This window comes from Variovorax paradoxus (assembly GCF_009498455.1).
In the GTDB taxonomy this organism is placed as follows: domain Bacteria; phylum Pseudomonadota; class Gammaproteobacteria; order Burkholderiales; family Burkholderiaceae_C; genus Variovorax; species Variovorax paradoxus_H.
Genome location: NZ_CP045644.1, coordinates 1,134,718 through 1,247,190 on the forward strand (window position 1 = coordinate 1,134,718; position 112,473 = coordinate 1,247,190).

Below are 112,473 nucleotides of genomic sequence, written 5' to 3' on the forward strand. Positions count from 1 at the left end.
GATCCGCGAAGGGCGATTGGCGGGCGAACTGGCCCATGACGAGATGACGGAGGAAGCCCTGCTGCGGCTGGCCTCCGGACTTTGCGAACCCGAAGAGGCAATGGCATGAACTTTCCGACCAGAATCGATGCAGGCGCTGCGGCCACGGCCACGGCCACAGCCGGCTCCCTGCAACCCCGCCGAACAGGAGACCCCGTGAAGCAGAGCAACAAGCTCACGAGCATGCGCGAGGCCGGGCTGGTGCTGATCATCCTGGCGCTGTGCGTCGCGATGAGCTTCGCATCGCCCTACTTCCTCACCTGGGACAACGTGCGCGCGATGCTGCTGTCCTTCTCCATCGAAGGCATCGTGGTGGTGGGCATGACCATCCTGCTCATCGTCGGCGGCATCGACCTGTCGGTGGGCTCGGTGGTGTGCTTTGCGATGGTGGTGACCGGCAAGCTCTTTCTCATGGGCATGGACCCGTGGCTCGCAAGCCTGGTGGCCATTGGCGCCAGCGGCCTCATCGGCGCCATGATCGGCGGCTGCGTCACGCGCATCGGGCTGAACCACTTCATCGCCTCGCTGGCCTTCATGGTGATCGTGCGGGGCCTGTGCCTGGCGCTCACGCAGGGCACGCCGCAGTCGCTGTTCTCGCTGCCGGCCGAGTTCAAGTTCATCGGCCAGGGCACGCTGTTCGGCGTGCCGGCCGTCATCTTGATCTTCCTGGCCATCGTGATCGTGAGCGACTTCGTGCTGCGCCGCTCGACCCTGCTGCGCCGCGTGTTCTACACCGGCAGCAACGAGAAGGCCGCGCTGTACGCCGGCATCCGCGTGGGCCGCGTGAAGTTCTGGGTCACGGTGCTGTGCTCCGCCTCGGCGGGCCTGGCCGGCGTGATCTACACGGCGCGCTTCGGCGCCGCCACGCCGACCTTCGGCATGGGCATGGAACTCAACGTGATTGCCGCGGCCGTGATCGGCGGCGCCAGCCTCAAAGGCGGCTCGGGCACCGTGCTCGGCGCCGTGCTCGGCCTGGCCCTGCTGTCGGTGGTGACCAGCTCGCTGATCCTGCTCGACGTATCGCCTTACTGGCAGGACGTGATCAAGGGCTTGATCCTGCTCGCGGCCGTGACCATCGACCACATCCTGAACACCCGAAAGACCAAGCGATGAGCAGCACACCACAGATGATGCAGATGAAGAAAACCACCCTGGGCCCCTCGGGCATCGAAAGCTCGGCCATCGGCCTGGGCACCTGGGCCATGGGCGGATGGATGTGGGGCGGCGGCGACAACGCAGCCGCCGTGATCGCCATCCAGGCCTCGCTCGATGCGGGCGTGAACCTGATCGACACCGCACCGGCCTACGGCCTGGGCCGCTCCGAGAGCATCGTCGGCACCGCGCTCAAGGGCCGTCGCCACGAGGCCGTGATCGCCACCAAGTGCGGCCTGGTGTGGCACACGCAGCAGGGCACGCACTTCTTCGAGGAAGACGGCCACCCGGTGTACCGCTACCTCGGGCGCGACTCGATCTTTCATGAATGCGAAGAGAGCCTGAAGCGCCTGCAGACCGACTACATCGACCTGTACATCACGCACTGGCAGGACCACACGACGCCCGTGGCCGAGACCATGGACGCGCTGCTGGCCCTCAAGAAGCAGGGAAAGATCCGCGCCATCGGCGTGAGCAACGCGACGCCCGAGATTCTTTCGGAGTACCTGACGCACGGCCCGGTCGATGCGGCGCAGGAGCTCTACAGCCTCATCGACCGCGGGATCGAGACCACGCTGGCGCCGCTGTGCGCCGAGCACAACGTGGCGGTGCTGGGCTACTCGTCGCTGGCGCTGGGCCTGCTGGCCGGCCCCATCGACCCCGCGCGCGAGTTCAAGGGCGACGACCAGCGCGCCACCAACCCGCGCTTCAGCGAAGCCAACCGCGCCAAGCTCAAGGCCTTCTTCGACACGCTGGAGCCGCTGCGCACGCACCTGGGCTGCTCGTTCGGCCAGATGATGATCGCCTGGACCATCGCACGCGGCACCGTCTCGGTGGCGCTGTGCGGCGCGCGCGTGCGCCAGCAGGCGATTGAAAACGCCGGCGCCGGTGCGGTCGTGCTCGACGGCGAAGCGCTGCAGCTCATCGACGCTGCGGCCAAGCGCCACCTGGACGCGCTCGCCTGAGCGGCGCGCCCTTTCCCTTCCTTCCTTTTTCCTCACCACGGAGTTCTTCCTTCATGTCGAAAGACAAGACCGCGCGGCTCAACCGCCTGCTGCACAACGGCCGCTGCCTGGACATCGCCCTCGACCACGGCGTGTGCAACGAGCCCACCTTCCTCGACGGCCTGGAGGACATGCCCGGCGTGATCGACAAGCTCGTGGCCGCCCGGCCCGATGCGATCCAGCTCAACTACGGGCAGTCCGACCTGCTGCAGAACCGCCCCGGCCGCGAGCGCCCCGCGCTGGTGATGCGCCTGGACATGGGCAACCCCTACAACGCCGTGCACCACCGCGTGATGTGGGCCGTGCTGCAGAACCAGGACGACCCGGTGCTGCCGGCCGTGCAGATGGACGCGGCCTGCGTGGTCGTCAACCTGTTCATGCTGCCCGACGAGCCCGACCTGTTCCGCCAGTGCGTGCAGAACATCGCCCGCGTGCGCGCCGACTGCGACCGCTACGGCATGCCGCTGATGATCGAGCCGCTGGTGATGCAGGCGCCCACGGCCACCAGCCGCTACATGGTGGACGGCGACGCCGAAAAGATCGTCACGCTCACGCGCCTGGCGCGCGAGATGGGCGCCGACATCGTCAAGGCCGACCCCACCACCGACGCCACCGATTTCCACCGCGTGGTGCAGGCCGCGCGCTGCCCCGTGCTCGTGCGCGGCGGCGGACGCGAAGACCTGCAGCAGGTGTTCGCGCGTTCGCGCGTGCTCATGGACCAGGGCGCGGTCGGCATGGTGTACGGCCGCAACGTCTACCAGCACGCCAACCCCTCGGCGGTGGTGAGCGCACTGATGGCCATGATCCACAACGATGCCAGCGCCGAAGCGGCCTGGGCCATCTACGAATCGGGCGGCGTGAAATAAGAGCGCCCCGGCGCTGACGCCTTCCACGCGGAAGGCGCCGGCGCCAACCAGCGGGAGAGCAAGACAGAAGAAGAAGCTGGACGGCGGACAACGCATGCGTTGCCCGCCGGGGGCGCGCCTGCGCGTGCGCTTTCCCTGCAAGAGAGCCGAGTGACTCGAGAGAACCAAGGACAAGAGGGTTCCCTGCGAACTTCAAACAACCTGGAGGCGACGATGAAGATCCGGTATTTCCTGATGGCGTTCCTGGTGCCGTGCGTCACATTGCTGACGCATGCGGCAATCACCGGGGTCAGTCCGATGACGACCCTCAACAACATGGCCACGGCGGCTGCCGCTGTCGTGGCCGACCCGCTCCCGCTGCAGGGGCCGGGCCTGGGCAACCTCACCTACACCTCGGCGGAACTGTTCAAGCCGGTGTCGATGATCACCAGCCCCAACCACCCGCTCGATCCGGCGCACAGCGACGCCTACGAGTCGCGCGAGGTGCCCGCCACGTTCCCGGGCCGCAAGGACTACGGCATGAACGCCGGCATCATGGTCAACGGCTACTTCCTCACCTCCTTCGCGCCGGACAGCGGCCTCGGCCCCGGCGGCTTCCTGCTGTACGACGTGTCGAACCCGCGCCAGATCCAGCTCGTGAAGAAGATCTACGAGCCCGATGACGCGTCAGGGGGCCGCACCAAGGAGTTCCGCGAAACGCACTCCTTCGGCACCGCGAAGATCGGCGGCAAGACGTATGTGGTGCTGCCCAGCATCAACGGCGTCGAGTTCTGGGACTTTACCGACATCAACGACATCAAGCAGGTGAAGAAGCTGGCACTGCCCGGCGTCAACGCCGGCGACTACGAGAACGTGGCCTGGCAGCTGTGGTGGCAGGCGCCCTACCTGTACGTGGCCTCGGCCGGACGGGGCATGTTCATCGTCGACGCGACCGACCCCGCGAACGCGGTGGTCGCCAACCGCGGCGCGGGCAAACCCAACCCGGTGCCCACGGGCGAACTCGGCGGCTTCCGCCTCGGCCCGATCTTCACCATGGGCAACCACATGGTGCTGACCGCGATGGAAAGCAACGGCGGTTTCGCGAGTCTGGACATCTCCGATCCGCTCAACCCCAAGGTGCTCGATTCGATCGCCGGCGCCACGCCGTTCTATTACGCGACCTGCTTCGACGGCAAGACCGTGCACACCTCCGCGCGCGGCAGCGGCGCCAAGATGTACAGCTACGACCTGAGCGACCGCTCGCGCTTCGTGGCCGAAGACAACCGGCTCGTCATCGACGAACAGCTGTACTGCGCCACGCAGGACAACTACGTCATTCAAGGCGCGCAGACCCGCATCCACAAGGTCGACGTGAGCAACCCGCTCAACCACGTGGAGGTGGGCCGCGGCAGCATCCTGCGCGAGGACGACCCGAACTACTCGCACTCGGACAACGGCCAGGTCGCGATGTTCGGCAACCTCGTCTTCGTGGGCAACGACCACGGCTCGGGCAGCGGCTTCGTCGTGCATTCGGTGGACCCCGACCTCACCAAGCCGGAAGTGAAGCAGGTCTCGCCTGCCAACGGAGCGAAGCAGCAGGCCCTCACCTCGCGCATCGGCCTGGGCATGACCGACAGCATCCGGCCGGAGAGCGTGAACAGCAACACCTTCATCGTGCGCCCGGTGGGCGGCAACACGCTGGCGGGCACCTACAGCGTGCAGCTGGGCATCGTCAACTTCCATCCCGCGCAGCCGCTGCTGCCGGGCACGAGCTATGAGGTGTTCCTGCCGGCCAACGGCGTGAAGGACTATGCGGGCAACGCCATCGGCGCCGACTACCGCTCCACTTTCAACACCGGCAACGCCAGCGACATCAACCTGATGCACCACTGGCCACTGACGGGCAACCTGGGCGACCAGATCGGCGCCAACAACGGCACGCCCGCCACCGGCGACGCGTTCGAGAGCATCGGCCTGAACTTCGCGAACCGCACCGCGGGTGTGCCGCTGAAGAACGACACCGTGGCCAGCGCGCTGGGCGGCACTGCCACGCTGAGCTTCTACATGAAGACCACGCAAGCCGGCAGTGCCAACTCGTGGACCGCGCCCGGCATCTTCGGGCGCGACCAGTCGGGCGGCACCGACGACGTGTTCTGGGGCTGGCTGGACAGCGGCGGGCGCATCAAGCTCTCGGTGGGCAATGACGGCGGCACCACCTCCACGGCGGTCGTGAACGACGGCAACTGGCACCACGTCGTGCTCACGCGCGACGCGGCTTCGGGCGCGCAGGCGGTGTACGTCGACGGCGTGAAGACCACGTCGACCGGGCCGACCGGCACCAAGGGCCTGTCGACCAAGTTCCAGGTCATGGGCCAGATCCAGGGCAACACCGCGCTCTTCAAGGGCACGCTGGCCGAGGTGCGCGTGTACGGCCGCGTGCTCGGCCAGACCGAGGTGGACACCCTGCGCGGGCAGGCCATCATCGGCGACCCGGGCCTGGGCGGCGGGCCCAAGCTGGTCAACGGCCAGTTGACCTTCAACCCCGCGACGCTCGGCGCCAGCGGCGTGCAGTTCCGCTGGAACTTCGGCAACGGCACGCAGACGGCCTTCTCGTCGGTACCGAACACCAGCTACACCTACACCACACCCGGCCACTACACGGTGACCCTGACGGTGAAGGACAGCAGCGGCCGCGAGACCTACTACACCTACAACGTGACCATCATCGCGCCGGTCACCGCGACCGCGCCCACGCACACGACCAACATCGTGGGCGATGCGAGCCGCGTGTACTCGGTGAACCCCGACAGCGGCACGGTGGCCGCCATCGACGCGCAGACACTCGCCAAGCTCTGGGAAGTGCGCGTCGGCGACGAGGCCAAGACGCTGGCCGTCGGCCCCGACGGCCGCATCTGGGTCGCGGTGCAGGGCGAGGACAAGCTGGTGGCGCTCAACGCCGCCGACGGTTCGCAGTCGGTGTCGATCCCGCTGGCCTACGGCAGCGGCCCCTACGGCGTGGCCTTCACGCCCAACGGCGCCAAGGGCCTGCTCACGCTCGAAAGCAAGTCGGTGCTCATGAGCTTCGACCCGAGCAACGGCACCACCACCGGCGCGCTGGCACTCGAAGGCGGCGTGCGCGGCATCGCCGTGAGCGCCGACTCGCAGGTGGCCTACGTCACGCGCTTCAAGTCGAAGATGACGGGTGGCCAGCTGCACAAGGTGAACCTGCAGACGCTGACCGCGCTGCAGACCATCCCGCTGCCGGTGGACACCACGACCGTCGACACCGAGAGCCGTGCGCGCGGCGTGGCCAACTACCTGAGCCAGGTGGTGATCTCGCCCGACGGCTCGCGTGCCGTGCTGCCCTCGAAGAAGGACAACATCGTGCGCGGCCGCTTCCGCGATGGCACCGACCTGCCGCACGACCAGACGGTGCGTTCCATCCTGTCGCAGGTGAACCTGCAGGGCGCCGCCGAGGTGTTCGCCGAGCAGATCGACTTCGACGACCGCGCCCCCGCGCGCGCCGCGCTGTACTCGCCCGCCGGCGACTACCTGTTCGTGGCGCAGATGGAAGGCAACCGTGTCGCCATCGTCGACAGCTACACCCGCGCGGTGCGCGGCGAGATCAACGCCAGCAGCGCCCCGCACGGCCTGTACCTGGACGCGGCGCGCAAGCGGTTGTTCGTGAACAACTTCCTGGCGCGCTCGGTGTCGGTGCATGACGTGGCGCAGGTGCTGTCGGCCGAGACCAACGCGGCGATCTTCCTGCAGAACGTGCCCACCGTGGCGCAGGAGCCGATGGCGGCCGCGGCGCTGCGCGGCAAGCAGGTGTTCTACAACGCAGCCGACCGGCGCATGAGCAAGGACAACTACATGTCTTGCGCGAGCTGCCACGCGGACGGCGGCGACGACGGCATGGTGTGGGACTTCACCCAGCGCGGCGAAGGCCTGCGCCGCACCATCAGCCTGCAGGGGCGGCGCGGCACCAGCCACGGCAAGTTGCACTGGACGGCCAACTTCGACGAAGTGCAGGACTTCGAGAACGACATCCGCAACGAGTTCGGCGGCACCGGCTTCCTGAGCAACGCCGACTGGACCGCCACGCAGGCCCCGCTGGGTGCGCCGAAGGCCGGCAAGAACGCGCAGCTGGACGACCTGGCCGTGTACCTGGGTTCGCTCAACAAGTACATGCGCAGCCCGGCCCGCGCCGCGGACGGCAGCCTGAGCGTGGACGCGGTGCGCGGACAGACCGTGTTCACCACGGCCCAGTGCGCCACCTGCCACACGGGTGCCACCTCTCGCGACGGCCTGCGGCACGACGTGGGCACGATCCAGGCCTCGTCGGGCAAGGGCAGCAACCAGCCGCTGGCGGGCGTGGGCTTCGACACGCCGACCCTGTCGGGCACCTGGAACACCACCGCGTTCTTCCACAACGGCCAGGCGGCCACGCTGCAGGACCTGCTCACGGGCGGCCACGGCAATGCCTCCAGCCTGCCGGCGAACGACGTGCTGGCACTGCGCGAGTACGTGCGCTCGCAGGACACCGCCCCGGCGGTCGTCACGCGGCTGCGCTCCGACCTCAACCCGACGATGTGCGTGAACATCAAGGCCGCCTCGACCACCAGCGGCGCGACGGCCGTGCAATGGCCGTGCGGCAACGCGGGCAACGAGAAGTTCACGATGACGCCCGTCACCGGCGGCTACGTGCAGTTCATCGCCGAGCACAGCGGCCTGTGCCTGGCACAGAACGGCACGGCGACCACGAACGCGGCGGTGGTGCAGGTGGCCTGCTCGACGGGCAACACGGCGCAGTGGAGCCTCGTGGGCGGCACGCTGCGCAACCGGGCCTCGGGTTCGTGCCTGGACGTGCCGAACGGCTCGACCACGCAGGACACGGCGCTGATCACCTGGACCTGCAACGGCGGCAACAACCAGAACTGGACGCAGCTGCCGTAAGCGCGCCGCATCGCGCCTGACGCAAGGCCGGCCGTTTCGACGGCCGGCTTTTTTTCGTCTGGCGCATGACCTCCCGCGTCATGGATTCGATGCACCCGTTCTGGAACAGTGGGTCCATCGATTCATCAACCAGGAGAAAAAACCATGACCGGCTTCAACATCCTCCCGCTCGCCGTTGCCCTGCTGATCGGCATCGCCGCACTCGGTTCGTGCCTCGGCATCGCGCTGGTGGGCCAGAAGTTTCTGGAGGGCACGACGCGCCAGCCCGAGCTGGTCGACACGCTGCAGACCAAGTTCTTCCTGGTCGCCGGCGTGACCGACGGGGCCTTCATCATCGCGACGGGCATCGGCCTCTGGTTCGCGACGGCAAGTCCTTTTGGCTAACCCCCAGTCTTCGCGCACTTCGTGTCGCTACGCCAACCCCTTGCAGGGGGCAACACCAGCGGCCCGGCAAAGCCGGTTCCGCGGTGTTCCTGGAAGGGACCAGCGCAGTGAAGGCGACACGGTTCACTGGCACCATTCGTGCTAGTACCGTTGACACCGAATTGTTTACGGCTAAAGTATTTAACTATCAACAGTTCAGTTGTCTCAACCCTTCCCTTGCCGGAGAACCCGATGCGCCCCACGTTCCTGAAATCGCCCGCGCTGCCGCGCACCCTGCTCTCGCTGCTGCTGTGCGGCGCTGCCCTCGGCGCCTCGGTGTCGGCCATCGCCGCGCCGGTGAAGGTCGGTTTGGCCCTTGATATTTCGGGGCCTTTCGCGGCCCTGGGCGCCGAGGCACGCGACGGCTTTGCGCTCGGCATCAAGCAGCTGGGCGGCAAGCTCGGCGGGCAGGACGTGGAGTTCGTGCAGGCCGACATGGCCGGCAGCCCCGACCAGGCCAAGCAGCTGGTCGACCGCATGATCCAGCGCGACAAGATCGACATCTTCAGCGGCCCCATCGGCTCCAACGTGGCGCTGGCCGTGGGCCCGACGCTGTTCAACGCCAAGGTGCCGTACCTGTCGGCCAACGCCGGCCCGAGCCAGTTCGCCGGTGCGCAGTGCAGCCCCTACTTCTTCGGCACCGCCTACCAGAACGACCAGTTCCACGAGGCCGCCGGCAAGTTCGCACAAGACCGCGCATTCAAGAAGATCGTGCTCATCGCCCCCAACTACCCGGCCGGCAAGGATGCGCTCGGCGGCTTCAAGCGCCAGTTCAAGGGCCAGGTGGCCGACGAGCTGTACACCAAGCTGGGCCAGATCGACTACGCCGCCGAACTCGCGCAGCTGCGCGCGGCCAAGCCCGACTCCATTTACTTCTTCCTGCCCGGCGCGATGGGCATCAACTTCATCAAGCAGTTCGTGGGCGCGGGCCTGTCGAAGGACATCACGCTCGTCACCAGCGGCTTCTCGGCCGACGAAGACGTGATCGGCGCCGTGGGCGAGCCCATGCTCGGCCTGTTCAACACCTCGCACTGGGCGCACGACCTGGACAACGCCGCCAACAAGGCCTTCGTGGCTGCGTTCCGCAAGGAATACAACGGCCGCTACCCGTCGGTGTACGCCGCGCAGGCCTATGACGCGATCCTCGCGATGGACGCCGCCGTGAAGCAATCGGGCGGCAATGCGCAGAACCGCGACGCCGTGGTCGCTGCCCTGAAGAAGGCCAACTACGCCTCGACGCGCGGCACCTTCAAGTACGCGAACAACCACTTCCCCATCGAGAACTTCTACCTGCGCGTGATCGGCAAGGACGCGCAAGGCAAGGTGACGAACAAGCTGATCAACACGGTTCTCACGAACTACGGCGACAGCTACGCCAGCAAGTGCTCCATGAAGTGATGCGGCTCGTTTTTCCATGAGCGGCATCCTCGTCCTCGAGCAATTGCTCAACGGCATCGGCTACGGCCTGATGCTCTTTCTTCTGGCGGCGGGCCTCACGCTGGTGTTCGGCATCATGGACGTGCTGAACCTCGCGCACGGCTCGCTGTTCATGGCCGGCGCCTACGTGGCGGCCGAGGCGCACACGCGCACCGGCTCGTTCGCCGCCGCCATCGTGGTCGCGGTGCTCGTCACCGTGGTGGTGGCGCTGCTGATCGAGGTGCTGCTGATGCGCCGCCTCTACAAGCGCGACCACCTGGCGCAGGTGCTCGCCACCTTCGGCGTGATTTTGGTGGCCGACGACATCGTCAAGATGATCTGGGGCCCCTCGCCCATCATGGCGCCCACGCCGGCCGCGCTCTCGGGCCCGGTCGAGTTGATGGACGGCCTGCCCTACCCTTCGTACCGCCTCGTGATCCTCGCGGGCGGCGTGCTGATGGCGCTGGCGCTGTACGTGCTCGTGAACCACACGCGCATCGGCATGCGGGTGCGCGCGGGTGCGTCCGACCGGCCGATGGCCGAGCTGATGGGCGTGCGCGTGGGCCGCATCTTCAACGGCGTGTTCCTGCTCGGCGCGGCGCTGGCCGCACTGGCCGGCGCGCTCATGGGCCCGATCGTCGCGGTGCAGGTGGGCATGGGCGAAGCCATCCTGATCCCGGCGCTGGTGGTGCTGGTGATCGGCGGCATCGGCTCGGTGCGCGGTGCCTTCGTGGCCGCGCTGCTGGTCGGCGTGGTCGACACCATCGGCCGCGCCTTCGTGCCGATGCTGCTGCGCGCCACGCTGCCGCCCGCCACGGCGGCCGACCTGGGGCCGCTGTTCGCCGAGGTCGCGATGTACGCGCTCATGGTCGTCGTCTTGATCTTCCGGCCCTCCGGCCTCTTCTCGGCCCGATCATGAAATTCTCGTCACGCACCTTCGGCCTCGGGCTGCTCCTCGTGGCGCTCGCGGCCTTTCCGCTGGTCGCGCCGCTGTTCGGGCTCGACTTCTACATCGGCTTCGTGCGGCGCGTGCTGATCGTCGCGCTGGCCGCTGCGAGCCTGAACTTCATCCTCGGCTTCGGCGGCATGGTGGCGCTCGGGCATGCGGGCTTCATCGGCATGGGCGCCTACACGGTGGTGGCGCTCAGCGACGCCGGCGTGATGTCGGCCTGGATCCTGTGGCCGATGGCCGCGCTGGTGGCCGGCGTGGTCGCCGCGCTGATCGGCACGGTGGCGCTGCGCACGCGCGGCGTGTACTTCATCATGACCACGCTGGCTTTTGCGCAGATGCTGTACTTCGTCGTCGTGTCGCTGCGCAAGTACGGCGGCGACGACGGCTACACGCTCATGTCGCGCCCCACGCTGCTGCCGGGCCTCGACCTGGGCAACGAAGCTACCTTCTACTGGGTGGTGCTCGCGGTGGTCGCGCTCGCACTGTGGTGGCTGCACCGCGCCACGCAGGCGCGCTTCGGCCATGCGCTGATGGGCATCCGCGACAACGAGACGCGCATGCGCGCGCTGGGCTACCCGGTGTTCCGGCTGCAACTGGTCGGCTTCGCCATTGCAGGCGCGATCGCCGGTCTGGCCGGCGCGCTGCTGGCCGGCGGCAACGGCTTCGTGAGCCCCGCGACCATGCACTGGACGCAGTCGGCCACGCTGGTGGTGATGGTCGTCATCGGCGGCCTCGGCCGCAGCTGGGGCGGGCCGGTGGGCGCCGTGGTCTGGCTGGTGCTCGAGGAAGTGCTCAAGCAGCACACCGAACACTGGCACATGCCGCTGGGCCTGCTGCTGATCGCCGTCGCCCTCTGGGCCCCGCGCGGCCTCGCCGCACTGTCCACGAAACGCCGCACGGTCGCAGCAGCAGCGGCCTCCGCTGCAACTGCCGCAGGGAGCGCCAAGCCATGAGCCTTTTCAGAATCGAAGGGTTGGTCAAGCGCTTCGGCGGCTTGCTGGCGACCGACCATGTGAACCTCACGGTAGAGCGCGGCGAAGTGCATGCGCTCATCGGTCCCAACGGCGCGGGCAAGACCACGCTGGTGAACCTCATCACCGGCCTGCTGGAGGCCGACGCGGGCCGGCTGATGCTCGACGGGCAGGACATCACGGCCTACAAGGACCACCAGCGCGTGGCCGCCGGCATGTCGCGCTGCTTCCAGGTGACGCGCGTGTTCGCCAAAGAAACGGTGCACGACAACCTGATGCTCGCGGCGCAGGCCCATGCGGGCAGCAGCCTGCGTTTTCTCGCGCCGCGTGCCAACGAACGCGCGCTGGTCGACCGTGCCATTGCACTGGCCGACCGCGTGGGCCTGGGCAGCGAACGCCACCGCATCGCGGGCACGCTGCCGCACGGCGCGCAGCGGGCGCTCGACGTGGCACTGGCGCTGGCCGCCGAACCCAAGCTGCTGCTGCTCGACGAGCCGATGGCCGGCATGGGCCCCGACGAGTCGGCGCGCATGGTCGACCTCATCGAATCGCTGCGTGAATCGATGGCCATCCTGCTCATCGAGCACGACATGGACGCCGTGTTCCGTCTCGCCAACCGCCTCACGGTGCTGGTGCAGGGCAAGGTGTTGATGAGCGGCACGGCCGACGAAGTGCGGGGCCACCCCGACGTACAGGCCGTGTACCTCGGCACCGAAGCGGAAGGACACGCATGAGCACGACGACCACGAAAACCGCCCTGCTCGAGGCCACCGCCATCGAAGCCGGCTACGGCGCCAGCCAGGTGCTGTTCGGCATCGACGTGCGCGTCGGTGCCGGCGAAGTGATGGCGCTGCTGGGCCGCAACGGCATGGGCAAGAGCACGCTGCTGAAGGTGCTGACCGGCACGATCGCACCGATGCGCGGCGGCGTGCAGTTCTGTGGCGCGGCCATCGGCGGCCACCGGCCCGACGCCATCGCGCGGCGCGGCATGGCCATCGTGCCCGAGGGGCGCCATGTGTTCCCCAACCTCAGCGTGGACGAGCACCTGCGCGCCTTCGCACGGCCCCGTCCCGGCAGCGCGCCGCGCTGGACCGTCGAGGCGCTCTACAAGCTCTTTCCGCGCCTTTCGGAACGCAAGGCCAACGCGGGCAACCAGCTCTCGGGCGGCGAGCAGCAGATGCTGGCCATTGCCCGCGCGCTGTCGACGCACCCGCGCCTGCTGATCCTCGACGAAGCCACCGAAGGCCTGGCCCCGGTGATCCGCGAGGAGATCTGGCACTGCATCGCGACGCTCAAGTCGGAAGGCGAAGCGATCCTCGTGGTCGACAAGTACGTGCAGCGCCTGCTGCCGCTGGCCGACCGCCACATGATCCTCGAGCGCGGCCGCGTGGTGTGGCAGGGCGACTCGGCCGCGCTCGACGCCGACCGGTCGCTGTGGGCGCGCTACCTGGGCGTCTGAACGCGGGCCGCGCTCGTTTTATTCGGGCGCGGCGTCGAGTTTCAGGATCAGGTCGCGGCTGGCCTGATTGAGGCCGACGACCTCCACCACGCTGCCGTGCTTGCGCAGCCGCTCGACCACCTTGGTCAGCGCGGTGACGGCGGTGACGTCCCAGAAGTGCGCCTGCGTCACGTCGATGCGCACCGGTGCACTGTCGATCTCGCGCACGTCGAAGGCGTCGACCAGCATGTCGGCCGAGGCGAAGAACACTTGGCCCGTCACACGGTAGACGCGCGTGCCGCCTTCTTCCACTTCGGCCTGCACCTGCAGCAGCCGCGCGACCTTGAAGGTGAAGAACACGCCGCTGAGCATCACGCCGACGGCCACGCCCGCGGCGAGGTTGTCGGTGGCGACGGTGACGGCCACGGTCGCGAGCATCACGGCGCTCGACATGCGCGGATGCCGCACCAGCGTGCGCAGCGAGCCCCAGTCGAAGGTCGAGGCCGACACCATCACCATGATCGCGACCAGCGCCGCCACCGGCACCTGCGACACCCAGGGCTTGAGCAGCACCATGAGGATCAGCAGGAAGGCGCCGGCGAACAGCGTCGACAACCGCCCGCGTCCGCCGTAGCGCACGTTGCTCACGGTCTGGCCGATCATTCCGCAGCCCGCGATGCCGCCGAAGCAGTTGGCCGCGACGTTGGCGATGCCCAGTCCGCTGCACTCGCGGTTCTTCGAGCTCGGTGTGTCGGTGAGTTCGTCGACCACGCTCGCGGTCATCATCGATTCGAGCAGGCCGACCATGGCGATCGCGAAGGCCGGCAACGCGATGATGCGCAGCGTCTCGAGCGTGAGCGGCACCGAGGGCAATGCGAACGCAGGCAGCGCATCGGGCAGATGGCCGAGGTCGGCCACGGTCTTCAGCGGCAGGCCCAGCCACTGGCCCACCAGCGTCACGACCACGATGCACACCAGCGGCGACGGCACCGCCGTTGTCAGGCGCGGCAGCAGGTAGATGATGGCCAGCCCGAGCCCGACCATGGCCCAGGTCGCGGTGTTGGCGCCGATGAAGTGCGGCATCTGCGCCGCGAAGATCAGGATGGCCAGCGCGTTGACGAAGCCGGTGCGCACCGACGACGACACGAAGCGCATCAGCACGCCGAGCCGCAGCAGGCCGAACACGATCTGCATCGCGCCCGCGAGCACGCCCGCCGCCAGCAGGTACGGCAGGCCATGCGCATGCACCAGCGGCGCGGCCACCAGCGCCACCGAACCGGCCGCGGCCGACACCATGGCCGGCCGGCCGCCGGTGAAGGCGATCACGAGGCCGATGACGAACGAGGCAAAGAGGCCGACCGCCGGGTCCACGCCGGCAACGAAGGAAAAGGCGATGACCTCGGGAATGAGCGCGAAGGTGGCGACGGCGCCCGCCATCAGCTCGCGGGGAATGCTCGGGCACCACTCGGTGCGCAGGCGACTGTGGGTAGAAGACATGGGAAACGGCAACAGTCCGCAGGCGCCACTGAGGCGCCGCGATGCGGAACAGGAAAAGAAAAGGAGGCCGGCGTGCGGCCTCCGTGCGGATGGCAACGGCCGTGAGCCGCCGCGCTTCACGCCGCCCGCGTCAGGGAGGCGTCGGCCGCGAGCAGCCCGACTGCCGGCGGCGAATGGGGAAGCGGGGCATCCGGGAACACATGGGCGCCGATTGTAGGGAGCGCCGTTGCAGGCTCAATTCAGACCGAGCGCGTGATGCCGCCGTCCACGCGCAGGTTCTGCCCCGTGATGTAGCCCGCGCCCTCGGAGGCCAGGAAGCCGATGGTGGCGGCGATCTCGGCGCTGCGGCCGTAGCGGCCCATGGGGATGCGCTCGCGGAACACGTCCTTCTCGGGCAGGCTGTCGATGAAGCCGGGCAGCACGTTGTTCATGCGCACGTTGTGCTTCGCGTACTGGTCGGCGAAGAGCTTGGTGAAAGCCGCGAGGCCGGCGCGGAACACGCCCGAGGTCGGAAACACGGGGTCGGGCTCGAAGGCCGCGAAGGTCGAGATGTTGATGATCGCGCCGCCGCCCTGCTTCACCATGTGCGGCGCCACGAGGCGCGCGGGGCGCACGGCGCTCAGGAAGTAGACGTCCATGCCGCGGTGCCAGTCGTCGTCGCTGATCTCCAGGATCGGCGCACGCGGACCGTGGCCGGCGCTGTTCACGAGCACGTCGATGCGGCCCCATTCGGCGATGACCTGGTCGACGAGACGTTTGACGTCGTCGTTCGACTGGTTGGAGCCCGTGACGCCGATGCCGCCGAGTTCCTGCGCCAGCGCCTCGCCCTTGCCCGACGAGGACAGGATGGCCACGCGAAAGCCGTCGTCCGCGAGCTTGCGCGCCGCGGCGGCGCCCATGCCGCTGCCGCCGGCGGTGACGATGGCTACTTTTTGGGGGGTGTCTGAAGGCATGCGGGCTCCTTGGGTTCGTTCAATCGAAACCCGCATTGTGGCGAGGGGCCCATGGGTTGGGGCGCGTGCTTTGTGGGGGTTGCGTTCAGGGCGCGTGCACAGGCCACCGGGTACTTCCCTCCGCGAATGTCCCCCGGGCTTCGCCCTCCTCCTTGATTTCGCTGCGGGAAGCACCCAGTGTCCTGCGCCCGCTGAGCGCTGTCGTGGTGCTGGCCGATCAACGACCGCACTGATGACGCTCACGTCGATGCGGTGCCTTGCGCAGCGAAATCAAGGGGGAGGCCGCAGGCCGGAGGACATTCGCGGAGCAAGGTACCGCGTCGGCGGGAGCGTCGCCCTGAACAACGGCCGCAACAGCGAATCAGGCGGTCGGCAACGTGGCCTGCATCGACGGCCGGTGGTTGAACGCGGCGAACCACTTCGCGCTGTTCGGCGCCTGGGCGCGCCAGTCCACCGAGGGAAAGCGGAAGTCCATGTAGCCCAGCGCGCAGCCGAAGGCGATGGTGCCGATGTCGACGCGCTCGCCGAACGACGGCGCCGCCGCTTCGAGCCATTCGAGGCCGGTGCGCACCTTGTCGAGCTGGCCGTCGGTCCAGTCGGTCCAGCGCAGCGCCTCGGGGCGAAGCATGGTCTCGTAGCGCGCGAGCAGCGCGGCGCCGGTCATGCCGTCGGCCAATGACAGCTCGGTCAGGCGCTCCCAGCGTGCAGGCCCGGTGGCCGGGAACAGGCCGCCGCCGTGTGTCGTGTCGAGGTACTCGCAGATCACGCGGCTGTCGAACAGCACCTGGCCGTCGTCGGTGAGGAAGGTCGGCACCTGGCCCAGCGGGTTGTTGGGGAGGATGCTGGCGTCGCGCTTCACCGGGCCGGCGGCGCTGGGCAGCTTCTCGATGCGGTCGGCCACGCCGAGTTCGTGGGCCACGACCATGCACTTGCGCACGAAGGGGGACGCGGGGGAGAAGAAGATCTTCATGGTCGGAGTGAGCGAGTGAGTGTTGAAAAAAGAGGCAGGACGCTCAGCCCGTGATCGGCGTGCGCGCCGTACCGGGCTTGCGGATGCGCAGCATCCCCTCTTGCGCCGCCGACGCCACGAGCCGGCCGTCCCGCGTGTAGATGCTGCCGCGGCACAGGCCGCGCGCGCCGCCCGCGCTGGGCGAATCGACCACGTAGAGCAGCCAGTCGTCCAGGCGGAAATCGCGGTGGAACCACATCGCGTGGTCCAGGCTGGCGGGGCGCACCTGGCCGCTCATGAAACTCAGGCCGTGCGGCAGCATCGCGGCGCGCAGCAGGCCGTGGTCGGAGGCGTAGGCCAGCAATGCGCGGTGCACGGTCAGGTCGTCGGGCAGCGGCGCGATGGCGCGCATCCAGATGGCGCTCTGGTTCTCGGTGGGGCGCACCTCGGGCCGCAGCAGGTCTTCGGGGTCGACGCGCCGGTACTCGATGCCGTGCGGCTGGATGGCCTTGGAGCGCCAGGGTTCGGGCAGGCGGTCGCCGAGCGCGATGCGCTGGTCGAGCTCGCTGGTCAGGCCGTCGGGGCCTTCGACCGCGGGCATGGCGAACTGGTGCTCGACGCCCTCGTCCACGGTCTGGAACGAGGCCGACATCTCGAAAATGATGCGGTCCTGCTGGCGCGCCACGACGTGGCGCGTGGTGAAGCTGCGGCCGTCGCGCACGCGGTCGACGCTGTACTCGATGGGCGCGTGCTCGCCGGGCAGCAGGAAGTAGGCGTGCATCGAATGCACCGGGCGCTCTGCGCCCACCGTGAGGCTGGCGGCCATGAGCGACTGGCCGAGCACCTGGCCGCCGAAGACGGCGGGCGTGCCGATGTCCTCGCTCTGGGCCAGGAAGCGGTCGCCGCCCAGCGGTTCGAGCTGCATGAGGGCGACGAGTTCGGCAACGAGGCGGGCGGCAAGGACGGGTTCGGGGGTCATCGGAGGGAGATTTCTGGGCGAAAAAAGCAGCCCTCGACGATAGCAAAGGCCGGGCCCGCGCGCTGTCGCGGCCCGGTCAGCAGCGCCCGGCAGGCCTACTTGAAGAAGCAGATGTCCAGCATCAGGCGCAGGCTGCAGCCGTAATCCGTACCGCCATCGACCATGCGCACCGGCACGCCGCCCAGCAGCATCGCGCCGTCGGCGCCGTACACCAGCGGCGAGCGCTCGGCCTGGCTGAACGCGCCGCTGAGCGTTTCCTGCTCGACGTACTTCAGGTACTGGCGCCGCGAAAAATCGACCTCGTCGGCCGACTTCAGCGCCACCGCCGCATAACGCTTGCCGTAGACGGTGCCGAAGTAGCGCAGCACCGGGCCGGTGCGGTCGCCGTACTTCACCTCGGCCTTCGCGAAGCCGGTCTGCACGAGGAAGTTGCGGTCTTCGGGCGTCAGGTCGGCGTCGAAGGCCATCAGCACGTACTGGCCTTCGAAGCTCTGGTTGCGCGCGACCTTCAGTTCGCCGATGAGCGCGGGCGTGACCTTGGTGCGGCCGTCCCAGCGCAGCAGCGCGGCCACGGAGGGATCGCCGTCGAACACGTAGTGGTACTTGTCGCCGGCAATGGCGACCTTGCGGCCGTCCTTGGCCGCGACGAAGCTCAGCACGCGGTCCTTGCCGTGGACGGGGTCGCCCTCGGGGGTGCTGGCGCAGCCCACCTGCAGCAGGCCGAAGGCGGCGCAGGCCAGCGCCAGGAAGAGCCGACGCGCGGGGGTCGACAGCGAAGAAGAAAGAGGCACGGTGTGTCCGGGGTTCGAGTTCATCCAGCCCCGGACTCTAGCGCCGCGCCGCGCTCAGCGGTCGAGGTCGACGCCGTCGGCCGCCAGCTTTTTCTGCAGCGCCGCCACGTCGATCGCCGCGAAGCGCCCGCTGCCCAGCGAGGCCGCCGCGGTGCCGGCCGCCTGCCCCATCACGAAGCAGCCGCCGCTGGCGCGCGCGGCCGACTGGCCCTCGTGCGTCATCGAGGCGCAGCGTCCGGCCACCAGCAGGTTGTCGACCGTCTGCGGCACCAGCATGCGCCACGGCAGGTGGTTGTAGGCGTTGGCTTCGTCGCGCGGGAAGGCCCACTCGATGCGGCCGTCGGCGTGCATTTCCATCGGCCAGGCGTTCAGGCCGATGGTGTCGTCGAAGGTGGCCGAGCCGAGGATGTCTTCGCGGCCGAGCGCGTACAGGCCCTGAATGCGCCGCGTCTCGCGGATGCCAACCTGCGGCGCGATCTCCACGATGGCCGACGGCGCAAAGCCCGGCACTTCGGCCTGCAAAAACTTGAAGTACGCGGCGATCTGACGCCGGCCTTCGAGTTCGCCGTCGCTGAGCTCGCGCGCATCGATGCCGTTCATCGCGCCGCCCGCGGCATTGCGGATCTGCGTGACGTTGGCGCGCCACTCGCGCGGGTCCTTGTTGGGCCGCAGGATCGCGCCTTCGCGCGGAAAGCTGTACTTGCCCGGGTGCTGCTGCTCGGCGCGCGCCATGAAGTCGTTGATGGCCGAGAACTCGCCCACCGCTTCCAGCGCGGCCGGCGCGTCGACCTGGCCGATGCGGAACATGGTGGTCGGGAACAGCCCGCTGCCGTGGCCGTCGCCCACTTCGAAGGGCACGCCTGCGAAGGCGGCCACGTCGGCGTCGCCGCTGGCATCGATGAAGGCATTGGCGCGGATCGCCTGGCGGCCCGACTTGGTCTCGACCACCAGCGCGCCAATGCGCGCGCCGTCGTGCAGCACGGCCGCGGCGTACGCGTGGAACAGCATCTGCACGCCGGCCGCTTCGAGCAGCTGGTCGGCGGCCAGCTTGTAGGCCGAGGTGTCGTACGAGCGCACGCAGATGCGCCCGCCCATGCCGTTCTGCGGCGCGTTCATGCCGTTGAAGCCGGCGATGCGGTCGATGAGGTCGTCGACCACGCCGCGCACCAGCTGCGTCATCTCGCCGCGGCGCTTGCCGTACAGGCCGGCGAAGTTGGTCACGCCGCCCGCGGTGCCCATGCCGCCGAGAAAGCCGTAGCGCTCCACCAGCAGCGTGCGTGCGCCGTGGCGCGCGGCGCTCACGGCGGCCGCAATGCCGGCGGGGCCACCGCCGACCACGACCACGTCGAAGTCGCCGAACACCGGCAGCGCGCGCGCCGGTTCGTTCAGGGTGTGTGGTTGCTGCGCGGTGGTCGTCGTCATCACTGGATCTTGATGCCGCGGGTGGAAATGATCTTGCTCATGATGGCTGCCTCTTCCTTCACGCGCGTGCGCATGCCGTCGGGCGAGGTGCCCACGGCCTGCCAGCCCTGTTCGAAGAGCTTGCGGCGCACGTCGGGGTCTTTCATGACGATCTCGATCTCGCGGCTGATGCGTGCCTGCGCGGTCTTCGACAGGTTGGCCGGGCCGAGCAGCGCCACCCACACCTCGAGGCTGAAGTCTTTCACGCCGGCCTCGGCCAGCGGGGCGATCTCGGGCACCAGCGCGCTGCGCCCGCCCGTGAGGCCCACGGCCTTGAGCTTGCCGGCGCGGATCTGCGGCATGGCCACGCCCGGCGGAATCAGGCCCATCTGCACCTGGTCGCCCAGCATGGCGGTGACGACCTGCGGGTTGCCCTGGTAGGGCACGTGCTCCGGCTTGAAGCCGTTCACGCGGCTCTTGAGCAGTTCCATGCCCAGGTGGCCGACCGAGCCCACGCCCACCGAGCCGTAGTTCCACTTGTCGCCGGCCTGGCGCGCAGCGTCGAAGAAGGCGGTGCCCGAGGGCAGGCTGTTCTGTGCCACGAGCACCAGCGGCGCGGTGGCGATCAGCGACAGGTACGTGAAGTCTTTCGCCGGGTCGTACGGCAGCTTGGGGTACAGCATCTTCGACGACGTGAGGTTGCCGTTGATGACGATGCCCAGCGTGTGGTCGTCGGTGGCCTTGGCCACCTGGTCGGCCGCGATGTTGCCCGAGGCACCGGCCTTGTTGTCCACCACGACCGGCTGGCCCAGCGCGCGGGACAGCGGCTCGGCGATGGTGCGCGCCGCGATGTCGGGCGTCGATCCGCCGGGGAAACCCACCAGCAGGCGGATCGGCTTGGTCGGCCACGCGGGGGTGTCGGCGCTGGCGGACAGCGGCAACGCCGCGGTGGCGGCCAGGCCGCAGGCGATCAGGAGGGCTCTCTTGGTGGCGTGCATGGGAAAAAAACAGTCAAAAAGGTGAACAAATATGCAAAGAGAGGCAGCTTAACTGGCGCGCCGAGCCCAGGGCAAGGCGCGCGCTCGTCAGTCGAGGCTGATGTTGCCCCGGCGCACCAGCTCGCCGTACACCTTCGACTTGGCCTCGGCGTTGCGCTCGATCTCCTCGGGCGACCAGGCCAGCGGCTCGAAGGCGAAGGTGTCGAAGCGGGCGCGGATGTCGGGGTCGGCGATGACCTTGGCCACGTCGGCGTTGATCTTGGCCTTCACGGCCGCCGACACGCCCTTGGGCGCCAGCAGCGACACGAAGGAATTGACCTCCAGCGAGGCCGGGCCGCCGGCCTCGGCCATGGTGGGCACGTCGGGCATCTGCGGGATGCGTTTGGGCGCGGCCACGGCGATGTAGCGCAGCTTGCCGGCCTTGTAGATGCCCTGGCTCGACGGAATGCTCGCGAAAGCCCACGGCACCTCGCCGGTGCCGACGTTGGAATACAGCTGCGACACCTCGCGGTACGGCGCATGCCGCATGCGGATGCCCGTGAGCGCCTCGAGCTGCTGCGCGCCCAGGTGGCCCGGGCTGCCGACGCCCCACGAGCCGTAGACGATGGCTTCGGGGTTGGCCTTGGCGGCGGCGATCAGGTCGCCCATGGTCTTCCACTTCGACTCGGTGCCCACGGCCACGAAGAAGGGCGTGCGGAACAGCGAGGCGACCGGGTCGAAGTGCTGCAAGGTCACGAAGTTGCGCGACTTGTACAGGTGCGGCAGCGCGGCGATGTGCTCGCTGTCCAGCTGCAGCAGCGTGTAGCCGTCGGGCGCGGCGCGGCGCGCCTGGTCGATGGCGATGAAGCCGCCGCCACCGGGCCGGTTGTCGACCACCACGCGCTGGTTCCACAGGCGCGAGAGCTTGTCGGACACCAGCCGCAGCACCGCGTCGGGGCCGCTGCCGGCTGCGAACGGGGTGATCAGCGTCACCGGCTTGCTCGGGTAGTCGCTGCCCTGCGCCCATGCGCCGGAGGCGGCGGTCAGGGCGAGGACGGCGGTCGTCAGCAATGCGCGCGGAAAGTTCATGGGTTGTCTCCTGGGCCTTCGGCCTCGTGGGTGGGGTATCGCAGAAAAACGCGGGTCAGCGCGGCATGGGCGCATCGCCCAAACAGTGCTCGGGCCGCCAGGCATAAAGCCATTCGACCGCATCGTAGAAGCGTTCGGGCGTGCGCCCGGTCCACAGGCTGTTGCGCACGAGGCGCTCCACGCCCTGGGCGTGGTACAGGCGCCCCATCTCGCGCACCGACAGCACGACGCGTGCGCAGCGTGCGATGCGGGCCTGCTCGTAGCGCTGGAAGGCGGCGGTCATGTCGAAGTCGCAGGCCTTCACGGCCTCGCCGAGCGTTACCGCGTCTTCGAGCGCCATGCAGGCGCCCTGCGCGAGGTACTGCATCATGGGATGCGCCGCGTCGCCGAGCAGCGTGGCCGGGCCGTCGCTCCAGCGCTCGACGGGGTCGCGGTCGGCGGTGCTCCAGCGGCGCCACGAGGTCGGGCGGTCGAGCAATTGGCGCGGGCGCGCATGCACGCCTTCGAAGTACGACAGCACCTCTTCTTTGCTGCCGTCGGTGACGCCCCACTCCTCTTCTTCGCGGCTGTGGAAGGTGACGACCAGGTTGTACTGCTCGCCGTGGCGCAGCGGGTAGTGCACGAGGTGGCAGTTGGGCCCGGCCCAGACCACGGGCGCGTTCCATTGCAGGTCGGCGGGCATGTCGGCCGCGGGCACCACGGCGCGGTAGACCACATGGCCCGACACGCGCGGCGCGTCGCCGATGAGTTGGGCGCGCACCACCGACTTCACGCCGTCGCAGCCGACGATGGCATCGGCCTGGAAGCGGCGGCCATCGCGCGTGACGGCCACAACGCCGTTCTCGCCGTGCGCGCCGGTGTCGATCGCCTCGACCTGCGCCGAGGTGTGGAAGCGGATCAGCGGATGCTGCTTCACGGCCTCGTGGATCGCACCGTGCAGGTCGGCGCGGTGGCTCACGGCATACGGGTTGCCGAAGCGCGCTCGGAAGGCCTCGCCGACGGGCACCGAGGCCACCTCGGTGCAGTCGACGGCGTCCATCATCACGAGCCGGTCGGTGAACACCGAGCTGCGGCGCACGGCCTCGCCCACGCCCAGCGCGTCGAGTGCCGCGAAGGCGTTGGGGCCAAGCTGCAGGCCGGCGCCGATCTCGCCGATGACGGCGCTCTGTTCGAGCAGGTCGATGGCCACGCCCAGGCGTGCGAGCGCGAGCGCGGCGGCCATGCCGCCGATGCCGCCGCCGACGAGCAGCACGGAAGGAGGTTGCTTCGAGGGAGTCATGCGCAGGCCAGGGCGTTCAGTCGATGCGGACCGTGAGCGACGGCAGGCGCTCGATGCTGACCTTGATCGTCTGGCCCGGCTTCACCGCGCCCACGCCTTCGGGCGTGCCCGTGAAGATCAGGTCGCCGGGCTGCAGCGCAAACAGCGTCGAGAGGTTGGCGATGACTTCGTTCACCGACCAGATCAGGTGCGTGATGTCGCTGTTCTGGCGCACCTGGCCGTCGACCTCGAGCGTGATGGCACCGGCGTTGATCTCGCCCACGTCGGCCAGCGTGCGCAGCGGCGCGATGGGGGCCGAGAAGTCGAAGGCCTTGCCGATCTCCCACGGGCGGCCGGCTTCGCGCATCTTCATCTGCAGGTCGCGGCGCGTCATGTCCAGGCCCACGGCGTAGCTGTGGATGTGGCTGGCGGCCTGGTCGACCGGAATGTCCTTGCCGCCCTTGCCGATGGCAACCACCAGCTCGGCTTCGTAGTGGTAGTTGCTCGTGAGCGAGGGGTACGGCACGGCGCCGGTGGCGCCTTCGGCCACGGGCACGACCGAGGCGTCGTCGTTGGGCTTGCAGAAGAAGAACGGCGGTTCGCGGTCGGGGTCGAAGCCCATCTCACGCGCATGCGCCGCGTAGTTGCGGCCGACGCAGTAGACGCGGCGCACGGGGAACTGCTTGTCGGAGCCCACGATGGGCAGGCCGACGATGGAAGGGGGCGTGAAGACGAAGGACATGGAGGCTCCTGCCGCGTGGGACGGCACATCAGACAAACAAGAAAAGAAGGAAGGAAAGAAGGTCGCCGCGCTTTCAGGCGTCTTCGAGGAAGGCTTCGCGCAGGATGCCCATGGCCTGCTGCACGGGACGATCGGAAAAACTGAAGAGCACGGTGTCTTCGCTCGGCGACGCGAGGCGCAGCGGCGCCCACGAGGGCACGACGAAGGTATCGCGCGGGCCGAAGTCGAAACGCTGGCCCGCGATCTCGGCCGTGCCGTGGCCTTCGACCACGCTGTAGACGGTGCCGTCCGTGGCGCGGTGCGTCCGGCCGGCGAAGCCCTTCGGAAGCAGTTGCAACTGGGTCGAGATGGTCGGCATCGGCGAGCCGCCCGTCAGCGGGTTGATGTAGCGCAGCTTGTGGCCGAGCCAGGCATCGGGCGCTTCCTGCTTCTGCAATTGCGCCAGCGCCTCGCGGCTGCGCAGGTAGGGGTAGTTGAAGATCGGCGAGGTGGCCGAGGTGTGGTCGTGCCGCACCGGCACCATGTTGTGGCCGAAGCGCGCGAGGCTGTGGCCTTCGGGGCGCGCCACGTGCTGCACCTTGGCGTCGTCGTTCTCGGCAAAGCCGGCGTCGAAGAAGCGCAGCATCGGAATGTCGAGCCCGTCGAGCCACACCACCGGTTCGGTCACGCCTTCGATGCCTTCGTTGCCATGGTCGTGCCAGGCCCACGAGGGCGTGATGATGAAGTCGCCCGGGTGCATGGTCGTGCGCTCGCCGCCCACGGTGGTGTAGGCGCCCTTGCCGTCCACGATGAAGCGCAACGCCGACTGCACATGGCGGTGCGACGGTGCGACCTCGCCCGGCATGATGAGCTGCAGGCCGGCGTAGATCGACTGCGTGATCGACGCGTTGCCGGGCAGCGCGGGGTTCTCGAGCACCAGCACGCGGCGCACGGCCTCTTCGGCGGTGATGAGGTCGGCCGATTCCATGAGCAGCGGACGGATCTCGTCGTAACGCCACAGCGCGGGCACGCAGGGGCTCTTGGGCTCGCGCGGCACGAGCACGTGCAGCGACTCCCACAGCGGCGAGAGATTCAGCGGACGGATGCGGGCGTAGTAATCGCGGCGCTCGGCCAGGTTGGCCGGTGCGCCGGCCGCGCTGGAAGGGGCACTGGAAGAAGCGGGGTTCATGGGGTCGGTGTCTCCGTTGGCGGCATTGTTGACCCGCCCCACTATTTGCTCAAGACCGCGTGCCAATACACGGAATTCGAAATTTCGATAATGGTGTCTTTCGCCTTCAGGGCTCTGCCCCGCCCCACCCCATGTCCAAACTCGATCTCGAATGGCTCGCCGTGTTCGACGAGGTCTACAAGACCGGCAACGTCACCAAGGCGGCCGAGCGGCTGGGCATGGCGCAGGCGGCGGCCAGCACGGCGCTGAACAAGCTGCGCGCGCACTTCGACGACCGCCTGTTCACCCGCACCGCGCAGGGCATGCAGCCCACGCCGCACGCCGAGCGCATCTACCCGAACCTGCGCGAGGCGCTGGCGCAGCTCGCACAGGCCCAGGGCAACCGCAGCAGCTTCGAGCCGGCGCATGCGCAGCGGCGCTTTCGCATCTGCATGACCGACATCAGCGAGGTGGTGCTGCTGCCCGGCCTGCTCGACCACCTGCGCCATGCCGCGCCGGGCGTGCACATCGAGACCGAGATCATCTCCACCCACAGCGGCCGCCGGCTGCAGGACGGCGACGTCGACCTGGCCGTGGGCTTCATGCCGCAGCTGGACGCGGGCTTCTACCAGCAGGTGCTGTTCATGCAGAACTTCGTCTGCCTGGCGGCGCAGAACCATCCGCGCATCGGCGCCAAGCTCACGCGCAAGCGCTTCGAGGAAGAGGCGCACGCGGTGGTGTCCAGCTCGGGCACGGGGCATGCCATCGTCGACACCACCATCGCGCGCCTGGGCCTGAAGCGCAACGTGGTGGTGCGGCTGTCGAGCTTTTTGAGCGTGGCGCGCATCGTGGCCCACACCGAGCTGATCGTGGTGGTGCCGCGCATCCTGGGCAACGTGCTGGCCACGCAGGAGCCGGTGAAGGTGCTGGCGCCGCCGTTCACGCTGCCGGCCTATGCGGTCAAGCAGCACTGGCACGAGCGCTTTCATGCCGATCCGGGCAACGCCTGGCTGCGCCGCACGCTGGCGCAGCTGTTCAGCGGCAGCTGAGCGCCTGCGGCAAGGCGACGGGCGGGTGCCAAAGCGCGTCCGGGCGCTCGCATAATCGCGGCTCCCCACCCACTGCCCACAGAGAAAAGGCGCGCCCCATGTCTTCCATCACCCTCCGGTTTCTGGCCGAACCCAGCACCGTCAACTTCGGCGGCAAGGTCCACGGCGGCACGGTCATGAAGTGGATCGACGAGGCCGGCTACGCCTGCGCCACCAGCTGGGCCAAGCGCTACTGCGTCACCGCCTTCATCGGCAGCATCCGCTTTCACCGGCCGATCATGATCGGCGACCTGGTCGAGGTCGAGGCTCGCCTGGCCTACACCGGCACCACCAGCATGAACATCTCGGTCGAGGTGCGCAGCGGCGACATGAAGGGCGGCGTGATGGAAAAGACGACCGAATGCCTCATCGTCTTCGTCTCGGTCGATTCGCACGGCCGGCCGCTGCCGGTGCAGCCCTTCATTCCCGGCACGCCCGGCGAGATGGCGCTGGCCGAGCGCGCCAAGTCACACCTCGATGCCAGCCGCGCCGCCGGCGGCACGCCCTGATCCTCGGCGCGGGATAGGCGGCGCGCCCTAACCACGGGGCGCGCGGGCGGCTAGAGTCATGCGATTCGATTGCATCCCAAGGAACACACCGCATGGCCACCTCCAGAGACGACAGCAGCAGCACCAGCGACGACAAGACCGACCGCATCAAGGACTCGGCCCAGCAGATCTGGCTCGCTGGCCTCGGCGCCTTCGCCAAGATGCAGCAGGAAGGCAGCAAGGCCTTCGAGGCGCTGGTCAAGGACGGCGCCGGCATGCAGAAGAAGACCCAGCAGGCCGCCGAGGAAACCCTGGCCCAGGCCCAGCAGCGCATGGCCGGCTTCGCCAGCGAGTTCGGCACCAAGGCCGCCGGCCAGTGGGGCAAGCTCGAGAACATCTTCGAAGAACGCGTGGCGCGCGCGCTCGAAAAACTCGGCGTGCCCTCGGCCGCCGACGTGGCCGCACTGCAGGCCCGCATCGAGGCGCTCGAAGCCCAGCTCAAGCAGCGCGATGCCAAGGCCGCCGCCACGGCACCTCGCAAGTCCGCCTCGCGCAAGGCCGCGCCGCCCCCCGCCGCCAAGAAGACCCTGCGCCGCACCAAGGCCGGCTGACATCGTTCTGTAATTGCGGCACTGCACAAAAATTAAGCGCCGCAAAACATGCCCCGCACCGTTCATGGTGCAGCGCACATGCGCTAGAGTGCCCCCAAGACCAAGAGAAACCACGGGGGCACCGACATGGCAAAGAAGGCGCCACGCCGCACTGCGCAACGCATCCTCGAAGCCGCATTGGATTTGTTCAACCGCTTCGGGGAACCGAACGTGTCGACCACGCTGGTGGCCGGCGAGCTGAACATCAGCCCCGGCAATCTCTACTACCACTACCCCGCCAAGGAAGAGCTGATCAACAAGCTCTACGAAGGCTACGAAGCCGAGCTCAACGAGCTGCTGCACGCCAGCGAGGGCGTGCACGACGTGGAGGACGCCTGGTTCTTCATGCACAGCCTGTTCGAGCTGATCTGGCGTTACCGTTTTCTGTACCGCGACCTCAACGACCTGCTGAGCAAGAACCGGCACCTGGAAACCCAATTCCAGCTCGTGCTCAAGAACAAGGCGCGCGCCATCCGCCAGCTGATCGCCGGCCTGAGCCGCGCCGGTCACCTGGACATCGACGCGCACGAGGTCGACACGCTGGCCCAGAGCATGGTCGTCGTGCTCACCTACTGGCTCAGCTACGAGTACGTGCGCAACCCGCGCCAGGCGCTGGAGCCTGCGCACGCGCAGGGCGCGCTGATGCGCGGCGGCCACCACACGCTGCACCTGCTCGCGCCCTACCTCGCACGCGACCAGCGCCGCCACCTGCTGGCGCTGAGCAACGCCTACAACGGCGAAAACGCCGCAGCCAGCAGCACCCCCAGCCCCGTGCCACCGACGGTCGATATGGCGGCCTAGAACATCCATGCCCCACTCCGATTTCAAACCGCTCTCGCTGCTGTCCGCCGGCCCTGCCGCGGCCACGGCCGCCGCCGGCACCGAACCCTGGACGCCCCTTCCCTATCCCGATGTGCCCCGCTACGACGCGCGCAGCCTGCTTGCGCACTGGCCGCGCCTGCACGCCGGCCACGCGCTGCCGCCGCCCGCGGCCGACGCGCCCCTAGCCGAAGGCTGGGCGCTGTACCACAGCGGCGAGTTCGAACGCGCCGCCGCTCTCGGCCTGCGGCACGGCCCCGACGGCCTGGCGCTCGCCAACCAGGCGACCGCGATCTATGCCAACTACCTGGAGCCGCGCGAGGCCGTGCGACTCGCGCTGTTCCGCCAGGTGATCGAACGCGCCGGCGCGCAGGTCGCGGCCGAGCCCGACAACTGCCAGGCGCTCTACTGGCAGGCCTACGCGCTGGGCCGCTACAGCCAGGGCATCAGCGTGGCGCGCGCGCTGGCGCAGGGCTTGGGCACCAAGCTCAAGGGCGCGCTGGAACACGTGATCGAACTGCAGCCCGAGCACGGCGACGCACACCTCGCGCTGGCCGCCTTCCACGCCGAGGTGATCGACAAGGTCGGCGCGCTGGTCGGGCGCATGACGTACGGCGTGCGCGCCGAAACCTCGATCGAGCTGTTCGAGCGCGGGCTGGCGCTGCACCCGCAGTCGGCGGCCGGGATGATGGAGTACGCGCGTGCGCTGCTGATGCTGCACGGCGAGTCGCGCACGGGCGAGGCGAACGGGTTGTATGAAAAGGCGGCGGCGCTGACGCCGGCGGATGCGCGGGAGCGGCTGGATGTGGAGCTGGCGCGGGCGGGGCTGACGGACTGAAAGGCCCAAACGCCTGCAATTGGTACCACTTGGTACCAATCCATTTAAGATGCGCGTTTTCTGACCTTCTTCCCGACCGCCATGTCCGACCTCAACGCCCAATTCGAAGCCGCCCAGGCCAACTCCAAGCTGCTGGCCGAGCGCCCTGACAACCCGACGCTGCTGAAGATCTACGGTCTGTTCAAGCAGGCGACCGAAGGCGACAACACCGCCAAGAAGCCCAGCTTCAGCGACATCGTCGCGCGCGCCAAGTGGGACGCGTGGACTGCCCAGAAGGGCGCCACGGCCGACGAGGCCAAGCAGAAGTACATCGACCTGATCGAATCCCTGCGCGCCTGAACGGCCGCGCCGGCTAGCCGACGATCCCGCGTTCCTGCAGCGCGGCGATCTGCCCGGCGCTCAGGCCGATCTCTTTCAGCACCGCCTCCGTGTCCGCCCCCAGCGCCGGCGCGTTGCGCCGGTGGCCGGCCGGCGTGAGCGACAGCTTGGGCACGAAACCCGGCACCGCGAGCGCGCTGCCGTCAGGCATCGTCACCTCCTGCAGCATGCCGCGCGCGGCGTAGTGCGGGTCGGCCGCGATGTCGGCGATGGTGTAGATGCGCCCGGCCGGCACGTGCGCCGCATCGAGCGCGGCCAGCACCTCGGTCACCGTGCGCTGCGCGGCCCAGTCGCCGATGGCGGCATCGAGCAGGTCGACCTGCGCCACGCGCCCCGTGTTGCCCGCCAGCGCCGGGTCGGCCGCGAGGTCGGGCCGGCCGATGCAGGCCATGAGCCGCTTGAAGATGCTGTCGCCGTTGCCCGCGACGATGGCGTAGCCGCCGTCCGCGCAGCGGTACGCATTGGTGGGCGCAATGCCCGGCAGCGCGCTGCCGGCCGCCTCGCGCACCGCACCGAAGGCGCCGTACTCGGGCAGCAGGCTTTCCATGCAGTTGAAGACCGCCTCGTACAGCGCGACGTCGACCACCTGGCCCCGGCCCTTCGGGAATTCGGCGCTCACGGTCGCGTGGCGGTGCTGCATGGCCATCAGCACGCCGATCACGCCGTGCAACGAGGCCAGCGTGTCGCCGATCGACACACCCACGCGCACCGGCACGCGGCCCGGCTCGCCCGTGAGGTGGCGCAACCCGCCCATGGCCTCGGCCACCACGCCGAAGCCGGGACGGTCGCGGTACGGGCCGGTCTGGCCGTAGCCGCTGATGCGCAGCATCACGAGCGCGGGGTTGGCGGCCAGCAGTTCGTCGGGGCCCAGGCCCCAGCCTTCCATCGCACCAGGGCGGAAGTTCTCGACCAGCACGTCGGCCTCGGCCGCGAGCTGGCGCACGATGGCCTGCGCCTCGGGCTCGCGCAGATCGAGCGCCAGCGAGCGCTTGTTGCGCGACTGCACCTGCCACCAGACGGAGGTGCCGTCCTTCAGCAGCCGCCAGGTGCGCAGCGGGTCGCCCGCGCCGGGCGGTTCGATCTTGACCACGTCGGCGCCGAAGTCGGCCAGCGTGCGCGCCGCGAACGGGCCGGCGATCAGTTGCCCGAGTTCGACGACCTTGAGGCCGGCCAGCGGACCCGCGGCCAGAGGGGAAAGAGAGCTTTGCGTCATGGCTTCCGAGTGTGCCGTGCCGCCCCGGAGGTCGGGTCGGGCCGGGAAAACACCTATGAAATCTTGACATGGCCCGACCTGACCTTTTTGCACTGCAGCAATTGCGCTCAGCCACGCGCCTTCCCCCGAGGAGAAAGGGGTTTGCTGCAGCGCAATGAAGCCCACCACTCCGTGCCATCGGGCAGAACCGAAGCTCAAGAAAGTATCAATTCCGCACACCAACGCTGGTTGTTGGTGTCCTGAGCGATTCGTACAGTCCGCCTCACTCCCACCGAGCCACACCTACACAGAGACAACCCAGCCATGCAACCCGATCTGGAAATCGTCGAAGTCCACGGGGACGAATCGTTCACCGCCTGGGCGCACGGCTATCCGTATCGCACGGTGCGCTGGCACTTCCACCCCGAGTACGAGATCCAGCTGATCGTCGAGACCCAGGGCGTGTATTTCGTGGGCGACCATGTCGGCCACTTCGAGCCGGGCAACCTCGTGTTGATGGGCCCCGACCTGCCGCACAACTGGATCAGCGACGTGCCCGCCGGCCAGAGCGTCGAGCGCCGCGGCATCGTGATCCAGTTCCCGGCCGCGCTGGTGCGCAACGTGGCAGGCACCTTTCCCGAGTTCCGGCACATCGAGCCGCTACTGGCCGAATCGGCCTCCGGTCTGCTCTTTTCTGCCAAGACCGCCGCCGCCGCCAAGCCGCTCATGGAGTCGCTGCTCGAAGCCAGCGGCATGCGCCGCGTGGTGCTGCTGCTGTCGCTGTTCGAGCTGCTGGTGGCCAGCGACGACCGCCAGCGGCTGGCCAGCCCCGCGTTCACGCCCGACCCCAAGGCCTTCATGTCGCACGCGATCAACAACGTGCTGGCGCACATTGCCGCCAACCTCGGCGACGAGCTGCGCGAGCCGATGCTGGCCGAGCTGGTGGGCCAGAGCCCGAGCGCGTTCTCGCGCTCGTTCCGCAAGCACACCGGGCAGTCGTTCGTGCGCTACGTGAACCGGCTGCGCATCGGCCGCGCCTGCGAACTGCTGGCCAACAGCGACAAGCCCGTGCTCGACGTCTGCATGGACGTGGGCTTCAACAACGTGTCGAACTTCAACCGGCAGTTCCTGCTGCACAAGCGCATGCCGCCGACCAAGTTCCGCCACTTCCATCGCATGCAGCTCGCTGCATCGCGCGCCGCCAACAGCCCGCCGTAGCGCGCACCCGCCCCGTGTTCCCCGCGTCGTTCCTGGCGCGGCGCATTCCGCGCCGCGCGGGGCGGCCCTTTGCCCGCGTTTTTTTGCCGACTGTCACACCACCAACTCAAGGAGACAACCCCATGAAGAGCCTTCTCAAAGCCACCGCCCTCGTCGCCGCCCTCGCCTGCGGCACCACCGCCGCACTGGCACAGGCGCCCAAGCAGCCGCTGCGCATCGGCATGACCTTCCAGGAACTGAACAACCCCTACTTCGTGACGATGAAGCAGGCACTGGAAGAAGCCGCCGCCAGCATCGGCGCCACCGTGGTCACCACCGATGCGCGCCACGACGTGGCCAAGCAGATCGGCGACGTGGAAGACATGATCCAGAAGAAGATCGACATCCTGCTGCTGAACCCGACCGACTCGGCCGGCGTGCAGTCGGCGGTGCGCTCGGCCAAGAAGGCCGGCGTGATCGTGGTGGCGGTCGATGCGAACGCGCAGGGCCCGGTCGATTCGTTCGTGGGTTCCAAGAACCTCGACGCGGGCCGCCTGGCCTGCGAGTACCTCGCGAAGAGCATCGGCGAAAAAGGCGACGTGGCCATCCTCGACGGCATTCCGGTCGTGCCGATCCTGGAGCGCGTGAAGGGCTGCCGCGAAGCGCTGGCCAAGTACCCCGGCATCAAGGTCGTGAGCACGCAGAACGGCAAGCAGGAGCGCGCCACCGCGCTCACCGTCACCGAGAACATCCTGCAGGCGAACAAGAACCTCAAGGGCGTGTTCAGCGTGAACGACGGCGGCTCGATGGGCGCACTCGCCGCCATCGAAGCCAGCGGCAAGGACGTGAAGCTCACCAGCGTGGACGGCGCGCCCGAGGCCATCAAGGCGATGCAGAAGGCAGGCTCGAAGTTCATCGCGACCACCGCACAGTACCCGCGCGACCAGATCCGCCTGGCCATCGGCATCGCACTCGCGAAGAAGTGGGGCGCCAACGTGCCCGCGGCCGTGCCGGTCGACGTGAAGCTCATCGACGCCGAAGGCGCCAAGACCTTCAGCTGGTAAGCCGCCGGACGCGCCGCCCGTGACCACCACGTACGAATCACCCCGGGAGATGCTGCGGCTCGAGGGCGTGTCCAAGCGCTTCCCGGGCGTGAAGGCCCTGTCGAACATCGACCTCTCGGTGCGCCAGGGCGAGGTGCACGCGCTGCTCGGCGAGAACGGCGCGGGCAAGTCGACGCTGATGAAGATCCTCGGCGGCATCCATCAGGCCGACGAGGGCCGCATCGTCATCGACGGCACCGAGTGCCGCTTCGCGGGCTATGGCGACGCCATCGCGGCCGGCATCGGCATCATCTTCCAGGAGTTCAGCCTGGTGCCGTACCTGAACGCGGTGGAGAACATCTTTCTCGGCCGCTACCGCACGAACCGCCTCGGCCTGATGGACAAGGCCGCCATGGCGCGCGAGGCCCGCGCGCTGTTCGACGAGCTGGGCGTGCAGGTCGACCTCGATGTGCCCATCTGCCAGCTCTCGGTGGCGCAGCAGCAGTTCGTCGAGATCGGCAAGGCGCTGTCGCTCCACGCGCGGCTGCTGGTGCTCGACGAGCCCACCGCCACCCTCACACCGAACGAGGCGGAGCACCTGTTCAAGGTGATGCGTGCGCTGCGCGCCAAGGGCGTGGCGATGATCTTCATCTCGCACCACCTCGACGAGATCTTCGAAGTGTGCGACCGCATCAGCGTGCTGCGCGATGGCGCCAACGCCGGGCATGCCGACGTGGCTGCCACGACCGTCGACGCGCTGGTCGAGATGATGGTGGGCCGGCGCATCGAGCAGAGCTTTCCACCCAAGCCGCAACCGACACCGCACGCACGCAAGGTGCTCGAAGTGCCCGACATCCAGCTCGTGAAGGACGGCCCCGTGAACCGCTTCGACCTGCACGCAGGCGAGATCCTCGGCTTCGCAGGGCTGGTCGGGTCGGGGCGCACCGAACTCGCGCTGGGCATGATGGGCGCCGACCGCACGCACCGCAAGACAGTGCTGCGCAACGGCCAGCCCGTGCGCCTGAACGACCCGACCCAGGCGCTCGCGCACGGCATCGGCCTGCTGCCCGAAAGCCGCAAGGTCGAAGGGCTGATCACCGACTTCACGATCCGCTTCAACATATCCCTGAACAACCTCGGGCGGCACCGGCGCGCGGGCGTGGTCGACACGGCGTCTGAAAAACGCTCCGCCGACGCGCTCTCGCGCCGCGTGGGCGTGAAGGCGCCGGGCATCGACACCCGCGTGGCCACGCTGTCTGGCGGCAACCAGCAGAAGGTGGTGATCGCGCGCTGGCTCGGCCACGACTGCGACGTGCTGATCTTCGACGAGCCCACGCGTGGCATCGACGTGGGCGCCAAGGCCGAGATCTACCAGCTGATGCGCGAACTCACGCGCCAGGGCAAATCCATTTTGATGATCTCGAGCGAGCTGCCCGAGATCGTCGGCCTGTGCGACCGCGTGGCGGTGTTCTCGGGCGGCGCCATCGTGGCCACGCTCACGGGCGACGCGATCAACGCGGGCGAAATCATGCGCCACGCGACGTCTTCCTCCCCGCCCTTCCCTCCCTTCCCTCCCTTCCCGCTCTTCCCTCTTCCTCCGGGAGCCCCTCATGACTGCCACCGCCACCCATCCCACGCCGCCGGCACCTGCGGGCGGGTTCTTCACGCAGCTGCGCCGCTCCACGGCCTTCCTGCCGCTGGTCGGGCTCATCGCCATCTCGGTCTTCATGATCGTGGCGACCGACAACTTTCTCTCGGTGAGCAACCTGCAGAACATCGCGCTGCAGTCGTCCATCAACGCGATCATCGCGGTCGGCATGACGGCCGCGATCCTCACGGGCGGCATCGATCTCTCGGTGGGCGCGGTGGTGGCGCTGTCGGGCACGCTGGCCTCGGGACTGATGGTGCACTTCGGACTGCCGCCGGTGCTCGCCGTGCCGCTCGGGCTCGGCGTGGGCGCGGTGATCGGCCTGTTCAACGGCTACTGCGTGGCCTACCTGCGCATGCCGCCGATCATTGTGACGCTCGCCACCATGGGCATCGCGCGCGGCATCGCGTTGATCTACACCGGCGGCTACCCGATCGACGGCCTGCCCGAGTCGTTCGCGTTCCTCGGCAGCGGCACGCTCGCGGGCCTGAAGGTGCCGATCCTCATCATGCTGGCGACCTACCTCGTGGCCTACGTGCTGCTCAACATGGCGCCCTTCGGCCGCTATGTGTATGCCATCGGCGGCAACGAGGAAGCCACGCGGCTCTCGGGCGTGCGCGTGTCGCGCTACAAGCTGCTGGTGTATGTGCTCAGCGGCCTCACGGCTGCTGTCGCGGGCATCGTGCAGGCCGCGCGCGTCACCAGCGGCCAGCCCGGCGTGGGTGTGGGCTTCGAGCTCGACGCCATCGCGGCAGTGGTGATGGGCGGCACGTCCATCGCCGGTGGCCGCGGCGCCATCGTCGGCACGCTGGTCGGTGCGCTGTTGCTGGCGGTGCTCAACAACGGTCTCAACATGATCGGCGTGTCGCCGTACCTGCAACTGATCATCAAGGGCGGCATCGTCCTGCTCGCCATCTTCATCAGCCGCGAAGCCAAGCGCTGACGCCTTCCTCTCTTGCTCCTTCCCCTCCCGGGGGAAGGCTGGGATGGGGGCAGGCAGAGCGTGCCCAGTGGTGACGCCGCTTGCCCCCACCCCGGCCCTCCCCAGAGGGAGGGAGAAAAACCGAAACCCAACCCCAACGACCTCTCTGAACACAAGGAACCCATGTCTTATCAAAAGCTCCAGCCAGGCACATCGGGCCTCGCCGCCATGCAAGCCGTCGTCTGCCACGGCCCCAAGGACTACCGGCTCGAAACCGTCGCGATGCCCGCGATCGGCCCGAACGAACTGCTCATTTCCATCGCGGCCTGCGGCATCTGCGCCTCCGACTGCAAGTGCCACTCGGGCGCGAAGATGTTCTGGGGCGGCGACGGCCAGCCGTCGTGGGTCAAGCCGCCGGTCATTCCGGGCCATGAGTTCTTCGGCTATGTCGAAGCACTCGGCGAAGGCGCGGCCGAGCACTTCGGCGTGGAGAAGGGCGACCGCGTGATCGCCGAGCAGATCGTGCCCTGCGGCAAGTGCCGCTTCTGCAGCACCGGCAAATACTGGATGTGCGAAGTGCACAACATCTTCGGCTTCCAGCGCGTCGTGGCCGATGGTGGCATGGCCGACTACATGCGTCTGCCATCCACATCGCGCGTGCACAAGATCCCCGACGGCATCTCGCTGGAAGACGCAGCCATCATCGAACCGCTGTCGTGCGCGATCCACACCGTGAACCGCGGCGATGTGCAGCTCGACGACGTGGTCGTGATCGCCGGCGCCGGCCCGCTCGGATTGATGATGACGCAGGTGGCGGCACTCAAGACACCGAAGAAGCTGATCGTGATCGACCTCGTTCCGGAACGCCTCGCGCTCGCCAAGCAATACGGCGCCGACGTGGTCATCAACCCGAAGACCGAGAACGCCGACGCCATCGTCAAGGGCCTCACCGAAGGCTACGGCTGCGACGTGTACATCGAAACCACCGGCGCGCCCATCGGCGTGACGCAGGGCCTGGAGATGATCCGCCGGCTCGGCCGCTTCGTCGAGTTCAGCGTGTTCGGTTCGGAGACCAGTGCCGACTGGTCGATCATCGGCGACCGCAAGGAACTCGACGTGCGCGGCGCGCACCTGGGCCCCTACTGCTACCCGATCGCCATCGACCTGCTGGCGCGCGGCCTCGTCACATCGAAGGGCATCGTGACGCACGACTTCCCGCTGACCGAGTGGGAGCGCGCCTTCGCACTCGCCAACTCGCTCGATTCGATCAAGGTGCTGCTCAAGCCCGAGCCCCGCGCCCTCGGCGCCGCGTCATGAAATACGTCATCGGCGTCGACATCGGCACGCAGAGCACCAAGTGCCTGCTGGTCGGCATCGACGGCAAGGTGCATGCGCAGGCCAGCGTGGCCTACCAGCCCGAAACGCCGAAGCCGCTGTGGGCGCAGCAGGACTGCGAGGTCTGGTTCCACGCCGTGTGCGAGAGCGTGCGCGCCTGCGTGGCGCAAGGCGGCGTCGCAGCCATCGACATTGCCGCGATGTGCGTGAGCAGCCTCTACGGCGGCGCGGGCATCCCGGTCGATGCCGCCATGCGCCCGCTGCACCCCTGCCTCATCTGGATGGACCGCCGCGCCACCGCCGAGGTCGATGCGGTGAACGCCACGGTCGACGTGGCGCGGCTGCAGGCCATCACGGGCAACGGCGTCGACAGCTACTACGGCTTCACCAAGATGCTGTGGCTGCGCGAGCACCGGCCCGAGGTGTGGGCGAAGACGCACCACTTCCTGCCGCCCAACAGCTACGTCAACTGGCGGCTGACGGGCCAGCTCGCCGTCGATCACAGCTCGGCCGGCAACATCGGCGGCGTGTACGACGCGGCGCGGCGGCGCTGGTCGGCGCAGGCGCTCGACATGCTCGGCATCCCCGCGCGCATGATGCCGCCGCGGCTCGTCGAATCGAGCGAGGTCGTGGGTCGCCTGACTGCAGAGTGGGCCGCGCAGTTGGGCCTGCGCGAAGGCATGCCGCTGATGGCCGGCGGCGTCGATGCGGCGGTGGCCACCTTCTGCGCGGGCGTCACCGGCAGCGGCGACCATGTCGCGATGATCGGCACCAGCATGTGCTGGGGCTTCGTGAGCCCGACGGTGGACGCGCGCCACCAGCTCATCACCATGCCGCACGTCTACCGCGGCGCCGACCGCAGCTACGTGTTCGGCGGCGCGATCACGGCCGGCGCGGCCGTCACCTGGTTTCGCGAGGCCTTCTGCCAGGCAGAGATGGCCGAGGCCGCACGCACCGGCGAAGACGCACATGCGCTGATCGAGCGCAAGGCCGTCGATGTGCCGCCCGGCGCCGACGGCCTCGTCTTCCTGCCCTACCTGATGGGCGAGCGCAGCCCCATCTGGGACGCGCAGGCCAAGGGCGCCTTCATCGGCCTCTCGCTCGCCCACAGCCGCGCGCACCTGTACCGCGCCGTGCTCGAAGGCGTGAGCTTCGCGCTGCAGCACAACATCGAAGCCGGCCGGCGCAGCGGCCAACCGCTGGACGACCGCCTCATCGTCGTCGGCGGCGCCGCGCATTCGGACCTGTGGATGCAGATCGTGGCGGACGTCACCGGCTACCGCGTGTTCACGATCGAGGAAGAGGTCGAGGCGGCCCTGGGTGCGGCGATGCTCGCGGCGCTCGGTGCCGGGCTGGTCGATGCGGCCACTGCGGAGCGCGGCTGGGTCACGCTCGTGGAACGCGCGCGACCCGAGCCTGCGGCGCAGGCGGTGTACCGCGAGCGCTTCGAGATCTACACGTCGCTGTACCCGGCGTTGCGTGATGCGATGCATCGGCTGGGATGACGCACGCGCTGTCCGGGGCGACGCTCCCGCCGACGGGGAGCCTTGCTCCGCGAATGTCCTCCGGCCTGCGGCCTCCCCCTTGATTTCGCTGCGCAAGGCACCCCATCGACGCGAGCGTCTTCAGAGCAGTCGTTGATCGAGCCAGTACAACGACCGCGCTCGGTGTGCGCAGGGCACTGGGTGCTTCCCGCAGCGAAATCAAGGAGGAGCGAAGCGGGGGACATTCGCGGAGGGAAGTACCCGGTGGCCTGTGCACACGCCCTGAATCCCCAACATCCGATAGAGCAACCAACATGACACCCACCTTCGACTTCTCAGGAAAGCGCGCCCTCGTGACTGGCGCCAGCAGCGGCATCGGCCGCGCAGTCGCAGCGCAGCTCGCGCAGTCAGGCGCCACAGTCATCGCCGTTGGTCGCAACGCCGCCGCGCTGGAAGCATTGCAAAAGGAGTCGGGTTGCCAGCCCTTGGCACTCGACGTAGCCGACGTCCCCGCACTGGAAAAAGCGCTTGCCCCGTTGCCCGCCTTCGACCTGGTGGTGAACTGCGCCGGCACCACACGCATCGAGCGCGCCACTGATCTGCAGGCCGAGAGCTTCGATGCCGTGATGGCCGTCAACGCACGCGCCGCGGCGATCGTGGCCGCGCGCTGCGGCCGGGCCATGATCGCGGCCGGCGTGCGCGGCAGCATCGTCAATGTGTCGAGCCAGGCCTCGCTGGTCGCGCTCGACGCGCACCTTTGCTACAGCGCCTCGAAGGCGGCCATGGACGCCATCACGCGTGCGCTGTGCCTCGAATTCGGACCGCACGGCATCCGCGTGAACAGCGTGAACCCGACCGTCACGCTCACGCCGATGGCCGAGCAGGCGTGGTCCGACCCGGCCAAGAGCGCGTCGGTGCTTCAGAACATTCCGTTGAGGCGCTTCGCGCAGGTCGCGGAAGTGGTCGCGCCGATCCTGTTCCTGCTGTCGGACGGCGCGTCGATGGTCAGCGGCGTGGCGCTGCCGATCGACGGCGGCTACACCATCGCCTGAAGAAAAAACCCGGGCAGGTCAGGCGAAGCGGCTGCCGCCCTGCGGCGCTTCGAGCAGCGCATCGAGATTGCGCGCGATCTTCTGCTCGATCTGGTCGCTGAAGCTGCTGAACAGGAACCCCAGCGTCGCTTCGAGCCGGAAGGTGTCGGCCGTGACCTCCACCGTGCCGTCGATGCCCGCGCGGCTGAACTGGGCCACGTCGCAGTCGGCGCCCTCGGTGTAGGTGCACTCGAGACCGTAGTCCTGCTCGACCTGATGCACCCATTGGCGCGCGACTTCGCGGGCGCCGGCAATGCCCAGCGTGTGGTTGCGTTCGATTTGGATGTCAGGCACCGTGGTCTCCGTTGTCGTCGTGTGTGCGGCCTTGGCGCGCGTGGGTGTGCAGGATACCCGTGGCGGCCTGCAACGCAGTGCGGCGCTCTTCCGTGGTGGGCAGCGCGGCAATGCGCCGCACCGCAGTGTAAAAGCGCGGCCAGTCGCGGCCCTCGCGTTCGAACAGGGCCTCGAAGCTCGGCACCAGGTCGTCGTACGCGCCCTGCGCACCGAAGGCCGCATTGTTGGCGCGTGCCACCCAGCCGTCGTAGGCGTTCTGGCGCGGGCCGGTCCAGCCCGTCTTCAGCGCGGCATAGCGCTCGCGGAAGTCGGCCATGGCGGCCTGCTTCTGCGCTTCGACCTTCGTCCAGTCTTTGGCCTTGGCTTCGGGCGATTCGTACACCTGCGTGAGCGCGCGGCGCGTGTTGAGCGCGAGCGCGCGAAAGTCCTGCCGCTGCGCATTGAACTGCGCGTACTCGGCGCGCGCCGCCTCGCCGGCTTCGCGCTGCAGCCACATCGCGCCGCCGATGCGCTCGACGGCCGTGGCGTACGACTCGTTGAACACCGTGTCGCCCGACACATAGAGCACCTGGTGCGCCAGCTCGTGGAACACGAGGCGCGCCAGCTCGCCCTCGGGGTAGCCGATGAAGGTGGACAGCAGCGGATCGCCGCCGGCCCAGTTCATCCAGCCCAACGTGGAGTAGGCCGGCACGGGGTACACGGCCACTTCGAGGCCGTTGGTCTTCTGCGCCTCGGCCTCGGTCTTGGCGGCAGCCTCGTCGTAATAGCCGCGATAACCGACGCAGCCCGCGACCGGGAAGCACCAGCTCTTCAGCGTGAGCGAGTACGGCGGCGCGGCCACCACGTTCCACACGGCAGCGGGGCGGTGCAGGTCGGCGTACGAGGTGTAGCTGGCGTTGTCGGGCAGGCCGAGTTCGCTCGACGCGAAGCGGCGGATGCGCTGCGCGAGTTCGAGTTTGGCCTTGAGCGGCGCCCCCACGGCCGGGTCGGCCAGCCATTCGGGCACGGGCTTGGCCGCGCGCAGGATGTCGAGGTGACCGTTGGCCGATTGCCAGTAGTAGCCGAGGTCGGCGCAGCCGCTCAAGAACATCGCGCCGGCCAGCGCCAGCGCAGGTGCGCGCAGCCGCCGCATCACGCCTTTTCGACCTGCACCAGGCAGTCGTAGAAGGTCGGGCCGCGGCCGATGTCGGTCAGGCGCTGGCTGGTCAGCTCGTTGACGTTGGTGCCGTCCATGCCGAGCTTGCGCCACCAGATGCCCATGCCATGCACCACGCCGCGGCGCGCGCGGCGCGACACCTCGGCGCGGCAGCGGTGCTCGCCACGCTGGTTGAACACGCGCACCGTGGCACCGTCCTCGATGCCGCGCGCGGCGGCGTCGTCGGCATGGATCTCGAGCAGCGGCTCGACCTCGATGGCGCGCAGGCTGATCACGTTGACGAAGGTCGAGTTGAGGAAATTGCGCGCCGGTGGCGAGATCATCGCCAGCGGGAATTCGGTCGAGCTGCCGGCCGGTTCCCAGTTGGGCACGTGGTCGGGCAGGCCGTCGATGCCCGTGGCCTGCAGGCGCTCGCTGAAAAACTCGCAGCGGCCCGAGGGCGTGGGGAACTTGCCTTCGGCGAACGGCGCCTCGGCCAACTTCAGGCTGGTGAAGCCCTGCGCGCGCAGCTGGTCGAAGTCGATCGTGTTCTCGGCGAAGGCGGTGCGGCACAGCGACTCGTCGCTCTCGGCAAAGCAGGGCTCGTCGAAGCCCATTCGGCGCGCCAGCTCGCGGAACACCCAGGCGTTGCTGCGGGCCTCGCCGCGCGGCGCAACGGCCGGCTGGTTCAGCAGCACGTCGGTGTGGCCGTAGCTGCAGTGGATGTCCCAGTGCTCGAGCTGTGTGGTGGCGGGCAGCAGGTAGTCGGCGTAGTCGGCGGTGTCGGTGCGGAACTGCTCCAGCACCACGGTGAACAGGTCTTCGCGCGCAAAGCCCGCCACCACCTTGGCCGACTCGGGCGCCACCGCCACGGGGTTGCTGTTGTAGACCACGACGGCCTTCACGGGCTTCGCCGTGTCGAGCAGCGCATCGCCGATGGTGCTCATGTTGATGGTGCGCGGCTTGCGCCCGGCCAGCAGGTCGGGGCGCTGCAGCGCGGCGCGGTCGACCGGGTAGTGGCCCGAGCTGCTGAGCAGCAGGCCGCCCGCGCGGTCGCGCCAGGCGCCGACCAGCGACGGCAGGCAGGCGATGGCGCGTGCCGCGTTGCCGCCGCCGCGCACGCGCTGCATGCCGTAGTTCAGGCGGATCGCGGCCGGCTTCGTCGTGCCGTAGGCCTGGGCCAGCGCGACGATCTGCGCTTCGGGAATGCCGCAGACTTCGGCCGCACGTGACGGCGGCCACTGCAGCGCGCGCTCGCGCAGCTGCTCCCAGCCGAGCGTGTGGTTCGCGATGTACTCGTGGTCGAGCCAGTCGTGCACGATGAGTTCGTGCATGAGCGCCAAGGCCAGCGCGGCGTCGGTGCCGGGCAGCAGCGCGATGTGCTCGTCGCACTTGTCGGCGGTTTCGGTCTTGCGCGGGTCGATGCACACCAGCCGCGCGCCGGCGCGCTTGGCGGCCTGGGCGTGGCGCCAGAAGTGCAGGTTGCTCGCGATGGAGTTGCTGCCCCAGATCAGGATGAGCTTGGCCTCGGCAAAGAACTCGATCCGCATGCCGACCTTGGCGCCGAGCGTGTAGACCATCGCTTCGCCGCCCGCCATCGAGCAGATGGTGCGGTCCAGCAGCGAGGCGCCGAGCTTGTGGAAGAAGCGCCGGTCCATCGACTCGCCCTGCACGAGGCCCATGGTGCCCGCATAGCTGTAAGGGAGAATTGCTTCCGGTTCGGCCTGCAAACCCCGAAGATGCGCGGCGATGTCGTCCAATGCGGCGTCCCACGAGACCGGCTCGAAATGGCCGCTGCCCTTGGGGCCGACGCGTTTGAGGGGCTGCACCAGCCGCTCGGCATGGTCATTGCGTTCGATGTAGCGGGACACCTTGGTGCACAGCACGCCCCCGGTGTGCGAGTGGGCGGGGTTGCCCTGCAGCTTCACCGCCACGCCGTCCTTGACGGTGGTGACGAGCGCGCAGGTGTCGGGACAATCGTGCGGGCAGGCGCCGAGCACCGTGGAGGGTGCGGAGGCGTCGGGCGTGTCGAGGAGGGAATCCGTTGCGTGGGCCATCGGACAAGTCTAAATTGAGTATCAACACACAGGGCAGAGGGAGGATTTCACCATGACGATGCATCTGAATCGCAGGCATTTTTCAATCGCCACGGCGGCCGCCGCCACGCTGGGCAGCTTCGGCATCGCCCGGGCGCAGAGCGAGACGCCGCTGGTGCTGGGCCAGTCGGCGCCGTTCACCGGGCCGGCCGCGCAGCTCGGCATCCAGTTTCACCAGGGCGCCAAGCTGTTCCTGGAGCAGTACAACGCGCAGCCGGGCCAGCGCGACGTGGTCATCAAGAACCTCGACGACGGCTACGAGCCCGACCGCTGCGCGGCCAACACGCAAAAACTGATCAGTGAAGACGTGTTCGCGCTGTTCGGCTACATCGGCACGCCGACCAGCCTGGCCGCGCTGCCGCTGGCGGTAAAGGACAAGGTGCCGTTCATCGCACCGTTCACCGGCGCGATGTCGCTGCGCGAGCCTTTTCACCGCAACGTGTTCCATCTGCGCGCTTCGTACAACGACGAGACGGCATTGATGGTGAAGCAACTCACCCACCTGGGCATGAAGAAGATCGCGGTCTTCTACCAGAACGACGCCTACGGCAAGGCCGGGCTCGACGGCGTGACGCTGGCCCTGGCCCAGCAACAACTGAAACCCGTGGCGCTGGCCACGGTGGAGCGCAACTCGGCCGACGTGGCCGCGGCCGTGAAGACGATCGTGGCAAGCCAGCCGGCGGCGGTGGTCCAGGTCGGCGCCTACAAGGCCTGCGCGGCGTTCATCCGCGAGGCGCGCAAGGCAGGTTACGGCGGCGTGTTCTTCAACCTCTCGTTCGTGGGCACGCAGGCGCTGGCGGACGAGCTGGGCAAGGAGGCGGCGGGCGTGATGGTCACGCAGGTGGTGCCATCGCCCTACAACCAGGCCAATGCGCTGGCCCGCGAGTTCACCGAGGCGGTGCGCAAGGCGGGCGGGGGCGCGAGCGCCAATTTCTCGAGCATGGAAGGCTACCTGGCCGCCAAGGTGCTGACCGAAGGCCTGCGCCGCGCACCGGGCGGCAAGGGCACGCGCGACGGGCTGATCGCGGGGCTGGAAAGCATCGAGCGTCAGCAGTTCGGCGGCTTCGAGGTGTCGTTCTCGCCGAAGAGCCACGTGGCGTCGCGGTTTGTCGAGCTGTCGATGCTGACTGCGGATGGGCGGGTGCGGACGTAGTTTTTGTTCACGCGCTCTTGTTCGGGGCGCGTGCCCAGGCCACCGGGTACTTCCCTCCGCGAATGTCCCCCGCTTCGCTCCTCCTTGATTTCGCTGCGGGAAGCACCCAGTGTCCTGCGCCCGCTGAGCGCGGTCGTTGGGCTATTCGATCAACGACCGCACTGCCCAACGCTCACGTCGATGGGGTGCCTTGCGCAGCGAAATTAAGGGGGAGCCCGAAGGGCGGAGGACATTCGCGGAGCAAGGTACCCCGTCGGCGTGAGCACGCCAGAGCGCACGCCCAAACGGTTCAGGCGCTGAGCCCGTCCACCGCCTGGAACATCGCCTGTCGCGCCTGACTCACGATCTGGCCGCGCCAGGCGTCGCTGTCCGTGTAGAACGCCTCCACCATGCGTGCGCGGATGCCGTCGGCCAGGTCGGCCGGCGCGTCCGGGTGCTTGTGCAGCCAGTGGTCGGCGCGCAGCGCGCCGGTCACTTCGAGGATCGGCAGCGTGCCGTATTCGAGCGCGATGCCGGTGTATTCGGCCTGCGGGCACTCTTCGTACACGGCGTCCCACATCAACCCGCGCAGCAGCGCCGAGGTCGAGGAGCCGTCGTAGATCGAGGTGACGGGCGCGGCGGGTGTGCCCCACCAAGCGTTGGCACGGGCGTAGGCGACCTTGTCGTCGCGGCAGGCAAAGATGCGCTCGCCCAGGCCGTTGGGGCCGAGGCCCGTGTGCAGGTCGATCCAGGCCAGGCGCTTGGCGTTGCCTGCATGGCGACGCAATACGCTGCGGATGGTTTTGTTGCTCCAGGTCGGTGCCTTGCCGCCGAAGAACAGGCCATCGTCGAACTGGTACTGGCCGCTGGTCACCGCCGCCTGGTAGGCCGTGGCGCCGTGCTTGTCGATCCACTTCTCGACGGCGGCCTGGTTCTCGGGCGTCGGCGGCCAGGTGTCGGGCAGCAGCAGCGGATGCAGCTTGGCGTAGGGTTCGTTCACCGGCACGGGCTGCGAAAAGTCGAGGAAGTTGCGGTTCAGGTCGACGTTCTCGTGCGTCACGCGGCGTCCGTACGAAAAGCCGTGCGGGTTCAGCGCGTGCACGTAGAGCACCGCCACGCCCTGCGCCTTGGCCTTCTCGCGCCATTCGGCATCGTGCAGCGCGAACACCTGCACGCCGCTGCCGCAGTGGCCTTCGACGCCGTGGCAGGCGCTGGTGAGGACGAGCAGCCGCTCGGCGTTGGCATCGCCGTCGAGCGCCACGTCCATCGACAGCTCTTCGCCGTCGCGGCCCTTGAGCGGATGCGCGTGCGGCTCGACCGTGAGGCCGGCGCTGACGCAGCCCTGCAGGAACTTCTGGCGCGCGGGGGCGTAGCGCGGCGAAAAGGCCTCGCCGATGCCGATCATGGGGCCGTGCCGCCGGGCTTGAGGAACTGCTCGGCGATCTGCACCCAGCAGGTGGCACCCAGCGGAATGAGGTCGTCGTTGAAGTCGTAGCTGGCGTTGTGCAGCGTGCACGGGCCTTCGCCGTGGTGCACGTCGCGGTGCGCGCCGTCGCCGTTGCCGATGAAGGCGTAGGCGCCGGGCTTGGCCTGCAGCATGAAGGCGAAGTCTTCCGAGGTCATGGCGGCCTCCTGCTTGAGCACGTTCTCGGGGCCGACGATGCCGGCCATCACATCGCGCGCAAAGTTGGCCTCGGCCTCGGTGTTGATGGTCGGCGGGTAGTAGCGCTCGAAGCGAAATTCGCAGGTGGCGTCGTGCGCGGCGCAGATGTGCTCGGCGATCTGCTGCATCTTGGCCTCGATCATGTCGAGCACCTCGAGCGAGAAGGTGCGCACGGTGCCCGACAGCTCGCAGTTGTCGGGGATCACGTTGTTGGTTTCGCCGGCGTGGATGGTGGTGACCGAGATCACCGCCGAATCGGTCGGCTTCATCTTGCGCGTGAGGATGGTCTGGAACGCCTGCACGATCTCGCAGGCGATCGGCACCGGGTCGATGCCGGTCTGCGGCAGCGCGGCGTGGCCGCCCTTGCCGACCACGTTGACGTGGAACTTGTTGCCCGACGCCATCACCGGGCCGGGGCTCACGGCGAACTGGCCGGCCTTCATGCCGGGCCAGTTGTGCATGCCGAACACGGCGTCCATGGGGAACTGCTCGAACAGGCCCTCCTTGATCATCTCGCGCGCGCCGCCGCCGCCCTCTTCCGCCGGCTGGAAGATCAGGTAGACGGTGCCGTCGAAGTTGCGGTGCTTCGCAAGGTGCTGCGCGGCTGCGAGCAGCATCGCCGTGTGGCCGTCGTGGCCGCAGGCGTGCATCTTGCCGTGGTGCTTGCTCGCGTGAGCGAAGGTGTTGAGCTCGGTGACGGGCAGCGCGTCCATGTCGGCGCGCAGGCCGACGGCGCGGGTGCTGGTGCCGTTCTTGACGATGCCGACCACGCCCGTGGTGCCCAGGCCGCGGTGGATGGGAATGCCCCATTCGGTGAGCTTGCCTGCCACCACGTCGGCGGTGCGGACTTCTTCGAAACAGAGTTCAGGGTGGGCATGAAGGTCACGCCGGACGGCCGCGATGCCGGCCGCCTGCGTGACGAGCGAGTCGATGAGTTTCATAGGACACAGTCTAGGCTTTGCGATCAGCGCCGCAAAGACCGTGCCGGGCAAACCCTCAGCGGCCGAGGCTCTTCAGATACTCGGTGCGCGCGGCCAGCGCGGTGTCGGTGAAGTCGGTAAAAACGCCATCGACGCCGAGCTTGTAATAAATCGCGTACTCGTTCTTGCCGTCCTTGTTGTAGTCGGCGGCCAGGCGACGCGACTCGTTGCGGAAGGTGAAGGGGTGCACGAACAGGCCGGCCTTGTGGGCGTCGGCGATCAGCGTGGTGGGCGAGACCGAGGTGGCGTCGGCGTCGTTGATCTTGCCGTCCTTGTTCACATCGAGCGGCTTGCCGTCGGCGCCGACGCTGCCCTTGATGCTCACGATGTAGCGCTTCCAGGGGCCGATGCCGTCGGCGTAGGTCTTGATTTCGGCCAGCCCGGCGGGCGTGACCATGACGTCGAAATTGCGCTTGTCGCCGGCCTTGGTCCACTCGTAGGGGCGGTCGACGGGCACGGCGTAGGTCATGGCGCCGGTCTTCATGTCGATGCCGTCGCCGTCGATCAGCTGGATGAGCCGGGTGTTCAGGCCCTTGGCCTTCATGTACTTGAGGCTGCCGGGCTCGAACGACTGCACGTAGATGGGCGCGGTCTTGCTGTTCCAGCCGGCGGCGTTGATGGCGGCGATGACCTTGTCTTCCATGGGCATGCCCAGGTCGCGGAAGTAGGTCGGGTTCTTGGTCTCGGGGTAGATCGCGATGGTGCGGCCGGTTTCCTTCGACTTGGCCTTGGCGAAATCGATGATCTCCTGGAAGGTCGGGATCTTGAACTTGCCGTTGAATTCCTGCGGGCGCTCGGGGTCGGTCGAGATGCCGCCCAGGGTCTTGATCTCGGCCAGCGTGAAGTCGTTGCTGAACCAGCCGGTCTGGGTTTCGCCGTCGACCTGGATGGTCTTCTTGCGCGAGGCAAAGCGCGCGTGCCTGGCCACGTCGGTGCTGATGGCCAGGTTGGGGTCGTGGCGGGCGATGAGCACGCCATCCTTGGTGGAGACGAGGTCCATCTCGATGACGTCGGCGCCCAGTTCGATGGCGCGCGCGTACGACTCCAGCGTCTGTTCCGGCAGGTAGCCCGAGGCGCCGCGGTGGGCGATGACCAGCGGCGGGTTGCCGTCCAGCGTGAGCAGCTTGTGCGCCGACGGGCCGGTGGTGCCGCAGGCGGCCAGGCTCAGGACGGCCGCGGCGGTCAGGGTGATCTGCAGGGACATGCGCATGTTGTCTTCTCCATCCAAACAAAGAAAAAAGAAGAAGCAGGCTACCCGCTGCGCGTGACAACGCCGGTACCCGTCTGCGCGCGCCTTCAACTTCCCGGACAATCTGTTGCATGCAGCACACGCTTTCTCCCCAGAGCCTCTTGATGGCGCAAACCTTGGTTCGCATGAACACGGTGAGCGCAAACAGCAACCTCGAGCTGATCGACTTCGCCCAGGCGCACCTCGCCGCCCTCGGCGTGAAGAGCCGCATCACCTACAACGCCGAGCGCACCAAGGCGAACCTGTTCGCCACGCTGGGCGAGGGCAAGCCGGCCGGCGTGATCCTCTCGGGCCACACCGACACGGTGCCCTGGGACGGCCAGGCCTGGAGCGTCGACCCGCTGTCGGCCGTGGTGCAGAACGAGCGCCTGTACGGCCGCGGCTCGGCCGACATGAAGAGCTACATCGCGATCGCGCTGGCCAATGCCCAGCGCTTCCTCGAAGGCGACGCGCCCTTCGCCGTGCACTTCGCCTTCACCTACGAAGAAGAGATCGGCTGCTTCGGCGTGCGCGAACTCATTGCCGACATGCGCGACGCCGGCATCAAGCCGCTGGCCTGCATCGTGGGCGAGCCCACCAGCATGGTGCCGGCCATCGCGCACAAGGGCGTGTACCGCTACAAGTGCTGCGTGCGCGGCAAGGAGGCGCATTCGTCGCTCACGCCGAAATCGGTCAACGCCATCGAGATGGCCGCGCGCGTGATCGGCAAGGTGCGCGACATGGCCGAAGACTTCGAGCGCAGCGAGCCGCGCTACGACGGCTTCGACGTGCCCTTCAGCACCGCCAGCGTGGGCCAGTTCCACGGCGGCATTGCCGACAACGTGGTGCCGCGCGACGCCGAGTTCCGCTACGAATTCCGCGACCTGCCCACGGCCGACGCCAAGCGCATGCAGTCCGACGTGCTGGCCTACGCCGCGAGCATCGAGCCCGCCATGAAGAAGGTGGCGCCCGACGCCGGCTTCAAGTTCGAAACGATCTGCGAAATCCCGAGCTTCCTGGGCGCCGCCGGCGACCCGGTCACGCTGCTCGCGCAGCGCCTGGCCAGCGAAGACCGCACCACGCTGGTGGCCTTCGGCACCGAAGCGGGCCTGTTCAAGAACGCCGGCATCCCCACCGTGGTGTGCGGCCCCGGCAGCATCGAGCAGGCGCACCAGCCTGACGAGTTCGTGAGCCTCGAACAGCTGGCGCGCTGCGAGCTGTTCATGGAGCGCCTCGCAACTTCGCACAGCATTGGCTGAAGACCCAGGCAGCGCCGCACTGCAGCGCATGAAGCGCATCGCGCTCGGCCTGCTGTGCGCGGCGGCGCTGCTCTATGCCGTGGCGAGCGCGCTGCATTCGCAGCATCCGGCCTGGGGCTACGTGGCCGCCTTTGCCGAGGCCGCGATGGTCGGCGCCATTGCCGACTGGTTCGCGGTGGTGGCGCTGTTTCGCCACCCGCTGGGCCTGCCGATTCCGCACACGGCGATCATCCCGAGCAACAAGGACCGCATCGGCGCGAAGCTCGCGGGCTTCATCTGCGACAACTTCCTGAGCACCGCGCAGGTGCTGGCCAAGCTGCGCCAGTTCGATGCGGCGGGGCGCATCGCCGAGTGGCTGGCCCGGCCCGCCAGCGGCGACAGGCTCGGCGAATGGGGCGTGGCCGCCACGCGCTACGGCCTCACCGCCTTTGACGACGAGCGCGTGCGCGACTTCATGGGCCGCGCCGCCGCGGCCGGCCTGGCCAGGATCGACCTCTCGCGCCTCACCGGCCAGGCACTCGACGCGCTCACGGCCGGCGGGCGCCACCAGGCGCTGCTCGACGACGTGCTGCAGCAGGTGGCCGAGCTGCTCGACGGCGAGGAGGTGCAGGCGCACATCACCGAAGGCATCGCGCGCGAGATCAAGACGCTGCGCTACGTCGGCCTGGACCAGGTGGCGGCCAAGCTGGCCACGCGCAAGATCGTGGCCGCCATCGCGCGCACGCTGGCCGAGCTGGCGGCCGAGCCCGACCACCCGATGCGCAAGCGCTTCGACCACTTCGTCGATGACTTCGTGGTGCGCCTGAAGCTCGACCCCGAGTTCCAGCAGCGCGGCGAGCAGATCCGCGCCGAGCTCATCGCGCACCCCGCGCTGGGCGACTACCTGCACGGCCTGTGGGGCGAGCTGCTGGGCTGGCTGCACGACGACCTCGGGCGGCCCGACTCGACCATCCGCCAGCGCATCGCGACGATGGCCGGCGCGCTGGGCCAGCGGTTGCAGAACGACGCGGCGATCCGCGCCTGGATCAACGAGCAACTCGAAGCCGCCGCGCCGGCGGCCATCGAGCGCTATCGCGAGGACATCCGCCGCTACATCGAGGAGCGCGTGGGCGAGTGGAACGCGCACGAGATGACCGACGAGCTCGAGCGCCACATCGGGCGCGACCTGCAGTTCATCCGCATCAACGGCACGCTGGTGGGTGGGCTCGTGGGGCTGCTGATCCACACGGCGACGCAGCTGCTGCGCGGCTGAACAAATCGTCTGGTGCTGCGGGTTATCCGCAGCGGACGAAAGTCCGCGTCTTGTCCCGCGAGCGACTGCGCGGCCTCGATCGACTCCTAGACTGCGGCCACATCGCAACCCAGAGGAGATCGCCATGCCCCGTCGCTCGATCCGCGCAGCCGCGCTGACCGCCGCCCTCGCCCTGCTCGCCGCCTGCAGTTCGCTGTCGCCGCCGCCCAAGCGCCCCGCTTCGTGGGCCGCGCCCGAAGTGCTCGTGGCCCCGTCGGCCTTCGCGGGCGTGCACGGCCTGGCCATCGATGCGAAGGGCCGGCTGCTCGCGGGTTCCGTGCTCGGCAACACGCTGTGGGAGGTCGACCGCCAGACCGGCGCCGCCAGGGTGCTGATCGACGCGCCCGAAGGCCAGGCCGACGACATCGCGGTCGGGCCGAAGGGCGAGCTGGCCTGGACCAACTACCTCATGGGCATGCTGCGCTACCGCGAGAACGACAGTGCGCCGCTGCGCGTGCTCGCCAAGGACCTGCCCGGGCTGAACTCGCTGGCCTTCAATGGCAAGAACGGCAAGCTCTACGCCTCGCAGGTGTTCCTCGGCGATGCGCTCTGGGAGATCGACCGCGAAGGCAAGCAGCCGCCGCGGCTCATCAAGAAGGACATGGGCGGCTTCAACGGCTTCGAGGTCGGGCCCGACGGCCTGCTCTACGGGCCGCTGTGGTTCAAGGGCCAGGTCGTGAAGATCAACCCCGCCGACGGCGCGATGACGGTGATTGCCGACGGATTCAAGATCCCCGCCGCCGCCAACCTCGACGGCAAGGGCAACCTCTGGGTGGTCGATGCGCGCAGCGGCGAGCTGGTGAAGGTCGATCTTGCAAGCGGCAAGAAGACCGTCGCCAAGCAGCTGCGCCCGTCGCTCGACAACCTGGCCATCGCCAAGGACACGCCGGACGGGACGATCTACATCTCGAACATGGCCAACAACGAGGTGCAGGCCTTCAACCCCGCCACCGGCGAACTGCGCACGCTCACCAGCGGCAAGCTGGCGGTGCCCGCGGGCCTGAAGGTCGACGGCAACGACCTGTGGGTGGCCGACGTGTTCGGCTTCCGGCAGGTCGACGTGCGCAACGGCGAGGTGCGCGACGTGTTCCGCATGCAGCGCGAGCCCGAGCTCGACTACCCGTTCGCGGTCGGGCTGTCGCCCAAGCTCTTTGCGCTGACCTCGTGGTTCACGGGCTCGGTGCAGCTGGTCGACCGAAAGACCCTGAAGACGATCGAAACGATCCACGGCCTGAAGGCGCCGTTCGACGCGCTGCCCATGCCCGATGGCAGCGTGATCTACGCCGAACTCGCCACCGGCAGCATCACGCGCGCCAGCGGGCCGAAGTTTGCAGAAAAGTCAGTGCTGGCTAGCGGCCTGAACGGCCCGGTGCAACTGGTGGTCGGCCAGGACGGTGCGCTCTACGTGACCGAGGCGGCCGGCAAGCTGCTGCGCATTCCGCTGGACGCCAGCGCGCCGCTGCGCACCGTGGCCGACGGGCTGGCGCTGCCCGAGGGCCTGGCCCAGACGCCGTGGGGCAGCTTCATCGTGGCCGAGAGCGCGGCGCGCCGGCTGGTCGAGATCGATCCGGCCACCGGCACCCGCCGCACGGTCGCCGACAACCTGCCCATCGGCCTGGTTGCCGGGCCCGGCCTGCCGCCGCCCTACGTGGTGACAGGCGTGGCCGTGGGGCGCGACGGCACGGTCTACGTGTCCGCCGACAAGAACAATTCGATCTATCGAATTCGGCCTGTTATGCAGGGTAACAATTAGTACAAGTTTTAGTTTACTTTTATAAACATATATTACAAACTGGCCGGGACGCCTCGCAGCGTTCCGATCGCATAGGGCAGTCGGGGGTCCGCGAAGCGCTCTTTCCGAAGGGACACCGCATGACTCCACTCGTCGTAGGCCAGGTGCTATCGCCCGAATATTCCCTGGGGCTGGTCGCACTTTCGTTCGTCATTTCCTTCTTCGGCTCGCTGGTGGCCCTGATCTGCGCCGGGCGCATGGTCGGCGCCGACGGCAAACCCAACCTGGCCATCGTGGCCTGCGCCGCGGTGGCGCTGGGGGGCATCGGCATCTGGTCGATGCACTTCATCGGCATGCTGGCCTACCGGCTGCCCTTCGGCATCTCGTACAACATGCCGCTGACCATCGTGTCGCTGGTCGCGGCCATCCTGATCTCGGGCATTGCGCTGTACCTGGCGGGCGGGCGGGCCAAGTTCAGCCGCTCCGGCTGGCTGGCCGGCAGCCTGCTGGCCGGCCTGGGCGTGTGCGTGATGCACTACATGGGCATGTTCGCGATGAACATGCGGGCCACGATGAGCTTCGACCCCGGCATGGTCGCGCTGTCGGTGGTCATTGCCATCACGGCCGCCGCCGCCGCGCTGTGGCTGGCCTTCAACCTGCGCAAGCTGAGCCACCAGGTGGCGGCCGCCGCGGTGATGGGCGTGGCGGTCTGCACCATGCACTACGTGGGCATGAGCGCGGCCAGCATGATCTGCACGGCCGCAGCCCCGGTCGACGCGCTCACGCTCGGCGGCAGCTACATGGGCCTCACGGTGTTCGGCACGGCCGGCGCGGTGCTGATCTTCATCTACTGGGTGGTCACGGGCAGCAGCCTCGACGCCCCCGCCGCCGCCGCGCGGCAGCGCGTGCGCCCCAGCTAGTTGGCGCAAGCGGGCCCGGGGCCCGCCTCCTACAGTCTGTGCGAACGACACGTTGCGCTTCGCACAGACCCCCATGCCCTTTCTCGAATCCCGGCTGCAGACGGCCGCAGACACCTACCAGGCCAACCGCGCGAGCATGCTGTCGCTGCTGGACCAGGTCCGGTCGCACGAAGCCCGCGCCGTGGCCGCCTCCAGCGCCTCGGCCGAGCGCTTCGCCAGGCGCGGCCAGTTGCTGCCGCGCGAACGCCTCGCGCTGCTGCTCGACACCGGCGCGCCCTTCCTGCCGCTGGCCACGCTCGCGGGCCTGGGCCAGGACAACCCCGACCTCGCCAAGAGCGTGCCCGGCGGCGGCCTGATCGCCGGCATCGGCCGCGTGGCCGGCGTGCGCTGCATGATCAGCGCCTCCGACTCCGGCATCGATGCCGGCGCGCTGCAGCCCATGGGGCTGGACAAGCAGCTGCGGCTGCACGAGATCGCGCTGGAGAACAAGCTGCCCTTCATCCAGCTGGTGGAAAGCGCGGGCGCCAACCTCATGCAGTACCGCGTGCAGGACTTCGTGCGCGGCGGCAACATCTTCCGCAACCTCGCGCGGCTCTCGGCCGCGGGCCTGCCGGTGGTGACGGTGACGCACGGCTCGTCGACCGCGGGCGGCGCCTACCAGACGGGCCTGTCGGACTACATCGTGATGGTGCGCGACCGCACACGGGCCTTCCTGGCCGGGCCGCCGCTCTTGAAGGCCGCCACGGGCGAGATCGCCACCGAGGAAGAACTGGGCGGCGCCGTCATGCACACCCACATCTCGGGCCTGGGTGACTACCTCGCCGAAGACGACCGCGACGCGCTGCGCATCGCGCGCGCCATCCTCGGCGGCATCGACTGGGCGCGCGACGAAGCGCCGCGCGCCTTCGCGCCGCCGCGCCACGATGCCGAGGAGCTGATGGGCCTCATGCCCGCCGACGGCCGCCGGCCGGTGGACATGCGCGAGGTCATCGCGCGCATCGCCGACGGCTCCGAGTTCCTGGCCTTCAGCGAGCACTACGGCAGCGCCACCGTCTGCGGCCACATCCGCCTCGAAGGCCACGCGGTGGGCATCATCACCAACAACGGCCCCATCGATTCGGACGGCGCCACCAAGGCCACGCACTTCATCCAGGCCTGCTGCCAGTCGCGCACGCCCATCGTCTACCTGCAGAACATCACGGGCTACATGGTGGGCCGCGCGCACGAGGAGGCCGGCATCATCAAGCACGGCGCCAAGATGATCCAGGCCGTGACCAATGCCAACGTGCCGCAGATCACGCTGCACTGCGGCGCCTCGTACGGCGCGGGCAACTACGGCATGTGCGGGCGCGGCTTTGCACCGCGCTTCTGCTTCTCGTGGCCCAACGCGCGCACCGCCGTGATGGGCGGCGAGCAGGCCGCGCAGACCATGGCCATCGTGATGGAAGCCGGCATGGCACGAAAGGGTGCCGTTGATCGCGACAAGATCGACGCGATGCAGCGCCAGATCGTCGAGCGCTTCGACCGCCAGATGAGCGTCTTCACCACCAGCGCGCTGCTGCTCGACGACGGCGTGATCGACCCGCGCGACACGCGCGCCGTGCTGGCCGAGGCGCTGTCGATCTGCCGCGACGCCGAGGCGCGCGCGCCGCAACCCATGCAGTTTTCGGTGGCACGGCCATGAGCACATTCCAGAAGATCCTGATCGCCAATCGCGGCGAAATTGCGGTGCGCGTGATGCGCAGCGCGCGCGCCATGGGCTACCGCACGGTCGCCGTGTATTCCCGTGCGGATGCAGACGCCGAGCACGTGCGCCTGGCCGACGAGTCGGTGTGCATCGGCGAGCCGCTTCCGGCGCAGAGCTACCTGAACATCGACGCGATCATTGCCGCGGCCCGCGCCAGCGGCGCCGACGCGGTGCATCCGGGCTACGGCTTCCTCGCCGAGAACGCCGCGTTCGCGCAGGCGTGTCGCGATGCAGCGCTGGTCTTCATCGGCCCGTCGCCCGAGGCCATCGTCGCGATGGGCGACAAGGCCGGCGCCAAGCGGCTGATGCAGGCGGCCGGCGTGCCGTGCATTCCCGGCTACCAGGGCGACGATCAGAGCACCGCCACGCTGGCCGCCGAGGCCGAACGCATCGGCTGGCCCGTGATGATCAAGGCCACGGCCGGTGGCGGCGGACGCGGCATGCGGCTCGTGACGTCGGCCGGCGCCTTCGCCGAACAGCTGCAGAGTGCGCAGTCCGAAGCGCTGCATGCCTTCGGCGACGCCACCGTGATCCTGGAGCGCGCCATCGTCGCGCCGCGCCACATCGAGATCCAGGTGTTCGCCGACCGGCACGGCCACGCGATCCACCTCGGCGAGCGCGACTGCTCGGTGCAGCGGCGCCACCAGAAGGTGATCGAGGAAGCGCCCTCGCCGGCCGTCGACGCCGCGCTGCGCGCGCGCATGGGCGCCACCGCCGTGGCCGCCGCCAAAGCCATCGCCTACGAAGGCGCGGGCACGCTCGAGTTCCTGCTCGACGCGCAAGGCCAGTACTGGTTCATGGAAATGAACACGCGGCTGCAGGTGGAGCACCCCGTGACCGAAGCGGTGACGGGCCTCGATCTCGTCGAGCTGCAGCTGCGCGTGGCCGCCGGCGAACCGCTGCCACTCACGCAGGACGACGTGCGCATCGCCGGTCATGCGATAGAAGTACGGCTGTGTGCCGAAGACCCGCAGCAGGGCTTCCTGCCGCAGAGCGGCACGTTGAGCGCATGGCGCACGTCACCCGCGCTGCGCACCGAACACGCGCTGCGCGACGGCGCCGAAGTGCCGCCCTTCTACGACTCGATGGTCGCCAAGCTCATCGCCTCGGGCCGCACGCGCGACGAAGCGCGGCAGCGGCTGCTCGCGGGCCTGCGCGACACGGTCGCGCTCGGCCTGCCGACCAACCAGGCGCTGCTGCAGCGCGCGCTCGCGCACCCGGTGTTCGCGAATGGCGAGGCGACCACCGCCTTCATCGGCGACCACCTCGACGCGCTGCTCGCCGCCGATGCCGCGGCCGACACGCGCGCCGCCTTGCTCGCGGCCCTGCTGCTGCAGACCGGTGCACGCGGCTGGCCCTCGCCGCTGGCGCACACGCTGCCCAATGCCTTGCGCTTCGCGCTCGACGGCACCGTGCACACGGCGCGCGTGACGCCGCGCGGCGCCGCGCGCTTCGACGTCGTGCTGGACGACGCCGCGCCCGTGTCGCTCGCCTTGCTGGCGCTCGCGGACGACGGCCTGCTGCGCTTCGCCTGCGACGGCGTCGCCGCGCAGGCGCGGGTCGTGCGGTGCGCCGAATGCGTCGACTTTCATTTCGACGGCCGCGCCTTCCGGCTCGACGACCTCACGCACGTGGCCGTGGCGCGCGCCGACGCGGGCGGCAGCGATGGCCTGCTGCGCGCATCGATGAACGGCCGCGTGGTCGCACTGCTGGCCGCCGAGGGCGACACCGTCGCCGCGGGCCAGCCGCTGGTCACGCTCGAAGCCATGAAGATGGAACACGTGCATTGCGCACCCCGTGCAGGCCGCGTCGCGGCGCTGCATGTGGCCGTGGGCGCGCAGGTCGCTGCGCGCCACATCGTGGCCGAAATCGCCGAGGCCTGATCGCCTTCTTCCCTTTGCCAGAGCCCTTCTCCATGAACGCACCCCACTACCGCTCCGTCTTCGCGCCCGCCCTGTTCGGCGGGCAATGCATCGTCGTCACCGGTGGCGGCTCGGGCATCGGCCGCTGCACCGCGCACGAACTGGCCGCGCTCGGCGCCCACGTGGTGCTGGTCGGCCGCAAGCCCGAGAAGCTCGATGCGGTGCGCGCCGAGATCGAAGCGGCCGGCGGCCACGCCAGCACGCAAGCCTTCGACATCCGCCAGGAAGACGCCGTCCGCGAAGCCGTGAAGGCCATCGTCGCGGCGCACGGCCGCATCGACGGGCTGGTCAACAACGCGGGCGGCCAGTACATCACGCCGCTGGCCGCCATCTCGGCCAAGGGCTGGGAGGCGGTGATCCACACCAACCTCACGGGCGGCTTCCTGGTGGCGCGCGAGTGCTACGTGCAGAGCATGCAAGCCAACGGCGGCGCCATCGTCAACATCGTGGCCGACATCTGGGGGTCGATGCCGAACATGGGCCACAGCGGCGCCGCGCGCGCCGGCATGGTGAGCTTCACCGAGACCGCCGCCGCCGAATGGGCCGTGAGCGGCGTGCGCGTGAACGCCGTGGCGCCGGGCTACATCGCCTCCAGCGGCATGGACCACTACCCGCCCGAGGCCGGCGACATGCTGCGCGCCATGCGCAAGACCGTGCCCGCAGGCCGCTTCGGCAACGAGGCCGAGACCTCCGCCGCCATCGCCTTCCTGCTGAGCCCGGCCGCCGCCTTCATCAGCGGCACCGTGCTGCGCGTGGATGGCGCACGCCCGCAGGCGCGCATGGGCTGGCCGATGGAGCTGCCCGACGCGCAGGCGCAGCAGCGCCCCGCGGTGCGGCCCTACGACGGCTTTCACCTCGCGCAGACACCGCGCGTGTTCCAGGACAAGTAAAGAGCGAACGAACGGACAAACGGAGACCCCTGATGCAGTACACCCACGAACACCTTGAGATGCAGAACACCCTGCGCCGATTCATCGACGAGGAGATCAACCCTCACGTCGACGAATGGGAAGCCGCCGAGATCTTTCCCGCGCACGAGGTCTTCAAGAAGCTCGGCAACCTCGGCCTGCTGGGCCTGAACAAGCCCGAGGCCTTCGGCGGCGCGGGACTCGACTATTCGTATGCGATGGCTTTTGCCGAAGCCTTGGGCCACATCAGCTGCGGCGGCGTCCCGATGGCCATCGGCGTGCAGACCGACATGTGCACGCCCGCACTCGCGCGCTTCGGCAGCGACGAACTGCGCCGCGAGTTCCTCACGCCCGCCATTGCGGGCGACATGGTCGGCTGCATCGGCGTGAGCGAGCCCGGCGCGGGCAGCGACGTGGCGGGCCTGAAGAGCCACGCGCGCAAGGACGGCGACGACTACCTCATCAGCGGCCAGAAGATGTGGATCACCAACAGCCTGCAGGCCGACTGGATGTGCATGCTGGTCAACACCAGCGACGGGCCCGTGCACCGCAACAAGTCGCTCGTGATGGTGCCGATGAACCTGCCGGGCATCGAGAAGGCCAAGAAGATCCGCAAGATCGGCATGAACTCCAGCGACACCGGCCTCATCTACTTCGACAACGTGCGCGTGCCGCAGCGCTACCGCATCGGCGAAGAAGGCCAGGGCTTCGTCTACCAGATGCAGCAGTTCCAGGAAGAGCGGCTGTGGGCCGCCGCCAGCTCGCTCGAACCGATGGAAGACTGCATCGCGCAGACCATCGAATGGGCGCAGCAGCGCCAGATGTTCGGCGCCACGCTGGCCGACCAGCAGTGGGTGCAGTTCAAGCTGGCCGAACTCAAGACCGAGGTCGAGGCGCTGCGCGCCCTCACCTACCGCGCCTGCGACCTGCATGTGCAGGGCGAAGACGTGCTCGAACTCGCGTCGATGGCCAAGCTCAAGACCGGCCGCCTCACGCGCCAGGTGGCCGACACCTGCCTGCAGTTCTGGGGCGGCATGGGCTTCACGCTGGAGAACCGCGTCTCGCGCCTGTACCGCGACGGCCGGCTGGGCTCGATCGGCGGTGGTGCCGACGAAGTGATGCTCGGCATCCTCGCCAAGACCATGGGCATCGCCAAGCGCCCGCCGCGCGGCTGACCGGGCACGCCATCCATGGACGCAGAACTGCAGGCCGACCGTGCCGCGCTCGCCGACACGGTGCGGCGCTTCGCCCAGACCGAGATCGCACCGAACGTGCAGGCCTGGGACGAGGCCGGCGAATTCCCGCGCGCGCTGTACGCCCGCGCGGCCGAACTGGGCCTGCTGGGCCTGGGCTATCCGGAAGCACTCGGCGGCACGCCCGCCTCTTATTCACTGAAGCTGCCAGCCTGGATCGCGCTCGCGCGCCACGGCCAGAGCGGCGGCGTGCTCGCGAGCCTGTTCTCGCACAACATCGGCCTGCCGCCCGTGGTGCTGCACGCAAGCGATGCCGTGCGCCGCGAGGTCGTGCCCGCGGTGCTGCGCGGCGAGAAGATCGCCGCGCTCGCGATCACCGAACCCGGCGGCGGCTCCGACGTGGCGGCGGTGCGCACCACGGCGAAACGCGACGGCGACCACTACGTGCTCAACGGCGAGAAGACCTTCATCACCTCGGGCATGCGCGCCGACTGGATCACCGTGGCCGTGCGCACCGGCGAAGGCCGCGGCGCGGGCGGGCTCTCGATGCTGCTGGTGCCCGGCGACGCGCCCGGCCTCTCGCGCACGCGGCTCGCGAAGATGGGCTGGCTGTGCTCCGACACCGCCACTCTGCACTTCGACAACGTGCGCGTGCCCGCGCGCTACCTGCTCGGCGAAGAGGGCGCGGGTTTCCGCATGGTCATGGGCAACTTCAACGGCGAGCGCGTCGGGCTCGCGGCCGGCGCGCTGGGCTTCGCACAAGCATGCCTCGACGAGGCGCTGGCCTGGTCGCGCGAACGCAAGACCTTCGGCGCCGCGCTCATCGAACACCAGGCGATGCGCCACAAGCTGGTCGACATGCAGATGCGCATCGCCTCGACCGAGGCCTGGCTCGAGGCCGTGTCCGCCGAGGGCGATGCCCACGAAGCAGCGGGCCGCATCAACGCGCCCGAGTGGGTGGCGCAGGTCTGCCTGCTCAAGAACCACGCCACGCAGACCATGCAGTTCTGCGCCGACCAGGCCGTGCAGATCCTCGGCGGCATGGGCTTCATGCGCGGCACGGTGAGCGAGCGCATCTACCGCGAGGTCAAGGTGATGATGATCGGCGGCGGGGCCGAGGAGATCATGAAGGAGCTGGCGGCGCGGCAGTTGGGGTGGGTGTAGCCGGCCTCAGTCGTTCGGCTCGGTCTCGTTGCTTTGCGAGGCAGCGGCCAGCGCCACCGCTGCGCGCAGCTTGTCCTTCTTGCTCGGCCGCGCGCCCTTGACGCCGCCGTTGCCCGAGGCATCGACCACCACCGGTGCCACCTCGACCGGCTCGAAGCCCGCGATGCGTTCGCGCGGCACGTGTTGGCCCTGGCGCTTCTCGATCAGGCGGAAGTGCGCTTCGGTCGCCGCGCTCACGAAACTGATCGCCAGCCCGCTCGCGCCCGCACGGCCCGTGCGGCCGATGCGGTGGATGTAGTCGGTCGGCGAACGCGGCAGGTCGTAGTTGATGACCACGGGCAGCTGCGCGATGTCGAGGCCGCGCGCCGCGAGGTCGGTGGCAATCACCACGTCCCAGCGGCTCTGCTTGAACTGCGCGAGGATGTCGCGGCGCGTGCCCTGGGCGATGTCGCCATGGAAGGGCACGGCGTAGATGCCGTTGCGATACAGCTTCTCGGCCACGGTCTGCGCGGCGTGCTGCGTGGCGACGAACACCAGCACGCGGTCCCACGTGCCTTCGTTTTCTTTCAGCAGCTGGCGCAGCAGTTGGGTGCGGCGGCCGGCGTCGACCTCGATGGCGCGCTGCACGATGTCGGGGCGCGTGCCGGGCTCGCCCTGCACGTCGACCAGTGCCGGGTCGTGCAGCATGTCGTCGGCCAGCGCCTGGATGGCGATCGGAAAGGTGGCCGAGAACAGCAGGTTCTGGCGCCGCGCCGGCAGCAGCGCGAGGATGCGCTGCAGTTCCTCGGCAAAGCCCAGGTCGAACAGGCGATCGGCCTCGTCGAGCACGAGCATCGACACGGCGTCGAGCGCGAGCGCGTTGTGCTCGACCAGGTCAAGCAGCCGACCGGGCGTGGCGACCACGATGTCGGCGCCGCCGCGCAGGCGCATCATTTGCGGGTTGATCGAAACGCCGCCGACCGCAACGACGATCTTCAGGCGCTCGGGCAGGTGGCGGGCGAAGTCTTCCAGCGTCTCGCCGACCTGGGCCGCGAGTTCGCGCGTGGGCACGAGCACCAGCGCGCGCAGGCGGCGCGAGGCGGACGACGCAGGCTCGGCGGCCAGGCGCTGCAGCAGCGGCAGGGAAAATGCGGCCGTCTTGCCGGAGCCGGTCTGTGCCGAGCCCCGCAGGTCGCGGCCCTGCAGAATTGCAGGGATGGCCGCCGCCTGGATGGCGGTCGGCGCGGCAAAGCCGCTCGCGGCGGCCGCTTGCGCAAGTGCGGGGGTCAGGCCCAGGGTATCGAATGGCATGGAACGGGCACCGGGAAAAAAGAGAGATCGAAAGAAAGACGAAAGACGGATCGCATGGGAACGATGAAGAACAACCGCACCGGCAGCACGCTGGTGTACTCCACCGAGGCGGGCGGGCGCATGTGCCCCGACTGCGGCGCCCCGGCGGCGCAATGCCGCTGCAAGGAACTCGCGAAGGCGCAAACGGCGGCCACGGACGGCATTGTCCGCGTATCGCACGAGACCAAGGGCCGAAAGGGCAAGGGCGTGACCGTCGTCAAGGGCCTGCCGCTCGACGCGGCGGCGCTGGCGGCCGTGGGCAAGCAGCTCAAAGCAGCCTGCGGCACGGGGGGCACGGTAAAGGACGGCACGGTCGAGATCCAGGGCGATCACCGCGAGGTGGTGATCGCCGCCCTCGTGAAGCAGGGCCACACGGTCAAGCGCGCGGGAGGCTGAGCAGCGCATGAACCCCGAAGACCTGCAGCGCCTGGTGACGCTCGAAATGCCTTTCGGCAAGCACAAGGGCACGCTGATCGCCGATTTGCCCGGAAATTACCTGACCTGGTTTGCGCGCGAGGGTTTTCCCTCGGGCGAAATTGGCCGACTGCTCGCTTTGATGCATGAAATCGACCACAACGGCCTGTCCGACCTGCTCAAACCGTTGCGAAACCGCCCGCCGGGCCGGAATGTTTCTCGATAACACAAAAATTCCTCCCTTTTTTTGGGAATCGGGCCGGATAATCCGGCTCACGTGTCTGCGAGCCTCGGCTCCCGTGCACGTAATTTGGTGATCGGTCAGTTTCGCGCCACAGCGCATTAGTTTGTTGTGATTCTGGGACTCCATCGCTTTGTGTTTTTTTGGTTTGAATTAGGAGTCCCTCCATGGGCAAGAAACTTTACGTGGGCAACCTCGCCTACTCCGTGCGTGACAACGACCTGGAACAGTCTTTCGGCGAATTCGGCACGATCGTCAGCGCCAAGGTCATGATGGAACGTGACACCGGCCGTTCGAAGGGCTTCGGCTTTGTCGAAATGGGCACCGACGCTGAAGCACTCGCTGCAGTCGAAGGCATGAACGGCGCATCGCTGCAGGGCCGCGCCCTGACGGTGAACGAAGCCCGTCCGATGGAAGCACGTCCCCCCCGCACCGGCGGTGGTGGCGGCTACGGCGGTGGTGGCGGCGGCGGCGGCTACGGTGGTGGCGGCGGCGGCGGTTACGGCGGCGGCGGCGGTGGTGGTGGCCGCAGCGGTGGCGGCGGCGGTTACGGCGGCGGCGGCGGTGGCCGCGGCGGCTACTAAGCCCTTCCCCACACACTCATGAGCGCCCCGGCGCTCTGAATGAATAAAAAGCTCCTTCGGGAGCTTTTTTCGTTTCTGGCGCCCATCGCCCCCCACAACCCGGCCCCGATCCCCGGTCCCTTCGTGGAACACCACGGAACCGGCTCTGCCGGGCCGTTGGTGTTGCCCCCGGAAGGGGGTTGGCGCAGCGACACGAAGTGCGCGAAGCCTGGGGGAGAGCTCATCTACGCATTTGTCCGTACCGCGGCGGTCAGCCGACGGTCAGCCGCTGGCGACGACCCTCGTCCCCTTCGAAACAGAGGGTCGAGACGATGAAGATCAAGAGACAGGCGGACTTCTTCTCAGGAGTCATGTTCGCCACCGTCGGTGGCGCGTTCGCCATCGGCGCCACCACCTACACCATCGGCGACGGCGCCCGCATGGGGCCGGGGTACTTCCCGCTGATGCTGGGCATCCTGCTGGCGCTGCTGGGCGCGCTGATCATGTTCCAGGCCATGGTGGTCGAGAGCGCCGACGGCGACAAGATCGGCAAATGGGCCTGGAAGCCGCTGGCCTTCGTGCTCGGCGCCAACCTGGCCTTCGGCGTGCTGCTGGGCGGCCTGCCCAGCGTCGGGCTGCCGGCGATGGGCATGATCATCGCGATCTACGCGCTGACGATCATCTCGAGCATGGCCGGCCAGCACTTCAAGCTGCGCGACGTGCTGGTGCTGGCGACCATCCTGGCCGCAGGCAGCTATGTGGCCTTCATCTGGGCGCTCAAGCTCCAGATCCAGGTCTGGCCCACCTTCATTTCGGGTTGAGGAGCACACCGCCATGGAACTGTTCCACAACCTGGCGACCGGCTTCGGCGTCGCCTTCACCTTCACCAACCTGCTGTACTGCCTGGTCGGCTGCATCCTGGGCACGCTGATCGGCGTGCTGCCGGGCATCGGCCCCGTCGCGACGATCGCGATGCTGCTGCCCGCCACCTACGCGCTGCCGCCCGTGTCGGCGCTGATCATGCTGGCCGGCATCTACTACGGCGCCCAGTACGGCGGCTCGACCACGGCGATTCTGGTGAACCTGCCCGGGGAGTCGTCCTCGGTGGTCACCTGCATCGACGGCTACCAGATGGCAAGGCAGGGCCGCGCAGGCCCCGCGCTGGCCGCGGCGGGCCTGGGTTCGTTCTTCGCGGGCTGCGTCGGCACGCTGATCCTGGCCGCCTTCGCACCGCCGCTGACCGAGCTCGCCTTCAAGTTCGGCCCGGCCGAGTACTTCTCGCTGATGACGCTGGGCCTGATCGGTGCGGTCGTGCTGGCCTCGGGCTCGCTGCTCAAGGCCGTGGCGATGATCGTGCTGGGCCTGCTGCTGGGCATCGTCGGCACCGACGTCAACTCGGGTGTCGCGCGTTTCAGCTTCGACATTCCCGAGCTCACCGACGGCATCGGCTTCGTGGTGATCGCCATGGGCGTGTTCGGCTACGGCGAAATCATCGGCAACCTCTCGCAGCCCGACGACGAGCGCGAGGTGTTCACGCACAAGGTCAAGGGCCTGTGGCCCACCAAGGACGACTTCAAGCGCATGACGCCCGCCGTGCTGCGCGGCACGGCGCTGGGTTCGGCCCTGGGCATCCTGCCGGGCGGCGGCGCGCTGCTGGCGGCTTTCGCGGCCTACGCGCTGGAGAAGAAGATCAAGATGCGTCCGGGCGAAGTGCCCTTCGGCAAGGGCAACATCCGCGGCGTGGCATCGCCCGAGTCGGCCAACAACGCCGGCGCGCAGACCTCCTTCATTCCGCTGTTGACGCTGGGCATTCCGCCCAATGCCGTGATGGCGCTGATGGTGGGCGCGATGACGATCCACAACATCCAGCCGGGCCCGCAGGTGATGACCAGCAACCCCGAGCTGTTCTGGGGCCTGATCGCCTCGATGTGGATCGGCAACGCGATGCTGATCGTGCTGAACCTGCCGCTGATCGGCATGTGGATCAAGCTGCTGACGGTGCCCTACAAGTTCCTGTTCCCGGCGATCGTGCTGTTCTGCGCGATCGGCGTGTACTCGACCAACAACAACACCTTCGACGTGTGGATGGTGGCGATCTTCGGCTTCATCGGCTACCTGTTCCTGAAGCTGCGCACCGAGCCGGCCCCGCTGCTGCTGGGCTTCATCCTGGGGCCCATGATGGAAGAGAACCTGCGGCGCGCGCTGCTGCTGTCGCGCGGGGCATGGAGCGTGTTCGTCACGCGGCCGCTGTCGGCCGGGCTGCTGGTGGCTGCGGCGCTGCTGCTGTGCATCGTGCTGCTGCCGGCGATCAAGGCCAAACGCGAAGAGGCATTCGTCGAAGACTAAGCTCGCCCCCAGGCTGCGCGCACTTCGTGTCGCTTCGCCAACCCCCTACCGGGGGCAACACCTGAGGCCCGGCAAAGCCGGTTCCTCGGTGTTTCTCGAAAAAGCCCCTGACATCACGCCCGGGGCTTTTTCACTTCAGGAACGCGTCGTAAGCCGTCTTCAGGATCAGCGCGCTCACCACCACGATGAACACGATCCGCACGAAGCCGGCGCCATGCTTCAGCGCCACGCGCGTGCCGACCAGGCTGCCGGCCACGTTGGCCACCGCCATCACCAGCCCGTAGTGCCACCAGACGTGGCCCTTGGCGGCCAGCAGGATCAGCGCGGCGGCGTTGGTCAGGGTGTTGATGACCTTGGCCGAGGCCGAGGCGTTGAGGAAGTCGTAGCCCATCCAGCGCACGAACAAAAACACCAGGAAGCTGCCCGTGCCCGGCCCGAAGAAGCCGTCGTAGAAACCGATGGTCAGGCCGATGGTGCTGGCCGCCAGCGTTTCGGCGCGTCCGCTGAAGCGCGGCGCGTGCAGCCGGCCCATGTCCTTGCGCGCCAGCGTGTAGATCAGCACGCCCAGCAGGATGACCGGCAGCGCGCGGCGCAGAAAGTCGCCCGGGAAGACCGTGACGGTCCACGCACCGACCATCGAGCCGCCGAAGCCGAGCAGCGCCGCCGGCCACATCGCCCCCCAGCGCATCTGCACCCGCTGGCTGAACTGGGCCGCCGAGGCCGCGGTGCCCCAGATCGACGCGCTCTTGTTGGTGCCCAGCAGCGTGGCCGGCGGCGCGCCCGGAAACACCGCAAAGAGGGCCGGCACCAGGATCAACCCGCCGCCGCCCACGATCGCATCGATAAAACCCGCGAGCAGTGAGGCGCCCGTGACCACCAGCATTTCCATGCGGGCGATTGTCTCACCGAATCGCTATCGAAACGATAGCTGTCATGGCCGACCCCAGCTGGTCAGAAGGCTTGTTTGGCTTGGAGGAAAGCGCCCGAGATCGCGCGGCGAACAGGCAAAAAAAAGCGCCGACCAGCGGCGCTTTTCAAATATCAGACAGGCATCTCGTACGGAGCCTTTGAAGAATGTTCTTGTTGATCGATCGGAAGCTTGTCTCCTCGGACCCTCGGCAGTACGAGCAGGGCCCGTCGCGAGTGCGCAGATTGTGCAAGCGCGCACCGCCCCAGTGCATTAGGAATTACCCGCTTCGACTTACTTCCACCCCCCGGTTGGGAAACCAAAGTGTTTCAGGCGGTTAACAAGATGGCATGACTCGTGCACACACGCCTGTGTCCACCACTCCAAGAAGAAACGGTCATGGCCCTGCTGGCACCCCAAGCCTCCCTGAACGCGGCCGACACCGCCTGGATGATGACCTCGACCGCGCTGGTGCTGCTGATGACGCTGCCCGGCATCGCGCTCTTCTACGCCGGCATGGTCCGGCGCAAGAACGTGCTGGCCACGATGGCCGGGGTGGTGGCAATCGCCGCGGTGGTCTCGCTGACCTGGTTCGCGCTCGGCTATTCGCTGGCCTTCACGCCGGGCTGGCCCTGGCTGGGCAACCTCTCGCGCATCGGCTTCTCGGGCTTCGAGTACCTGAAGGACGCCGGCCAGGTGGCCGTGAGCCATGTGGCACCGAACGTGCCCGAGTCGGTCTACGCCATGTTCCAGCTGAGCTTCGCGATCATCACCACCGCGCTCGTGCTCGGCGCTTTTGTCGAGCGCATGCGTTTCTCGGCCCTGCTCTGGTTCGCGCTGCTGTGGAGCGTGCTCGTGTACGCCCCCGTCGCGCACTGGGTGTGGGAGCCGGGCGGCTGGCTCGCGCAGATGGGCGCGCTCGACTTCGCGGGCGGCTCGGTGGTGCACGTCAACGCGGGCATCGCGGGGCTGGTGTGCGCCTATGCGCTCGGGCCGCGCCGGGGCTACGGACGCGAGGCCTTCGAGCCCTACAGCCTGGCGCTCACCATGACTGGCGCGGGCCTGCTGTGGGTGGGCTGGTTCGGCTTCAATGCCGGCTCGGCGGTGGCGGCCGACGGGCGCGCCGGCCTGGCCATGCTGGTGACGCACATCGCGGCGGCGGCCGGCGCCATGAGCTGGATGATCGGCGAATGGATCGTGCGCCGCAGCCCCTCGCTGCTGGGCCTGTGCTCCGGCCTCGTGGCCGGGCTGGTGGCCATCACGCCGGCGGCCGGCTTCGTCACGCCGCTGGCGGCACTGGCCATCGGCGCCATCGCCGGGCTGGCCTGCTACTGGGGCGCCACGGGCCTGAAGCACCTGCTCGGTGCGGACGACTCGCTCGACGTGTTCGGCGTGCACGGCATCGGCGGCATCGTGGGCGCGCTGCTCACCGGCGTGTTCGCCGACCCGCGCATCTCGGGCGCAACGGGCAATGTGCTGACGCAGGCGATCGCCGTCGGCAGCGTGGCGATCTACAGCGCGACGGGCACGGCCATCGTCCTGTTCCTCGTGCATGTGCTGGTCGGATTGCGCGTCGACCCCGAGAGCGAACTCGTGGGCCTCGATCTTGCTCAACACAAGGAACACCTGGGAGCTTGACCCAAAAGACGGAGACCCCGCCATGCCATCCATGTCCGAAAGCGAACGCATCGCCCTCGCCGCCCGCCTGCACGTGGCGCTGCGGCGCAAGCACGGACGCGTGACCGACACCGAATGGATGGCCACCAATGCCGAGTACGCCGCCGAGATCGTGCGCATGACGCGCATCCACGCCGCCGAGACCAAAGACGACGAGCTCGACCAGCTCGCCACGCGGCTCGAGCAGGCCATGGAACCGCTGGCCCGCGCCGCGCGGCTGGCGGCGCGGCAGCCCGACGGCCTGCCGCCCACGCCGCCGCCGCGCTACGTCGGCGGCCTGCGCTGACGACGCTTCAGTTCGCGGCCAACGCCGCCTTGCGGATCGACTGCAGCGTGCTCGCGGGCGTGATCGCCTCCGGGTCCAGCAGGCAATGCAGGATCGCCGGCTTGCCGCTGGCACGGGCTCGCGCCAATGCGGGGCCGAACTCTTCCGTCGTGGTCACGCGCTCGCCGTGCCCGCCGAACACTTCGGCATAGCCGCGGAAGTCGGGGTTCTTCAACTGCGTGGCGCTGATGCGGCCGGGGTAGTGCTTTTCCTGGTGCATGCGGATCGTGCCGTACATGCCGTTGTCCAGCAGCACGACGAGGATCGGCAGGCCGTACTGCACGGCGGTCGCGAACTCCTGGCCGTGCATCATGAAATCGCCGTCGCCCGCGAACACGACCACCTCGCGCTCGGGCCACAGGCGCTTGGCACCGACGCCGGCCGGCAGGCCGTAGCCCATCGAACCGCTGGTCGGTGCGAGCTGGCTGGCGAACGCGCGGAACGGCCAGAAGCGATGCACCCAGGTCGCGAAGTTGCCCGCGCCGTTGCAGAAGATGGTGTCGGCCGGCAGCACCTCGCGCAGGTGCTGCATGACCTCGCCCATCTGCAGCGGGCCGGGAATGCGGATCGCAGCCGGGTCGCTCCAGCGCAGGAAGTCTTCGCGCGCGGTCTTCGTCTCGGCCTGCCAAGTGGGCTGTGAAGCCGGGCGCAGCGCGGACACCGCTTCGGCAAAAGCCTGCGGCGTGGCGTGGATGCCCTGCGCCGGTCGATAGAGCTTGCCGAGCTCGTCGGCATCGGCGTGCACATGCACCAGCGCCTGCTTCGGCTGCGGAATCGCGAACAGCTCATAGCCCTGCGACGGCACCTCCGACAAGCGCCCGCCGACCAGCAGCACGAGGTCCGCATCGCGGATGCGCGCCAGCATGCGCGGGTTCGCGCCGAGCCCCAGGTCGCCCGCGTAGCAGGGGTGCTCGGCGGACATCAGCATCTGGCGGCGGAACGAGCAGTACACGGGCAGCGCATAGGCCTCGGCGAACTGCGCGAACTGCTGCGTCGCGGCCTCGGACCAGCGGCTGCCGCCCAGGATGACGACGGGCCGCTGCGCCTGCGACAGGCGCTGTTGCAGCTCGGCGAGTTGGGCCGCGCCGGGATGCGTTTCGGTGACCGCATACGGCAGCGCATCGGCCACCACGGCGGCTTCGGTCAGCATGTCTTCGGGCAGCGCGATCACCACCGGTCCGGGCCGGCCCGAGGTCGCGACATGGAAGGCGCGCGAGACGAGTTCGGGCACGCGCGCCGGGTCGTCGATCTGCACGACCCACTTGGCCATCGTGCCGAAGACCGCGCCGTAGTCCAGCTCCTGGAAGGCCTCGCGGCCCATCGCATCGCGCGCGACCTGGCCGACGAACAGCAGGAGCGGCGTCGAATCCTGGTGTGCAATGTGCACGCCCGCCGCCGCGTTGGTGGCGCCGGGGCCGCGCGTGACGAAGCAGATGCCGGGCTGGCCCGTGAGCTTGCCCTGCGCCTCGGCCATCATCGCCGCGCCGCCTTCTTGCCGGCACACCGTCACGTCGATCGATGCGTCGTGCAAGGCATCGAGCACGGCAAGAAAGCTTTCGCCGGGCACGCAGAAGAGCTGCTGCACGCCGTGGGTGATGAGCTGGTCGACCAGGATCTGGCCGCCGGTGCGGGAGGAAGTCATGGGGTGTCCAATGTGATGAAGGTCTTGGTATTCGCTCCTTCCCCCTCTGGGGGAAGGCTGGGATGGGGCAAGCGGCGCTGAAACAGCCGACGGCAATGGATACGCCGCGTGCCCCCACCCCTGCCCTCCCCAGCGGGGAGGGAGAAATTCAAAGTCATTCGAGCGCCTCGCAAGCAGCGGCAATCCGCCAACACGCCTCTTCCAGCTGCGCCATCGACGTCGCATACGAGATGCGGAAATACGGCGCCAGCCCGAACACGCTGCCCGGCACCACCGCCACCTCGAACGCCTGCAGCAGGTAGCGGCAGAAGTCGCTGTCGGTCTGCAGCAGCGCGCCAGCGGCGGTGCGCTTGCCGAGCACGCCGGCGCAGCTTGCAAAGGTATAGAAGGCGCCCTCGGGCACGCGGCAATGCAGGCCCGGCGTGCGATTGAGCGCAGCCACGACGAAGTCGCGGCGCTGTTGAAAGGATGCGCAGCGCTCGGCCACGATGCCCTGCGGCCCGGTGAGCGCCTCGATCGCCGCGGCCTGGCTCACCGACGACGGGCACGAGGTCGACTGGCTCTGCACCACGGCCATCGCCGCGATCAACGCGCGCGGCCCGGCGCCGTAGCCCACGCGCCAGCCCGTCATCGCATAGGCCTTCGACACGCCGTTCACCGTGAGCGTGCGATCTCTCAGCCTTGGCTCGACGGCCACCGGCGTCGCGAACGCGAGGCCGTCGTAGAGGATGTGTTCGTAGATGTCGTCCGCCAGCACCCACACGCCCGGGTGCTCAAGCAGCACGTCGGTGATCGGCTTCAGCTGCGCGGCGCTGTAGGCCGCGCCGCTCGGGTTCGACGGCGAGTTCAAAAAGAGCCAGCGCGTGCGCGGCGTGATGGCCGCCTGCAGCTGCGCCGCCGTCAGCCGAAAGCCGTTCTCCTCGCCGCACGCCACCGACACCGGCACGCCGCCGCAGATCTGCACGATGTCCGCGTACGAGGTCCAGTACGGCGCGGGCAGGATCACTTCGTCGCCCGGGTTCAGGCTCGCCATCAGCGCATTGAAGATCACCTGCTTGGCGCCCGCGCTCACGCTGATCTCGTCGAGCGCAAAGTCCAGCGCGTTGTCGCGCTTGAACTTCAGCTGCACGGCCGCCTTCATCGCCGGGCTGCCGTCGAGCACGGTGTAGCGCGTGTCGCCGCGCGCAATCGCCTGCGAGGCCGCGTGCCGGATGTTCTCGGGCGTGTCGAAGTCGGGCTCGCCGGCCCCCAGCACGATCACCGGGCGGCCGGCGCGCTTGAGCGCCTGCGCGTGGTCGGTGATGCGCAGGATCTCCGAGACGTGGATGGCGCGCACGCGTTGCGCCGGCGAGAACACGGCGGCGTCTGTCACTTGGCGTAGGCTTCCAGCGGCTTGTCGTTGGGTTCGAGCATCAGCTGCTTGAGCACGGGGCTCATCGGCAGGTTGAGGCTGGTGTTCTTCGGGGGAATCGCGGCCACGAACCACTTGGTGTAGAGCTTCTCGAGCTCGCCGCTCTTCATGAGCTTGCGCAGTGCGCCGTCCACCGCGGCCTTGAAGGCCGGGTCGTCCTTGCGGAACAGCAGCGCGATCGGCTCCGACCCCAGCGCTTCGCCGGTGATGCGATACGCCGCGGGGCTCTTCGAGTTCGCGATGATGCCGGCGAGCAGGTTGTCGTCGAGCACGAAGGCGTCGGCGCGGCCCGACTCCATCAGCAGGAAGCTCTCCAGGTGGTCCTTGCCGAGCAAGGTGTTGTACGAGACGTTCTGCGCACGCTCGCGCTTGCGCAGCAGCTGCACGGCGGTGGTGCCGCTCGACGCCGACACGTTGCGCCCCGCGAGCTGGTCGAGCGTGGTGATGCCCGAGTCGACCCGCGACGCCATGCGCACCTCGCTCACGTAGGTGGTGAGCGCGAAGGCCACCTGCTGCTGGCGCGCGGTGTTGTTGGTGGTCGGGCCGCAGCCGATGTCGAGCGTGCCGTTCTGCATCAGCGCGATGGTGTTCTGCGCGGTCACGGCCATGTACTCGAGCCTGGCGTCGGGCGCGATGTCTTTCAGCACGCGCTCGCAGAGTTCGACGTGGTAGCCCACGTACTTGTCGCCCGCGCCCAGCATGTAGGCCATGGGCGGCGACGCCTCGCGCACGCCGAGCACGACCTTGCCGCTGGTCTTGATCTTGTCGAGCGTGCCGCCGGTCGGGGCCTGCTGCGCGGTGGCTGTGGTGCCGAAGGCGAGCGCGAGCAGCGCGGCGGTGACGAGGGTCTTCAGTTGCATCTTCATCTTTTCTGTCTCCTGGTGGTTTTCTTTGGGGGGATGCGCGCGACCACTGCCCTGCCGCTGCAGCGAGGTGCTGCGCGGCGAGAACAACAGGCCGGGGTGGGTCAGTCGCCGATGTCGAAGGTCACGCCCTGGGCAAGAGGCAATGTCGTCGAGTAGTTGATGGTGTTGGTCGCGCGGCGCATGTACGCCTTCCAGCTGTCCGAGCCGGCTTCGCGCCCGCCGCCGGTTTCCTTCTCGCCGCCGAAGGCGCCGCCGATCTCGGCACCGCTCGGGCCGATGTTGACGTTGGCGATGCCGCAGTCCGAACCCGCGCTGGACATGAAGCGCTCGGCCTCGCGCACGTTGAGCGTGAAGATCGACGACGACAGGCCCGCGCCCACCGCGTTGTGCCATTCGATCGCCTCGTCGAGCGTGCGGTAGCGCACCACGTAGAGGATGGGCGCGAAGGTTTCGCGCAGCACCGGGCCGTCGTGCGACTTCAGCTCGACCAGCGCGGGGCGCACGTAGCAGGCGTCGGGCGTGCCGATGCCGTCGACGCGCTGGCCGCCGTGCACCGTCGCGCCGATCTCGCGGCTTTCGTTCAAGGCCTTCTGCATGCCGTCGAAGGCCGCGCGATCGATCAGCGGACCGACCAGCGTGCCGGCCTCGCGCGGATCGCCCACCTGCACGTTGCCGTAGACCTTCACGAGCTGGGGCACCAGCTGGTCGTACACGCTGTCGTGCACGAACAGGCGTCGCAGCGTGGTGCAGCGCTGGCCGGCCGTGCCCATGGCCGCGAACGCGATGCCGCGCAGCGTGAGATCGAGGTCGGCCGAGGGCGTGACGATGGCGGCGTTGTTGCCGCCCAGTTCAAGAATGGCGCGGGCAAAGCGCGCAGCGAGCTTCGGCCCGACCTGCCGGCCCATCGCGGTGGAACCCGTGGCAGAGAGGATCGGCACGCGGTGGTCGTCCACCAGCACCTCGCCGATGTCGCGCTGGCCCAGCAGCAGGCCGAGCAGCCCTTCAGGGGCATCGCCGAAGCGGGCGATGGCGCGCTGCGCGATGGCGTGCACGGCCAGTGCGGTGAGCGGTGTTTTTTCCGAAGGCTTCCACACCACCGAATCGCCGCACACCAGTGCGAGCGCCGCGTTCCACGACCACACGGCCACGGGGAAGTTGAAGGCCGAAATCACGCCGCACACGCCCAGCGGGTGCCAGGTTTCCATCATCCGGTGCTCGGCGCGCTCGGTGGCCAGCGTGAGGCCGTAGAGCTGGCGCGAGAGGCCGACCGCGAAGTCGCCGATGTCGATCATTTCCTGCACCTCGCCCGCGCCTTCGGACGGGATCTTGCCGGCCTCCAGCGTGACGAGGCGACCCAGGTCGACCTTGGCGGCGCGCAGTTCTTCGCCCAGCAAACGCACCAGTTCGCCGCGGCGCGGCGCCGGCACCAGGCGCCAGGCCTTGAAGGCCTCGTGCGCGCGGCCGATGGCGCCGGTGGCTTCGACGGCCGTGGTCTGCGGCACCTGCGCGATCACCTCGCCGCTGACCGGCGAGCGCACCGTCAACTCGCCGCCGGTGTGGGCCGAGCGCGGCACGCCCAGGCGCTGCAGCAGTTGCTCGACTTCGGCGGGAACGCTGTCGGGGGTCTGGGCTTCAGGCATGGGCGCTCCAGGGGAAGAGAGGCAGAACAAGTGGAAGGGCGAACCCGGCCAATATGTGCGAAACCCGCGCCGTTGGCTAATGAAAAATTGGAAGGACTTGGTGCGTTTGGCGAATGAACTCCGGGCCAGCACCTTCGTTCAACGCACCATTCAAGACCGTCCGGGAGCCCCTGCGGGCCACCCGCACAATCGGACCGTGCCCCGAACCTTGCCCGATCCCTCGCCGCCGCAACCCTACTGGCTCTACCTGCTCGAATGCGAGGGCGGCGTGTACTACGCGGGCATCGCCCTCGACGTGGAGCAACGCTTCTTCCAGCATGTCTTCGGACTCGGGGCCAAGTTCACGCGAGCGCGTCCGCCGCAGCGCGTGCTGGCGGCGCGCCAGTACCCCGACAGGGGTGCCGCGCTGCGGGCGGAGATCGCGCTCAAGGCGCTGCCTCGCGCACGCAAGCTGGCGTTCTTCGACCGGTAGGCGCTCTGCCGACGGGCCCGCCCGCGCCGCGCCGCTGAGGCCGGCTCAGCGGTGGCGGTTGTCTTCGAGGATCCAGCCCGCCGCCTTCTCCGCCATCATCAGCGTGGGGCTGTTGGTGTTGCCGCTCGTGATGGTGGGCATCGCGCCCGCATCGACCACGCGCAGGCCATGCACGCCGCGCACGCGCAGGCGCGCGTCGAGCACCGCCATCGGGTCGCCGTCGGCGCCCATCTTGGTGGTGCCGACCGGGTGGAAGATGGTGGTGGCGATGTCGCCGGCCAGCCGCGCGAGGTCTTCGTCGGTCTGGTACTGCACGCCGGGCTTCCACTCTTGCGGCTTGTACTTCGCGAGCGCGGGCTGCTGCGCGATGCGGCGCGTCACGCGCAGCGAATCGGCCGCGACCTTGCGGTCTTCCTCGGTGCTCAGGTAGTTCGGCGCGATGGCGGGCGCGTCTTCGAAGCGCGCGCTCTTGATGCGCACCGAGCCCCGGCTCGTCGGGTTCAGGTTGCACACGCTCGCGGTGAAGGCAGGGAAGCTGTGCAGCGGCTCGCCGAAGGCGTCGAGCGACAGCGGCTGCACGTGGTACTGGATATTGGGCCACTCGCGGTCGGGCGAGCTGCGCGTGAACGCGCCCAGCTGCGACGGCGCCATGCTCATCGGGCCGCTGCGTTTCATCAGATATTCGAGGCCGATCTTCGCCTTGCCGACCATCGACGAAGCCAGCACATTGAGCGTGGGCGCGCCCTCGATCTTGTAGACCGCGCGGATCTGCAGGTGGTCCTGCAGGTTGGCGCCGACGCCGGGCGCGTCGACCGCCACGTCGATGCCGTGCTGGCGCAGCAGTTCGGCCGGGCCGACGCCCGACAGCTGCAGGATCTGCGGCGAGCCAATGGCGCCCGCGCTGAGGATCACTTCGCACTCGGCGTGCGCGGTGGTCATCTCGGTGCCGTCCCACACCTGCGCGCCGGTGCAGCGTTTCGTGCCGTCGGGCAGCGTCTCGAACAGCAGGCGCGACACCTGCGCGCCGGTCCACAGCTCGAAGTTGGGGCGGCCGTAGCAGGTGGGCCGCAGGAAGGCCTTGGCGGTGTTCCAGCGCCAGCCGTTCTTCTGGTTGACCTGGAAGTAGCCCACGCCTTCGTTGCTGCCGCGGTTGAAGTCGGTGGTGTGCGGCACGCCGGCCTGCACGGCCGCGTCGGCAAACGCGTCGAGGATGTCCCAGCGCAGCCGTTGCTTCTCGACACGCCACTCGCCACCCGCGCCGTGCATCTCGTCGGCGCCGAGGTAGAAGTCTTCGTGCTTGCGAAAGGCCGGCAGCACGTTCTCCCAGCGCCAGCCCTCGTCGCCCGTGAGAGACGCCCACTGGTCGTAGTCGCGCGACTGGCCGCGCATGTAGATCATGCCGTTGATGCTGGAGCAGCCGCCCAGCGTCTTGCCGCGCGGATAGCGCAGCGTGCGGCCGTTGAGGCCCGCGTCGGGCTCGGTGTTGTAGAGCCAGTCGGTGCGCGGGTTGCCGATGCAGTACAGGTAACCCACCGGAATGTGGATCCAGTGGTAGTCGTCCTTGCGGCCGGCCTCGATGAGCAGCACGCGCCTGGTCTTGTCGGCGCTCAGGCGGTTGGCGATGAGCGAGCCCGCGGTGCCGGCGCCGATGATGATGTAGTCGAAGGTGGTGTCGCTCATGGCGGCTGGCTTTTGTCTCTCGTTGTTCTTCGGATGGGAAGCGCCGCGCGTGCGGCGCCCCCTTTTACCTTTACTTCGCGGTCGGCATCACGAACTCGGCGCCCTTGCCGATGCTTTCGGGCCAGCGCTGCATGATCGACTTCTGCTTCGTATAGAAGCGCACGCCCTCTTCGCCATAGGCGTGCATGTCGCCGAACAGGCTCTTCTTCCAGCCGCCGAAGCCATGCCACGCCATCGGCACCGGGATCGGCACGTTGATGCCGACCATGCCGACCTGGATGCGGCGGCCGAATTCGCGGGCCACGTTGCCGTCGCGCGTGAAGCAGCTCACGCCGTTGCCGAACTCGTGCGCGTTGATGAGATCCACCGCTTCCTTGAAGGTCGCGACGCGCAGGCAGCCCAGCACGGGGCCGAAGATTTCTTCCTTGTAGATGCGCATCTCGGGCGTGACGTGGTCGAACAGCGTGCCGCCCATCCAGAAGCCATCGCCGCAGCCTTCGCCGGCGACGTTGCCGTCGAACTTGCGGCCGTCGACCAGCAGCGTCGCGCCTTCCTTCTCGCCCAGGTCGATGTAGCCGGTGATGCGTTCATGCGCGGCGCGCGTGACGATCGGGCCCATCTCGGCCGCGAGGTTCGTGCCGTTGAGCACCTTCAGCGTCTTCGTGCGCTCGATGAGCTTGGGCAGCAGCCGGTCGGCCACGTCGCCCACCAGCACCGCGACGCTGATCGCCATGCAGCGCTCGCCGGCCGAGCCGTAGCCGGCGCCGATGAGGGCGTCGACCGCCTGGTCGATGTCGGCGTCGGGCATGACCACCATGTGGTTCTTCGCGCCGCCCAGCGCCTGCACGCGCTTGCCGTGGCGGGCGCCGGTTTCGTAGATGTAGTTGGCAATGGGCGTGGAGCCCACGAAGCTGATCGCCTTGACGTCGGGGTGCTCCAGCAGCGCATCGACCGCGACCTTGTCGCCCTGCACCACGTTGAACACGCCGTCGGGCAGGCCGGCCTGCTTGAGCAGCTCGGCCATGAAGAGCGACGCGCTCGGGTCGGTCGGGCTGGGCTTGAGCACGAAGGTGTTGCCCGCGGCAATGGCCACCGGGAACATCCACATCGGCACCATCACCGGGAAGTTGAAGGGCGTGATGCCCGCGACCACGCCCAGCGGCTGGCGCAAGGTCCAGTTGTCGATGCCGGTGCTCACTTGGTCGGTGAAGTCGCCCTTGAGCAGCTGCGGAATGCCGCACGCGAACTCGACGATGTCGATGCCGCGGCTCACTTCGCCCTGCGCGTCGGTGAAGACCTTGCCGTGCTCGGCGGTGATGAGGTGGGCGAGTTCGTCCTTGTGCTGATTGAGCAGCTCCAGGAACTTGAACATCACGCGGGCCCGGCGAATGGGCGGCGTGTCGGCCCAGGCCGGGAACGCGGCCTGCGCCGCGGCCACGGCGGCCGACACCTGCGCGGCGTCGGCGAGGCCGACCTTGCCGGTGACGGCGCCGGTGGCGGGGTTGGTCACGTCCTGCGTGCGGCCGGAGGTGTTGGCGGCGGGGGCGCCGGCGATGTGGTGGTCGATATTTCGGGTGCTGATGGACATGTTCGGGTCTCCTGAAGGCAATTTGGCCCGCTCCACGCAGAGAAAGCCAATGAATTCGCGTCGATGGCGCTATAAATCCGTCTTATATGACTGTGCCATCGATGGACCTCCAGATTCTGCGCGCCTTCGTCCTGGCGGCGCGCGAGGGCAACGTCTCGCGCGCCGCCGAAAAGCTGCACCTCACGCAGCCCGCGGTGAGCCTGCAGCTCAAGCGCTTCGCCGAAGAAACGGGGCTGGCGCTGTTCACGCGCACGCCGCACGGGCTGGCGCTCACGGCCGACGGCGCGGCGATGCTGCCGCAGGCCGAGCGCGTGCTGGCGGCCGTGGGCGATCTGCAGCAGGCCGCGCGCAACCTGCAGGTCACGGTGCGCGGGGCGTTGCGCATCGGCACCATCCTCGACCCCGAGTTCACGCGGCTGGGCGTGTTCCTGCGCGAACTGGTCGAGGCCGCGCCGCAGATCGAGACCGAGCTGCGCCATGGCATGAGCGGCAGCGTGCTGGCGCAGGTGCTGCGCGGCGAGCTCGACGTGGGCTTTCACCTCGACCCCGGTGACGAACCCGACGACGCCGCGCCGGCGCCGCTCGCGGTGCGCACGCTCACCCGCTTCAGCTACCGCGTGGTCGCCCCAGCCGGCTGGGGCCCGCAGGTGCTCGGGCGCGACTGGAAGGCGCTGGCCGCCCTGCCCTGGCTGGCCACGCCGCCCGAGTCGGCGCACCACCGGCTGCTGGAGCGCGTGTTCGGCCCGCTCGGCCTGGCGCCCCGGCGCGTGGCGCTGGTCGACCAGGAGGCCTCGATGCTCGACCTGCTGAAGTCGGGCGTGGGCCTGAGCCTGGTGCGCGACTCGATCGCGATCCGCGAAAGCCAGGCCCACGGCCTCGTGCTGGCCGACCGCGTGCGGCTCGATTGCGCGCTGCGTTTCGTCTCGCTGGCCGCGCGCCGCGACGAGCCCGTGATCGCCAGCGCATGGAACGCGCTGGCCCGGGCCTGGAGCTGAAGGGTTCCTGAAAAACGGCGTCTGGCCCTACGCAAACGAAGGGCCGGACGCACACAAGCTGCGGATGCACGCGGTTACGATGCGCCGTCTCACCTGCATCCTTTGTTAACAAACCGCCTCACTCGCCCGCCCATGGTCTCCACCCCGTCGTCTGCCGACCTGCCCGCCATCGACGACGCCTCTGCGCCGCCGCGCGCGCGCACGCACGATGCCGACGGCCGCAGCTGGGCCGTGGCCAGCGGCTGCTGGACCACGCTGGCGATGTCGACGCGGCCGGCCTGGGAGGCGGTGGCCAAGGACCTCGCGGCGCTGCCGCCCACCGACGACCGCGCCTGGGACCTGCGCCCCATCGGCCAGCTCGACCACATCGGCGCGCAGCTGCTGTGGGACCACTGGCGCCACGACTGGCCGGCCACGCTCGAGCTGACGCCGCAGCACCAGGCGGTACTCGACCAGGTGGCGAAGTTCACGGTGGCCACGCCCGACGAGCCGCCGAAATCGCTGAGCGACCGGTTGCGCGAACTCGCCCACCAAGGTCCGCGCGCGATGGTGGTGCTGCGCGACTTCGTGGGCCTCATCGGCCAGCTCGCGCTCGACCTGTGCACGCTGGCGCGCGCGCCGCACCGCGCGCCGTGGCGCGACTTCTCGGGCCACCTTTATCAGTTCGGCGCCACGGCGCTGCACATCACGGCGCTGGTCGGCCTGCTCATCGGCGTGGTGCTGGCCTACCTGATCTCGCAGCAGCTGCGCAACTACGGCGCCGAGACCTTCGTGGTGAACATCCTCGGGCTGTCGCTGATCCGCGAACTCGGGCCGGTGCTGGCCGCCGTGCTCATTGCAGGCCGCTCGGGTTCGGCGATCACGGCGCAGATCGGCGTGATGCGCGTCACCGAAGAACTCGACGCCATGCGCGTGATGGGCATCCCGCACGGCTTCCGCCTCGTGATGCCGCGCGTGCTGGCGCTGGCCATCGCGATGCCGCTGATCAGCCTGTGGACCTCGATGGCGGCGCTGGCCGGCGGCATGCTCGCGGCCGACGCCGCGCTCGGCATTTCGCCGGCGTATTTCCTGTCGGCGCTGCCGCGCGCGGTGCCCATTGCCAACCTCTGGCTGGCCCTGGCCAAGTCGGCGGTGTTCGGCGTGCTGATCGCGCTGATCGGCTGCTACTTCGGCATGAAGGTCAAGCCCAACACCGAGAGCCTGGGGCGCGGCACCACGTCGTCGGTCGTGACCTCGATCACTGCCGTGATCCTGGTCGATGCGCTCTTCGCCGTGCTCTTCAAGGGCATAGGATTCCGCGGATGAACGCCGCCACGACATCCCCGCCCGGCACCGTGGTCGACATCCGCAAGCTCTGGACCGTGTTCAAGAGCCCGGACGGCGAGCAGGTGGTGCACCGCGACCTCGACCTGCACCTCGACCGCGGCGAAGTGCTGTCGCTGGTCGGCGGCTCGGGCACCGGCAAGACGGTGCTGCTGCGGCAGATTCTCGGGCTGCAGAAACCCACGAAGGGCACGGTCGAGGTGCTGGGCCGGGCGCCGGGTGAACTCAGCGCGGCCGGCGCGGCCAACGTGGGCATGCTGTTCCAGCACGGCGCGCTGTTCTCGGCCTTCAGCGTGCTGGAGAACATCGCCTTTCCGCTGCGCGAACTCAAGCTGCTGCCCGACGAGCTGATTCGCCATGCCGCGCTCGTGAAGCTGCAGATGGTGGGGCTGGAGCCGCAGCATGCGAACAAGAGCCCGTCGGATCTGTCGGGCGGCATGATCAAGCGCGTGGCGCTGGCGCGCGCGCTCATCATGGACCCGCCGCTGCTGCTGCTCGACGAGCCCACGGCCGGCCTCGATCCCGAAGCGTCCGACAGTTTCTGCGACCTGCTGCGCGGCCTGCACCGCGAGCTGGGCCTGACGGTCGTGATGGTCACGCACGACCTGGACACCCTGTTCGACCTGAGCACCCGCATCGCGGTGCTGGCCGACCACCAGGTGATCGTGAGCGGCACGGCGCGCGAAGTCATCGCCTATCCGCATCCGTTCATCCACGAATACTTTCTCGGCGGGCGCGGCCAGCGCGCCCTGGAGGCGCTGCACGACAAGCCCGCCGCCGGCAAAGAAGAACCACCCGCGCCGCGGCCCGAGGCCGCGCGCGCTGAAGAAAGGTAGGTCCCCATGGAAAACAAGGCCCACGCCCTCGCCGCCGGCGCCTTCGTGCTCGGCCTGATCGCCGCGCTCGTCGCGCTGGTGGTCTGGTTCACGCGCGACAACACCGTGCGCAACGTGTACGAACTCTCCACCCGCGATGCCGTGAGCGGCCTGCAGCCGCAGGCCCAAGTGCGCTACCGCGGCATCTCGGTCGGCAAGGTGACCTCGATCGACTTCGACCCCAAAACCAAGGGCAACGTGCGTGTGCGCATCACGGTCGACGAGCGCGTGCCGCTCACCACGTCGAGCTTTGCCACGCTGAGCTACCAGGGCGTGACCGGCCTGGCCTTCATCGCGCTGGACGACGAAGGCGAATCGACCGTCGCGCTCAAGCCGAACAACGACAACCCGCCGCGCATTCCGCTCAAGCCGTCGATGCTCGCGAAGCTGCAGGACCGCGGCGAGGAAATCATCGACCAGGTCGAAGAAGTGACCAAGCGCGCCAACGCGCTGCTGGCCGACGCCAACCAGAAGCGCGTGGCCGATGCGCTGGAGAACATCGCGGCCGCCTCGGCCAGCGCCAACACGCTGCTCAAGCAGCTCGACAACACCGTGAAGACCGGCCTGAACCCGACGCTCGCCGCCATGCCCGAGACGCTGTCGACGGTGAAGAAAGCGGCCGGCGACGTCTCGCGCGTGGCCAACAACTTCAACACCACCGTGGGCAAACTCAACGCGCCCGACGGCCCGGTCGAGCGCCTGAGCGACGGCACCAAGGCGCTGGCGCAGGCGGTCGATTCGTTCAACGCCGCCACCTTGCCGCGCGTGAACCGCGTGGCCGACGACACCGCGCATGCGGTGCGCCGCCTGGGCCGCGCGGCCGACAGCATCAACGACAACCCGCAATCGCTGCTGTTCGGCAACGGCGGCGCGGTCGCGGGTCCGGGCGAGCCCGGCTTCGTTGCGCCCGCCGCACGCCGTTGACCGGGAGCCCACACCATGCGCATGAAGACCACCACCCTCCACGCCCTCGCCAGCCTCGGCTGTGCCCTGCTGCTCGCCGGCTGCGGCATGCTGCCCGACAAGCCGGCGCGCGCCACGCTGTACGACTTCGGCCCCGGCCTTTCTGCGCCTGCCGCTGCCGCTGCCGCCGCGCCGACGACCGCACTGCCTGCGCTGTCCCTTGCCGAGTTCGACAGCAACACGCGCCTGGACGGCACGCAGATCCTGTACCGCATGGGCTATGCCGACGCCAACGAACTGCGCCCCTACGGCCAGTCGCGCTGGAGCCTGCCGCCCGCGCAGCTGCTGCGCCAGCGGCTGCGCGACACGCTGGCCGAACGCCGCACCGTGCTCGGCCCCGAAGAAAGCGCGACGCTCGCGCGCACCGAGGGCATCGTGCCCGACACGCTGCGCATTTCGCTTGACGAGTTCAGCCACTACTTCGATGCGCCGGCCAGCAGCACGGGCCTGGTGCGCCTGCGCGCCACGCTGGTCCGCAGCGCCACCGGCGGCGACCGCGTGATGGGCCAGCGGACCTTCACGGTGCGCCGCCCCGCCGCCAGCGCCGACGCGCCCGGCGGCGTGAAGGCGCTTATCGCGGCGAGCGACGCGGCCATGGCCGAAGTCGTGCAATGGGTCGACCAGTTGCAGCAGCAACAACCGCCGCAGCCGCGTGCGGCGCCGGCGCGGCGCTGAGCGACCGCCGTTTTTTATTTCTGTTCTTGCCAACCACCTCGAGGAGACCCGCCCCATGAACGCAACGCGCATCGTCGGCATCCTGTTGATCGTCGCCGGCATCGCCGGGCTCGGCATCGGCGGCTTCAGCTTCACCAAGGAAACCCACCAGGCCAAGCTGGGCCCGCTGGAGTTCTCGGTGAAGGAAAAACAGAACGTCAACATCCCCTCCTGGGCCGGCGTGGCGGCGATCGTGGTGGGCGGCGCGCTGGTGCTGCTGGGTGGCAAGAAGGGCTGAGCGCTCGCCGACCACGGTCATGGCCGACGCCTTCGTGCCGCTCGAAGGCGGCTGCACCTGCCGGCAGGTGCGCTACCGCCTGAACGCCCCGCCGCTCTTCGTGCACTGCTGCCACTGCCGCTGGTGCCAGCGCGAGACGGGGTCGTCTTTTGCACTCAATGCGCTGATCGAACCGCAACACGTGCAGGTGCTGCAGGGCACGGTCGATCGCGTGCTCACGCCGTCGGCCAGCGGACGCGGACAGACGTACGCGCGCTGCCCCACCTGCCACGTCGCGCTGTGGAGCCACTACGCTGGCGCCGGCGACGCCGTGAGCTTCATCCGCGTGGGCACGCTCGACACGCCCGACATGTTGCCGCCGGACCTGCACATCTTCACGATGTCGAAGCAGCCGTGGGTGGCGCTGCCGCCGGGCGCGCCCGCCGTGCCTGAGTACTACGACCGCAAGGATCACTGGCCCGCCGAGAGCCTCGCGCGCTGGCGCGTGCTGCGCGAGAAGCTGCGGGCCGGCTGACGGCTCAGTCGCCGACCATGCCGGCCAGCAACCGCGGCAACAGGTTTTCCGACGCCCCCCGCAACACCACCGCCGCCGCATCGTCCAGATGCGGCAGCGGCTCGATGTTGAGCGTCACCAGCCGCGCACCGCGCGCCATCGCCAGCTTGGGCAACTCGGCCGCCGGGTAGACGATGGTGGTGCTGCCGACCACCAGGAACAGGTCGGACTCCTGCGCCGCCACTTGCGCGTCGAGCAGCACGCCGGCGTTCAGCATCTCGCCGAACATGACCACGTCGGGCCGCGCATGCGAGCCGCAGCGCAGGCAGCGGTGAAAGGGCCACGGGCCGCTGCGGTTGCCGCAGTGGTCGCAGCGCCAGCGGCGCAGCGAGCCGTGCAGCTCCAGCACATCCTGCCCGCCGGCCTTGCCGAGCAGGCCGTCGACGTTCTGCGTGATGAGCCGGGTCGCGGGGCGCAGCCGCTGCAGCTGCGCGAGCGCGAGGTGGCCGGGGTTGGGCGACGCGGTCTCGATCAGCGACAGGCGCTGGGCCCAGAACCTGGTGAAGCCGCCCGGGTCGCGCGCGAGGTCGTCGGCATGCGAGAACTTGAGCGCGTTCTGGCTCATCCAGAGGCCGTCGGCGTCGCGGTAGGTCGGGATGCCCGAGGCCTTGGACAGCCCCGCGCCCGAGAAGACCACGATGCGCCGCGCACCGCGCAGCAGCGCCACGGTGCGGTCGATGCGCAGCGCGAGATCGTCGGAGTCGGAAGAAGAAGGCGTGGAAGACAAGGCGGAAGAAAACAGGGTCATCGATCGGAGACAGAGGGAACCACGGCGCCGACCCCGCCCTGGTTTTTGCTCGCGCCCAGGCGCTGCGACACCGTGCCCGCGCAGGCCTTGAGCGCGCGCGCGATCTCGCCGTCCCAGGCGGTGTGGAAGATGCCGGCCGGGCCGATGGCGGTCACGGCCAGCACGATGGCGCCGGTGTGGTCGAACACGGGCGCGGCCATGGCGCTCACGCCCTCGATCACCTCGCCGTCGGAGCGGCTGATGCCGTGGTCGCGCACTTCCTGGCACTGGCGCGCGAAGTCGCTCCACGAGGGCAGCGGCTGCACCGGCGGCATGCCGGCCGGCGGCGCGGGCTCGGCGGCGCCCTTGCGCTGCTTCTGGCGCTGGCGCTCGTCCTCGAGCTGCGCGCGCACCACGGCCGGGTCAAGGTAGGCGGCAAACACGCGGCCCGAGGCCGTGTTGGTGAGCGAGAACACGGTGCCGTGGCGCATGTTCACGTGCACCGGCGAGGGCGACTCGGCCGTGCGCACGATGGTCGCGCCGCGCGCGCCCCACACGGCCAGCGCCACCGTGTGGCCGATCTGCTGCGCGAGCTGGCCGATCAGCGCCGTGGCGATGTGCACCGGGTCGGCCTGCTGCAGGCTGATCAGCCCCAGTTGCAAGGCCAGCGGGCCGAGCAGATAGTGGCCGCTGGCGCGGTCCTGCTCGATGAGGCCCAGCCGGCCGAAGCTCACCATGTACGGGTGGGCCTTGGCGGCCGTCATGTCCGCTTCGCGGGCAAGGTCTTTGAGCGCCATCGGGCGGCCGTGGTGCACCAGCGCGCGCAGCAGCTGCCCGCCGACTTCGATGCTCTGGATGCCGCGCTGGGCGCGGTCGGTGTCAACAGTCGCCATGGCCGCCTTGCCGTCTGGTTGTTCGTTCATGAAGAAGGCATTAGACATGAACTGATCTCGGGCTTACACTGCGCGCATTCGTTATCTGCAAACTCGTTCGCCTTAAACGAATAAGGTGAATCCCAAACCACCCCACCGGAGACACACGATGAGCCAAGCCAAGAAGTTCGCCAGCCAGGCCGACCTGGAAGAAAAGAAGATCACCTTCAGCCAGATTTCGGAGCACGCCTGGGCCTACACGGCCGAGGGCGACCCCAACACCGGCATCATCATTGGCGACGACTGCGTGCTGGTGGCCGACACCCAGGCCACGCCCGCCATGGCCGCCGACGTGGTGCGCCGCATCCGCGAAGTGACCGACAAGCCCATCAAGTACGTGGTGCTCACGCACTACCACGCGGTGCGCGTGCTGGGCGCCGCCGGCTATGGGGCCGAACACATCCTGGCCAGCCAGGACACGCGCGACCTGATCGTCGAGCGCGGCGAGGAAGACAAGGCCAGCGAAATCGGCCGCTTCCCGCGCCTGTTCCAGAACGTCGAGACCGTGCCCCCGGGCCTGACCTGGCCCACCATGACCTTCACCGGCAAGATGACGCTGTGGCTGGGAAAGCTCGAAGTGCAGCTGCTGCAGCTGGGCCGCGGCCACACCAAGGGCGACACGGTCGTCTGGCTGCCGCAGGAGCGCGCGCTGCTGTCGGGCGACCTGGTCGAGTTCGGCGCCACGCCGTACGCCGGCGACGCCTACTTCCAGGACTGGCCGCAGACGCTGGACAAGCTCGCCGCCCTGAAGCCCCTGGCCCTGGTGCCGGGCCGCGGCGCCGCGCTCACCACGCCCGAAGACGTGGCCAAGGGCCTGCAGGAAACACGTGCCTTCATCGCCGACGTGTACGCCAGCGTGCAGGACGGCGTGAAGGCCGGCCGCGATCTGAACGCGGTCTACAAGGAGACCTACGAGAAGCTCAAGCCCAAGTACAGCCAGTGGGTGATCTTCGACCACTGCATGCCCTTCGACGTGAGCCGCGCGTACGACGAGGCCTCGGGCCATGCGGACCCGCGCGTGTGGACGGCACAGCGCGACATCGACATGTGGAAGGCGCTGGAAGGCTGATTCCGCATGGCTCCCTCCCCCGCTGGGGGAGGGCTGGGGTGGGGGCAGGCAGAGCGCCCGAAGTGAACGCCGCGTGCCCCCATCCCAACCTTCCCCCAGCGGGGGAAGGAGCAATGCAAGACACAAGACACGGAGACAACACGTGATCGACTACCAAAGCCTGCGCTTCGACTACACCCGCCATGCCGACCAGGACGCCGCCGCGCCCGCCCGCCACCCCGTGGTGGTCGTGGGCGCCGGCCCGGTGGGCCTCACGCTCGCCATCGACCTCGCCCTGCGGCAGATTCCCGTGGTGCTGCTCGACAACGACAACAGCCTGTCCAGCGGGTCGCGCGCGATCTGCTTTGCCAAGCGCACGCTCGAGGTGTTCGACCGCCTCGGCTGCGGCGACCGCATGGTGGACAAGGGCGTGTCGTGGCACGTCGGCAAGGTGTTCTTCCATGACGAGCAGGTCTACCGCTTCGACCTGCTGCCCGAGCCCGGCCACGAGCGCCCGGCCTTCATCAACCTGCAGCAGTACTACGTCGAGGGCTACCTCGTCGAGCGCGCCGCAGCGCTGCCGCTGATCGACCTGCGCTGGAACAACAAGGTCACCGGTATCGAGCAAGGCGACGACGGCGCGGTGCTGACTGTGGAAACGCCCGAGGGTGAGTACCGCCTGCAGGCCGGCTACGTCGCCGCCTGCGACGGCTCGCGCTCCAACCTGCGCCAGATGCTGGGGCAGGAAGCCAAGGGCCGCACCTTCCGCGACCGCTTCCTGATCGCCGACATCACGATGGACGCACAGCTGCCCACCGAGCGCCGCTTCTGGTTCGATCCGTCGTTCCACCCCGGCCAGAGCGTGCTGCTGCACAAGCAGGCCGACGGCATGTGGCGCGTCGACTTCCAGCTCGGCTGGGACGCCGACCCGGTGGAAGAGCGCAAGCCCGAGCGCATCACGCCGCGCGTGCGCGCACTGCTGGACAGCATCGGCTTCGAGGGCGTGCAGTTCCAGATCGGCTGGGCCAGCGTCTACACCTTCGCCTGCCAGCGCATGGAGCGCTTCCGCCACGGGCGTGTGCTGTTCGCGGGCGACTCGGCGCACGGCGTGTCGCCCTTCGGCGCGCGCGGCGCCAACTCGGGCGTGCAGGACGCGGACAACCTCGCCTGGAAGCTCGCGGCCGTGCTGGCCGGCGACGCGCCCGACGCGCTGCTCGACAGCTACGCGAGCGAGCGCGAGTTCGCGGCCGACGAGAACATCCGCAATTCGACGCGCGCCACCGACTTCATCACGCCCAAGAGCGAGGTGAGCCGGCTGTTCCGCGACGCGGTGCTCGAGCTGACCAAGCGCCATGCCTTCGCGCGCTCGCTGGTCAACAGCGGGCGACTGTCGGTGGCCACGGTGCTGCGCGACTCGCCGCTCAACACGCCCGACGCCGACTCCTTCGCCGGCGCGATGGTGCCCGGCGCGGCGGCAGCCGATGCGCCCGTGCGGCGCGCCGACGGCAGCACCGGCTGGCTGCTGCGCGAATGCCATGTGGCGCGCTTCACCGCGCTGGTGTTCGGCACCGGCGACGCCGCCGAGCGCAGCCTGCAGGCGCTGGAAGCCAGCGACCTCGCGCTGCATGTGGTGCGCGTGGAAGGCACCGGTGCCGATGCCGAACTCGCCATGCAGCGCTACGACGCGCAGCCCGGCACCGTCTACCTGCTGCGGCCCGACCAGCACGTGTGCGCGCGCTGGCGGCAGCCCACGGCGGCGAAAATTCGCGCGGCCCTCGACCACGCGCTGGCAAAGGCATGACCCCGATGCAACCACAGCTGATCACCACGCCGAACCTCGACGCGCCCGACGATTTCTACGAGGCGCTCATCGAAGCCCACCAGGGGCTTTCCACCGAAGAAAGCCACGCCTTCAACGCACGGCTCGTGCTCGTGCTGGCCAACCACGTCGGCTCGCTGGCCGTGCTGCGCGAAGCCTTCGACGCGGCGCGCGCCGGCTGAGCTGCGCCACATCCACGCACTCCCACCTCATCGCGATTTTCGAAAGAGAAGCCCATGACCCAACCCACCCCGCCTCCGAACGGCGCTACCAGAGCGGCTTCGGCAACGAATACGCCTCCGAAGCCGTGCCCGGTGCGCTGCCGCAAGGCCGCAACAACCCGCAGCGCGGTCCCTTCGACCTGTACACCGAGCTGCTCTCGGGCACCGCCTTCACGGCGCCGCGCCACGAGAACCGCCGCACCTGGCTGTACCGCCGCCAGCCCTCGGTGGTGTCGGGCCGCTACCAGCCCTACGCGCAGACGCACTGGACCACCGGCGCCGACCGCGAAATCGCGCTGCCGCCCGAGCCGATGCGCTGGGGCCCGCTGCCGCTGGACGGCGCGGCCGACGTCGACTTCATCGACGGCATGCACACGCTGGCCGCCAACGGCGACGCCGAATCGCAGGTCGGCATCGGCTCGCTGATGTACCTGGCGGGCCGTTCGATGGAACAGCGCGCCTTCGTCAACGCCGACGGCGAGATGCTGGTGATGCCCCAACAGGGCCGCCTCGTCGTCACCACCGAACTCGGCGTGCTCGACGTGAAGCCCGGCGAAATCGTGGTGCTGCCACGCGGCATGGCCTTCAAGGTCGCACTGCCCGACGGTCTCTCGCGCGGCTACGTGTGCGAGAACTACGGCGCGCACTTCCGCCTGCCCGAGCTCGGCCCGATCGGCTCGAACGGCCTGGCCAACGCACGCGACTTCCAGGCGCCCGTGGCGGCCTTCGAGGCAGACGGCGGCGCCTACGGGTTGGTGAAAAAATTCGGCGGCCGCTTCTGGACCGCACCGACAAAACAGTCGCCCTTCAACGTGGTCGCGTGGCACGGCAACCTCGCGCCGGTGAAGTACGACACGGCGAACTTCATGGTGATCGGCTCGATCAGCTTCGACCATCCCGATCCGTCGATCTTCACCGTGCTGACCTCGCCCAGCGACACGCCCGGCACGGCCAACTGCGACTTCGTGATCTTCCCGCCGCGCTGGATGGTCATGGAAAACACCTTCCGTCCGCCGTGGTTCCACCGCAACCTCATGAGCGAGTTCATGGGCCTGGTGCTGGGCGAGTACGACGCCAAGCCGGGCGGCTTCAAGCCCGGCGGCGCGAGCCTGCACAACTGCATGGTGCCGCACGGCCCGGACGAAGAAGCCTTCGACAAGGCCACGCACGCCGACCTCAAGCCGCACAAGCTGGACAACACGCTGGCCTTCATGTTCGAGAGCCGCTACCGTTTCATTCCGACGAACTTCGCGCTGCAAAGCCCGGCGCTCGACACCGACTACACCGACTGCTGGGCCGGTCTGAAAGACCAATTCAAGCCATGACGCACACCTTCACATTCACGCGCCGCGCCGCGGCCCTCGCGTTGCTGGCCGCGCCCTTGTTCGCGCATGCGGCCGACTTTCCTTCGAAGCCCATCAAGTTCATCGTGCCCTACACGCCCGGCGGCACCACCGACCTCGTGGCGCGCACCGTGGGCCAGAAGGTGTCGGAAAAACTGGGCCAGCCGGTGCTCATCGACAACCGCGGCGGCGCGGGCGGCAACATCGGCATGGACGCCGTGGCCAAGGCTGCGCCCGACGGCTACACGATCGGCTTCGGCGCCATCTCGACCAACGCGCTGAACCCGCACATCTACAAGTCGATGGCCTTCGACCCGCGCAAGGATTTCACGGCCATCAGCCTGCTGGGCATGTCGACCATCGTGCTCGAAGTGCCGGCGGCCTCGCCCATCAAGTCGGTGCCTGACCTCATCGCCGCCGCGAAGAAGAACCCCGGCCTGCCCTACGCCACCGCGGGCGCCGGCACCTCGATGAACCTGGCCGGCGTGATGTTCGCGCAGATGACCGGCACCGAGCTCACGCACGTCGCCTACAAGGGCAGCGGCCCGGCCATCACCGACATGCTGGGCAACACCATCGGCGTGATGTTCGACAACCTGCCGGCGTCGCTGCCGCACATCCAGGCCGGCAAGCTGCGCGCGCTGGCCGTGGCGGGCTCCACGCGCTCGCCCTCGCTGCCCGACGTGCCGACGATGGCCGAGGCAGGCCTCAAGGGCTACGCGCTGGAGCCATGGTTCGGCGTGTACGGCCCGGCGAAGCTGCCCGCGCCGATCGTGAAGGCATTGAACGAAGCGTTCGTCGAAGCGTTGGCCATGCCCGACGTGAAGGCCAAGCTGCAGCAGGCCGGCTTCTCGCCGCGCGGCTCGACCGCGCAGGAGCTCACCACGCTCACCGACACCGAATACAAGCGCCTGGGCGACGTCGCCAAAAAAGCGGGCATGACCGCCGACTGATCCGATTCAAGAACCGAAAGACATCCATGACCGCACTCAACGCCACCCACGACCCGAAGCTGCGCAGCTGGGTTGCCGCCGCCAACGTGGCCGGCACCGACTTCCCGATCCAGAACCTGCCCTTCGGCCGCTTCCGCACGGCCGGCAGCAGCGAGGCGTTCCGCATCGGCGTGGCCATCGGCGACCAGATTCTTGACCTGCGCGCGGCCGGGCTCGTCGACACCGACGACATGAACGTGCTGATGAACGCGAGCGTGAAAGACCGCCAGGCCCTGCGCGCCGCGATCTCCGCCGGCCTTGCCGAAGGCAGCAGCCAGCAGGCCGCGTGGGCGAAGGCGCTGCTCGCGCAAGCGCAGGCCGAGATGACCGTGCCCTGCCGCATCGGCGACTACACCGACTTCTACACGGGCATCCACCACGCCACCACCATCGGCAAGCTGTTCCGTCCCGACCAGCCGCTCATGCCCAACTACAAGTGGGTGCCCATCGGCTACCACGGCCGCGCCTCGTCGATCGGCGTGAGCGGCCAGACCTTCAAGCGCCCGCAAGGCCAGACCAAGGCGCCCGATGCCGTCGCACCGAGCTTCGGCCCGTCGAAGCGGCTCGACTACGAACTGGAACTGGGCTTCCTCGTCGGCCGCGGCAATGCGCTGGGCGAGCCCATCGCCATCGGCGACGCCGAAGACCATCTGTTCGGCGTGACCCTGCTCAACGACTGGTCGGCGCGCGATCTGCAGGCCTGGGAATACCAGCCGCTCGGCCCGTTCCTCGCGAAGAACTTCGCGAGCACGCTGTCGCCCTGGATCGTGACGACCGACGCGCTGGCCCCGTTCCGCGCCAAGTTCGAGCGCCCCGCCGAAGACCCGCAGCCGCTGCCTTACCTCGACGCCCCCTCGAACCGCGCCAGCGGCGCGCTCGACATCACGCTCGAAGTGCTGCTGCAGACCGCGAAGATGCGCGCCGACGGCGTCGCGCCCGTGCGCCTCACGCTCGGCAACACCACCGAGGCCGCCTACTGGACCGCCGCGCAGCTCATCACGCACCACACGGTGAACGGCTGCAACCTGCAGCCCGGCGACCTGCTGGGCTCGGGCACGCTGTCGGGCCCGCAGCCCGACCAGGCCGGCTCGCTGATGGAACTCACGGGGGGCGGCAAGCAGCCGATCACGCTGCCGAACGGCGAGACGCGCACGTTCCTGGAAGACGGCGACACGCTGGTGATGCGTGGCTGGTGCGAGCGCGAAGGCGCGGTGCGCATCGGGCTGGGTGAGGTCACGGGGACCGTGATCGCCTGAGGCCCCGCGCCGCCCTCTCTCCCCGTGTTGTTCCCTCTCCCTCTGGGAGAGGGCCAGGGTGAGGGCAGTCGGCCTCACCACATCGCGCGGCGTTGATGGCCGCTCACCCTCACCCCACCCCTCTCCCCCAGGGGAGAGGGAGTCAGACCTTCAGGGCGTAGCCGCCGCCGATGCCGCGCCCGTAGGCACCGGCGAAGCCGCTCCCGCCACGGGCCACACCACCTCGCTGGCCACGCGCGGCTTGCCCATCGGCGCCCCCGCGCGGCCGATGCGCACGGCGGCCATGTCGGCCTCGCTGGGGTACTGATCCATGAGCCAGTAGTCGAACACGCGGCGCGCAATGGGCGCCGCGGAGCCGGCGCCCCAGCCCGCGTTCTCGACGATGACGGCCAGCGCGATCTTCGGGTTGCTGGCCGGCGCGTAGGCCATGAACAGCGCGTGGTCGCGCTGGTGCTCTTCGAGCGCGCGCGCGTTGTACCGGGTGTTCTTGGCCTGCGTCACGGCCTGCGCCGTGCCGGTCTTGCCGGCCGCCTGGTAGCCCGCGCCGGCGAAAACGCTGCGCGCGGTGCCGCTGGTGACCACGCTGGTCAGGCCTTCGCGGATCACCGCGATGTTGGCGGCGGCGAAGCCGAGGTTCTCGGCCGGCGGCTGCGGCAACGGCACGACCTGCCCGCTGACCGTGTTGCGCATCGCCAGTGCCAGGTGCGGACGGCGCTTCATGCCGCCGTCGGCCACGATGGCCGTGGCCTGCGCGAGCTGCAGCATGGTGAAGTTGTTGTAGCCCTGGCCGATGCCCAGCGAGATGGTCTCGCCCGCGTACCATTTTTTCTGCTCGGGCCGCTTGTAGGCGTTGCGCTTCCACTCGGTGCTCGGCAGCACGCCGCGCAGCTCGCCGCCCAGGTCGATGCCGGTGATCTGGCCGAAGCCCAGGGGCTTCATGAAGTCGTGGATGAGGTCCACGCCCATCTCGTTGGCCAGCGAGTAGTAGTAGATGTTGCTCGACACCTGGATCGAGCGGCGCATGTCGACGCCGCCCAGGTTGCCTTCGGGACTGCCGAAGCGGTGGCCGCCGAAGTTGAAGTAGCCGGGGTCGTTCACCACCACGCTCGCGCCGCGCTTGCCGGTCTGCAGTGCCGCCAGCGCCATGAAGGGCTTGTAGGTCGAGCCCGGCGGGTAGGTGCCGCGCAGCGCGCGGTTGAGCAGCGGCTTGTCGAGCGACTCGCTGAGCTCTTTCCAGCTCTCGGTGTCGATGCCTTCCACGAACAGGTTCGGATCGAAGGTGGGCTTGCTCACGAAGGCCAGCACCTCGCCGGTCTTGGGGTCGATGGCCACCAGCGCGCCGCGGCGCTCGCCGAACATGTCTTCCACCAGCTTCTGCAGCTTGATGTCCAGCGACAGCATGACGGTGTTGCCCGGCGTGGCCGGATGGCTTGCGAGCCGGCGCACGGCGCGCCCGCCGGCCGAGGTTTCCATCTGCTCGACGCCGGTCTGCCCGTGCAGCATTTTTTCGTAGCTCTGCTCGATGCCGAGCTTGCCGATGTAGTCGGTGCCCTTGTAGTTGGCCTGGTCTTCTTCTTCCCAGTCTTCCATCGCGGTTTTTTCGCGCTGGTTGATGCGGCCGATGTAGCCGAGCACGTGAGAGCCCGTCTCGCCGTTCGGGTAGTTGCGGAACAGGCGCGCCTTGATCTCCACGCCCGGGAAGCGGTAGCGCTGGGCCGCGAAGCGCGCCACTTCTTCGTCGCTCAGGCGGGTGCGGATCGGAATGGAGTCGAAGCTGCGCGAGTCTTCGCGCAGGCGCTTGAAGCGGCGGCGGTCGCGCGGCGACACCTCGAGCACGCTGGTCAGGCTGTTGATGGTTTCCTCGACATCGCCGACCTTCGAAGGCGTGATTTCCAGCGTGTAGGCCGAGTAGTTGGAGGCCAGCACGATGCCGTTGCGGTCGAGGATGAGCCCCCGGTTCGGCACCACCGGCACCACGGCCGTGCGGTTGCTCTCGGCCTGCTCGGCCAGGTCGTCGTGGCGCACCACCTGCAAGTAAACGAGCCGCGACCCCAGCAGGCCGAAGGCGAACAGCACCGCCAGGCCGATGACGATCACGCGGCGCTTGAAGCGCGCCAGGTCGGCGGCAACGTTGCGGATTTCGGTCATGGCATCAGGAGCTTAGGCGTGCGCAGGTGCGATGGCAAATGCAGCGCAGGGAAGAAGAACTCAGAGGGGCCGGTTCTCGTCGGGTTCAGGGGTGCGGCGCTGCGGCGCCAGCAGCAACGCACTGGCCAGCGGCCACAGTGCGGCCTCGAGGGCCGGCGAGATCAGCACGCCCCACCCCGGGAACACGCCGCCGCCGATCATGCGCGTGATCACCTCGATGAACTGCGACAGCGCAAACAGCGGCAGCACCTGCAGCGCCTGCGAGAGCACCGGGTACCAGAGCAGACGCCGGTGGATCATGGCCGCGAAGAAGCCCAGCGTGGTGTAGGACAGCGCGTGCTGGCCCAGCATCGACGACTGGTGCACGTCCATGAGCAGGCCGAACATGAAGGCCGCGCCGATGCCCACGCGCGCGGGCTGGTGCACGCCCCAGAACACGATCACCAGTGCCAGCAGGTCGGGCATCCAGGCCGCGCGGCCGATGGGGATCATGTTGACCAGCAGCGCCACGAGCAGGCTGGTCCACATGAAGACGGGGCTGACGGGCAGCAAGAGCTGCTGCTGGCCGGGGCGCTTGATCATCGCGTGGCTCCCGCGGGCTTCTTTTCGTTCTTGCCGGCGCCGGGCTTGCCGTCGGGGCGCTTGCGTTGGGTGGATGCGGCCTCGACGTGCGGCGGCGCCACCGGCGCGCCGGAAGGCTCGAGCACCAGCACGTAGCGCGCCGCCGTCACGCGGGCCAGCGGCACGCAGTAGATGCGCGCAAAGGCCGAATCGGCGCGGCGCTCGATGCGTTCGATCTTCGCCACCGGCAGGCCGGCCGGGTAGATGCCATCGACGCCGCTGGTGGAGAGCAGGTCGCCCTCCTGCAGGTCGGCATTGGCCGCCATGAAGCGCAGCTCCATGCCGCCGCCGTGCGCCGAGGCGTCGCCGAAGGCCACGCTGCGCACGCCGGTGCGGGTGTTCTGCACGGGAATGGCCAGGTCGCGGTCGATCACCAGCGTGACCTCGCTCGTGAAGGGCAGCACCTGCGTGACCTGGCCGAGCACGCCACGCGCATCGATCACCGGCGAGCCGGCCGCCACGCCCTGCGTGAGGCCCTGGTCGATGACGATCTTGCGCGTGTAGGGGTCGGCCGCGTCGTACAGCACCTCGGCCGGGCGGCCCGGCGTGGTGGTGGTCTGGCGCAGTTCGAGCAGCTCGCGCAGGCGGGCGTTGTCTTGGGCCAGCGTGTCGGCGCGGCTGGCAGTTTCGGCCTGCAGCATCAGGGCCTTGCGCGCTTCTTCCTCGTTGCGCTGCGCGGTCTGCAGCTCTTCGAAGTAACGGCTGCCGCCCATCACCAGCATGACGGGCTTGAGCGCCACCATCTGCACCGGATAGAGCACCGCGCCGATGGCCGAGCGGATCGGCTTCACGAGGTGAAAGCGTGCATCGGCCACCATGAGGAAGAGCGAGAGCGCGCCGAAGAAGATCAGCTTGCTGAGTGCCGATTGCCCCTGGTTGAACAGGGGTGGCGCTGTGCGATCGAGCGTGCCCAGAGGCATGTAGTCAGACCCGGCAGTGGTGCAGCATCAAATAACAAAAGGCCGGCCTGCGCAAGCAAAGGCCGGCCGATGGAGGCTTTCGCCTTTACTCGCTCGTGAAGATGCTACCGAGACGGTCCATGCGTTCGAGCGCGATGCCGCAGCCGCGCACCACGCAGGTCAGCGGATCTTCGGCCACGAGCACCGGCAGGCCGGTTTCCTCGGCGAGCAGTCGGTCGAGGTCGCGCAGCAGCGCGCCGCCGCCGGTGAGCATCATGCCGCGCTCGGCGATGTCGGCGCCCAGTTCGGGGGGCGTCTGTTCCAGCGCGTTCTTCACGGCCGAGACGATGTTGTTCAGGGGGTCGGTCAGGGCTTCCAGCACTTCGTTGCTGCTGATGGTGAAGCTGCGCGGCACGCCTTCGGAAAGGTTGCGGCCCTTGACTTCCATTTCCTTGACTTCGGAGCCCGGGAAAGCCGAGCCGATGTTCTTCTTGATGACTTCGGCCGTCGGCTCGCCGATCAGCATGCCGTAGTTGCGGCGGATGTAGTTGATGATGGCTTCGTCGAAGCGGTCGCCGCCCACGCGGACCGAGCCCTTGTAGACCATGCCGCCCAGCGAGATCACGCCCACTTCGGTGGTGCCGCCGCCGATGTCCACCACCATCGAGCCCGAGGCTTCGCTGACGGGCAGGCCGGCGCCGATGGCCGCGGCCATGGGTTCTTCGATGAGGTAGACGGCGGTGGCGCCGGCGGCTTCGGCCGCGTCCTTGATGGCGCGGCGCTCGACCTGGGTGGAACCGCAGGGCACGCAGATGATGATGCGCGGGCTCGGCGTGAGCAGCGTGCGCGGGTGCACCATCTTGATGAACTGCTTGATCATCTGCTCGGTGATCACGAAGTCGGCGATCACGCCGTCCTTCATCGGGCGGATGGCCTCGATGTTGCCGGGCACCTTGCCCAGCATGGCCTTGGCTTCGCGGCCGACGGCCTGGATCACCTTCTTGCCATGGGGACCGCCTTCGTGGCGGATCGCGACCACGGAGGGCTCGTCCAGCACGATGCCCTTGTTGCGGGCGAAGATCAGGGTGTTGGCGGTGCCGAGGTCGATCGCCAGGTCGGTGGAGAAGTACCGACGGAAAGCTCCAAACATGTGCGGAATCCTCTGAGCACGGCCTGCGCATCGGCAGGTCGTCGCTCTATTTTTTGGGTCGTTTGACGGGGTGAATTGATCGTTTTTGGCGCAAAAGCCGGCGCGTTCGCGGGGGTTGCGGCAAAGGCGGGATAATAACCGAATCCCCTCTGAATCCCGTGTCGGCACCCTCTTCGGCGTGCGATTGCCTCCGGTTTTTTCGACCCGTCAGCCACCTATGTCTCTTTCCGCTTCCGATATTGCACGCATCGCCTCGTTGGCGCGGCTGCAGCTTGCCCCAGACGAAAGCGAGCGCATGCTCACTCAAATCAACGGCTTCTTCGATCTGGTCGAACGCATGCGCGCGGTCGACACCACCGGCGTCGAGCCGCTGGCGCATCCGGTGGCCGCGCTCGAAGACGTGACGCTGCGCCTGCGCGACGACGTCGTGAGCGAGCCGAACAACCGTGAAGCCAACCAGAAGAGCGCCCCGGCCGTCGAAGCCGGCCTGTTCCTCGTGCCCAAGGTGATCGAATGATGAGCACCGATGAACTGCACCAATGGAGCGTGGTCGCGTTGGCGAAGGCGCTGGCCGACCGCAAGGTTTCAGCCGTCGAGGCCTCGCAAGCGTTCCTCGGCCGCATGAAGGCCCACGAATCGCTCGGCACCTTTGTCGACGTCAACGAAGAAGTCACGCTGGCCCAGGCCCGCGCGGCCGACGCGCTCCTTGCGAAGGGCAACGCGCCCGCGCTGGCCGGCGTGCCGATTGCGCACAAGGACATCTTCGTCACCACCGATTTCGCCACCACCGCCGGCTCGAAGATGCTCGCGGGCTACCGCTCGCCCTTCGACGCGACCGTGGTGCGCCGCCTGGCCGAAGCCGGTGCGGTCACGCTCGGCAAGCTCAGCTGCGACGAGTTCGCGATGGGCTCGGCCAACGAGAACGTCGCCGTGCCCGCCGTGGGCCACGACAAAGCCGTGCCCGTGCGCAACCCCTGGAACCTCGACCGCATTCCGGGCGGCTCGTCGGGCGCCAGCGCCGCGGCCGTGGCCGCGCGCCTCGCACCCGCCGCCACCGGCACCGACACCGGCGGCTCGATCCGCCAACCGGCCTCGTTCTGCGGCGTCACCGGCATCAAGCCGACCTACGGCCGCGCCTCGCGCTACGGCATGGTGGCCTTCGCCTCGAGCCTCGACCAGGCCGGCCCGATGGCCCGCTCGGCCGAAGACTGCGCGCTGCTGCTGTCGGCCTTCTGCGGCCCCGACCTCGACCGCGATTCGACCTCGCTCGACAAGCCCGCCGAAGACTTCGGCCGCTCGCTGAACGACTCGCTCGACGGCCTGCGCATCGGCGTGCCGAAGGAGTTCTTCGGTGACGGCGTGGCGCCCGGCGTGCGCGCCGCCATTGATGCAGCGTTGTTGCAGTACGAGAAGCTCGGCGCCAAGCGCGTCGAGGTCTCGCTGCCGCGCACCGAGCTGTCGATTCCCGTGTACTACATCCTGGCCGCCGCGGAAGCGTCGAGCAACCTGAGCCGCTTCGACGGCGTCAAGTTCGGCCACCGCGCCAAGCAGTACAAGGACCTGGCCGAGATGTACGAGCGCACGCGCGCCGAAGGCTTCGGCGACGAAGTGAAGCGCCGCATCATGATCGGCACCTACGTGCTCTCGCACGGCTACTACGACGCCTACTACCTGCAGGCACAGAAGGTGCGCCGCATGATCGCGGACGACTTCCAGCAGGCGCTGACGCAATGCGACGTGATCGCCGGCCCCGCCGCGCCGACCACCGCCTGGAAGATCGGCGAACACGGCGACGACCCCGTGGCCGACTACCTCGCCGACATCTTCACGCTGCCCGCCTCGCTCGCCGGCCTGCCCGGCATGAGCGTGCCCGCAGGCTTCGACGCCGGCATGCCCGTGGGCCTGCAGCTGATCGGCAACTACTTCGGCGAAGCGAAGCTGCTGAACGCAGCGCACCGCTTCCAGCAGGCCACCGACTGGCACACGCGCACGCCGGAGGGCTTCTGACATGAGCGACAACACCGCAGTGAACACCTTCGAAGCACAACAACAAGGCCGCCCGACCGGCCCGCTGGTGCGCGGCTATGAAGTCATCATCGGCTTCGAGACGCACGCGCAGCTGTCGACGAACAGCAAGATCTTCAGCCGCGCCTCCACGGCCTTCGGCGCCGAGCCCAACACGCAGGCCTGCGCGGTCGACCTGGCACTGCCGGGCACGCTGCCGGTGATGAACAAGGGCGCGGTCGAACGCGCCATCAAGCTGGGCTTGGCGCTCGGCTCGCACATCGCGCCGCGCAGCGTGTTCGCGCGCAAGAACTACTTCTACCCCGACCTGCCCAAGGGCTACCAGATCAGCCAGTTCGAGATCCCGGTGGTGCAAGGCGGCGCGGTTTCGTTCTTCCTCGGTGAAGAAAAGAAGACCGTGCGCCTCGTGCGCGCCCACCTTGAGGAAGACGCGGGCAAGTCGCTGCACGAAGACTTCATCGGCCAGAGCGGCATCGACTTGAACCGCGCCGGCACGCCGCTGCTGGAGATCGTGACCGAGCCCGACATGCGCTCCACCGCCGAGGCCGTGGCCTATGCGCGCGAACTGCACAAGATCGTCACGTGGATCGGCATCTGCGACGGCAACATGCAGGAAGGGAGCTTTCGCTGCGACGCCAACGTGTCGGTGCGCAAGCCTGGCGACAAGCTCGGCACGCGCCGCGAGATCAAGAACCTGAACAGCTTCAAGTTCATGCAGCAGGCGATCGACTACGAGATCAACTCGCAGATCGACGAGCTCGAAGACGGCCGCGCGATTCAACAGGCGACCGTGCTGTTCGACCCCGCTACCGGCGAGACGCGCACCATGCGCACCAAGGAAGACGCGGCCGACTACCGCTACTTTCCCGACCCCGACCTGCCGCCCCTGGTGGTGGCCGCCGAGTGGATCGAGCGCGTGCGCGCCACCATGCCCGAGCTGCCGCGCGCCACGGCCGAGCGCTATGTGCGCGACCACGGCCTGTCGGAATACGACGCCGCGCAGCTCACGCAGAGCGCGGCGCTCGCACGCTACTTCGATGATGCCGTGACAGCCGGCGCCACGCCGAAGCTCGCGAGCAACTGGATCACCGGCGAAATGGCGCGCCGTCTGAACGCCAGCGGGGCAAATGTCAGCGATTCACCGGTTCAAGCAATTGCGCTCGCTGGCCTTATCAGGCACATCTCTTCGGGCGCCATAAGTAATAGCGCGGCACGCCAAGTCTTTGATGCACTTTGGACTCGCGAGTTGAATCCGACCTTGGTCGGGGGAAGCTTTGAGCAAATGGATGCGATGTTCACGGCGTATTTCGAGGCCAAGGGTCTGACGCAAATGAACGACACCGGCGCGCTCGACAAGATCCTCGACGAGGTGATTGCCAAAAATGCCAAGAACGTCGAGGAATACCGAGGCGGCAAGGAAAAGGCGCTCAACGGCCTCGTGGGCCAGGTCATGAAGGCCAGCGGGGGCAAGGCGAACCCGGCGCAGGTCACCGAGCTGCTGAAAGCCAAGCTGGGCTGATCAAAAATCCCGGGGCCTTGCGCAAGGCCCCGGCGGGTTCATTCGTTCAGCGGGGGTTGCCGCCGTTCTGCGGCGACCAGAGCGTCTTCAGGCGCCCACGCTCCTCATCGAAGCGCGCATTCACGCGCTTCTTCTCGTCTTCCTGCTCCGCGACGAAGCGGTTCTGCACGGCCACGCTCTGCGTGTTGTCCTCGATCCTGCGGCGCACCGCGCCGGGCGCCTTGCTCGTGTCCTGCTTGTAGAACTCGAGTTCTTCGTCGATCTTCTTGCGCTCGTCGGCGAGCTCGGCGATGCGCTTTTTCGCGGCCTGGATCACGGCGTCGATCTGCGACAGCGCCTCGGCGCGCTCGCGGTCGTGCGTGGTGGCGTTGGGGTAGCGCACCAGCAGCGCGCGCTCGCGGCGGCGCTCGTCGATGATGCGCGCCGCCTGGATGGCGGCTTCGCGCGCGCGGTCCTCGCGCTCCTGCAATTCGCGCGCCGTGTAGGTCGGCTCCAGCTTGCGGCGCACCGTGCCGCTGGGGCCCAGTTCGCGCTGCTCGCGGTCGCTGCATTCGGCGATCGGCCGGTCGGCCGTGAGCGTGCGTCCGCGCGCGTCGACGCAGGTGTAGATGCCGACGCCGGGTGCGTCAGTCTTCGCAGGCTGCGCCAGCGCCACGCCACACGACAAGGCCGCCAGGCCCAGCCACAGCGACGCCATGGCACAGGCAGAAAAGGGATCGCGCGCGAGGCGTCGCATCGGCGCTGCGTCTCAGGCGCCGTAGCGCGTGCGGTAGGCCAGCACGCGCTCGCGGTGCGCGCCGAGGTCGGCGGCGGCATTGCCCGAGAGGTAGCTCAGCAGGTCGTCCAGCGTGGCGATGGCGACCACCGCGAGGCCGAGCTGGTTGCGCACGTACTGCACGGCGCTGTGGTCCACGTCGACGCCGTTCTCGGTGGCTTTTTCCTGCCGGTCGAGCGCGATGGACACGGCATGCGGCGTGGCGCCCGCGGCCTGGATGGCGGCGATCGATTCGCGCACCGCGGTGCCGGCCGACATCACGTCGTCGACGATGAGCACGCGGCCCTTGAGCGGCGCGCCCACGAGATTGCCGCCCTCGCCGTGCGCCTTGGCTTCCTTGCGGTTGTAGGCGAAGGGGTAGTTGCGCCCGCGGCGGGCCAGCTCGGCGGCCACGGTGGCGCCCAGCGGGATGCCCTTGTAGGCGGGGCCGAAGATCATGTCGAACTCGAGCCCGCTTTCGATCAGGCGGTCTGCATAGAATCCGGCGAGCCGCGCGATCTTGGCGCCGTCGTCGAACAGTCCCGAATTGAAGAAATACGGGCTCATGCGACCGGCCTTGGTCTTGAATTCGCCGAAGCGAAGCACGCCGGCGTCGAGCGCGAACTGGACGAAGTCCTGTGCCACCGCGCTGCTTGTCTGACCGTCTACAGCCATTGGAAATTCCTTGTGTTCAAACTGACCAGTCTCAATCTCAATGGCCTGCGCTCGGCGGCCACCAAGGGCGTCGCCGACTGGGTGGCCGAACTCGCGCCGGATTGTATTTGCATGCAGGAGATCCGCGTCCAGGCCAGCGATGTCGAGGGCCGCTTCGAAAAGATGGCCGAACTCCAGGGCCACTTTCACTTTGCCGAGAAAAAAGGCTACGCGGGCACCGCGATCTACACGAAGCATGCGCCCAGCGCCGTCGTCGTGGGCTGGGGTGATCCCGAATTCGACGCCGAAGGCCGCTACCTCGAGCTGCGCTTCGACACACCCAAGCGCAAGTTCTCGGTGATCAGCTGCTACTTCCCGAGCGGCAGCTCGGGCGAGGAGCGCCAGGCCGCCAAGTTCCGCTTCCTGAAAGGCTTCTTCCCGCACCTCGTGGCGCTGAAGAAGGAGCGCGAGTTCATTCTGTGCGGCGACATCAACATCGCGCACCAGGAAATCGACCTGAAGAACTGGCGCGGCAACCAGAAGAACAGCGGCTTCCTGCCCGAAGAACGCGCCTGGATGACGCGCCTGCTCGACGCGGGCACCGAAGGCGCCGGCCTCGTGGACGTGTACCGCCGCCTCAAGCCCGACACCACGGGCGACGCCTACACCTGGTGGAGCAACCGCGGCCAGGCCTACGCGAACAACGTGGGATGGCGGCTGGACTACCACCTCGCGACACCGGCCATGGGCGCACTGGCGCGCACCGAGGCGATCTACAAGACAGTCAAGTTCAGCGACCACGCGCCGATCACGGTGGAGTACGACTTCACGCTGTAAGTCGCCCGCCCGTCGATGCCCATCCCGACTCCGTCTCCTTCCACGAACCCCTCCGCGCCACCTGCCGCGACGGCGGTGTACCTGCCGCGCGACGTGGTGAACGCGCCCGAGGTCAAGGCCGCGATTGCGCGCCGCAGCGCCGAGCGCGGCGACGACGCCGACATGGCGGCCTGGCTGCTGAACCACTTCTTCCGCTGGGCCATCGGCAGCTTCGACAACGTGCTGCCGGTGCAGTCGCCCGCCGACTACCTGGCTGCGGCCGGGCCCGACAAGCCGCTGCCCGAGTGGCTGGCCAAGCAATTGCAGCCGCGCGCACCGGCCGCACAAGACAAGGACAAGTCCAAGAGCGGCAAGGCCGAGCCGCAAGCCCCCGAAGCCGCCCCAAAGACTTTCTACTACCTCGACCCCGAGCACCTGCTGCTGGTCGACCGCGAACGCATGCTGGTCGAGTTCTTGCGCTCGCGGCGCGGCACGCGGCTCGAACAGAAGCTGCAGCGCATCACCTGCTTCATGGCCATGGCCCTGTGGGAGCAGGAACACCAGCGCATGCAGGCCAAGCGCAAGAAGGGCTGGGTGCCCAGCAGCGGCCTGGCGTTGAAGGAACTGCTGCGCACGCCCAACGGCGTGATCTTCGAGTTCATCGGCAGCCATGCGGCGTTGCGCGAGGAAATGGCCTACGAGTCGTTCCACATGCAGCATTGCCTGGGGCAGTTCGCCAACCTCAAGAAGCTGAACGGCGGCTATGGCGAGCAGTACGCCAGTGCCGCGCAGAGCGGCCGGCTGCGCCTGTTCACGCTGCGCAGCGCGGGCAACCTGCCGCACGTGACCATCAGCCTCGAAGTGCATGCCGACGGGCTGCGGATCGACCAGATCAAGGGCAAGCAGAACCGCCACCCGGTGCGCAAGTACGCCGACGACGTGCTGCAGTTCCTGCGCACGCTGCCGCCGCGCGGCGAGCGCCACAGCGACTGCGAGGGCATGGGCCTGGTGTTCGAGCCCGAGACGGCGGACGACACCAGCACCACCCAGGGCCAGTGGAAGTTCGTCACCGACGTGCGCAGCCCCGACTTCCTGCTCAGCGTGATGAGCGGCAACTTCCACCTGATCGAGCACTTCGAGCAGCCGCCGCCGGCGCTGCAATGGCTGCTGCTGCGCATCGCGCCGCACGAGTTGTCGCGGCTGCGGCAGATGGACGTGGCGGTGGCCGTCGCCGCCCGCCTGACGCTGCCCGCGAACCGGTTGCCGCCGTCGCTGCAGGCGGCCCCCTCGGCGGCGCCCGCCGCGATGATGGAGATCGAAGGCATCTCGCTGAGCGCCGCCGTGTGCGCGCCGCTGCAGCCGGGAGCCGCCTCGCCATGATGCAGGCCCTCCTCATCCTCGTGCTGCTCGGGCTCTTGTACCTCGGGCTGCGCGTCGCGTGGTTCGTCGTGCGCACCGCGTTGCGCATCGTCGTGCGCGGCTCGGACACGGCGATCGGCGCCATGGAAAAGGCCAACGCCGACCTCGCGGTGCGCACGGCGCAGGCCCGGGCCGACGCCGGCAAGGTGGTGCCCAACCGCCGCCGCTGGGCGCTGGCGCTGGGCGACATCCTGCTGCTGCGCAACGGCCTGCGCTGCGACAGCGACGCGCTGGTGCTCGAGCTGCCCGCCGAGCAGCGCCAGCGGCTGGCCAGGCAGGTGCTGCGCGAAATGAACATGGCCGCCGACCTGCCCGAGCGCGACATCGCCACGCAGATGCAGGCCGCGCTGGTCGGCTGGGTCGGCGGGCTCGGCCGCACCCACGCCAACTTCTATGAACAGCTCGCGGCCGAAGGCAAGGTGCGCGACGCGCTGGCCTTCGACTGCGCGCGCACGGCCTTCCTGGTGCGCTGCATCGCGCTGCTGGGCTGGGTGCCCGAGTCGCAGGCCTGGCTGGTGCTGTTCCTCAATGCACAGCGCGCGCAGGACAGCTTCGAGAGCTGGGAAGATTTCGGCCACGCCTATGCGCGGGCGCGGCTGCACTGGCTGCGCATCAGCAGCCAGGACGGCCCCGCCTCGTCGCGCGCCACGCTGGAAGTGCAGGAGCACCTGCAGAACACCCAGGGCAACTGGCTCACGCTGCCGTGGAAGCGCTACCGCATCTTCGACCCCCAACCCACCCCGACCTCCATTCCCGTCCCCGCCGCGTCGGCCTGACGCGCGACCGCCATGACAACAAACACGCCCCCGCCGCAGCGACCGTGATTCCCCCCGCACCCGCGCCATGGAAGCTCTGCGACATCGACGCCCTGCTGCGCGCCGGCGACTACGCCGCGCTCGACCAGCGGCTCGACAACGCGCTGGCCGCCAGCTTCCACGACCGCGGCGATGAAGAGCGCTACTACGGCGCCTTGCCCGACGACCTGGCCGGCTGCACCGCCGCCGGCGCCGAAGGGCTGGCCCGTCTGGCCGCGTGGCAGGCCGCGAATCCGCAATCGGCCCACGCCTGGCTCTGCGAAGCGCACTACTGGTACCACTGGGCCTACGAATACCGCGGCTCGGGCTGGGCCAGCTCGGTCACCGCGCTCGGCTGGGAATGCGCCCATGCCTGCGCCACGCGCTGCGCCGTCGCCGCGCTGCGGGCACTCACGCTCGCGCCCACGATGTGGACCGCCTGCGCCCTGCTGCTGCAGAGCACCTCGGCCTTCAACGAACCCGAGTGGCTGACCCAGCTGGTGCGCAGCGGCCGCGGGCCCGGCAGCCCGCTGCAGCACGACTTTTCCCTCGACGATGCGGCCACGCGCGACGAGTTGCTGGTGCAGCTCGCGCGCTCCGGCCTGGCGCATGACGAGCGCGTGGCCTGCCCCGAGGCCGTGCCCGCCGCCCTGCCCTCGCCCGTGCAGGGCAAGAAGGTGATCAGCGGCACGTCCTACTGGATCCACGCCACGCTGCACGTGCACCCGCGGCTTTTCTTCTTCATGCGCCAGTGCGTCTGGTTCCAGCAGCCGCGCTGGGGCGGCAGCCACGAGCGCGTGCGCGCCTTCATCGCCTCGCCGGCCTGCGCCCACCTGAGCGAGGTCGAGAAAGACCGGCTGCGCCACGAGATCTGGCGTGACGAGTACCAGGGCAACGCGGTCGACAAGGACGAAGACCCGGCCGAAGCGCAGCAGCGCATGGCCGCCACGCGCCAGCGCGCCAACGAGGCGCTCTACCCCTACCACCGCTGGGAAACCCTGCGCTGGCTGGCCATCAGCCACTACATGCTCGACCAGCATGCCGAGGCGCTGGCCTGCCTGCGCGAAGCCGAGAGCCACCACCCCATCGACGACGACTACGCCATGAATGTGGCGGTGCACGTCGCCCTGGAGCAGGAGCCCGACGGCCACTGGCTGGGCCAGGCCATCTGCAACAGCGCCAATGCCTACGAATGCAACACCGCGCTGATCCTGCACGCCTACGGCAGCCTGAAGGGCGCCTTCGGGTTCGTGCCCAACGAGGTGACCGGCAACGCCTGGCTGGCGGCCGCGCGCGAACGCAACGCCGGCACCGAGAACTGGGACGACCTGGCGCGCGCGCTGTGGCGCGTGCCGCGCACCAAGGAAGCCTTCGAGATCCTGGAACTCGGGCTGGCGGCGGGCGACACCTCGTGCCTGCTCACGCTCGGCATCTTCCACGCGGGCGGCGAGCACGGCACCAAGGATTTGCAGCAGGCCATGCGCTGCTACGGCCAGGCGGCGGAGGCCGGCAACAGCGTCGCGGCCTACAAGCTCGGCTACCTCTGCCACGACATGGCCTGGGACAACGCCACGCCCGTGGCGCAGCGCCCGGCGCTGCAGCTGCAGGCGGTCGAAGCCATGATGAAGGCCAGCGAACTGGGCCACGACGACGGCATCGAAGGCGCACTGATGTTCATCAGCAGCCTGTTCGACATCCCCGTGCGGCACCGCTACCTGGATTTCGTGCGCGAGCACGCCACCAACGGCGACGCCGTCGCCATGGCCGCGCTGTCGGCATTGATGGGCGACCCCAACGACAAGGGGCTCTACAACTACCGCGAGAGCGTGCGCTGGATCATGGGGGCGCAGGCCGTGGCGCCGGAAGACGAGTTCGTGGTGAACGTGACCAGGAACACCCACCAGGACGGCTTTCTGTCGTCCACGCTCTACAAGCTCACGCGCCGGCAGATCAAGGCACACGAGATCCCGGGCGGCGACAACGCGATGGTCTGAGCGCGCGAGGTGCCGAGCGGGGCGTCAGGCCCACCGCTCAGCCCTTCTTCGCGTCTCTGTAGAGCTTCTCGACCTTCGGCACATTCGCCTCGAGCTTGGCGATGCGGTCCGGCCCGCTCGGGTGGGTCGACAGAAAGCTCAGGCCGCCCTGGTTCTTGGAGGCCGTGGCCATCTTCTTCCACAGCGAGACCGAGGCCTTCGGGTCGTAGCCCGCGCGCGCGGCGAGTTCGAGGCCGACGAGGTCGGCGTCGGTTTCGTCGCTGCGGCTGAACTTCAGCGTGATGAGCTGCGTGCCGGCGCGCGCCGCGAGGTCGCCGACCTGGCCGAGCCCCAGCAGTTGCGCGCCGATGGACAGCGCCGCACCGGTGCCGACGCTCTTGGCCATGCGGGCGCGGGCGTGCTCGCGCAGCGCGTGCGCCATTTCATGGCCCATGACCATCGCGACCTCTTCGTCGCTGAGCTTGAGCTGTTCGAGGATGCCGGTGAAGAAGGCGATCTTGCCGCCGGGCATGCAGAAGGCGTTGATCTGCTTGCTGCCGATCAGGTTGACCTCCCACTTCCATTCGCGTGCGCGGGCGTTCCACGGCAGGGCAAAGGGAATGAGGCGCTGCGCGATGGTGCGCAGCCGCTGCAGTTGCGCGTTGCCGTCGCCGGCCAGCGCATTCTTGGCGCGCGCCTGTTGGAGCAGCTGGCCGTACTGCTGCACGCCGGCCGCCTCGATCTGGTCGGCGGGCACGAGGTTGCGCGCCACCGAGGCATTGCCGACGTTGACCTGCGCCAGCGCCGGCGCACTCAGCGCGGCACCGGCGGCGGCGAGCAGGAAGGCCCGGCGCGGGTTCCATGCCGAGGCTTCGGAGAGGGCAGAAAGGGGGCGTTCGCATCGTGTGCACATAGGTGCCCGGATGATAGGAACAAATGGAGACGAGCGGGGCGCACCGATATCCCCGACAGCTCATGGACAATCCCCCACTCATGTCCGCACCGCCCGCCGAAACCACCCAAGCCCCCGCGAGCGCCGCCCTGCCCTGGCGCGACGCGCTCAAGGTCTACCTCGAACCCGCCACCCTGCGCATGCTCGCGCTGGGCTTCTCGGCCGGCCTGCCGCTGCTGCTGGTGCTGGGCACGCTGAGCTTTCGGCTGCGCGAAGCAGGCATCGACCGCACCACCATCGGCTACCTGAGCTGGGTCGGGCTGGCCTATGGCTTCAAGTGGGTCTGGGCGCCGCTGGTCGACCGGCTGCCGCTGCCGCCGCTGACCACGCTGCTCGGGCGCCGGCGCGGCTGGCTCTTGCTGGCGCAAGGCATGGTGATCGCCGGGCTGATCGGCATGGCCATGAACGACCCGCGCCTGGGGCTGCAGCCGCTGATCTGGTGCGCGCTGCTGGTGGCTTTCGGCTCGGCCACGCAAGACATCGCGCTCGACGCCTTCCGCATCGAGTCGGCCGAGACGCGCAAGCAGGCTGCGCTGGCCGCCGCCTATCAAACGGGCTACCGGCTCGCGATGATCTGGGCCGGCGCCGGCGTGCTGTGGGTCGCGGCCTGGGCCGAGGTGGCGCCCGCGGTGGCGGTCACCGGCGCGGCGGCCTACCAGAACGGCGCCTGGAAGACGGCCTACCTCGTGATGGCGGCCTCGATGGCGGTCGGCGTGCTCACGGTGCTGCTGTCGCCCGAGCCGGTGCGGCGCGTGCTGCCGAAGGCGAAGAACGCGGGCGAATGGCTGCGAAGCGTGCTGATCGAGCCTTTTGCGGACTTCATCCGCCGCTACAAGTGGCAGGCGGCGCTGATCCTTGCGCTGATCGCCATCTACCGCATCAGCGACGTGGTGATGGGCATCATGGCCAACCCGTTCTATGTGGACATGGGCTTCACGAAAGACCAGGTGGCCACGGTCAGCAAGATCTACGGCGTGATCATGACGCTGGTGGGTGCCTTCGTGGGCGGCGTGCTCTCGATGCGGCTGGGCGTGATGCGCGTGCTGATGCTCGGCGCGGTGCTGAGCGCCGCGAGCAACCTGCTGTTCGCCTGGCTGGCCACGCGCGGGCACGACCTCACCGCGCTGATCGCCGTGGTCTCGGCCGACAACCTCGCCGGCGGCATCGCGTCGGCGGCCTTCATCGCCTACCTGTCGAGCCTGACCAACATCAGCTACTCGGCCACGCAGTACGCGCTGTTCAGCTCGCTGATGCTGCTGCTGCCGAAGTTCATCGCCGGCTACTCGGGCGCCTTTGTCGACGCCTACGGCTACAGCACCTTCTTCACGGCCACCGCGATGCTGGGCGTGCCGGTGCTGCTGCTGGTGGCGCTGGCCGCGCGTTCGGCGGCCCGCACAGGCGACGGCGAGCGTCAATAGGGCCTGCGCCCGAGCTGTCTTCTGTGGGAAACAGCCGACGCAACCGGATACGCATCGCTGGTAGGCTGTGACATTCATTGCGTGAAAATTGCGCCTTCCCGCTTTTTCCTCTGTCGTTGACGCCTTTCCCCCGGTTGCCTGCCCCCACATCCATCGTGCCGTCCCGAATTTCTCCCCTTCACATCAGTGCCTACACGGCCACCTCGGCCGTCGGCGTCGGCAAGGAAGCGCACGCCGACGCGCTCGCGCACTCGCGCAGCGGCCTGCGTGCCAACGACTTCGGCGATGCGCCGCTGCCGACCTGGATCGGCCGCGTCGACGGGCTGGAAGACGTGCGCCTGCCCGAATCGGCGATGTCGTGGGACTGCCGCAACAACCGGCTGGCCTGGCTGGGCCTGCAGGCCGACGGCTTCCTCGAGGCGGTCGCGGCCGCGCGCGACAAGTACGGCGCCACGCGCATCGCGCTGGTGCTCGGCACCTCCACGGCCAGCATCGGCGAGACCGAGCTGGCCTACACGCAGCTCGACGCCGACGGCAACTTTCCGATGGACCAGCGCCGCCCCGCCGTTCATACGCCGCATTCGCTGGCCATGTTCGTGCAGCAGGTGCTGGGCATCGACGGCCCGAGCGAGACGATTTCGACCGCCTGCTCGTCCAGCGCCAAGGTGTTCGCCTCGGCCGAGCGCCTGATCCGCCTGGGCCTGGCCGACGCCGCCGTGGTCGGCGGTGCCGACACGCTGTGCGGCAGCGTGCTGTTCGGCTTCAACGCGCTGGAGCTGGTCTCCACCGAACCGTGCCGCCCGTTCGACGCCGCCCGCAAGGGCATCAGCCTCGGCGAAGCGGCGGGCTTTGCGCTGGTCGAGCGCGTGCAGCCCGGCGACACCGCCACGCCGCTGCTGCTGGGCTACGGCGAAGCGAGCGACGCGCACCACATGTCGACGCCGCACCCCGAAGGCCTGGGCGCCGAACGCGCGCTCGACGACGCGCTCGCGCGCGCCGGCCTTGCGCCCGAGGCCATCGACTACATCAACATGCACGGCACGGCGAGCCAGAAGAACGACGAGGTCGAGGGCGCGCTGGTGGCGCGCCGCTTCCCGGCGCACACGCACGCCAGCTCGACCAAGGGCTTCATGGGTCACACGCTGGGCGCCGCAGGCATCGTCGAGGCCGTGGTCTGCCTGCTGGCGATCGAGCGCGGCCTGATGCCGGGCACGGTCAACACGCGCACGCTGGACGAAGGCTTCGGCCCGCAGCTCAAGCTCGAACCCGTCACGGGCGAGGTGCGCTACGCGCTCTCCAACTCCTTCGGCTTCGGCGGCAACAACTGCGCGCTGGTCTTCGGCAAGGCGGTGAACGCATGAACGCGCCCACGCCCCCCACGCTCTACATCGAAGGCCCCGCCTTCTGGACCCCCACGCTGCCCGGCTGGGATGCCGCCCGCGCGGCCTTCCGCGGTGAAGGCGCGCTGAGCGATCCGCCCGCCAAGCGGCCCTCGCCGCAGGTGCTGGCCCCGGCCGAGCGCCGCCGCGCGCCCGACACCGTGGCGCTGGCGCTCGAAGTGGCCGCCGCCGCCATCGCGGGTGCCGACCGCCCCGCGGCCGACGTGCCCTGCGTGTTCACGTCGGCGCACGGCGACCTGTCGATCAACGACTACATGTGCAGCACGCTCGCGGGCGACCCGAAGATGCTGTCGCCCACCAAGTTCCACAACTCGGTGCACAACGCGGCCGTGGGCTACTGGACCATCGGCACCGGCTGCATGGCGGCCAGCAACGCGGTGTCGGCCTATGAACACAGCTTCGCCTCCGGCCTGCTCGAAGCGGCCGTGCAATGCGCGGCCAACCAGGAGCCGGTGCTGCTGGTCGGCTACGACACGCCCACGGTCGGCGCCCTCACCTCGGTGACCGACAGTCGCGGCCTGCTCGCGGTGGCGATGGTGATCGCGCCCGTGCGCACCGGGCGCAGCGTGGCCGCGCTGCAGTGGTCGCTGGCCCCCCACGGTGCGGCGGGCGACGACGCGGCGGCCACCTACACGTCGCTGCGGTCGGAAGCCGCAAAGTCGCTGGTGGCCATCAACCCGATGGCGCAGGCGCTCGGCCTGTTCGAATCGCTGGCGCACGTCGAAGGCGGCGACGAGCCGCCGCTGCACCTGCAGCTCTCGCCCACCCTGTCACTCAGGCTGCAGCTGCGGCCTCCTCCGAAGGACTGACACCATGACCGACACTGCGCTGGATTCGTTTGACGCAGTGATCATGGGAGGCGGTCTCGCCGGCCTCACGCTGGCGATCCAGCTGAAGCAGCGCTTCCGCGACCTGAAGGTGCTGGTGCTGGAGCGCCGCACGCATCCGGTGCCGCACGCGGCCCACAAGGTGGGCGAATCGTCGGTCGAGATCGGCGCGCACTACTTCGACACGGTGCTCGGGCTCAAGGCGCACATGGACGAAGCGCAGCTGCGCAAGTTCGGCTTTCGCTTCTTCTTCAGCGAAGGCCGCAGCGACATCGACAACGTCACCGAGATCGGCGCGAGCCGCTACCTGGCGGTGCCCAGCTACCAGATCGACCGCGGCATCTTCGAGAATTTCCTGGCCGAGGAAGCCGTGCGCCACGGCGTGCGCTTCGTCGACAGCGCGCTGGTGCGCCGCATCGACCTGGCCCAGGACCCCGCGGCGCCGCACCGCATCGAATGGACGCGCGGCGACGAATCCCACGCCACGCAGGCGCGCTGGCTCATCGACGCCTGCGGCCGCGCCGGCATGCTCAAGCGCAAGCTCGGCCTTGCCGAGCCCAACGCGCACGACGTCAACGCGGTGTGGTTTCGCATCGGCGAGCGCATCGCCGTCGACGACTGGAGCAACAACGCCGGCTGGCGCCAACGCTGCAACCCGCAGGCGCGCTGGCTCTCGACCAACCACTTCGTGGGCGCCGGCTACTGGGCCTGGCTGATTCCGCTGGCCTCGGGCTCGCATTCGGTGGGCATCGTGGCCGACCCGGCGCTGCACCCGCTGGACACCATCGACACCTTCGAAAAGGCGATGGCCTGGTTCGCCACCTACCAGCCGCGCCTGTACGAGGCGCTCGACGGCAAGCGCCACCTGCTGCAGGACTTCGCCTTCCTCAGGCATTTCTCGCACGGCTGCAAGCAGGTGTTCTCGGGCGAGCGCTGGGCGATGACGGGCGAGGCGGGGCTCTTTCTCGACCCCTTCTATTCGCCCGGCAGCGACTTCATCGCGATCGCCAACACCTACATCACCGACCTCGTCGCGCAGGACCGCGCGGGCCGGCCGCTGGAAGCCCGGGCCCAGCTCTACGACCAGATCTACCACTCGTTCTACGAGAGCACGCTGGCGCTCTACCAGGACCAGTACCCGCTCTTCGGCGACCCGGAGGTGCTGCCGGTGAAGGTGATCTGGGACTACGCGTATTACTGGGGCGTGCTCGCGCAGATCTTCTTCCAGCGCCGCCTGACCGACCTGCCGGCGCTCGGAAGCCTGAAGGACGAACTGCAGCACTGCCAGCGCCTGAATGTCGCGGTGCAGCGGCTGATGCGCGACTGGTCGGCGTCGAGCCACAAGCGCAACCCGGCCGTGATGCTCGACCAGACCGCGATGCCGTGGTTCGCCGAACTCAACCGCAGCCTGAAGGACACGCTCGACGACGCCGGCTTCAAGGACCGCATCCGGGCTTCGACGGTCATGCTGCGGCAACTGGCCGACGAGATCCTCGGGCGGGCGCGCACCGCCGATCCCGACGTGGAGGCCGGCACCCTGCGGGCGCTTCTCGAAGAAAACCGCGGAAAAACACCCGCGACGGCGACGCACGACGCTATGCTTTTCGCAGCACCTCGGGTTGACACCCGCGCCTGAGGTTTACCCAACTTTACGGAGCGTTCAAGCCCGCTTGCTCCCTGTGGACGACCATGAAGCGCATGAGCACCCCCCAACTCCTGATGATCGAAGACGACGCCCGCCTGGCGCAGATGGTGGGCGAGTACCTGACGCAGTCGGGCTTCGCCTTCAACCACGCCGGTGACGGCGCCAGCGGCCTGGAGCAGCTGCAGCAGCACGCGCCCGACCTGGTGATCCTCGACCTGATGCTGCCCGACACCGACGGCCTCGAGGTCTGCCGCCGCATCCGCGCCCTGCCCGGCCCGCTGGCCAAGGTGTCGGTGCTGATGCTGACCGCCAAGGGCGACCCGATGGACCGCATCATCGGCCTGGAAATCGGCGCCGACGACTACCTGCCCAAGCCCTTCGAGCCGCGCGAGCTGCTGGCGCGCATCCGCGCCGTGCTGCGCCGTCGCAGCGAGAACGCCACCGAGGCCGAAGCCTCCACGGTGATGCGCTTCGGCACGCTCGAGATCGACCGCAACGCGCGCACCGTGTCGGTGGCCGGCGCGCTGGCCGACCTCACCTCCT

Annotated in this window: 101 protein-coding genes and 1 pseudogene (2 of these 102 cut by a window edge); 67 read left to right on the forward strand and 35 right to left on the reverse strand. The window is 68.7% G+C overall.

Annotated features, from left to right (window positions below; all coding sequences use genetic code 11):
- The 11 genes from GFK26_RS05085 to GFK26_RS05135 all read left to right on the forward strand — a co-directional run.
- Nucleotides 1-109 carry the 3' portion of a sugar ABC transporter ATP-binding protein gene (locus tag GFK26_RS05085; protein WP_153281054.1) on the forward strand. Its footprint begins 1,427 nt before the window's first position, so 109 of the gene's 1,536 nt are visible here — the last part of the coding sequence; its start codon lies off the left edge, out of view; the stop codon is at nucleotides 107-109.
- Nucleotides 106-1,152, forward strand: a complete 1,047-nt coding sequence (locus GFK26_RS05090; protein ID WP_153281055.1) for an ABC transporter permease — start codon at nucleotides 106-108, stop codon at nucleotides 1,150-1,152. Before GFK26_RS05085 ends, GFK26_RS05090 begins: the two co-directional genes overlap by 4 nt.
- Nucleotides 1,153-1,169: 17 nt before the next feature.
- The gene (locus GFK26_RS05095) at nucleotides 1,170-2,156 is read left to right on the forward strand and encodes an aldo/keto reductase (RefSeq protein ID WP_153285857.1); all 987 of its coding nucleotides are present in this window, start codon (nucleotides 1,170-1,172) and stop codon (nucleotides 2,154-2,156) included.
- Between the two features lie 53 nt (nucleotides 2,157-2,209).
- On the forward strand, nucleotides 2,210-3,061 hold the full coding sequence (locus GFK26_RS05100; RefSeq protein ID WP_101493382.1) for a class I fructose-bisphosphate aldolase: 852 nt from the start codon (nucleotides 2,210-2,212) through the stop codon (nucleotides 3,059-3,061).
- A gap of 213 nt (nucleotides 3,062-3,274) precedes the next feature.
- The gene (locus tag GFK26_RS05105; protein ID WP_153281056.1) at nucleotides 3,275-7,996 is read left to right on the forward strand and encodes an Ig-like domain-containing protein; all 4,722 of its coding nucleotides are present in this window, start codon (nucleotides 3,275-3,277) and stop codon (nucleotides 7,994-7,996) included.
- A gap of 144 nt (nucleotides 7,997-8,140) precedes the next feature.
- Nucleotides 8,141-8,380: a F0F1 ATP synthase subunit C gene (gene atpE / locus GFK26_RS05110; RefSeq protein ID WP_099794683.1), complete on the forward strand. Its 240-nt coding sequence runs from the start codon at nucleotides 8,141-8,143 to the stop codon at nucleotides 8,378-8,380.
- 231 nt (nucleotides 8,381-8,611) lie between these two features.
- A complete protein-coding gene (locus GFK26_RS05115) occupies nucleotides 8,612-9,817 on the forward strand; it encodes an ABC transporter substrate-binding protein (RefSeq protein WP_153281057.1) in 1,206 nt (401 codons plus the stop codon).
- A 16-nt stretch (nucleotides 9,818-9,833) separates the two neighbouring features.
- Nucleotides 9,834-10,754 carry a branched-chain amino acid ABC transporter permease gene (locus tag GFK26_RS05120; RefSeq protein WP_153281058.1) on the forward strand — a complete coding sequence of 307 codons (921 nt, stop codon included), beginning with the start codon at nucleotides 9,834-9,836 and terminating at the stop codon, nucleotides 10,752-10,754.
- Complete coding sequence (locus tag GFK26_RS05125; RefSeq protein WP_153281059.1) at nucleotides 10,751-11,740, forward strand: branched-chain amino acid ABC transporter permease; 990 nt, start codon at nucleotides 10,751-10,753, stop codon at nucleotides 11,738-11,740. The genes GFK26_RS05120 and GFK26_RS05125 overlap by 4 nt, the downstream gene beginning before the upstream one ends.
- Nucleotides 11,737-12,492, forward strand: coding sequence for an ABC transporter ATP-binding protein (locus GFK26_RS05130; protein WP_099794679.1), 756 nt, complete (start codon nucleotides 11,737-11,739; stop codon nucleotides 12,490-12,492). Before GFK26_RS05125 ends, GFK26_RS05130 begins: the two co-directional genes overlap by 4 nt.
- Nucleotides 12,489-13,217 carry an ABC transporter ATP-binding protein gene (locus GFK26_RS05135; RefSeq protein WP_153281060.1) on the forward strand — a complete coding sequence of 243 codons (729 nt, stop codon included), beginning with the start codon at nucleotides 12,489-12,491 and terminating at the stop codon, nucleotides 13,215-13,217. Before GFK26_RS05130 ends, GFK26_RS05135 begins: the two co-directional genes overlap by 4 nt.
- Nucleotides 13,218-13,235: 18 nt before the next feature.
- Here the strand turns inward: GFK26_RS05135 and GFK26_RS05140 are convergent, their stop codons facing one another.
- The 11 genes from GFK26_RS05140 to gtdA all read right to left on the reverse strand — a co-directional run bounded on the left by GFK26_RS05140 (nucleotide 13,236) and on the right by gtdA (nucleotide 25,000).
- Nucleotides 13,236-14,693, reverse strand: coding sequence for a SulP family inorganic anion transporter (locus tag GFK26_RS05140; RefSeq protein ID WP_153281061.1), 1,458 nt, complete (start codon nucleotides 14,691-14,693; stop codon nucleotides 13,236-13,238).
- Between the two features lie 239 nt (nucleotides 14,694-14,932).
- The gene (locus GFK26_RS05145) at nucleotides 14,933-15,646 is read right to left on the reverse strand and encodes an SDR family oxidoreductase (protein WP_099794676.1); all 714 of its coding nucleotides are present in this window, start codon (nucleotides 15,644-15,646) and stop codon (nucleotides 14,933-14,935) included.
- 361 nt (nucleotides 15,647-16,007) lie between these two features.
- Nucleotides 16,008-16,616 carry a glutathione S-transferase gene (locus GFK26_RS05150; RefSeq protein ID WP_153281062.1) on the reverse strand — a complete coding sequence of 203 codons (609 nt, stop codon included), beginning with the start codon at nucleotides 16,614-16,616 and terminating at the stop codon, nucleotides 16,008-16,010.
- A 43-nt stretch (nucleotides 16,617-16,659) separates the two neighbouring features.
- Nucleotides 16,660-17,574, reverse strand: coding sequence for an acyl-CoA thioesterase (locus GFK26_RS05155; protein ID WP_153281063.1), 915 nt, complete (start codon nucleotides 17,572-17,574; stop codon nucleotides 16,660-16,662).
- A 95-nt stretch (nucleotides 17,575-17,669) separates the two neighbouring features.
- Entirely contained in the window at nucleotides 17,670-18,365 is a 696-nt protein-coding gene (locus GFK26_RS05160) for a hypothetical protein (RefSeq protein WP_228121918.1), read from the reverse strand.
- A 54-nt stretch (nucleotides 18,366-18,419) separates the two neighbouring features.
- Complete coding sequence (locus GFK26_RS05165) at nucleotides 18,420-19,787, reverse strand: FAD-dependent oxidoreductase (RefSeq protein WP_153281065.1); 1,368 nt, start codon at nucleotides 19,785-19,787, stop codon at nucleotides 18,420-18,422.
- Entirely contained in the window at nucleotides 19,787-20,764 is a 978-nt protein-coding gene (locus GFK26_RS05170; protein ID WP_153281066.1) for a Bug family tripartite tricarboxylate transporter substrate binding protein, read from the reverse strand. The genes GFK26_RS05165 and GFK26_RS05170 overlap by 1 nt, the downstream gene beginning before the upstream one ends.
- 87 nt (nucleotides 20,765-20,851) lie before the next feature.
- Nucleotides 20,852-21,832, reverse strand: a complete 981-nt coding sequence (locus tag GFK26_RS05175) for a Bug family tripartite tricarboxylate transporter substrate binding protein (RefSeq protein WP_153281067.1) — start codon at nucleotides 21,830-21,832, stop codon at nucleotides 20,852-20,854.
- 55 nt (nucleotides 21,833-21,887) lie between these two features.
- The gene (locus GFK26_RS05180) at nucleotides 21,888-23,111 is read right to left on the reverse strand and encodes a 3-hydroxybenzoate 6-monooxygenase (protein WP_153281068.1); all 1,224 of its coding nucleotides are present in this window, start codon (nucleotides 23,109-23,111) and stop codon (nucleotides 21,888-21,890) included.
- Nucleotides 23,112-23,127: 16 nt separating this feature from the next.
- Nucleotides 23,128-23,832: a fumarylacetoacetate hydrolase family protein gene (locus tag GFK26_RS05185; RefSeq protein ID WP_099794668.1), complete on the reverse strand. Its 705-nt coding sequence runs from the start codon at nucleotides 23,830-23,832 to the stop codon at nucleotides 23,128-23,130.
- A 73-nt stretch (nucleotides 23,833-23,905) separates the two neighbouring features.
- Nucleotides 23,906-25,000 carry a gentisate 1,2-dioxygenase gene (gene gtdA / locus GFK26_RS05190; RefSeq protein WP_153281069.1) on the reverse strand — a complete coding sequence of 365 codons (1,095 nt, stop codon included), beginning with the start codon at nucleotides 24,998-25,000 and terminating at the stop codon, nucleotides 23,906-23,908.
- Between the two features lie 131 nt (nucleotides 25,001-25,131).
- Between gtdA and GFK26_RS05195 the strand changes: the two genes are divergently transcribed.
- From GFK26_RS05195 to GFK26_RS05220, 6 genes are all read left to right on the forward strand, one after another.
- On the forward strand, nucleotides 25,132-26,028 hold the full coding sequence (locus GFK26_RS05195; RefSeq protein WP_099794666.1) for a LysR family transcriptional regulator: 897 nt from the start codon (nucleotides 25,132-25,134) through the stop codon (nucleotides 26,026-26,028).
- Between the two features lie 98 nt (nucleotides 26,029-26,126).
- Nucleotides 26,127-26,576 carry an acyl-CoA thioesterase gene (locus GFK26_RS05200; RefSeq protein WP_099794665.1) on the forward strand — a complete coding sequence of 150 codons (450 nt, stop codon included), beginning with the start codon at nucleotides 26,127-26,129 and terminating at the stop codon, nucleotides 26,574-26,576.
- A 92-nt stretch (nucleotides 26,577-26,668) separates the two neighbouring features.
- Nucleotides 26,669-27,166, forward strand: coding sequence for a phasin family protein (locus tag GFK26_RS05205; RefSeq protein WP_153281070.1), 498 nt, complete (start codon nucleotides 26,669-26,671; stop codon nucleotides 27,164-27,166).
- 126 nt (nucleotides 27,167-27,292) lie between these two features.
- On the forward strand, nucleotides 27,293-28,006 hold the full coding sequence (locus tag GFK26_RS05210; RefSeq protein WP_153281071.1) for a TetR/AcrR family transcriptional regulator: 714 nt from the start codon (nucleotides 27,293-27,295) through the stop codon (nucleotides 28,004-28,006).
- A gap of 7 nt (nucleotides 28,007-28,013) precedes the next feature.
- Nucleotides 28,014-28,862 carry a hypothetical protein gene (locus GFK26_RS05215; protein WP_194274031.1) on the forward strand — a complete coding sequence of 283 codons (849 nt, stop codon included), beginning with the start codon at nucleotides 28,014-28,016 and terminating at the stop codon, nucleotides 28,860-28,862.
- Nucleotides 28,863-28,943: 81 nt separating this feature from the next.
- Nucleotides 28,944-29,201 (forward strand): acyl-CoA-binding protein, encoded by a 258-nt coding sequence (locus GFK26_RS05220; protein WP_153281072.1) that lies wholly within the window; start codon nucleotides 28,944-28,946, stop codon nucleotides 29,199-29,201.
- Between the two features lie 13 nt (nucleotides 29,202-29,214).
- Here GFK26_RS05220 and GFK26_RS05225 read toward each other — a convergent pair whose 3' ends face one another.
- On the reverse strand, nucleotides 29,215-30,453 hold the full coding sequence (locus GFK26_RS05225; RefSeq protein WP_153281073.1) for a CaiB/BaiF CoA transferase family protein: 1,239 nt from the start codon (nucleotides 30,451-30,453) through the stop codon (nucleotides 29,215-29,217).
- A 303-nt stretch (nucleotides 30,454-30,756) separates the two neighbouring features.
- On the opposite strand from GFK26_RS05225, the gene GFK26_RS05230 reads away from it, so the two are divergent.
- From GFK26_RS05230 to GFK26_RS05260, 7 genes and pseudogenes are all read left to right on the forward strand, one after another.
- On the forward strand, nucleotides 30,757-31,650 hold the full coding sequence (locus GFK26_RS05230) for a helix-turn-helix domain-containing protein (RefSeq protein ID WP_153281074.1): 894 nt from the start codon (nucleotides 30,757-30,759) through the stop codon (nucleotides 31,648-31,650).
- Between the two features lie 122 nt (nucleotides 31,651-31,772).
- Complete coding sequence (locus tag GFK26_RS05235) at nucleotides 31,773-32,693, forward strand: ABC transporter substrate-binding protein (RefSeq protein WP_153281075.1); 921 nt, start codon at nucleotides 31,773-31,775, stop codon at nucleotides 32,691-32,693.
- A gap of 49 nt (nucleotides 32,694-32,742) precedes the next feature.
- Nucleotides 32,743-34,224, forward strand: a pseudogene (locus tag GFK26_RS05240) (sugar ABC transporter ATP-binding protein); the annotation flags it as partial.
- 58 nt (nucleotides 34,225-34,282) lie between these two features.
- Entirely contained in the window at nucleotides 34,283-35,263 is a 981-nt protein-coding gene (locus tag GFK26_RS05245) for an ABC transporter permease (RefSeq protein ID WP_153281076.1), read from the forward strand.
- A 162-nt stretch (nucleotides 35,264-35,425) separates the two neighbouring features.
- Nucleotides 35,426-36,559 carry an alcohol dehydrogenase catalytic domain-containing protein gene (locus GFK26_RS05250; RefSeq protein WP_153281077.1) on the forward strand — a complete coding sequence of 378 codons (1,134 nt, stop codon included), beginning with the start codon at nucleotides 35,426-35,428 and terminating at the stop codon, nucleotides 36,557-36,559.
- Entirely contained in the window at nucleotides 36,556-38,082 is a 1,527-nt protein-coding gene (locus GFK26_RS05255; RefSeq protein ID WP_153281078.1) for an FGGY-family carbohydrate kinase, read from the forward strand. Before GFK26_RS05250 ends, GFK26_RS05255 begins: the two co-directional genes overlap by 4 nt.
- A 293-nt stretch (nucleotides 38,083-38,375) precedes the next feature.
- Nucleotides 38,376-39,113, forward strand: coding sequence for an SDR family oxidoreductase (locus GFK26_RS05260; protein ID WP_153281079.1), 738 nt, complete (start codon nucleotides 38,376-38,378; stop codon nucleotides 39,111-39,113).
- Between the two features lie 18 nt (nucleotides 39,114-39,131).
- On the opposite strand, the gene GFK26_RS05265 is transcribed toward GFK26_RS05260, so the two are convergent.
- Genes GFK26_RS05265 through GFK26_RS05275 form a run of 3 tightly spaced genes read right to left on the reverse strand, consistent with a single transcriptional unit; the run spans nucleotide 39,132 to nucleotide 42,638 of the window.
- Entirely contained in the window at nucleotides 39,132-39,446 is a 315-nt protein-coding gene (locus GFK26_RS05265) for a polyhydroxyalkanoic acid system family protein (RefSeq protein ID WP_153281080.1), read from the reverse strand.
- On the reverse strand, nucleotides 39,439-40,578 hold the full coding sequence (locus GFK26_RS05270; RefSeq protein WP_153281081.1) for an aminopeptidase: 1,140 nt from the start codon (nucleotides 40,576-40,578) through the stop codon (nucleotides 39,439-39,441). The genes GFK26_RS05265 and GFK26_RS05270 overlap by 8 nt, the downstream gene beginning before the upstream one ends.
- Nucleotides 40,578-42,638: a molybdopterin-containing oxidoreductase family protein gene (locus GFK26_RS05275; protein WP_153281082.1), complete on the reverse strand. Its 2,061-nt coding sequence runs from the start codon at nucleotides 42,636-42,638 to the stop codon at nucleotides 40,578-40,580. Before GFK26_RS05275 ends, GFK26_RS05270 begins: the two co-directional genes overlap by 1 nt.
- Nucleotides 42,639-42,696: 58 nt before the next feature.
- On the opposite strand from GFK26_RS05275, the gene GFK26_RS05280 reads away from it, so the two are divergent.
- Nucleotides 42,697-43,830, forward strand: coding sequence for an ABC transporter substrate-binding protein (locus GFK26_RS05280; RefSeq protein WP_153285859.1), 1,134 nt, complete (start codon nucleotides 42,697-42,699; stop codon nucleotides 43,828-43,830).
- 289 nt (nucleotides 43,831-44,119) lie between these two features.
- On the opposite strand, the gene GFK26_RS05285 is transcribed toward GFK26_RS05280, so the two are convergent.
- From GFK26_RS05285 to GFK26_RS05295, 3 genes are read right to left on the reverse strand one after another with little or no spacing between them, the layout of a single operon-like run.
- Nucleotides 44,120-45,214: a M14 family metallopeptidase gene (locus GFK26_RS05285; RefSeq protein WP_153281083.1), complete on the reverse strand. Its 1,095-nt coding sequence runs from the start codon at nucleotides 45,212-45,214 to the stop codon at nucleotides 44,120-44,122.
- Nucleotides 45,211-46,413 (reverse strand): M20 aminoacylase family protein, encoded by a 1,203-nt coding sequence (locus GFK26_RS05290; RefSeq protein ID WP_153281084.1) that lies wholly within the window; start codon nucleotides 46,411-46,413, stop codon nucleotides 45,211-45,213. Before GFK26_RS05290 ends, GFK26_RS05285 begins: the two co-directional genes overlap by 4 nt.
- A 55-nt stretch (nucleotides 46,414-46,468) precedes the next feature.
- Entirely contained in the window at nucleotides 46,469-47,662 is a 1,194-nt protein-coding gene (locus GFK26_RS05295) for a glycerophosphodiester phosphodiesterase (protein WP_153281085.1), read from the reverse strand.
- Nucleotides 47,663-47,772: 110 nt separating this feature from the next.
- Here GFK26_RS05295 and argE point away from each other — a divergent pair, with 110 nt between their 5' ends.
- The 9 genes from argE to GFK26_RS05340 all read left to right on the forward strand — a co-directional run bounded on the left by argE (nucleotide 47,773) and on the right by GFK26_RS05340 (nucleotide 59,816).
- Nucleotides 47,773-48,939, forward strand: coding sequence for an acetylornithine deacetylase (gene argE, locus GFK26_RS05300; RefSeq protein ID WP_095743248.1), 1,167 nt, complete (start codon nucleotides 47,773-47,775; stop codon nucleotides 48,937-48,939).
- Nucleotides 48,932-50,191 carry a DUF445 domain-containing protein gene (locus tag GFK26_RS05305; protein ID WP_228121919.1) on the forward strand — a complete coding sequence of 420 codons (1,260 nt, stop codon included), beginning with the start codon at nucleotides 48,932-48,934 and terminating at the stop codon, nucleotides 50,189-50,191. The genes argE and GFK26_RS05305 overlap by 8 nt, the downstream gene beginning before the upstream one ends.
- A gap of 124 nt (nucleotides 50,192-50,315) precedes the next feature.
- Nucleotides 50,316-51,983 carry a hypothetical protein gene (locus tag GFK26_RS05310; RefSeq protein ID WP_153281086.1) on the forward strand — a complete coding sequence of 556 codons (1,668 nt, stop codon included), beginning with the start codon at nucleotides 50,316-50,318 and terminating at the stop codon, nucleotides 51,981-51,983.
- Nucleotides 51,984-52,102: 119 nt separating this feature from the next.
- Nucleotides 52,103-52,882: an MHYT domain-containing protein gene (locus GFK26_RS05315; protein WP_153281087.1), complete on the forward strand. Its 780-nt coding sequence runs from the start codon at nucleotides 52,103-52,105 to the stop codon at nucleotides 52,880-52,882.
- A gap of 73 nt (nucleotides 52,883-52,955) precedes the next feature.
- On the forward strand, nucleotides 52,956-54,566 hold the full coding sequence (locus tag GFK26_RS05320; protein ID WP_153281088.1) for an acyl-CoA carboxylase subunit beta: 1,611 nt from the start codon (nucleotides 52,956-52,958) through the stop codon (nucleotides 54,564-54,566).
- Entirely contained in the window at nucleotides 54,563-56,512 is a 1,950-nt protein-coding gene (locus GFK26_RS05325) for an acetyl/propionyl/methylcrotonyl-CoA carboxylase subunit alpha (protein ID WP_153281089.1), read from the forward strand. Before GFK26_RS05320 ends, GFK26_RS05325 begins: the two co-directional genes overlap by 4 nt.
- A 32-nt stretch (nucleotides 56,513-56,544) precedes the next feature.
- Nucleotides 56,545-57,441, forward strand: coding sequence for an SDR family oxidoreductase (locus tag GFK26_RS05330; RefSeq protein ID WP_153281090.1), 897 nt, complete (start codon nucleotides 56,545-56,547; stop codon nucleotides 57,439-57,441).
- A gap of 32 nt (nucleotides 57,442-57,473) precedes the next feature.
- A complete protein-coding gene (locus GFK26_RS05335) occupies nucleotides 57,474-58,634 on the forward strand; it encodes an acyl-CoA dehydrogenase family protein (protein WP_153281091.1) in 1,161 nt (386 codons plus the stop codon).
- Nucleotides 58,635-58,649: 15 nt separating this feature from the next.
- Nucleotides 58,650-59,816, forward strand: coding sequence for an acyl-CoA dehydrogenase family protein (locus GFK26_RS05340; protein ID WP_153281092.1), 1,167 nt, complete (start codon nucleotides 58,650-58,652; stop codon nucleotides 59,814-59,816).
- A gap of 6 nt (nucleotides 59,817-59,822) precedes the next feature.
- Here GFK26_RS05340 and GFK26_RS05345 read toward each other — a convergent pair whose 3' ends face one another.
- Complete coding sequence (locus GFK26_RS05345; RefSeq protein WP_153281093.1) at nucleotides 59,823-61,106, reverse strand: DEAD/DEAH box helicase; 1,284 nt, start codon at nucleotides 61,104-61,106, stop codon at nucleotides 59,823-59,825.
- A gap of 54 nt (nucleotides 61,107-61,160) precedes the next feature.
- Here GFK26_RS05345 and GFK26_RS05350 point away from each other — a divergent pair, with 54 nt between their 5' ends.
- From GFK26_RS05350 to GFK26_RS05370, 5 genes are all read left to right on the forward strand, one after another.
- Complete coding sequence (locus GFK26_RS05350; RefSeq protein ID WP_153281094.1) at nucleotides 61,161-61,541, forward strand: translation initiation factor Sui1; 381 nt, start codon at nucleotides 61,161-61,163, stop codon at nucleotides 61,539-61,541.
- A 7-nt stretch (nucleotides 61,542-61,548) separates the two neighbouring features.
- Nucleotides 61,549-61,785: a DUF3820 family protein gene (locus tag GFK26_RS05355; RefSeq protein WP_153281095.1), complete on the forward strand. Its 237-nt coding sequence runs from the start codon at nucleotides 61,549-61,551 to the stop codon at nucleotides 61,783-61,785.
- Between the two features lie 182 nt (nucleotides 61,786-61,967).
- Nucleotides 61,968-62,384 carry an RNA recognition motif domain-containing protein gene (locus GFK26_RS05360; protein WP_153281096.1) on the forward strand — a complete coding sequence of 139 codons (417 nt, stop codon included), beginning with the start codon at nucleotides 61,968-61,970 and terminating at the stop codon, nucleotides 62,382-62,384.
- Nucleotides 62,385-62,695: 311 nt separating this feature from the next.
- Nucleotides 62,696-63,184 carry a tripartite tricarboxylate transporter TctB family protein gene (locus tag GFK26_RS05365; protein WP_056584013.1) on the forward strand — a complete coding sequence of 163 codons (489 nt, stop codon included), beginning with the start codon at nucleotides 62,696-62,698 and terminating at the stop codon, nucleotides 63,182-63,184.
- Nucleotides 63,185-63,197: 13 nt separating this feature from the next.
- Nucleotides 63,198-64,709, forward strand: coding sequence for a tripartite tricarboxylate transporter permease (locus GFK26_RS05370; protein WP_153281097.1), 1,512 nt, complete (start codon nucleotides 63,198-63,200; stop codon nucleotides 64,707-64,709).
- 130 nt (nucleotides 64,710-64,839) lie between these two features.
- On the opposite strand, the gene GFK26_RS05375 is transcribed toward GFK26_RS05370, so the two are convergent.
- Nucleotides 64,840-65,598: a sulfite exporter TauE/SafE family protein gene (locus GFK26_RS05375; protein WP_153281098.1), complete on the reverse strand. Its 759-nt coding sequence runs from the start codon at nucleotides 65,596-65,598 to the stop codon at nucleotides 64,840-64,842.
- A gap of 417 nt (nucleotides 65,599-66,015) precedes the next feature.
- On the opposite strand from GFK26_RS05375, the gene GFK26_RS05380 reads away from it, so the two are divergent.
- Together GFK26_RS05380 and GFK26_RS05385 are read left to right on the forward strand one after the other, a co-directional pair.
- On the forward strand, nucleotides 66,016-67,254 hold the full coding sequence (locus GFK26_RS05380) for an ammonium transporter (RefSeq protein WP_153281099.1): 1,239 nt from the start codon (nucleotides 66,016-66,018) through the stop codon (nucleotides 67,252-67,254).
- A gap of 22 nt (nucleotides 67,255-67,276) precedes the next feature.
- Nucleotides 67,277-67,579 carry a hypothetical protein gene (locus GFK26_RS05385; RefSeq protein ID WP_082549084.1) on the forward strand — a complete coding sequence of 101 codons (303 nt, stop codon included), beginning with the start codon at nucleotides 67,277-67,279 and terminating at the stop codon, nucleotides 67,577-67,579.
- Nucleotides 67,580-67,586: 7 nt separating this feature from the next.
- Here GFK26_RS05385 and GFK26_RS05390 read toward each other — a convergent pair whose 3' ends face one another.
- From GFK26_RS05390 to GFK26_RS05405, 4 genes are all read right to left on the reverse strand, one after another.
- Entirely contained in the window at nucleotides 67,587-69,260 is a 1,674-nt protein-coding gene (locus GFK26_RS05390; RefSeq protein ID WP_153281100.1) for a thiamine pyrophosphate-binding protein, read from the reverse strand.
- A gap of 154 nt (nucleotides 69,261-69,414) precedes the next feature.
- Nucleotides 69,415-70,632 carry a pyridoxal phosphate-dependent aminotransferase gene (locus GFK26_RS05395; RefSeq protein WP_153281101.1) on the reverse strand — a complete coding sequence of 406 codons (1,218 nt, stop codon included), beginning with the start codon at nucleotides 70,630-70,632 and terminating at the stop codon, nucleotides 69,415-69,417.
- Nucleotides 70,629-71,537 (reverse strand): amino acid ABC transporter substrate-binding protein, encoded by a 909-nt coding sequence (locus GFK26_RS05400; protein ID WP_153281102.1) that lies wholly within the window; start codon nucleotides 71,535-71,537, stop codon nucleotides 70,629-70,631. Before GFK26_RS05400 ends, GFK26_RS05395 begins: the two co-directional genes overlap by 4 nt.
- A gap of 101 nt (nucleotides 71,538-71,638) precedes the next feature.
- Complete coding sequence (locus GFK26_RS05405; RefSeq protein WP_153281103.1) at nucleotides 71,639-73,177, reverse strand: aldehyde dehydrogenase family protein; 1,539 nt, start codon at nucleotides 73,175-73,177, stop codon at nucleotides 71,639-71,641.
- 196 nt (nucleotides 73,178-73,373) lie between these two features.
- On the opposite strand from GFK26_RS05405, the gene GFK26_RS05410 reads away from it, so the two are divergent.
- The gene (locus GFK26_RS05410; protein ID WP_153281104.1) at nucleotides 73,374-73,649 is read left to right on the forward strand and encodes a GIY-YIG nuclease family protein; all 276 of its coding nucleotides are present in this window, start codon (nucleotides 73,374-73,376) and stop codon (nucleotides 73,647-73,649) included.
- Between the two features lie 45 nt (nucleotides 73,650-73,694).
- Here GFK26_RS05410 and GFK26_RS05415 read toward each other — a convergent pair whose 3' ends face one another.
- Nucleotides 73,695-75,329, reverse strand: a complete 1,635-nt coding sequence (locus GFK26_RS05415; protein ID WP_153281105.1) for a GMC family oxidoreductase — start codon at nucleotides 75,327-75,329, stop codon at nucleotides 73,695-73,697.
- A gap of 70 nt (nucleotides 75,330-75,399) precedes the next feature.
- Entirely contained in the window at nucleotides 75,400-76,917 is a 1,518-nt protein-coding gene (locus GFK26_RS05420) for a CoA-acylating methylmalonate-semialdehyde dehydrogenase (RefSeq protein WP_153281106.1), read from the reverse strand.
- Between the two features lie 101 nt (nucleotides 76,918-77,018).
- On the opposite strand from GFK26_RS05420, the gene GFK26_RS05425 reads away from it, so the two are divergent.
- From GFK26_RS05425 to GFK26_RS05455, 7 genes are all read left to right on the forward strand, one after another.
- Nucleotides 77,019-77,912 carry a LysR family transcriptional regulator gene (locus GFK26_RS05425; protein WP_228121920.1) on the forward strand — a complete coding sequence of 298 codons (894 nt, stop codon included), beginning with the start codon at nucleotides 77,019-77,021 and terminating at the stop codon, nucleotides 77,910-77,912.
- A 132-nt stretch (nucleotides 77,913-78,044) separates the two neighbouring features.
- Nucleotides 78,045-79,217, forward strand: coding sequence for an MlaE family ABC transporter permease (locus tag GFK26_RS05430; protein WP_153281108.1), 1,173 nt, complete (start codon nucleotides 78,045-78,047; stop codon nucleotides 79,215-79,217).
- A complete protein-coding gene (locus GFK26_RS05435; RefSeq protein ID WP_153281109.1) occupies nucleotides 79,214-80,071 on the forward strand; it encodes an ABC transporter ATP-binding protein in 858 nt (285 codons plus the stop codon). Before GFK26_RS05430 ends, GFK26_RS05435 begins: the two co-directional genes overlap by 4 nt.
- A gap of 6 nt (nucleotides 80,072-80,077) precedes the next feature.
- On the forward strand, nucleotides 80,078-81,034 hold the full coding sequence (locus GFK26_RS05440) for an MlaD family protein (protein WP_153281110.1): 957 nt from the start codon (nucleotides 80,078-80,080) through the stop codon (nucleotides 81,032-81,034).
- A 15-nt stretch (nucleotides 81,035-81,049) separates the two neighbouring features.
- Nucleotides 81,050-81,748 (forward strand): ABC-type transport auxiliary lipoprotein family protein, encoded by a 699-nt coding sequence (locus GFK26_RS05445; RefSeq protein ID WP_416222542.1) that lies wholly within the window; start codon nucleotides 81,050-81,052, stop codon nucleotides 81,746-81,748.
- 55 nt (nucleotides 81,749-81,803) lie between these two features.
- Nucleotides 81,804-82,025, forward strand: a complete 222-nt coding sequence (locus GFK26_RS05450; RefSeq protein WP_056583963.1) for a hypothetical protein — start codon at nucleotides 81,804-81,806, stop codon at nucleotides 82,023-82,025.
- A gap of 19 nt (nucleotides 82,026-82,044) precedes the next feature.
- The gene (locus tag GFK26_RS05455) at nucleotides 82,045-82,539 is read left to right on the forward strand and encodes a GFA family protein (protein ID WP_153281111.1); all 495 of its coding nucleotides are present in this window, start codon (nucleotides 82,045-82,047) and stop codon (nucleotides 82,537-82,539) included.
- 4 nt (nucleotides 82,540-82,543) lie between these two features.
- On the opposite strand, the gene GFK26_RS05460 is transcribed toward GFK26_RS05455, so the two are convergent.
- Both GFK26_RS05460 and GFK26_RS05465 read right to left on the reverse strand, forming a co-directional pair.
- A complete protein-coding gene (locus GFK26_RS05460; protein ID WP_153281112.1) occupies nucleotides 82,544-83,326 on the reverse strand; it encodes an SIR2 family NAD-dependent protein deacylase in 783 nt (260 codons plus the stop codon).
- Nucleotides 83,323-84,198, reverse strand: a complete 876-nt coding sequence (locus GFK26_RS05465; RefSeq protein WP_153285862.1) for an IclR family transcriptional regulator — start codon at nucleotides 84,196-84,198, stop codon at nucleotides 83,323-83,325. The genes GFK26_RS05460 and GFK26_RS05465 overlap by 4 nt, the downstream gene beginning before the upstream one ends.
- A gap of 148 nt (nucleotides 84,199-84,346) precedes the next feature.
- Here GFK26_RS05465 and GFK26_RS05470 point away from each other — a divergent pair, with 148 nt between their 5' ends.
- The 6 genes from GFK26_RS05470 (at nucleotide 84,347) to fahA (ending at nucleotide 90,916) form a co-directional block, all read left to right on the forward strand.
- Nucleotides 84,347-85,306: an MBL fold metallo-hydrolase gene (locus GFK26_RS05470; RefSeq protein WP_153281113.1), complete on the forward strand. Its 960-nt coding sequence runs from the start codon at nucleotides 84,347-84,349 to the stop codon at nucleotides 85,304-85,306.
- Nucleotides 85,307-85,448: 142 nt separating this feature from the next.
- Nucleotides 85,449-87,086, forward strand: a complete 1,638-nt coding sequence (locus tag GFK26_RS05475) for an FAD-dependent oxidoreductase (protein WP_153281114.1) — start codon at nucleotides 85,449-85,451, stop codon at nucleotides 87,084-87,086.
- Nucleotides 87,087-87,091: 5 nt separating this feature from the next.
- Nucleotides 87,092-87,286 (forward strand): DUF2783 domain-containing protein, encoded by a 195-nt coding sequence (locus tag GFK26_RS05480; protein WP_153285863.1) that lies wholly within the window; start codon nucleotides 87,092-87,094, stop codon nucleotides 87,284-87,286.
- Nucleotides 87,287-87,411: 125 nt separating this feature from the next.
- Complete coding sequence (hmgA, locus tag GFK26_RS05485) at nucleotides 87,412-88,650, forward strand: homogentisate 1,2-dioxygenase (protein WP_416222543.1); 1,239 nt, start codon at nucleotides 87,412-87,414, stop codon at nucleotides 88,648-88,650.
- The gene (locus GFK26_RS05490) at nucleotides 88,647-89,621 is read left to right on the forward strand and encodes a Bug family tripartite tricarboxylate transporter substrate binding protein (protein ID WP_153281115.1); all 975 of its coding nucleotides are present in this window, start codon (nucleotides 88,647-88,649) and stop codon (nucleotides 89,619-89,621) included. Before hmgA ends, GFK26_RS05490 begins: the two co-directional genes overlap by 4 nt.
- Nucleotides 89,622-89,647: 26 nt before the next feature.
- The gene (gene fahA, locus GFK26_RS05495) at nucleotides 89,648-90,916 is read left to right on the forward strand and encodes a fumarylacetoacetase (protein WP_153281116.1); all 1,269 of its coding nucleotides are present in this window, start codon (nucleotides 89,648-89,650) and stop codon (nucleotides 90,914-90,916) included.
- Between the two features lie 150 nt (nucleotides 90,917-91,066).
- On the opposite strand, the gene mrdA is transcribed toward fahA, so the two are convergent.
- From mrdA to GFK26_RS05515, 4 genes are all read right to left on the reverse strand, one after another.
- The gene (gene mrdA / locus GFK26_RS05500) at nucleotides 91,067-93,064 is read right to left on the reverse strand and encodes a penicillin-binding protein 2 (protein WP_153281117.1); all 1,998 of its coding nucleotides are present in this window, start codon (nucleotides 93,062-93,064) and stop codon (nucleotides 91,067-91,069) included.
- A gap of 60 nt (nucleotides 93,065-93,124) precedes the next feature.
- Complete coding sequence (gene mreD, locus GFK26_RS05505; RefSeq protein ID WP_153281118.1) at nucleotides 93,125-93,646, reverse strand: rod shape-determining protein MreD; 522 nt, start codon at nucleotides 93,644-93,646, stop codon at nucleotides 93,125-93,127.
- Nucleotides 93,643-94,605, reverse strand: a complete 963-nt coding sequence (mreC, locus tag GFK26_RS05510; RefSeq protein WP_153281119.1) for a rod shape-determining protein MreC — start codon at nucleotides 94,603-94,605, stop codon at nucleotides 93,643-93,645. The genes mreD and mreC overlap by 4 nt, the downstream gene beginning before the upstream one ends.
- A gap of 85 nt (nucleotides 94,606-94,690) precedes the next feature.
- The gene (locus GFK26_RS05515; RefSeq protein ID WP_056583929.1) at nucleotides 94,691-95,734 is read right to left on the reverse strand and encodes a rod shape-determining protein; all 1,044 of its coding nucleotides are present in this window, start codon (nucleotides 95,732-95,734) and stop codon (nucleotides 94,691-94,693) included.
- A gap of 217 nt (nucleotides 95,735-95,951) precedes the next feature.
- Between GFK26_RS05515 and gatC the strand changes: the two genes are divergently transcribed.
- From gatC to gatB, 3 genes are read left to right on the forward strand one after another with little or no spacing between them, the layout of a single operon-like run.
- Nucleotides 95,952-96,251 (forward strand): Asp-tRNA(Asn)/Glu-tRNA(Gln) amidotransferase subunit GatC, encoded by a 300-nt coding sequence (gatC, locus tag GFK26_RS05520; RefSeq protein ID WP_056583926.1) that lies wholly within the window; start codon nucleotides 95,952-95,954, stop codon nucleotides 96,249-96,251.
- A complete protein-coding gene (gene gatA / locus GFK26_RS05525) occupies nucleotides 96,248-97,741 on the forward strand; it encodes an Asp-tRNA(Asn)/Glu-tRNA(Gln) amidotransferase subunit GatA (RefSeq protein WP_416222544.1) in 1,494 nt (497 codons plus the stop codon). Before gatC ends, gatA begins: the two co-directional genes overlap by 4 nt.
- 1 nt (nucleotide 97,742) lies before the next feature.
- Nucleotides 97,743-99,278, forward strand: a complete 1,536-nt coding sequence (gene gatB / locus GFK26_RS05530; RefSeq protein ID WP_153281121.1) for an Asp-tRNA(Asn)/Glu-tRNA(Gln) amidotransferase subunit GatB — start codon at nucleotides 97,743-97,745, stop codon at nucleotides 99,276-99,278.
- 46 nt (nucleotides 99,279-99,324) lie between these two features.
- Here the strand turns inward: gatB and GFK26_RS05535 are convergent, their stop codons facing one another.
- Nucleotides 99,325-99,975, reverse strand: a complete 651-nt coding sequence (locus GFK26_RS05535) for a DUF4124 domain-containing protein (protein ID WP_228121921.1) — start codon at nucleotides 99,973-99,975, stop codon at nucleotides 99,325-99,327.
- A gap of 51 nt (nucleotides 99,976-100,026) precedes the next feature.
- The gene (pyrE, locus tag GFK26_RS05540) at nucleotides 100,027-100,707 is read right to left on the reverse strand and encodes an orotate phosphoribosyltransferase (protein WP_099794609.1); all 681 of its coding nucleotides are present in this window, start codon (nucleotides 100,705-100,707) and stop codon (nucleotides 100,027-100,029) included.
- 12 nt (nucleotides 100,708-100,719) lie between these two features.
- Here pyrE and GFK26_RS05545 point away from each other — a divergent pair, with 12 nt between their 5' ends.
- The 4 genes from GFK26_RS05545 to GFK26_RS05560 are packed head-to-tail and all read left to right on the forward strand — an operon-like array spanning nucleotide 100,720 to nucleotide 105,709.
- Complete coding sequence (locus GFK26_RS05545; RefSeq protein WP_153281123.1) at nucleotides 100,720-101,523, forward strand: exodeoxyribonuclease III; 804 nt, start codon at nucleotides 100,720-100,722, stop codon at nucleotides 101,521-101,523.
- Between the two features lie 15 nt (nucleotides 101,524-101,538).
- Nucleotides 101,539-102,882, forward strand: a complete 1,344-nt coding sequence (locus GFK26_RS05550) for a PcfJ domain-containing protein (RefSeq protein WP_153281124.1) — start codon at nucleotides 101,539-101,541, stop codon at nucleotides 102,880-102,882.
- Entirely contained in the window at nucleotides 102,879-103,697 is an 819-nt protein-coding gene (locus tag GFK26_RS05555) for a DUF1266 domain-containing protein (RefSeq protein WP_228121922.1), read from the forward strand. Before GFK26_RS05550 ends, GFK26_RS05555 begins: the two co-directional genes overlap by 4 nt.
- A 44-nt stretch (nucleotides 103,698-103,741) precedes the next feature.
- Entirely contained in the window at nucleotides 103,742-105,709 is a 1,968-nt protein-coding gene (locus GFK26_RS05560; RefSeq protein WP_228121923.1) for a DUF4034 domain-containing protein, read from the forward strand.
- A 37-nt stretch (nucleotides 105,710-105,746) separates the two neighbouring features.
- Here the strand turns inward: GFK26_RS05560 and GFK26_RS05565 are convergent, their stop codons facing one another.
- Nucleotides 105,747-106,601, reverse strand: a complete 855-nt coding sequence (locus GFK26_RS05565; RefSeq protein ID WP_153281125.1) for a M48 family metallopeptidase — start codon at nucleotides 106,599-106,601, stop codon at nucleotides 105,747-105,749.
- A gap of 62 nt (nucleotides 106,602-106,663) precedes the next feature.
- Between GFK26_RS05565 and GFK26_RS05570 the strand changes: the two genes are divergently transcribed.
- The 5 genes from GFK26_RS05570 to GFK26_RS05590 all read left to right on the forward strand — a co-directional run.
- Entirely contained in the window at nucleotides 106,664-108,058 is a 1,395-nt protein-coding gene (locus tag GFK26_RS05570) for an AmpG family muropeptide MFS transporter (protein ID WP_153281126.1), read from the forward strand.
- Between the two features lie 155 nt (nucleotides 108,059-108,213).
- Nucleotides 108,214-109,419 carry a beta-ketoacyl-[acyl-carrier-protein] synthase family protein gene (locus GFK26_RS05575; protein ID WP_194274032.1) on the forward strand — a complete coding sequence of 402 codons (1,206 nt, stop codon included), beginning with the start codon at nucleotides 108,214-108,216 and terminating at the stop codon, nucleotides 109,417-109,419.
- Complete coding sequence (locus GFK26_RS05580; RefSeq protein ID WP_153281127.1) at nucleotides 109,416-110,267, forward strand: beta-ketoacyl synthase chain length factor; 852 nt, start codon at nucleotides 109,416-109,418, stop codon at nucleotides 110,265-110,267. Before GFK26_RS05575 ends, GFK26_RS05580 begins: the two co-directional genes overlap by 4 nt.
- A 4-nt stretch (nucleotides 110,268-110,271) precedes the next feature.
- Nucleotides 110,272-111,921 carry an NAD(P)/FAD-dependent oxidoreductase gene (locus GFK26_RS05585; protein WP_153281128.1) on the forward strand — a complete coding sequence of 550 codons (1,650 nt, stop codon included), beginning with the start codon at nucleotides 110,272-110,274 and terminating at the stop codon, nucleotides 111,919-111,921.
- Between the two features lie 53 nt (nucleotides 111,922-111,974).
- A protein-coding gene (locus GFK26_RS05590; protein ID WP_099794604.1) for a response regulator transcription factor crosses the window boundary here: on the forward strand, nucleotides 111,975-112,473 show its 5' portion. Its footprint extends 224 nt past the window's final position; the window shows 499 of its 723 coding nt (coding positions 1-499); the start codon lies at nucleotides 111,975-111,977; its stop codon lies off the right edge, out of view.

Excerpts from the sequence above, each read along its gene's own strand:
- GFK26_RS05090 (WP_153281055.1), top strand. The coding sequence starts at position 106 with ATGAACTTTCCGACCAGAATCGATGCAGGCGCTGCGGCCACGGCCACG.
- GFK26_RS05095 (WP_153285857.1), top strand. The coding sequence starts at position 1,170 with ATGCAGATGAAGAAAACCACCCTGGGCCCCTCGGGCATCGAAAGCTCG.
- GFK26_RS05100 (WP_101493382.1), top strand. The coding sequence starts at position 2,210 with ATGTCGAAAGACAAGACCGCGCGGCTCAACCGCCTGCTGCACAACGGC.
- GFK26_RS05105 (WP_153281056.1), top strand. The coding sequence starts at position 3,275 with ATGAAGATCCGGTATTTCCTGATGGCGTTCCTGGTGCCGTGCGTCACA.
- atpE (WP_099794683.1), top strand. The coding sequence starts at position 8,141 with ATGACCGGCTTCAACATCCTCCCGCTCGCCGTTGCCCTGCTGATCGGC.
- GFK26_RS05115 (WP_153281057.1), top strand. The coding sequence starts at position 8,612 with ATGCGCCCCACGTTCCTGAAATCGCCCGCGCTGCCGCGCACCCTGCTC.
- GFK26_RS05120 (WP_153281058.1), top strand. The coding sequence starts at position 9,834 with ATGAGCGGCATCCTCGTCCTCGAGCAATTGCTCAACGGCATCGGCTAC.
- GFK26_RS05125 (WP_153281059.1), top strand. The coding sequence starts at position 10,751 with ATGAAATTCTCGTCACGCACCTTCGGCCTCGGGCTGCTCCTCGTGGCG.
- GFK26_RS05130 (WP_099794679.1), top strand. The coding sequence starts at position 11,737 with ATGAGCCTTTTCAGAATCGAAGGGTTGGTCAAGCGCTTCGGCGGCTTG.
- GFK26_RS05135 (WP_153281060.1), top strand. The coding sequence starts at position 12,489 with ATGAGCACGACGACCACGAAAACCGCCCTGCTCGAGGCCACCGCCATC.
- GFK26_RS05140 (WP_153281061.1), bottom strand. The coding sequence starts at position 14,693 with ATGTCTTCTACCCACAGTCGCCTGCGCACCGAGTGGTGCCCGAGCATT.
- GFK26_RS05145 (WP_099794676.1), bottom strand. The coding sequence starts at position 15,646 with ATGCCTTCAGACACCCCCCAAAAAGTAGCCATCGTCACCGCCGGCGGC.
- GFK26_RS05150 (WP_153281062.1), bottom strand. The coding sequence starts at position 16,616 with ATGAAGATCTTCTTCTCCCCCGCGTCCCCCTTCGTGCGCAAGTGCATG.
- GFK26_RS05155 (WP_153281063.1), bottom strand. The coding sequence starts at position 17,574 with ATGACCCCCGAACCCGTCCTTGCCGCCCGCCTCGTTGCCGAACTCGTC.
- GFK26_RS05165 (WP_153281065.1), bottom strand. The coding sequence starts at position 19,787 with ATGACGACGACCACCGCGCAGCAACCACACACCCTGAACGAACCGGCG.
- GFK26_RS05170 (WP_153281066.1), bottom strand. The coding sequence starts at position 20,764 with ATGCACGCCACCAAGAGAGCCCTCCTGATCGCCTGCGGCCTGGCCGCC.
- GFK26_RS05175 (WP_153281067.1), bottom strand. The coding sequence starts at position 21,832 with ATGAACTTTCCGCGCGCATTGCTGACGACCGCCGTCCTCGCCCTGACC.
- GFK26_RS05180 (WP_153281068.1), bottom strand. The coding sequence starts at position 23,111 with ATGACTCCCTCGAAGCAACCTCCTTCCGTGCTGCTCGTCGGCGGCGGC.
- GFK26_RS05185 (WP_099794668.1), bottom strand. The coding sequence starts at position 23,832 with ATGTCCTTCGTCTTCACGCCCCCTTCCATCGTCGGCCTGCCCATCGTG.
- gtdA (WP_153281069.1), bottom strand. The coding sequence starts at position 25,000 with ATGAACCCCGCTTCTTCCAGTGCCCCTTCCAGCGCGGCCGGCGCACCG.
- GFK26_RS05195 (WP_099794666.1), top strand. The coding sequence starts at position 25,132 with ATGTCCAAACTCGATCTCGAATGGCTCGCCGTGTTCGACGAGGTCTAC.
- GFK26_RS05200 (WP_099794665.1), top strand. The coding sequence starts at position 26,127 with ATGTCTTCCATCACCCTCCGGTTTCTGGCCGAACCCAGCACCGTCAAC.
- GFK26_RS05205 (WP_153281070.1), top strand. The coding sequence starts at position 26,669 with ATGGCCACCTCCAGAGACGACAGCAGCAGCACCAGCGACGACAAGACC.
- GFK26_RS05210 (WP_153281071.1), top strand. The coding sequence starts at position 27,293 with ATGGCAAAGAAGGCGCCACGCCGCACTGCGCAACGCATCCTCGAAGCC.
- GFK26_RS05215 (WP_194274031.1), top strand. The coding sequence starts at position 28,014 with ATGCCCCACTCCGATTTCAAACCGCTCTCGCTGCTGTCCGCCGGCCCT.
- GFK26_RS05220 (WP_153281072.1), top strand. The coding sequence starts at position 28,944 with ATGTCCGACCTCAACGCCCAATTCGAAGCCGCCCAGGCCAACTCCAAG.
- GFK26_RS05225 (WP_153281073.1), bottom strand. The coding sequence starts at position 30,453 with ATGACGCAAAGCTCTCTTTCCCCTCTGGCCGCGGGTCCGCTGGCCGGC.
- GFK26_RS05230 (WP_153281074.1), top strand. The coding sequence starts at position 30,757 with ATGCAACCCGATCTGGAAATCGTCGAAGTCCACGGGGACGAATCGTTC.
- GFK26_RS05235 (WP_153281075.1), top strand. The coding sequence starts at position 31,773 with ATGAAGAGCCTTCTCAAAGCCACCGCCCTCGTCGCCGCCCTCGCCTGC.
- GFK26_RS05245 (WP_153281076.1), top strand. The coding sequence starts at position 34,283 with ATGACTGCCACCGCCACCCATCCCACGCCGCCGGCACCTGCGGGCGGG.
- GFK26_RS05250 (WP_153281077.1), top strand. The coding sequence starts at position 35,426 with ATGTCTTATCAAAAGCTCCAGCCAGGCACATCGGGCCTCGCCGCCATG.
- GFK26_RS05255 (WP_153281078.1), top strand. The coding sequence starts at position 36,556 with ATGAAATACGTCATCGGCGTCGACATCGGCACGCAGAGCACCAAGTGC.
- GFK26_RS05260 (WP_153281079.1), top strand. The coding sequence starts at position 38,376 with ATGACACCCACCTTCGACTTCTCAGGAAAGCGCGCCCTCGTGACTGGC.
- GFK26_RS05270 (WP_153281081.1), bottom strand. The coding sequence starts at position 40,578 with ATGCGGCGGCTGCGCGCACCTGCGCTGGCGCTGGCCGGCGCGATGTTC.
- GFK26_RS05275 (WP_153281082.1), bottom strand. The coding sequence starts at position 42,638 with ATGGCCCACGCAACGGATTCCCTCCTCGACACGCCCGACGCCTCCGCA.
- GFK26_RS05280 (WP_153285859.1), top strand. The coding sequence starts at position 42,697 with ATGCATCTGAATCGCAGGCATTTTTCAATCGCCACGGCGGCCGCCGCC.
- GFK26_RS05285 (WP_153281083.1), bottom strand. The coding sequence starts at position 45,214 with ATGATCGGCATCGGCGAGGCCTTTTCGCCGCGCTACGCCCCCGCGCGC.
- GFK26_RS05290 (WP_153281084.1), bottom strand. The coding sequence starts at position 46,413 with ATGAAACTCATCGACTCGCTCGTCACGCAGGCGGCCGGCATCGCGGCC.
- GFK26_RS05295 (WP_153281085.1), bottom strand. The coding sequence starts at position 47,662 with ATGCGCATGTCCCTGCAGATCACCCTGACCGCCGCGGCCGTCCTGAGC.
- argE (WP_095743248.1), top strand. The coding sequence starts at position 47,773 with ATGCAGCACACGCTTTCTCCCCAGAGCCTCTTGATGGCGCAAACCTTG.
- GFK26_RS05310 (WP_153281086.1), top strand. The coding sequence starts at position 50,316 with ATGCCCCGTCGCTCGATCCGCGCAGCCGCGCTGACCGCCGCCCTCGCC.
- GFK26_RS05315 (WP_153281087.1), top strand. The coding sequence starts at position 52,103 with ATGACTCCACTCGTCGTAGGCCAGGTGCTATCGCCCGAATATTCCCTG.
- GFK26_RS05320 (WP_153281088.1), top strand. The coding sequence starts at position 52,956 with ATGCCCTTTCTCGAATCCCGGCTGCAGACGGCCGCAGACACCTACCAG.
- GFK26_RS05325 (WP_153281089.1), top strand. The coding sequence starts at position 54,563 with ATGAGCACATTCCAGAAGATCCTGATCGCCAATCGCGGCGAAATTGCG.
- GFK26_RS05330 (WP_153281090.1), top strand. The coding sequence starts at position 56,545 with ATGAACGCACCCCACTACCGCTCCGTCTTCGCGCCCGCCCTGTTCGGC.
- GFK26_RS05335 (WP_153281091.1), top strand. The coding sequence starts at position 57,474 with ATGCAGTACACCCACGAACACCTTGAGATGCAGAACACCCTGCGCCGA.
- GFK26_RS05340 (WP_153281092.1), top strand. The coding sequence starts at position 58,650 with ATGGACGCAGAACTGCAGGCCGACCGTGCCGCGCTCGCCGACACGGTG.
- GFK26_RS05345 (WP_153281093.1), bottom strand. The coding sequence starts at position 61,106 with ATGCCATTCGATACCCTGGGCCTGACCCCCGCACTTGCGCAAGCGGCC.
- GFK26_RS05350 (WP_153281094.1), top strand. The coding sequence starts at position 61,161 with ATGGGAACGATGAAGAACAACCGCACCGGCAGCACGCTGGTGTACTCC.
- GFK26_RS05355 (WP_153281095.1), top strand. The coding sequence starts at position 61,549 with ATGAACCCCGAAGACCTGCAGCGCCTGGTGACGCTCGAAATGCCTTTC.
- GFK26_RS05360 (WP_153281096.1), top strand. The coding sequence starts at position 61,968 with ATGGGCAAGAAACTTTACGTGGGCAACCTCGCCTACTCCGTGCGTGAC.
- GFK26_RS05365 (WP_056584013.1), top strand. The coding sequence starts at position 62,696 with ATGAAGATCAAGAGACAGGCGGACTTCTTCTCAGGAGTCATGTTCGCC.
- GFK26_RS05370 (WP_153281097.1), top strand. The coding sequence starts at position 63,198 with ATGGAACTGTTCCACAACCTGGCGACCGGCTTCGGCGTCGCCTTCACC.
- GFK26_RS05375 (WP_153281098.1), bottom strand. The coding sequence starts at position 65,598 with ATGGAAATGCTGGTGGTCACGGGCGCCTCACTGCTCGCGGGTTTTATC.
- GFK26_RS05380 (WP_153281099.1), top strand. The coding sequence starts at position 66,016 with ATGGCCCTGCTGGCACCCCAAGCCTCCCTGAACGCGGCCGACACCGCC.
- GFK26_RS05385 (WP_082549084.1), top strand. The coding sequence starts at position 67,277 with ATGCCATCCATGTCCGAAAGCGAACGCATCGCCCTCGCCGCCCGCCTG.
- GFK26_RS05390 (WP_153281100.1), bottom strand. The coding sequence starts at position 69,260 with ATGACTTCCTCCCGCACCGGCGGCCAGATCCTGGTCGACCAGCTCATC.
- GFK26_RS05400 (WP_153281102.1), bottom strand. The coding sequence starts at position 71,537 with ATGAAGATGCAACTGAAGACCCTCGTCACCGCCGCGCTGCTCGCGCTC.
- GFK26_RS05405 (WP_153281103.1), bottom strand. The coding sequence starts at position 73,177 with ATGCCTGAAGCCCAGACCCCCGACAGCGTTCCCGCCGAAGTCGAGCAA.
- GFK26_RS05415 (WP_153281105.1), bottom strand. The coding sequence starts at position 75,329 with ATGAGCGACACCACCTTCGACTACATCATCATCGGCGCCGGCACCGCG.
- GFK26_RS05420 (WP_153281106.1), bottom strand. The coding sequence starts at position 76,917 with ATGTCCATCAGCACCCGAAATATCGACCACCACATCGCCGGCGCCCCC.
- GFK26_RS05425 (WP_228121920.1), top strand. The coding sequence starts at position 77,019 with ATGGACCTCCAGATTCTGCGCGCCTTCGTCCTGGCGGCGCGCGAGGGC.
- GFK26_RS05430 (WP_153281108.1), top strand. The coding sequence starts at position 78,045 with ATGGTCTCCACCCCGTCGTCTGCCGACCTGCCCGCCATCGACGACGCC.
- GFK26_RS05435 (WP_153281109.1), top strand. The coding sequence starts at position 79,214 with ATGAACGCCGCCACGACATCCCCGCCCGGCACCGTGGTCGACATCCGC.
- GFK26_RS05440 (WP_153281110.1), top strand. The coding sequence starts at position 80,078 with ATGGAAAACAAGGCCCACGCCCTCGCCGCCGGCGCCTTCGTGCTCGGC.
- GFK26_RS05445 (WP_416222542.1), top strand. The coding sequence starts at position 81,050 with ATGCGCATGAAGACCACCACCCTCCACGCCCTCGCCAGCCTCGGCTGT.
- GFK26_RS05450 (WP_056583963.1), top strand. The coding sequence starts at position 81,804 with ATGAACGCAACGCGCATCGTCGGCATCCTGTTGATCGTCGCCGGCATC.
- GFK26_RS05455 (WP_153281111.1), top strand. The coding sequence starts at position 82,045 with ATGGCCGACGCCTTCGTGCCGCTCGAAGGCGGCTGCACCTGCCGGCAG.
- GFK26_RS05460 (WP_153281112.1), bottom strand. The coding sequence starts at position 83,326 with ATGACCCTGTTTTCTTCCGCCTTGTCTTCCACGCCTTCTTCTTCCGAC.
- GFK26_RS05465 (WP_153285862.1), bottom strand. The coding sequence starts at position 84,198 with ATGGCGACTGTTGACACCGACCGCGCCCAGCGCGGCATCCAGAGCATC.
- GFK26_RS05470 (WP_153281113.1), top strand. The coding sequence starts at position 84,347 with ATGAGCCAAGCCAAGAAGTTCGCCAGCCAGGCCGACCTGGAAGAAAAG.
- GFK26_RS05480 (WP_153285863.1), top strand. The coding sequence starts at position 87,092 with ATGCAACCACAGCTGATCACCACGCCGAACCTCGACGCGCCCGACGAT.
- GFK26_RS05490 (WP_153281115.1), top strand. The coding sequence starts at position 88,647 with ATGACGCACACCTTCACATTCACGCGCCGCGCCGCGGCCCTCGCGTTG.
- fahA (WP_153281116.1), top strand. The coding sequence starts at position 89,648 with ATGACCGCACTCAACGCCACCCACGACCCGAAGCTGCGCAGCTGGGTT.
- mrdA (WP_153281117.1), bottom strand. The coding sequence starts at position 93,064 with ATGACCGAAATCCGCAACGTTGCCGCCGACCTGGCGCGCTTCAAGCGC.
- mreD (WP_153281118.1), bottom strand. The coding sequence starts at position 93,646 with ATGATCAAGCGCCCCGGCCAGCAGCAGCTCTTGCTGCCCGTCAGCCCC.
- mreC (WP_153281119.1), bottom strand. The coding sequence starts at position 94,605 with ATGCCTCTGGGCACGCTCGATCGCACAGCGCCACCCCTGTTCAACCAG.
- GFK26_RS05515 (WP_056583929.1), bottom strand. The coding sequence starts at position 95,734 with ATGTTTGGAGCTTTCCGTCGGTACTTCTCCACCGACCTGGCGATCGAC.
- gatC (WP_056583926.1), top strand. The coding sequence starts at position 95,952 with ATGTCTCTTTCCGCTTCCGATATTGCACGCATCGCCTCGTTGGCGCGG.
- gatA (WP_416222544.1), top strand. The coding sequence starts at position 96,248 with ATGATGAGCACCGATGAACTGCACCAATGGAGCGTGGTCGCGTTGGCG.
- gatB (WP_153281121.1), top strand. The coding sequence starts at position 97,743 with ATGAGCGACAACACCGCAGTGAACACCTTCGAAGCACAACAACAAGGC.
- GFK26_RS05535 (WP_228121921.1), bottom strand. The coding sequence starts at position 99,975 with ATGGCGTCGCTGTGGCTGGGCCTGGCGGCCTTGTCGTGTGGCGTGGCG.
- pyrE (WP_099794609.1), bottom strand. The coding sequence starts at position 100,707 with ATGGCTGTAGACGGTCAGACAAGCAGCGCGGTGGCACAGGACTTCGTC.
- GFK26_RS05550 (WP_153281124.1), top strand. The coding sequence starts at position 101,539 with ATGCCCATCCCGACTCCGTCTCCTTCCACGAACCCCTCCGCGCCACCT.
- GFK26_RS05555 (WP_228121922.1), top strand. The coding sequence starts at position 102,879 with ATGATGCAGGCCCTCCTCATCCTCGTGCTGCTCGGGCTCTTGTACCTC.
- GFK26_RS05565 (WP_153281125.1), bottom strand. The coding sequence starts at position 106,601 with ATGTGCACACGATGCGAACGCCCCCTTTCTGCCCTCTCCGAAGCCTCG.
- GFK26_RS05570 (WP_153281126.1), top strand. The coding sequence starts at position 106,664 with ATGGACAATCCCCCACTCATGTCCGCACCGCCCGCCGAAACCACCCAA.
- GFK26_RS05580 (WP_153281127.1), top strand. The coding sequence starts at position 109,416 with ATGAACGCGCCCACGCCCCCCACGCTCTACATCGAAGGCCCCGCCTTC.
- GFK26_RS05585 (WP_153281128.1), top strand. The coding sequence starts at position 110,272 with ATGACCGACACTGCGCTGGATTCGTTTGACGCAGTGATCATGGGAGGC.